The organism is Enterobacter sp. BNK-18 (assembly GCF_047456135.1).
GTDB lineage: Bacteria > Pseudomonadota > Gammaproteobacteria > Enterobacterales > Enterobacteriaceae > Enterobacter > Enterobacter ludwigii.
Genome location: NZ_CP179899.1, coordinates 57,405 through 172,747, shown reverse-complemented (window position 1 = coordinate 172,747; position 115,343 = coordinate 57,405). Strand labels below are relative to the sequence as shown.

General features: G+C 53.5%; 108 protein-coding genes (2 of these 108 cut by a window edge). 46 read left to right on the top strand and 62 right to left on the bottom strand.

Going from position 1 to position 115,343, the window contains the following annotated elements; translation table 11 throughout:
• Positions 1-562, bottom strand: partial view of an HMP-PP phosphatase gene (cof, locus tag ACMGG3_RS00825; RefSeq protein ID WP_014168878.1) — the 5' portion only. 257 nt of this gene lie to the left of the window's left edge; the window shows 562 of its 819 coding nt (coding positions 1-562); it begins with the start codon at positions 560-562; its stop codon lies beyond the left edge, outside the window.
• Positions 563-663: 101 nt separating this feature from the next.
• Here cof and ACMGG3_RS00820 point away from each other — a divergent pair, with 101 nt between their 5' ends.
• Complete coding sequence (locus ACMGG3_RS00820; protein WP_063925415.1) at positions 664-2,364, top strand: SgrR family transcriptional regulator; 1,701 nt, start codon at positions 664-666, stop codon at positions 2,362-2,364.
• A gap of 66 nt (positions 2,365-2,430) precedes the next feature.
• Positions 2,431-3,126 carry a 7-cyano-7-deazaguanine synthase QueC gene (gene queC, locus ACMGG3_RS00815; protein ID WP_014168876.1) on the top strand — a complete coding sequence of 232 codons (696 nt, stop codon included), beginning with the start codon at positions 2,431-2,433 and terminating at the stop codon, positions 3,124-3,126.
• Between the two features lie 60 nt (positions 3,127-3,186).
• On the opposite strand, the gene ACMGG3_RS00810 is transcribed toward queC, so the two are convergent.
• The 9 genes from ACMGG3_RS00810 to bolA all read right to left on the bottom strand — a co-directional run bounded on the left by ACMGG3_RS00810 (position 3,187) and on the right by bolA (position 13,550).
• Positions 3,187-3,585 (bottom strand): YbgC/FadM family acyl-CoA thioesterase, encoded by a 399-nt coding sequence (locus ACMGG3_RS00810; RefSeq protein ID WP_014168875.1) that lies wholly within the window; start codon positions 3,583-3,585, stop codon positions 3,187-3,189.
• Between the two features lie 99 nt (positions 3,586-3,684).
• On the bottom strand, positions 3,685-4,065 hold the full coding sequence (locus tag ACMGG3_RS00805) for a helix-hairpin-helix domain-containing protein (RefSeq protein ID WP_040016787.1): 381 nt from the start codon (positions 4,063-4,065) through the stop codon (positions 3,685-3,687).
• Between the two features lie 148 nt (positions 4,066-4,213).
• Positions 4,214-6,085, bottom strand: a complete 1,872-nt coding sequence (gene ppiD / locus ACMGG3_RS00800; protein ID WP_025204855.1) for a peptidylprolyl isomerase — start codon at positions 6,083-6,085, stop codon at positions 4,214-4,216.
• Between the two features lie 212 nt (positions 6,086-6,297).
• The gene (hupB, locus tag ACMGG3_RS00795) at positions 6,298-6,570 is read right to left on the bottom strand and encodes a nucleoid-associated protein HU-beta (protein ID WP_002444653.1); all 273 of its coding nucleotides are present in this window, start codon (positions 6,568-6,570) and stop codon (positions 6,298-6,300) included.
• Positions 6,571-6,780: 210 nt separating this feature from the next.
• A complete protein-coding gene (gene lon / locus ACMGG3_RS00790) occupies positions 6,781-9,135 on the bottom strand; it encodes an endopeptidase La (RefSeq protein WP_014168872.1) in 2,355 nt (784 codons plus the stop codon).
• Positions 9,136-9,318: 183 nt separating this feature from the next.
• Positions 9,319-10,593 (bottom strand): ATP-dependent protease ATP-binding subunit ClpX, encoded by a 1,275-nt coding sequence (gene clpX / locus ACMGG3_RS00785; protein ID WP_020885209.1) that lies wholly within the window; start codon positions 10,591-10,593, stop codon positions 9,319-9,321.
• 126 nt (positions 10,594-10,719) lie between these two features.
• Positions 10,720-11,343: an ATP-dependent Clp endopeptidase proteolytic subunit ClpP gene (gene clpP / locus ACMGG3_RS00780; RefSeq protein WP_020885210.1), complete on the bottom strand. Its 624-nt coding sequence runs from the start codon at positions 11,341-11,343 to the stop codon at positions 10,720-10,722.
• Positions 11,344-11,603: 260 nt separating this feature from the next.
• Complete coding sequence (tig, locus tag ACMGG3_RS00775) at positions 11,604-12,902, bottom strand: trigger factor (RefSeq protein ID WP_014168868.1); 1,299 nt, start codon at positions 12,900-12,902, stop codon at positions 11,604-11,606.
• 330 nt (positions 12,903-13,232) lie between these two features.
• Entirely contained in the window at positions 13,233-13,550 is a 318-nt protein-coding gene (gene bolA, locus ACMGG3_RS00770) for a transcriptional regulator BolA (RefSeq protein ID WP_013095855.1), read from the bottom strand.
• Positions 13,551-13,854: 304 nt separating this feature from the next.
• Here bolA and ACMGG3_RS00765 point away from each other — a divergent pair, with 304 nt between their 5' ends.
• The 8 genes from ACMGG3_RS00765 (at position 13,855) to ACMGG3_RS00730 (ending at position 22,730) form a co-directional block, all read left to right on the top strand.
• Positions 13,855-14,433, top strand: a complete 579-nt coding sequence (locus tag ACMGG3_RS00765) for a lipoprotein (RefSeq protein WP_014168866.1) — start codon at positions 13,855-13,857, stop codon at positions 14,431-14,433.
• A 46-nt stretch (positions 14,434-14,479) separates the two neighbouring features.
• Positions 14,480-15,955: a muropeptide MFS transporter AmpG gene (gene ampG, locus ACMGG3_RS00760; RefSeq protein WP_068795189.1), complete on the top strand. Its 1,476-nt coding sequence runs from the start codon at positions 14,480-14,482 to the stop codon at positions 15,953-15,955.
• 479 nt (positions 15,956-16,434) lie between these two features.
• A complete protein-coding gene (gene cyoA / locus ACMGG3_RS00755; protein WP_008503322.1) occupies positions 16,435-17,382 on the top strand; it encodes a cytochrome o ubiquinol oxidase subunit II in 948 nt (315 codons plus the stop codon).
• Positions 17,383-17,398: 16 nt separating this feature from the next.
• Positions 17,399-19,390, top strand: a complete 1,992-nt coding sequence (cyoB, locus tag ACMGG3_RS00750) for a cytochrome o ubiquinol oxidase subunit I (protein WP_014168864.1) — start codon at positions 17,399-17,401, stop codon at positions 19,388-19,390.
• Positions 19,380-19,994 carry a cytochrome o ubiquinol oxidase subunit III gene (locus ACMGG3_RS00745; RefSeq protein WP_014168863.1) on the top strand — a complete coding sequence of 205 codons (615 nt, stop codon included), beginning with the start codon at positions 19,380-19,382 and terminating at the stop codon, positions 19,992-19,994. The genes cyoB and ACMGG3_RS00745 overlap by 11 nt, the downstream gene beginning before the upstream one ends.
• The gene (locus ACMGG3_RS00740) at positions 19,994-20,320 is read left to right on the top strand and encodes a cytochrome o ubiquinol oxidase subunit IV (protein WP_006176899.1); all 327 of its coding nucleotides are present in this window, start codon (positions 19,994-19,996) and stop codon (positions 20,318-20,320) included. The genes ACMGG3_RS00745 and ACMGG3_RS00740 overlap by 1 nt, the downstream gene beginning before the upstream one ends.
• 11 nt (positions 20,321-20,331) lie before the next feature.
• On the top strand, positions 20,332-21,219 hold the full coding sequence (gene cyoE / locus ACMGG3_RS00735; protein ID WP_014168862.1) for a heme o synthase: 888 nt from the start codon (positions 20,332-20,334) through the stop codon (positions 21,217-21,219).
• Between the two features lie 149 nt (positions 21,220-21,368).
• On the top strand, positions 21,369-22,730 hold the full coding sequence (locus tag ACMGG3_RS00730) for an MFS transporter (protein WP_032681561.1): 1,362 nt from the start codon (positions 21,369-21,371) through the stop codon (positions 22,728-22,730).
• Positions 22,731-22,762: 32 nt separating this feature from the next.
• Here ACMGG3_RS00730 and ACMGG3_RS00725 read toward each other — a convergent pair whose 3' ends face one another.
• A complete protein-coding gene (locus ACMGG3_RS00725; RefSeq protein WP_020885215.1) occupies positions 22,763-23,254 on the bottom strand; it encodes a YajQ family cyclic di-GMP-binding protein in 492 nt (163 codons plus the stop codon).
• A gap of 203 nt (positions 23,255-23,457) precedes the next feature.
• Here ACMGG3_RS00725 and panE point away from each other — a divergent pair, with 203 nt between their 5' ends.
• Positions 23,458-24,369: a 2-dehydropantoate 2-reductase gene (panE, locus tag ACMGG3_RS00720; protein ID WP_014168859.1), complete on the top strand. Its 912-nt coding sequence runs from the start codon at positions 23,458-23,460 to the stop codon at positions 24,367-24,369.
• Entirely contained in the window at positions 24,332-24,925 is a 594-nt protein-coding gene (gene yajL, locus ACMGG3_RS00715) for a protein deglycase YajL (RefSeq protein WP_020885217.1), read from the top strand. Before panE ends, yajL begins: the two co-directional genes overlap by 38 nt.
• Before the next feature lie 45 nt (positions 24,926-24,970).
• Here the strand turns inward: yajL and thiI are convergent, their stop codons facing one another.
• The gene (gene thiI / locus ACMGG3_RS00710; RefSeq protein ID WP_014168857.1) at positions 24,971-26,419 is read right to left on the bottom strand and encodes a tRNA uracil 4-sulfurtransferase ThiI; all 1,449 of its coding nucleotides are present in this window, start codon (positions 26,417-26,419) and stop codon (positions 24,971-24,973) included.
• A 312-nt stretch (positions 26,420-26,731) separates the two neighbouring features.
• Between thiI and xseB the strand changes: the two genes are divergently transcribed.
• From xseB to ACMGG3_RS00690, 4 genes are all read left to right on the top strand, one after another.
• Positions 26,732-26,974 carry an exodeoxyribonuclease VII small subunit gene (gene xseB / locus ACMGG3_RS00705; protein ID WP_008503331.1) on the top strand — a complete coding sequence of 81 codons (243 nt, stop codon included), beginning with the start codon at positions 26,732-26,734 and terminating at the stop codon, positions 26,972-26,974.
• Positions 26,975-27,874, top strand: coding sequence for a (2E,6E)-farnesyl diphosphate synthase (gene ispA / locus ACMGG3_RS00700; RefSeq protein WP_014168855.1), 900 nt, complete (start codon positions 26,975-26,977; stop codon positions 27,872-27,874).
• A 24-nt stretch (positions 27,875-27,898) separates the two neighbouring features.
• The gene (dxs, locus tag ACMGG3_RS00695) at positions 27,899-29,761 is read left to right on the top strand and encodes a 1-deoxy-D-xylulose-5-phosphate synthase (RefSeq protein ID WP_414149496.1); all 1,863 of its coding nucleotides are present in this window, start codon (positions 27,899-27,901) and stop codon (positions 29,759-29,761) included.
• A gap of 63 nt (positions 29,762-29,824) precedes the next feature.
• Positions 29,825-30,799 carry an aldo/keto reductase gene (locus ACMGG3_RS00690; protein ID WP_138613387.1) on the top strand — a complete coding sequence of 325 codons (975 nt, stop codon included), beginning with the start codon at positions 29,825-29,827 and terminating at the stop codon, positions 30,797-30,799.
• Between the two features lie 81 nt (positions 30,800-30,880).
• Here the strand turns inward: ACMGG3_RS00690 and thiL are convergent, their stop codons facing one another.
• The 5 genes from thiL to nrdR form a co-directional block, all read right to left on the bottom strand.
• Positions 30,881-31,852, bottom strand: a complete 972-nt coding sequence (gene thiL, locus ACMGG3_RS00685) for a thiamine-phosphate kinase (protein WP_032677510.1) — start codon at positions 31,850-31,852, stop codon at positions 30,881-30,883.
• A 78-nt stretch (positions 31,853-31,930) separates the two neighbouring features.
• Positions 31,931-32,350, bottom strand: a complete 420-nt coding sequence (nusB, locus tag ACMGG3_RS00680; protein WP_006809908.1) for a transcription antitermination factor NusB — start codon at positions 32,348-32,350, stop codon at positions 31,931-31,933.
• Positions 32,351-32,371: 21 nt separating this feature from the next.
• Complete coding sequence (gene ribE, locus ACMGG3_RS00675; protein WP_006176874.1) at positions 32,372-32,842, bottom strand: 6,7-dimethyl-8-ribityllumazine synthase; 471 nt, start codon at positions 32,840-32,842, stop codon at positions 32,372-32,374.
• A gap of 87 nt (positions 32,843-32,929) precedes the next feature.
• Positions 32,930-34,033: a bifunctional diaminohydroxyphosphoribosylaminopyrimidine deaminase/5-amino-6-(5-phosphoribosylamino)uracil reductase RibD gene (gene ribD / locus ACMGG3_RS00670; protein ID WP_020885222.1), complete on the bottom strand. Its 1,104-nt coding sequence runs from the start codon at positions 34,031-34,033 to the stop codon at positions 32,930-32,932.
• A 4-nt stretch (positions 34,034-34,037) separates the two neighbouring features.
• Positions 34,038-34,487 carry a transcriptional regulator NrdR gene (nrdR, locus tag ACMGG3_RS00665; protein WP_008503337.1) on the bottom strand — a complete coding sequence of 150 codons (450 nt, stop codon included), beginning with the start codon at positions 34,485-34,487 and terminating at the stop codon, positions 34,038-34,040.
• Between the two features lie 152 nt (positions 34,488-34,639).
• On the opposite strand from nrdR, the gene ACMGG3_RS00660 reads away from it, so the two are divergent.
• On the top strand, positions 34,640-35,179 hold the full coding sequence (locus tag ACMGG3_RS00660; RefSeq protein ID WP_149376869.1) for a DUF3251 domain-containing protein: 540 nt from the start codon (positions 34,640-34,642) through the stop codon (positions 35,177-35,179).
• 266 nt (positions 35,180-35,445) lie between these two features.
• Positions 35,446-36,330, top strand: a complete 885-nt coding sequence (locus ACMGG3_RS00655) for a nucleoside-specific channel-forming protein Tsx (RefSeq protein WP_025204975.1) — start codon at positions 35,446-35,448, stop codon at positions 36,328-36,330.
• A gap of 48 nt (positions 36,331-36,378) precedes the next feature.
• On the opposite strand, the gene ACMGG3_RS00650 is transcribed toward ACMGG3_RS00655, so the two are convergent.
• From ACMGG3_RS00650 to queA, 7 genes are all read right to left on the bottom strand, one after another.
• Entirely contained in the window at positions 36,379-37,059 is a 681-nt protein-coding gene (locus tag ACMGG3_RS00650) for a helix-turn-helix transcriptional regulator (protein ID WP_063156347.1), read from the bottom strand.
• Positions 37,060-37,073: 14 nt separating this feature from the next.
• On the bottom strand, positions 37,074-37,439 hold the full coding sequence (locus tag ACMGG3_RS00645; RefSeq protein ID WP_020885224.1) for a VOC family protein: 366 nt from the start codon (positions 37,437-37,439) through the stop codon (positions 37,074-37,076).
• A gap of 142 nt (positions 37,440-37,581) precedes the next feature.
• Positions 37,582-38,553 carry a protein translocase subunit SecF gene (gene secF, locus ACMGG3_RS00640; protein WP_020885225.1) on the bottom strand — a complete coding sequence of 324 codons (972 nt, stop codon included), beginning with the start codon at positions 38,551-38,553 and terminating at the stop codon, positions 37,582-37,584.
• 10 nt (positions 38,554-38,563) lie between these two features.
• Positions 38,564-40,411: a protein translocase subunit SecD gene (gene secD / locus ACMGG3_RS00635; protein ID WP_014168844.1), complete on the bottom strand. Its 1,848-nt coding sequence runs from the start codon at positions 40,409-40,411 to the stop codon at positions 38,564-38,566.
• Positions 40,412-40,438: 27 nt separating this feature from the next.
• The gene (gene yajC, locus ACMGG3_RS00630) at positions 40,439-40,771 is read right to left on the bottom strand and encodes a preprotein translocase subunit YajC (RefSeq protein WP_000007630.1); all 333 of its coding nucleotides are present in this window, start codon (positions 40,769-40,771) and stop codon (positions 40,439-40,441) included.
• Between the two features lie 22 nt (positions 40,772-40,793).
• Entirely contained in the window at positions 40,794-41,921 is a 1,128-nt protein-coding gene (tgt, locus tag ACMGG3_RS00625; protein WP_020885227.1) for a tRNA guanosine(34) transglycosylase Tgt, read from the bottom strand.
• A gap of 53 nt (positions 41,922-41,974) precedes the next feature.
• Positions 41,975-43,045 (bottom strand): tRNA preQ1(34) S-adenosylmethionine ribosyltransferase-isomerase QueA, encoded by a 1,071-nt coding sequence (gene queA / locus ACMGG3_RS00620; protein ID WP_032677507.1) that lies wholly within the window; start codon positions 43,043-43,045, stop codon positions 41,975-41,977.
• A 92-nt stretch (positions 43,046-43,137) separates the two neighbouring features.
• Between queA and acpH the strand changes: the two genes are divergently transcribed.
• Positions 43,138-43,719: an ACP phosphodiesterase gene (gene acpH / locus ACMGG3_RS00615; protein WP_025204983.1), complete on the top strand. Its 582-nt coding sequence runs from the start codon at positions 43,138-43,140 to the stop codon at positions 43,717-43,719.
• Positions 43,720-43,846: 127 nt separating this feature from the next.
• Entirely contained in the window at positions 43,847-44,449 is a 603-nt protein-coding gene (locus ACMGG3_RS00610) for a peroxiredoxin (protein ID WP_014168840.1), read from the top strand.
• Between the two features lie 70 nt (positions 44,450-44,519).
• Here the strand turns inward: ACMGG3_RS00610 and ACMGG3_RS00605 are convergent, their stop codons facing one another.
• The 8 genes from ACMGG3_RS00605 to phoB all read right to left on the bottom strand — a co-directional run bounded on the left by ACMGG3_RS00605 (position 44,520) and on the right by phoB (position 55,007).
• Positions 44,520-46,388: an amidohydrolase gene (locus tag ACMGG3_RS00605; RefSeq protein ID WP_414149495.1), complete on the bottom strand. Its 1,869-nt coding sequence runs from the start codon at positions 46,386-46,388 to the stop codon at positions 44,520-44,522.
• Positions 46,389-46,409: 21 nt separating this feature from the next.
• A complete protein-coding gene (locus tag ACMGG3_RS00600) occupies positions 46,410-46,955 on the bottom strand; it encodes an antibiotic biosynthesis monooxygenase (protein ID WP_014168838.1) in 546 nt (181 codons plus the stop codon).
• A gap of 48 nt (positions 46,956-47,003) precedes the next feature.
• Positions 47,004-47,645, bottom strand: a complete 642-nt coding sequence (locus tag ACMGG3_RS00595) for a hydrolase (protein WP_020885231.1) — start codon at positions 47,643-47,645, stop codon at positions 47,004-47,006.
• A gap of 200 nt (positions 47,646-47,845) precedes the next feature.
• A complete protein-coding gene (gene malZ / locus ACMGG3_RS00590; RefSeq protein ID WP_106503761.1) occupies positions 47,846-49,663 on the bottom strand; it encodes a maltodextrin glucosidase in 1,818 nt (605 codons plus the stop codon).
• 153 nt (positions 49,664-49,816) lie between these two features.
• Complete coding sequence (gene proY, locus ACMGG3_RS00585) at positions 49,817-51,190, bottom strand: proline-specific permease ProY (protein ID WP_014168835.1); 1,374 nt, start codon at positions 51,188-51,190, stop codon at positions 49,817-49,819.
• Between the two features lie 81 nt (positions 51,191-51,271).
• Complete coding sequence (brnQ, locus tag ACMGG3_RS00580) at positions 51,272-52,591, bottom strand: branched-chain amino acid transporter carrier protein BrnQ (RefSeq protein ID WP_014168834.1); 1,320 nt, start codon at positions 52,589-52,591, stop codon at positions 51,272-51,274.
• Positions 52,592-53,000: 409 nt separating this feature from the next.
• Positions 53,001-54,296: a phosphate regulon sensor histidine kinase PhoR gene (gene phoR, locus ACMGG3_RS00575; RefSeq protein WP_014168833.1), complete on the bottom strand. Its 1,296-nt coding sequence runs from the start codon at positions 54,294-54,296 to the stop codon at positions 53,001-53,003.
• Between the two features lie 21 nt (positions 54,297-54,317).
• Positions 54,318-55,007 (bottom strand): phosphate response regulator transcription factor PhoB, encoded by a 690-nt coding sequence (gene phoB / locus ACMGG3_RS00570; RefSeq protein ID WP_008503265.1) that lies wholly within the window; start codon positions 55,005-55,007, stop codon positions 54,318-54,320.
• Between the two features lie 187 nt (positions 55,008-55,194).
• Here phoB and sbcD point away from each other — a divergent pair, with 187 nt between their 5' ends.
• Positions 55,195-56,400, top strand: coding sequence for an exonuclease subunit SbcD (gene sbcD / locus ACMGG3_RS00565; RefSeq protein ID WP_328704264.1), 1,206 nt, complete (start codon positions 55,195-55,197; stop codon positions 56,398-56,400).
• A complete protein-coding gene (gene sbcC / locus ACMGG3_RS00560; RefSeq protein ID WP_414149494.1) occupies positions 56,397-59,528 on the top strand; it encodes an exonuclease subunit SbcC in 3,132 nt (1,043 codons plus the stop codon). Before sbcD ends, sbcC begins: the two co-directional genes overlap by 4 nt.
• Before the next feature lie 59 nt (positions 59,529-59,587).
• On the opposite strand, the gene mak is transcribed toward sbcC, so the two are convergent.
• The gene (mak, locus tag ACMGG3_RS00555; RefSeq protein ID WP_032677501.1) at positions 59,588-60,493 is read right to left on the bottom strand and encodes a fructokinase; all 906 of its coding nucleotides are present in this window, start codon (positions 60,491-60,493) and stop codon (positions 59,588-59,590) included.
• Positions 60,494-60,616: 123 nt separating this feature from the next.
• Between mak and rdgC the strand changes: the two genes are divergently transcribed.
• Positions 60,617-61,531: a recombination-associated protein RdgC gene (rdgC, locus tag ACMGG3_RS00550; RefSeq protein ID WP_014882739.1), complete on the top strand. Its 915-nt coding sequence runs from the start codon at positions 60,617-60,619 to the stop codon at positions 61,529-61,531.
• Between the two features lie 45 nt (positions 61,532-61,576).
• On the opposite strand, the gene ppnP is transcribed toward rdgC, so the two are convergent.
• The 5 genes from ppnP to ACMGG3_RS00525 all read right to left on the bottom strand — a co-directional run bounded on the left by ppnP (position 61,577) and on the right by ACMGG3_RS00525 (position 64,214).
• Positions 61,577-61,864: a pyrimidine/purine nucleoside phosphorylase gene (gene ppnP, locus ACMGG3_RS00545; protein ID WP_414149493.1), complete on the bottom strand. Its 288-nt coding sequence runs from the start codon at positions 61,862-61,864 to the stop codon at positions 61,577-61,579.
• 71 nt (positions 61,865-61,935) lie between these two features.
• Complete coding sequence (locus ACMGG3_RS00540) at positions 61,936-62,613, bottom strand: AroM family protein (protein ID WP_414149492.1); 678 nt, start codon at positions 62,611-62,613, stop codon at positions 61,936-61,938.
• Positions 62,614-62,850: 237 nt separating this feature from the next.
• On the bottom strand, positions 62,851-63,042 hold the full coding sequence (gene yaiA / locus ACMGG3_RS00535) for a protein YaiA (RefSeq protein WP_013095817.1): 192 nt from the start codon (positions 63,040-63,042) through the stop codon (positions 62,851-62,853).
• Between the two features lie 44 nt (positions 63,043-63,086).
• Positions 63,087-63,611 carry a shikimate kinase AroL gene (gene aroL, locus ACMGG3_RS00530; protein WP_014168825.1) on the bottom strand — a complete coding sequence of 175 codons (525 nt, stop codon included), beginning with the start codon at positions 63,609-63,611 and terminating at the stop codon, positions 63,087-63,089.
• Between the two features lie 144 nt (positions 63,612-63,755).
• Positions 63,756-64,214: a YaiI/YqxD family protein gene (locus ACMGG3_RS00525; protein WP_014168823.1), complete on the bottom strand. Its 459-nt coding sequence runs from the start codon at positions 64,212-64,214 to the stop codon at positions 63,756-63,758.
• Between the two features lie 97 nt (positions 64,215-64,311).
• Between ACMGG3_RS00525 and proC the strand changes: the two genes are divergently transcribed.
• Positions 64,312-65,121 (top strand): pyrroline-5-carboxylate reductase, encoded by an 810-nt coding sequence (gene proC, locus ACMGG3_RS00520; RefSeq protein WP_020885239.1) that lies wholly within the window; start codon positions 64,312-64,314, stop codon positions 65,119-65,121.
• A 16-nt stretch (positions 65,122-65,137) separates the two neighbouring features.
• Here the strand turns inward: proC and adrA are convergent, their stop codons facing one another.
• The 6 genes from adrA to ACMGG3_RS00490 all read right to left on the bottom strand — a co-directional run bounded on the left by adrA (position 65,138) and on the right by ACMGG3_RS00490 (position 70,805).
• Positions 65,138-66,241 (bottom strand): diguanylate cyclase AdrA, encoded by a 1,104-nt coding sequence (gene adrA / locus ACMGG3_RS00515; protein ID WP_414149491.1) that lies wholly within the window; start codon positions 66,239-66,241, stop codon positions 65,138-65,140.
• Between the two features lie 101 nt (positions 66,242-66,342).
• Complete coding sequence (gene psiF / locus ACMGG3_RS00510; RefSeq protein ID WP_014168820.1) at positions 66,343-66,663, bottom strand: phosphate starvation-inducible protein PsiF; 321 nt, start codon at positions 66,661-66,663, stop codon at positions 66,343-66,345.
• 89 nt (positions 66,664-66,752) lie between these two features.
• The gene (gene phoA, locus ACMGG3_RS00505) at positions 66,753-68,168 is read right to left on the bottom strand and encodes an alkaline phosphatase (RefSeq protein WP_020885241.1); all 1,416 of its coding nucleotides are present in this window, start codon (positions 68,166-68,168) and stop codon (positions 66,753-66,755) included.
• A gap of 99 nt (positions 68,169-68,267) precedes the next feature.
• The gene (gene iraP / locus ACMGG3_RS00500) at positions 68,268-68,528 is read right to left on the bottom strand and encodes an anti-adapter protein IraP (RefSeq protein WP_014168818.1); all 261 of its coding nucleotides are present in this window, start codon (positions 68,526-68,528) and stop codon (positions 68,268-68,270) included.
• A gap of 209 nt (positions 68,529-68,737) precedes the next feature.
• A complete protein-coding gene (locus ACMGG3_RS00495) occupies positions 68,738-69,952 on the bottom strand; it encodes a multidrug efflux MFS transporter (RefSeq protein ID WP_025204998.1) in 1,215 nt (404 codons plus the stop codon).
• Between the two features lie 169 nt (positions 69,953-70,121).
• Complete coding sequence (locus ACMGG3_RS00490; protein ID WP_020885243.1) at positions 70,122-70,805, bottom strand: extensin family protein; 684 nt, start codon at positions 70,803-70,805, stop codon at positions 70,122-70,124.
• 103 nt (positions 70,806-70,908) lie between these two features.
• Here ACMGG3_RS00490 and ddlA point away from each other — a divergent pair, with 103 nt between their 5' ends.
• Complete coding sequence (gene ddlA, locus ACMGG3_RS00485) at positions 70,909-72,009, top strand: D-alanine--D-alanine ligase (protein ID WP_020885244.1); 1,101 nt, start codon at positions 70,909-70,911, stop codon at positions 72,007-72,009.
• Here the strand turns inward: ddlA and ACMGG3_RS00480 are convergent.
• A complete protein-coding gene (locus tag ACMGG3_RS00480) occupies positions 72,006-72,242 on the bottom strand; it encodes a DUF2754 family protein (protein WP_020885245.1) in 237 nt (78 codons plus the stop codon). The two genes, ddlA and ACMGG3_RS00480, sit on opposite strands and share 4 nt — an antisense overlap.
• Before the next feature lie 249 nt (positions 72,243-72,491).
• Between ACMGG3_RS00480 and ACMGG3_RS00475 the strand changes: the two genes are divergently transcribed.
• Positions 72,492-72,794: a DUF2755 family protein gene (locus tag ACMGG3_RS00475; RefSeq protein ID WP_020885246.1), complete on the top strand. Its 303-nt coding sequence runs from the start codon at positions 72,492-72,494 to the stop codon at positions 72,792-72,794.
• Here ACMGG3_RS00475 and ACMGG3_RS00470 read toward each other — a convergent pair.
• The 3 genes from ACMGG3_RS00470 to ACMGG3_RS00460 form a co-directional block, all read right to left on the bottom strand.
• The gene (locus ACMGG3_RS00470) at positions 72,791-73,888 is read right to left on the bottom strand and encodes a DUF1615 domain-containing protein (protein ID WP_044857022.1); all 1,098 of its coding nucleotides are present in this window, start codon (positions 73,886-73,888) and stop codon (positions 72,791-72,793) included. The two genes, ACMGG3_RS00475 and ACMGG3_RS00470, sit on opposite strands and share 4 nt — an antisense overlap.
• A gap of 14 nt (positions 73,889-73,902) precedes the next feature.
• Positions 73,903-75,123 (bottom strand): peptide antibiotic transporter SbmA, encoded by a 1,221-nt coding sequence (gene sbmA, locus ACMGG3_RS00465; RefSeq protein WP_014168811.1) that lies wholly within the window; start codon positions 75,121-75,123, stop codon positions 73,903-73,905.
• Between the two features lie 111 nt (positions 75,124-75,234).
• Entirely contained in the window at positions 75,235-75,768 is a 534-nt protein-coding gene (locus ACMGG3_RS00460) for an isochorismatase family protein (RefSeq protein WP_025205011.1), read from the bottom strand.
• Between the two features lie 204 nt (positions 75,769-75,972).
• Between ACMGG3_RS00460 and ampH the strand changes: the two genes are divergently transcribed.
• Complete coding sequence (gene ampH, locus ACMGG3_RS00455) at positions 75,973-77,139, top strand: D-alanyl-D-alanine-carboxypeptidase/endopeptidase AmpH (RefSeq protein ID WP_414149490.1); 1,167 nt, start codon at positions 75,973-75,975, stop codon at positions 77,137-77,139.
• Here the strand turns inward: ampH and ACMGG3_RS00450 are convergent.
• Together ACMGG3_RS00450 and ACMGG3_RS00445 are read right to left on the bottom strand one after the other, a co-directional pair.
• On the bottom strand, positions 77,136-77,759 hold the full coding sequence (locus ACMGG3_RS00450) for a helix-turn-helix domain-containing protein (RefSeq protein ID WP_014168808.1): 624 nt from the start codon (positions 77,757-77,759) through the stop codon (positions 77,136-77,138). The genes ampH and ACMGG3_RS00450 overlap by 4 nt on opposite strands.
• Before the next feature lie 91 nt (positions 77,760-77,850).
• On the bottom strand, positions 77,851-80,625 hold the full coding sequence (locus ACMGG3_RS00445) for an autotransporter outer membrane beta-barrel domain-containing protein (protein ID WP_078774973.1): 2,775 nt from the start codon (positions 80,623-80,625) through the stop codon (positions 77,851-77,853).
• A gap of 450 nt (positions 80,626-81,075) precedes the next feature.
• On the opposite strand from ACMGG3_RS00445, the gene hemB reads away from it, so the two are divergent.
• Both hemB and ACMGG3_RS00435 read left to right on the top strand, forming a co-directional pair.
• Entirely contained in the window at positions 81,076-82,050 is a 975-nt protein-coding gene (hemB, locus tag ACMGG3_RS00440) for a porphobilinogen synthase (RefSeq protein ID WP_020885251.1), read from the top strand.
• A 132-nt stretch (positions 82,051-82,182) separates the two neighbouring features.
• Positions 82,183-83,883: a lysophospholipid acyltransferase family protein gene (locus tag ACMGG3_RS00435; RefSeq protein ID WP_134178844.1), complete on the top strand. Its 1,701-nt coding sequence runs from the start codon at positions 82,183-82,185 to the stop codon at positions 83,881-83,883.
• A gap of 44 nt (positions 83,884-83,927) precedes the next feature.
• Here ACMGG3_RS00435 and tauD read toward each other — a convergent pair whose 3' ends face one another.
• From tauD to mmuP, 6 genes are all read right to left on the bottom strand, one after another.
• Positions 83,928-84,779, bottom strand: coding sequence for a taurine dioxygenase (gene tauD / locus ACMGG3_RS00430; RefSeq protein ID WP_414149489.1), 852 nt, complete (start codon positions 84,777-84,779; stop codon positions 83,928-83,930).
• Positions 84,776-85,603 carry a taurine ABC transporter permease TauC gene (tauC, locus tag ACMGG3_RS00425; RefSeq protein WP_014168802.1) on the bottom strand — a complete coding sequence of 276 codons (828 nt, stop codon included), beginning with the start codon at positions 85,601-85,603 and terminating at the stop codon, positions 84,776-84,778. Before tauC ends, tauD begins: the two co-directional genes overlap by 4 nt.
• The gene (gene tauB, locus ACMGG3_RS00420; protein WP_032677492.1) at positions 85,600-86,367 is read right to left on the bottom strand and encodes a taurine ABC transporter ATP-binding subunit; all 768 of its coding nucleotides are present in this window, start codon (positions 86,365-86,367) and stop codon (positions 85,600-85,602) included. Before tauB ends, tauC begins: the two co-directional genes overlap by 4 nt.
• Positions 86,368-86,377: 10 nt before the next feature.
• A complete protein-coding gene (tauA, locus tag ACMGG3_RS00415; RefSeq protein WP_014168800.1) occupies positions 86,378-87,340 on the bottom strand; it encodes a taurine ABC transporter substrate-binding protein in 963 nt (320 codons plus the stop codon).
• A gap of 196 nt (positions 87,341-87,536) precedes the next feature.
• Positions 87,537-88,469 (bottom strand): homocysteine S-methyltransferase, encoded by a 933-nt coding sequence (mmuM, locus tag ACMGG3_RS00410; protein ID WP_050737469.1) that lies wholly within the window; start codon positions 88,467-88,469, stop codon positions 87,537-87,539.
• On the bottom strand, positions 88,456-89,856 hold the full coding sequence (gene mmuP, locus ACMGG3_RS00405; RefSeq protein WP_414149488.1) for an S-methylmethionine permease: 1,401 nt from the start codon (positions 89,854-89,856) through the stop codon (positions 88,456-88,458). The genes mmuM and mmuP overlap by 14 nt, the downstream gene beginning before the upstream one ends.
• A gap of 336 nt (positions 89,857-90,192) precedes the next feature.
• Here mmuP and ACMGG3_RS00400 point away from each other — a divergent pair, with 336 nt between their 5' ends.
• The 11 genes from ACMGG3_RS00400 (at position 90,193) to ACMGG3_RS00350 (ending at position 101,889) form a co-directional block, all read left to right on the top strand.
• A complete protein-coding gene (locus tag ACMGG3_RS00400; RefSeq protein ID WP_020885256.1) occupies positions 90,193-91,302 on the top strand; it encodes an AI-2E family transporter in 1,110 nt (369 codons plus the stop codon).
• 120 nt (positions 91,303-91,422) lie between these two features.
• The gene (locus ACMGG3_RS00395; protein ID WP_414149487.1) at positions 91,423-93,207 is read left to right on the top strand and encodes a diguanylate cyclase; all 1,785 of its coding nucleotides are present in this window, start codon (positions 91,423-91,425) and stop codon (positions 93,205-93,207) included.
• A gap of 448 nt (positions 93,208-93,655) precedes the next feature.
• Positions 93,656-94,216, top strand: a complete 561-nt coding sequence (locus ACMGG3_RS00390; protein ID WP_014168795.1) for a fimbrial protein — start codon at positions 93,656-93,658, stop codon at positions 94,214-94,216.
• Between the two features lie 37 nt (positions 94,217-94,253).
• On the top strand, positions 94,254-94,961 hold the full coding sequence (locus ACMGG3_RS00385) for a molecular chaperone (protein WP_333178001.1): 708 nt from the start codon (positions 94,254-94,256) through the stop codon (positions 94,959-94,961).
• A 33-nt stretch (positions 94,962-94,994) separates the two neighbouring features.
• Positions 94,995-97,499: a fimbria/pilus outer membrane usher protein gene (locus ACMGG3_RS00380; RefSeq protein WP_414149486.1), complete on the top strand. Its 2,505-nt coding sequence runs from the start codon at positions 94,995-94,997 to the stop codon at positions 97,497-97,499.
• A gap of 24 nt (positions 97,500-97,523) precedes the next feature.
• Positions 97,524-98,282: a hypothetical protein gene (locus ACMGG3_RS00375; RefSeq protein ID WP_414149485.1), complete on the top strand. Its 759-nt coding sequence runs from the start codon at positions 97,524-97,526 to the stop codon at positions 98,280-98,282.
• On the top strand, positions 98,279-98,695 hold the full coding sequence (locus tag ACMGG3_RS00370) for a fimbrial protein (protein WP_414149902.1): 417 nt from the start codon (positions 98,279-98,281) through the stop codon (positions 98,693-98,695). The genes ACMGG3_RS00375 and ACMGG3_RS00370 overlap by 4 nt, the downstream gene beginning before the upstream one ends.
• Positions 98,696-98,723: 28 nt before the next feature.
• Positions 98,724-99,911, top strand: a complete 1,188-nt coding sequence (locus tag ACMGG3_RS00365) for an HD domain-containing phosphohydrolase (RefSeq protein WP_025205028.1) — start codon at positions 98,724-98,726, stop codon at positions 99,909-99,911.
• A gap of 17 nt (positions 99,912-99,928) precedes the next feature.
• Positions 99,929-100,708 carry a winged helix-turn-helix domain-containing protein gene (locus ACMGG3_RS00360; protein ID WP_153853047.1) on the top strand — a complete coding sequence of 260 codons (780 nt, stop codon included), beginning with the start codon at positions 99,929-99,931 and terminating at the stop codon, positions 100,706-100,708.
• Positions 100,705-101,184 carry a hypothetical protein gene (locus ACMGG3_RS00355; protein ID WP_014168789.1) on the top strand — a complete coding sequence of 160 codons (480 nt, stop codon included), beginning with the start codon at positions 100,705-100,707 and terminating at the stop codon, positions 101,182-101,184. Before ACMGG3_RS00360 ends, ACMGG3_RS00355 begins: the two co-directional genes overlap by 4 nt.
• Positions 101,185-101,214: 30 nt before the next feature.
• Positions 101,215-101,889, top strand: a complete 675-nt coding sequence (locus tag ACMGG3_RS00350; RefSeq protein WP_249361576.1) for a Crp/Fnr family transcriptional regulator — start codon at positions 101,215-101,217, stop codon at positions 101,887-101,889.
• 53 nt (positions 101,890-101,942) lie between these two features.
• Here ACMGG3_RS00350 and ACMGG3_RS00345 read toward each other — a convergent pair whose 3' ends face one another.
• Positions 101,943-102,563: a LysE family translocator gene (locus ACMGG3_RS00345; RefSeq protein WP_032681595.1), complete on the bottom strand. Its 621-nt coding sequence runs from the start codon at positions 102,561-102,563 to the stop codon at positions 101,943-101,945.
• A gap of 262 nt (positions 102,564-102,825) precedes the next feature.
• Here ACMGG3_RS00345 and ACMGG3_RS00340 point away from each other — a divergent pair, with 262 nt between their 5' ends.
• Positions 102,826-103,662 carry an alpha/beta fold hydrolase gene (locus ACMGG3_RS00340; RefSeq protein ID WP_414149484.1) on the top strand — a complete coding sequence of 279 codons (837 nt, stop codon included), beginning with the start codon at positions 102,826-102,828 and terminating at the stop codon, positions 103,660-103,662.
• Positions 103,663-103,767: 105 nt separating this feature from the next.
• On the opposite strand, the gene ACMGG3_RS00335 is transcribed toward ACMGG3_RS00340, so the two are convergent.
• Positions 103,768-104,664 carry a LysR family transcriptional regulator gene (locus ACMGG3_RS00335; protein WP_153853045.1) on the bottom strand — a complete coding sequence of 299 codons (897 nt, stop codon included), beginning with the start codon at positions 104,662-104,664 and terminating at the stop codon, positions 103,768-103,770.
• 97 nt (positions 104,665-104,761) lie between these two features.
• On the opposite strand from ACMGG3_RS00335, the gene ACMGG3_RS00330 reads away from it, so the two are divergent.
• On the top strand, positions 104,762-105,556 hold the full coding sequence (locus ACMGG3_RS00330; protein WP_414149483.1) for an SDR family NAD(P)-dependent oxidoreductase: 795 nt from the start codon (positions 104,762-104,764) through the stop codon (positions 105,554-105,556).
• Positions 105,557-105,624: 68 nt separating this feature from the next.
• Complete coding sequence (locus ACMGG3_RS00325) at positions 105,625-106,839, top strand: L-dopachrome tautomerase-related protein (protein ID WP_150344049.1); 1,215 nt, start codon at positions 105,625-105,627, stop codon at positions 106,837-106,839.
• 404 nt (positions 106,840-107,243) lie between these two features.
• Here the strand turns inward: ACMGG3_RS00325 and ACMGG3_RS00320 are convergent, their stop codons facing one another.
• A complete protein-coding gene (locus ACMGG3_RS00320; RefSeq protein WP_342864491.1) occupies positions 107,244-107,603 on the bottom strand; it encodes a LecA/PA-IL family lectin in 360 nt (119 codons plus the stop codon).
• Between the two features lie 786 nt (positions 107,604-108,389).
• Between ACMGG3_RS00320 and ACMGG3_RS00315 the strand changes: the two genes are divergently transcribed.
• A complete protein-coding gene (locus ACMGG3_RS00315; RefSeq protein ID WP_414149482.1) occupies positions 108,390-109,154 on the top strand; it encodes a LecA/PA-IL family lectin in 765 nt (254 codons plus the stop codon).
• Positions 109,155-109,241: 87 nt separating this feature from the next.
• Positions 109,242-110,630, top strand: coding sequence for a carbohydrate binding domain-containing protein (locus tag ACMGG3_RS00310; protein ID WP_414149481.1), 1,389 nt, complete (start codon positions 109,242-109,244; stop codon positions 110,628-110,630).
• Positions 110,631-110,814: 184 nt separating this feature from the next.
• Here ACMGG3_RS00310 and ACMGG3_RS00305 read toward each other — a convergent pair whose 3' ends face one another.
• Positions 110,815-111,507: a DAPG hydrolase family protein gene (locus ACMGG3_RS00305; RefSeq protein ID WP_032681604.1), complete on the bottom strand. Its 693-nt coding sequence runs from the start codon at positions 111,505-111,507 to the stop codon at positions 110,815-110,817.
• 108 nt (positions 111,508-111,615) lie between these two features.
• Between ACMGG3_RS00305 and ACMGG3_RS00300 the strand changes: the two genes are divergently transcribed.
• A complete protein-coding gene (locus tag ACMGG3_RS00300; protein WP_414149480.1) occupies positions 111,616-112,257 on the top strand; it encodes a TetR/AcrR family transcriptional regulator in 642 nt (213 codons plus the stop codon).
• A 312-nt stretch (positions 112,258-112,569) separates the two neighbouring features.
• Here ACMGG3_RS00300 and ACMGG3_RS00295 read toward each other — a convergent pair whose 3' ends face one another.
• Positions 112,570-114,405 carry a retron Ec67 family RNA-directed DNA polymerase/endonuclease gene (locus ACMGG3_RS00295; protein ID WP_414149479.1) on the bottom strand — a complete coding sequence of 612 codons (1,836 nt, stop codon included), beginning with the start codon at positions 114,403-114,405 and terminating at the stop codon, positions 112,570-112,572.
• 733 nt (positions 114,406-115,138) lie between these two features.
• A protein-coding gene (locus tag ACMGG3_RS00290; RefSeq protein WP_414149478.1) for a hypothetical protein crosses the window boundary here: on the bottom strand, positions 115,139-115,343 show its 3' portion. Its footprint extends 185 nt past the window's final position; only the last 205 of its 390 coding nucleotides appear in the window; the start codon falls outside the window, past its right edge — the gene reads right to left on this strand; its stop codon occupies positions 115,139-115,141.

Sequence of the window (115,343 nt, the reverse complement as noted above, 5' to 3'; positions counted from 1 at the left end):
TACACCCAACCGGCAAAACCTCGAGACAGTCCACCGCTGAAAAGGTCAGGTGCGCCCGGTCGCCTAACGCGTCATTCAGCTGAATGCGTAAGCGACAAAGATCGTCATGATCGCCGCAGAAACAGATCTTCGTCACCGCGTGAGCCGGAATACGGCGCAGATCGATAAGCTGATAGCGGAAACCACTGTAGACATGGGCGTGCAGCAATGCCGGAATGTCATGCCCGGTAAACCAGCCGTTATCGTTAAAGACATGAACGCTGGCCCGGGTGTCCCAGGTGCTGTGCAGGACGATATCTGCCACTTCCGGGTTGAGATCCTGACGGTGGAGAACATCGCCTTCGACAGAGTGAATGCGTGTCCCGTTGCCGGTAATAAGAAAAGCATCCAGGGAAAATGCCCCCAGCAAATGGCGCATCTCCAGCACATGACGGCCAGTGGCAAACGTCAGGGTGACATCACGTTCGTGCAAGCGCTTCAGGGTACTCAGGGTTTTCTCACCCAGACGGTGATCCGGCATTAACAACGTACCGTCCATATCAAACGCAGCGAGACGAGCCATGATTACTCCTGAAATGTGATGCGGTTAACTTGTGCATCAGTATTGCGTGAGATATACGGAAGTAATAGTGAATAGATGATAATTATTGTTCAGGGTTTCTCATGCGCCAGCTTAACCGACTCAACCAGTACCACCGTTTGTGGCAGCCTTCCGCTGGCGCGACGCAGCAGGCCACCATCAGCGAGCTGGCCGCCCGCTGTTTTTGCAGCGAACGGCATGTCCGTACGTTACTGCGTCAGGCGCAGGAGGCGGGCTGGCTTAGCTGGCGAGCGCAGTCTGGCCGCGGTAAGCGTGGGGAGCTGACTTTCCACGTCACCCCGGAGTCACTGCGCAATGCGATGATGGAAGAGGCGCTGAAGCGTGGGCAGCAGCATAACGCGCTTGAGCTGGCCCAGCTGGCACCGGAGGAGCTGCGGTCACTGCTTCATCCGTTTTTAGGCGGCCAGTGGCAAAACGATACGCCGACGCTGCGCATTCCCTATTACCGCTCGCTGGATCCACTGCATCCCGGCTTTTTACCCGGTCGGGCGGAACAGCATCTGGCAGGACAGGTTTTTTCCGGGCTGACGCGTTTTCACGGTAACAGCAGCGAACCGACGGGCGATCTTGCCCATCACTGGGATGTTTCGGAGGACGGACTGCGCTGGCATTTTTATATTCGCTCCACGCTTCACTGGCATAACGGTGATAAAGTCGAAACGGTCCAGTTACAGGAGAGTCTGAATGCGATGTTGACGCTCCCGGCCATGCACAGGCTTTTTCAGAGCGTGCTGCGCATTGAAGTTACCCATCCGCAGTGTCTGACGTTTATTTTACACAAGCCCGACTACTGGCTGGCGCATCGACTGGCAACCTATTGCAGCCGTGTGGCGCACCCGGCACAACCGATGACAGGCAGCGGACCTTTCAGGCTCACCGCGTATAAGCCGGACCTGGTTCGTCTGGAAAGCCATGAGCAGTATCACCTTAGCCACCCGCTACTGAAGGCCATCGAGTTCTGGATCACCCCTCAGCTATTTGATCAGGGGCTTGGAACCAGCTGCCGGCATCCGGTACAAATCGCCATCGGAGAGCCTGACGAACTGACCCGTTTGCGGCTGGTGAGTAACAGCATCAGCCTGGGGTTTTGCTACCTCACACTGAAGCGCAGCCCGCGTCTTAGCGAAATGCAGGCAAGACGCCTTATCAACATCATTCACCTCTCAACGCTTCTGCATACTCTTCCTCTGGATGAGGGGCTTATCACCCCAACGCAGGAGTTGCTGCCGGGCTGGCGTATTCCTGAGTGGCCGGATCTCACGGATGTCCCTTTGCCTGAGACGCTGACCCTGATTTACCATCTGCCCGTCGAGTTACATACCATGGCGAGTCAGCTAAAAGCGTATCTTTCCCGCCAGGGCTGCGCGTTAACGGTCATCTTTCACGATGCCAAAACGTGGGACGGATGTCAGCATCTTGCCGACGCGGACCTCATGATGGGAGACAGGCTGATTGGCGAAGCACCGGAATACACCCTTGAGCAGTGGCTTCGCTGCGATGCGCTATGGCCGCACCTGCTGAGCGCGCCGCAATATGCCCATCTGCAGGCGACGCTGGATGCCGTTCAGACTCAGGCTGACGAGCATGCCCGGCATCGCGGGCTGAAAGCTATTTTCACCCAAATCATGGAGAGCGCAGTGCTGACGCCGTTGTTTAACTATCAGTACCAAATCAGCGCGCCCCCGGGAGTCAATGGCATACGGCTTAACACCCGCGGCTGGTTCGATTTCACCGAAGCCTGGCTCCCGGCCCCCAAATCGTGAAGAAGCTGGTCGTCGCCGTAGTCAGACGGTAACATGATGTTTTTACCGTAACTGTCGAGATGATTTATGAAACGTGCCGTCGTCGTGTTCAGCGGAGGACAAGATTCCACTACCTGCCTGGTTCAGGCGCTTCATCAGTACGATGAAGTTCACTGTGTCACTTTCGATTATGGTCAGCGACATCGCGCTGAAATCGACGTCGCCCGTGAACTGGCGCTGAAACTGGGCGCGCGCGCGCATAAGGTGCTGGACGTTACGCTGTTAAATGAACTGGCCGTCAGTAGCCTCACCCGCGACAGTATTCCCGTTCCTGACTATGAACCTGATGCCAGCGGCATTCCGAACACCTTTGTGCCAGGCCGCAACATTCTCTTCCTGACGCTGACGGCGATCTACGCCTACCAGGTGAAAGCCGAAGCGGTGATCACGGGCGTGTGTGAAACCGACTTCTCCGGGTACCCTGACTGCCGTGACGAGTTCGTGAAGGCTCTCAACCACGCCGTGAATCTGGGGATGGCAAAAGAGACGCGCTTTGAAACGCCACTGATGTGGCTTGATAAAGCGGAAACCTGGGCACTGGCAGACTACTGGGGCAAACTGGACATGGTTCGCAGCGAAACCCTTACCTGCTACAACGGCATAAAAGGTGATGGTTGTGGCCAGTGTGCGGCCTGTAATCTGCGCGCAAACGGACTGAATCACTATCTGGCCGATAAAGCGGGCGTGATGTCGGCGATGAAGAAAAAAACCGGGCTCAAATAAGCCTCTTTGACCGTGCTGGCGAACAGAATATCGACAGCACGGGTCATGAACACAACGAGTCTAGACGATCATCAACTGCAGTTTTTCCCGCAACTCCCCTTCCAGCGGCAACGCTTTCTGGGTTTTCAGATCGATACAGACAAAGGTGATCAGCGCGTCGGCAACGGCCTGGCCTTCAGGATCCAGCGTCACCGCCTGGGTTAACACGCCGCTCTTGCCGTTTAACTGTTGAAGCTGGCTGGTGATGGTCAACACATCTCCCAGCACGGCCGGGCGACGGTAGTTGATATTGATGTTGACGACCACGAACGCGATGTTGTGCGCGGTCATCCACTGAAAGCTTTCGCTGCTTTCCAGACCGTCCCAGCGCGCTTCTTCAAGAAACTCAAGATAACGGGCGTTGTTGACGTGCTGGTAAACATCGATGTGGTAGCCGCGTACTTTGATTTTTGTCTGCATAGCGCAATAGCCTTTACTGTTGTTATAGGATAAGAGGTCATGACTGGTATGACCTCTTTATCCTGGCAAAATTTTGCCGCCGTGCAAGTAATTATGTGATTACAACGTCAGGTGTGAGAGGTTGCGCTCAACCAGCGCTCCGCCCATACCGGGCACTTGCTTAAGATCGTCAACCGTTTTGAAAGGACCGTACTCTTCGCGATAGCTGACTATCGCCTGCGCTTTTTTTAGCCCTACGCCATTCATCACCCGGGCGAGATCCTCTGCCGATGCCGAATTGATACTGACTCGCGTACCGTCATCATCCGCGCTTTTTCCGGCATCCGTGGCTTTCGTCTGGCCAGCTGCGGGTGCCGCTGCGTCAGACCTGGTTTGCACCGCCGGTGTTTTCGCCGCAGGTGTCGTCGCCAGCGCACCTGCGCTCATCCCGGTGGTGGCAATCGCCAGAGTAATGAACAGAGCCTTGATTCCACATTTCATGCTGTTATCTCCTTGTTTGTTGACAGCCAGGCCACAATATCCAGCGTTATAACCCGGCACAAACGGCAGATTGCATAAATGGAAAAGGCCGCGAAAGCGGCCTTTAGTTATTGCAGAGCGTTACGAAAATATGCGAGCAAATACGTAATTATTGCTGCTGAGTCATCACGTCACCGAGCTTGATTTTGGCTTCTGTGCGCAGGTTGCTCATCATCGCTTCGAAAGCGATCTGGGCATTGTTCTGGGTAATACCCTGCACCATCGCTTTCTTCTGCTCTTCAGGCATCGTGCCTGCTTTCACGTCGTCCAGTGCGAGCAGAACGACGTTACCCTGCATATCGGTAGTGGTACCGAAGCTTGGTTTGTCCTTCGCAGGCAGGCTCAGACCGAACGCTGCCTGACTGACAGGATCCTGACCGGTACGGCTCAGCGTTTTTGGCTCACCGAAGCTCAGACCTGCCGCTTTCAGCGCATCCTGTTTACCCGCTTTCAGGTCAACCAGAATCTTCTCAGCATCCAGTTTTGCCTGCTGTTCCGCTTTGTTGTGCTTAACCTGAGCAACCACCTGATCTTTCACTTCTGCCAGCGGTTTAATCGCTTCTGGTTTGTGCTCGCTGACGCGAAGAACAAACGCACGATCGCCGTCGACGGTAATGATGTCAGAGTTGCTGCCCGGCGTGCCGTTCTCGCCAACCAGACCACCGTTGAAGATGGCATCAGCAACCGGTTTGAAATTCAGCTCTTCCGGGAGGTTGTTACGACCGAACCAGCCGGTCTCAACCGCTTTCACCCCTGCAGCCTGCTCAGCACCCGCCAGAGATTCGTTGTCGTTGCTGGCAGCATCACTGACTTTCTGTTGCAGCGCGTAGTAAGCATCCAGCGCTTTTTCCTGCTTCACTTTCGCTGCGATATCATCGCGAACGTCAGCCAGCGGCTTGGTTTTCGCGGCCTCGATGTCATCCAGACGCGCCACCAGGAAACCAACGGAAGATTTAATGACACCGGAAAGCTGGCCTTTGTCTTTCAGACCGGCATTTTTCAGTTCGTCAGGTGTGGTGCTCTCTTCCAGCCAGCCCATATCACCACCGTTTTTAGCAGAGATAATATCGGTGGATTTTGCTTTCGCGAGGGAGGCGAAATCAGCGCCCTTATTCAGCTCATCCAGCACGGCTTTGGCGTCTGCCTCAGTTTTGGTCTGGATCACGCTGTAGCGGTTACGCTGCGGCTGAGTGAACTGATCCTGATGCTGATCGTAATAAGACTGAATTTCCGCGTCAGAGGCTGTTTCCTGCAGCGCGGCAGCATCCAGCTTGATGTAGCTCACACGGAACTGTTCTGGAGCAACGAAGTTATTCTTGTTCTGCTCGTAATAGGCGTTAATGTCCGCGTCGCTAACCTGCTGCTTCGCCGCCAGAGCATTCACATCGATGGTCGCTTCACGTACCACGCGCTGCTGTGCAACCAGGGCTGCCAGCTCTTCCGTCTCACCTTTGAGCATGAAATCAGTGCCAACGACGGCATTGATGAGCTGTTGGGTTGTCAGTTGATTACGCAGAGCCTGAGCGTATTGATCGGCAGTCATGCCCATCTGATTAATGATGCCGTTGTAACGCGCATTGTCGAATTTGCCGTTAGACTGGAAAGCCTGAGTCGATAAGATGGCTTTTTTAACCTGCTCATCGCTGATGCCCAGGCCCAGTTTTTTCGCGTATTGATCCAGCAGCGCTTCGTCGATCAGACGGTTCAGGGTCTGTTGGCGCAGGGATTTCATATACCCTTCGTTTGCCGCGAGTTCAGAGAATTGGTCGCCCAGCTGTTGCTGCATACGGTTACGTTCACCGGCAAAAGCATTCTCGAACTGACCGCGGCTGATCTCCTGGCCATTCACTTTTGCGGCATAGTTCGCGCCACCGCCGATAAGGTAACTGCTCACGCCGGTCAATATGAACGACACGATAATGATACCGAAAATAATCTTGAGCACGAGACTGTTAGCAGCCGTGCGTAAGCTGTCCATCATGGTGTAACAACACTCCGCTGTAGGTGACTGGTTACCTGACGCTAACGGAAAATCCTGCCCGTCGCGCGTAAAGGCGTATTGTGACAAGAAAACGGTGCGATTGTCAGCCCACAACTCGCATAAACTCGCACAAATCAGGCCTGGACAAACAAAAAAGGCACATCAAATGATGCGCCCTTGTACTATTCGGCTTCCCTCAGATGGGAAAGCAATCAGTTTACTGCGTCTTTCAGCGCTTTACCTGCACGGAAACCCGGCACTTTAGCGGCAGCAATGGTGATCTCTTTACCGGTCTGAGGGTTGCGGCCAGTACGGGCAGCACGCTCTTTAACAGCAAAAGTACCGAAGCCTACCAGTGCAACGTCGTCCCCAGCCTGCAGAGATTCAGTAACAGAAGCAATTAATGCATCTAACGCACGTCCAGCTGCAGCTTTAGAAATATCAGCACCAGCAGCAATTTTGTCAATCAGTTGAGATTTATTCACTGTTCTCTTCCTCTCTTTATAATTTATATCGCGCCTGAATCCTTCACAACGCGACCGCGCAGCAGTTATATCAGGCCTGCCATGACCTTACAACACCCGTTGTTGATGGCTGGCCTAATCAGCAATCTAAATTAGCTATACAAAAAAAGGCTGGCAAGTGCGAAATGACTTACCAGCCTTACTTTTATTGACGCTCTTTGCGCGAGGTCACTATTTTGCGGTTACAACCTGCATTCCGGAAGGTTCATTCTGCAGGGCGAGAGTCAGAACTTCCTCAATTCGCTTCACAGGATGAATCTGCAGATCGGCAATCACGTTGTCCGGAATCTCTTCCAGATCGCGTTTATTTTCGTAAGGGATCAATACGGTTTTGATCCCACCACGGTGTGCCGCCAGCAGTTTTTCTTTTAACCCACCGATTGGCAGCACCTGGCCACGCAACGTGATCTCACCGGTCATTGCCACATCGGCACGCACCGGGTTGCCGGTAAGGCAGGATACCAGTGCGGTACACATGGCGATACCTGCGCTTGGGCCATCTTTCGGCGTTGCCCCTTCAGGCACGTGCACGTGGATATCGCGTTTCTCGTAGAAATCAGGGTTGATGCCCAATTTCTCCGCACGCGCGCGTACCACGGTCAGCGCGGCCTGAATCGACTCCTGCATCACTTCACCCAGAGAGCCGGTGTAGGTCAGCTTGCCTTTACCCGGGACACAGGCGGTTTCAATGGTCAGCAGATCGCCACCCACTTCCGTCCATGCCAGACCGGTAACCTGGCCCACGCGGTTTTCATTGTCCGCGCGACCATAGTCAAAGCGCTGAACGCCCAGATAGGCATGCAGGTTGTCGCCATTGATCACGATGTGTTTGAGGCTCTTATCCAGCAGCAGCTGTTTAACCGCCTTACGGCACAGTTTAGAGATTTCGCGCTCAAGGCTACGCACGCCCGCTTCACGGGTGTAGTAGCGGATGATGCCAATAATCGCGCTGTCCTCAACGGTCAGCTCGTTGGCTTTCAGCGCGTTACGCTCAATCTGCTTCGGCAGCAGGTGCCGTTTCGCAATGTTCAGTTTTTCGTCTTCGGTATAACCGGAGAGACGAATCACTTCCATACGGTCCAGCAGCGGCGCCGGAATGTTCATGGAGTTCGAGGTCGCGACAAACATGACATCGCTCAGGTCGTAATCCACTTCGAGGTAGTGATCGCTGAACGCCACGTTCTGTTCTGGATCAAGAACTTCCAGCAAAGCAGACGCCGGATCGCCACGCATGTCCGAAGACATTTTGTCGATCTCATCGAGCAGGAACAGCGGGTTTTTAACGCCCACTTTCGCCATCTTCTGGATCAGTTTACCCGGCATAGAACCGATGTAGGTACGACGGTGACCGCGGATCTCCGCTTCATCGCGTACGCCACCCAGCGCCATACGGATATACTTACGTCCGGTCGCTTTGGCGATGGACTGACCCAGAGAGGTTTTCCCTACCCCCGGTGGTCCCACCAGGCACAGAATCGGGCCTTTGATTTTGTTCACACGGCTCTGGACTGCGAGGTACTCAAGAATGCGGTCTTTCACGCGCTCAAGACCGTAGTGGTCGGTATCCAGGATCTCCTGCGCCTGACGCAGGTCTTTTTTGACCTTGCTGCGGGCATTCCAGGGAACCTGAACCATCCATTCGATATAGCCACGCACGACGGTCGCTTCAGCCGACATTGGAGACATCATTTTCAGCTTCTGCAGTTCTGCTTCGGCTTTCTCTTTGGCCTCTTTCGGCATTTTCGCCGCGTCGATCTTACGCTTCAGCGCTTCGTTTTCGTCCGGCGCGTCATCCATCTCGCCGAGCTCTTTCTGAATGGCTTTCATTTGCTCATTCAGATAGTACTCACGCTGAGATTTCTCCATCTGCTTTTTAACGCGGTTACGAATACGCTTCTCAACCTGCAGCAGATCGATTTCAGACTCCATCATCGCCATCAGATATTCCAGACGTTCGTTAACGTCGGACATCTCCAGAACGGACTGTTTGTCAGCCAGCTTCAGCGGCATGTGTGCAGCGATGGTGTCCGCCAGACGCGCAGGATCGTCGATGCTGTTCAGCGACGTCAGCACTTCTGGTGGGATTTTCTTGTTCAGCTTGATATAGCCTTCGAACTGGCTAATCGCGGTGCGCACCAGCACTTCCTGCTCGCGCTCATCCAGCTGAGGTGATTCAAGGTACTCTGCCTTGGCAGAGAAATGCTCGCCATCGTCAGACAGGGTGGTAATACGCGCACGCTGCAAGCCTTCTACCAGCACCTTAACGGTGCCGTCAGGCAGCTTCAGCATCTGCAAAATAGAGGCCACGGTCCCGACGGTGAAAAGATCGTTTACACCCGGCTCATCCGTTGATGCTTCTTTCTGCGCCACCAGCATGATTTTTTTATCATGATCCATGGCGGCTTCGAGGCAACGGATAGATTTTTCCCGCCCTACAAATAAGGGTATGACCATGTGCGGATAAACCACCACATCGCGCAACGGCAATACGGGGATTTCAATGCGTTCAGAACGCTCAGGATTCATAGAGCTCTCTCTTAGTTTAGTGTCCGCCAGGTAAACTGGTCATGTCACTGTGCTTCACATAACCATTAACATGTATCCAGTATATGGGGATGTTTCCCACACATTCAACGCCGCGTATACGGAAAAATAAAAGGGGAGATAAAATCCCCCCTTTTTGATTAACTGCTTGTATGATTTGGTGAATTATTCGCCAGATGCCTGTTGCGCTTCCGGCTTGCCATAAATCAGCAATGGCTTGGTCTGGCCGCTAATGACCGACTCATCAATCACCACTTTCTCAACATCTTCCATCGACGGCAGATCGTACATGGTGTCAAGCAGCGCCGCTTCCACGATAGAACGCAGGCCACGCGCACCGGTTTTACGGATCATCGCTTTCTTGGCAATCGCGTCCAGCGCTTCGTCACGGAATTCCAGCTCAACGCCTTCCAGATTGAACAGCGCCTGATACTGCTTGGTCAGCGCATTTTTCGGCTCTTTCAGGATCTGGATCAGCGCGTCTTCACTCAGTTCGTTCAGCGTTGCCACAACAGGCAGACGGCCAATAAACTCAGGAATCAGACCAAACTTGATCAAGTCTTCTGGCTCAACCTGTGACAGCAACTCGCCTTCGTTCGGCTTTTCGGACGAGGCTTTCACCGTCGCGCCAAAACCAATGCCGGAGCCGGTTTCAACACGGTGAGAGATCACTTTATCCAGACCGGCAAACGCACCACCACAGATGAACAGGATCTTGGACGTATCAACCTGCAGGAACTCCTGCTGAGGATGTTTACGGCCACCCTGCGGTGGAACGGCTGCAACCGTACCTTCGATCAGCTTCAGCAGCGCCTGCTGCACGCCCTCACCCGATACGTCACGGGTGATGGACGGGTTGTCAGATTTACGGGAGATCTTGTCGATCTCATCGATGTAAACAATCCCGCGCTGCGCTTTCTGTACATCGTAATCGCATTTCTGCAGCAGTTTCTGGATGATGTTTTCTACGTCCTCACCCACATAACCGGCTTCGGTCAGGGTGGTGGCATCGGCCATTGTGAACGGAACATCCAGCAGACGCGCCAGCGTTTCAGCCAGCAGCGTTTTACCGGAACCGGTTGGGCCGATCAGCAGAATATTACTTTTACCCAGTTCTACGCCATTGCTGGTATCACCGTTACGCAGGCGTTTGTAGTGGTTGTATACCGCCACGGCGAGCACTTTTTTCGCCTGCTCCTGACCGATGACATAGTCGTCAAGATGATGACGAATTTCATGCGGCGTTGGCAGCGCGCTGCGCTCGCGGTGAGGTGCTACTTCTTTAATCTCTTCGCGAATAATGTCGTTACATAAGTCAACACATTCGTCGCAGATATACACGGACGGCCCGGCAATCAGTTTACGCACTTCATGCTGGCTTTTGCCGCAAAAAGAGCAGTACAGCAGTTTGCCCGAACCATCTTTGCGTTTATCTGTCATGAGTCCAAACCTCTTTTTAAGTTCTTTGTGCCGCACATGACGACGCAAATGCCATTTTCAGACGCAAGCTGCTTTTAGCAACATGCCGCCCTACCTGAGTATAGCGGCACACTCGCGTCACGGGCATCAATTACGATGGGTCAAAACGGAGTCGACTAAGCCGTACTCAACAGCCTCAGAGGCAGAGAGGAAACGATCGCGCTCGGTATCGCGCTCGATCTGCTCAAGAGATTGACCCGTATGCTGCGCCATAAGTTCATTCATGCGCGCTTTTACTTTCAGAATTTCGCGGGCGTGGATTTCAATATCCGTCGCCTGCCCCTGATAACCCCCCAGCGGCTGGTGAATCATCACGCGGGAATTTGGCAGGCAGAAACGCTTACCTTTAGCCCCTGCGGTTAACAGGAACGCACCCATAGATGCAGCCTGACCCATACAGATAGTGCTGACATCTGGCTTGATGAATTGCATGGTGTCATAAATGGACATACCTGCCGTGATCACGCCGCCCGGGGAGTTAATGTACAGGTAAATGTCTTTTTCCGGGTTTTCCGCTTCCAGAAACAGCATCTGCGCCACGATCAGGTTAGCCATGTGGTCTTCCACCTGGCCGGTCAAAAAGATAACGCGCTCCTTGAGCAGACGGGAATAGATATCAAAAGAACGCTCACCACGTGAGGTCTGTTCAATAACCATTGGCACCAGAGCCATATGGGGTGCAAAGTTATCTCGTTCGCCACTGTATGACATTTCCGTCTCCTGGATCAAAATTGAAAACACCTGCTGTACTGATTGTAACCTTACGGACGGATTATCAGCCAGTCTCAATCATCGTGATTACACACTTATGGGGTTCATACTGCCCTATTTCAAGCATAACAACCTTTTGTTGTTACGCTAACACTGAAAGGGCGTTTTAGCACTCTTCCTGGGGTAAAGCCGTGATAAAAAAAACCCGTCGCCGGAAGGCAACGGGTTTTTTGTTCAAACTTTAAACCCTGGGGGCGAAATTACGCCTGCTGGTTCATCAGTTCGTTGAAAGAGGTCGCTTTTTCGGTCACTTTCGCTTTCGCCAGTACCGCTTCAACAGCCTGTTCTTCCAAGGCAACATTGCGCATGTTGTCCATCAGCTCTTTGTTCTTACCGTAGAACTCGATCACTTCTGATGGATCTTCGTATGCAGAAGCCATCTCTTCGATCAGGCCTTTCACACGCTCTTCGTCAGCTTTCAGCTCGTGGGTACGAATCACTTCGCCCAGCAGCAGGCCAACAACAACGCGGCGTTTAGCTTGCTCTTCGAACAGCTCGCGTGGCAGTTCCATCGCTTGCTGCTGGTTGCCACCGAAACGCTGTGCAGCCTGACGGCGCAGAACGTCGATTTCGCTGTCAATCAGGGCAGCCGGAACGTCGATTTCGTTCGCTTTTACCAGACCGTCAATCGCCTGAGATTTCACACGGTTACGTACAGCGCCGTTCAGCTCACGTTCCATGTTTTTACGCACTTCGGTACGCAGACCGGCTACAGAACCATCTTCCACACCGAAACGTTTGATGAATTCTTCAGTCAGTTCAGGCAGTTCGCGCTCTTCAACTTTCTTCAGGTTGATAACGAACTTCGCTGCTTTACCTTTCAGGTTTTCAGCGTGGTACTCTTCCGGGAAGGTCACGTCGATGGTGAACTCTTCGCCCGCTTTGTGACCTTTGATACCGTCTTCGAAGCCTGGGATCATACGACCCTGGCCCATTGCCAGTACGAAGTCAGACGCTTTGCCGCCTTCGAACTCTTCGCCGTCTACAGAACCGGTGAAGTCGATAGTCACACGGTCTTCCGCGTCAACAGCACCTTCTTTCTCTTTCCAGTTCGCCTGCTGCTTACGCAGAGTGTCCAGCATGCCGTCAACGTCTTCGTCAGTCACGGAAACAACAGGTTTTTCAACTTCGATAGATTCCAGACCTTTCAGCTCAACTTCCGGGTACACTTCGAACTCTACGGAGTAGGTGAAGTCTTCGCCCTGTTTGTATTCGCCTGGAACGTAATTCGGCGCACCGGCCGGATTAATTTTTTCTTTGATGATCGCATCAATAAAGTTGCGGCTCATCAGTTCACCCAGCACATCCTGACGCACGGAAGCGCCATAACGCTGAGCAACAACATTCATCGGTACTTTGCCCTTACGGAAGCCGTCAATACGTACTTTTTTTGCTACGTTGACCAGCTCGCTTTTCACAGCAGTTTCGATGCTGTCAGCAGCGATAGTAATCGTTACACGGCGGCCAAGGCCTTGAGTGGTTTCAACTGAAACTTGCATCTTGTTACCTCAAAAAAAACACAGTGCTCGGTCAACTCTGAATCTGTCTGTTATACCGGGATGCTCTCTTAGTGCAGATTCACATTCCCTGTCGCCAGAATCATCCCGAAGACATTCATTAAGACGCGGCATTATAGCGGCATCACTTAGGTGAGTCGAGAACGGTTGGGGCATGTTGCTGCGGCTTTTTTCACACTTTAAGGCTATTTTTAGCCTTAAAAACGCACCATCCGCTCAAAACTCAGACAAAACAAAACGGCCCGAAGGCCGTTTTGAGGAAATCTGTATGCAACATACTGGAAAAGCTCCAGCCGTTGCAAATCCGATTTATCAGGCGATGGTGCCTGCGCCGCGACACGGCGGCGATGCAAATACCGTATCCTGCAAGCCTTCCCATTCCTTAATGGTATAGGTGTGCAATGCCAGCGCATGTACGGTTGTGGAGAGTTCTTCCGTCAAGGTGCTGTAGATCAAGCGATGTCGGTTCAGGAAACGTTCTCCCGTGAAGCGATCGCTGACCAGAACCACTTTAAAGTGGCTTTCAGAACCTGCCGGCACGTTATGACGATAGCTTTCGTCGACGACTTCGAGGAACACAGGGTTGAACGCTGCCCTTAATTTATCTTCTATCTGTTCACGTATCATCATGAAATCACTCCTCCGACAACGCCAGGATGTCACCCATCCCTTTAAATATTAGCCGCTTTTACCGTTTCCATTACAACAAGACAACAAATATTTAGCTTTCGTCTTATTTTCTCATTCAGACGAATGAAGTTCACTGTGAGACTCATACCTTTTGACCTTCGCGCGTGGAGAAAAAGGCGGGGCTGGTCAGTTTTCGGACAAGGCGATGAATTTACATGCGTTGACCACTTCCCCTGGCCGTTAGCGATGTTATGATGGCGGCAATTTTTCTCTGTAATGCTTACGATTCGTTGAGAACCTGAAAATGTTAAAAAAACTCTTCTTTCCGTTGGTAGCACTTTTTATGCTGGCAGGCTGCGCTACCCCGCCTACAACCATTGATGTCTCCCCTAAGATTACCCTGCCTCAGCAGGATCCTAGCCTGATGGGCGTAACCGTGAGCATTAACGGTGCCGATCAGCGTCAGGATCAAGCCCTGGCTAAAGTGACCCGCGACAACCAGCAGGTGACGTTGACCGCCTCACGCGACCTGCGCTTCCTGCTGCAGGAAGTGCTCGAGAAACAGATGACTTCCCGCGGCTATATGATTGGCCCAAGCGGTGCGGTTGATCTGCAGATCATCGTGAACAACCTGTACGCTGACGTGTCCCAGGGTAACGTTCGCTACAACATCTCCACCAAAGCGGATATCGCCATCATCGCAACCGCGAAGAACGGCAACAAGATGACCAAAAACTACCGTGCGAGCTACTCTGTTGAAGGCGCGTTCCAGGCGTCCAACAAAAATATTGCTAACGCGGTTAACAGCGTGCTGACTGACACCATTTCCGATATGGCGCAGGACACCAGCATCCACGACTTCATCAAGCAAAACGCGCGTTAATCCCGCTTCCTGACCCGGTGTTTCACCGGGTCAGCTTTATATGAACATGTCGAGTCATTACTTACGCATTTTCCAGCAACCTAAATCAGCCATCCTGCTGATCCTTGGTTTCGCCTCCGGTTTACCTCTCGCCCTCACCTCCGGCACGCTGCAGGCCTGGATGACCGTCGAGAATATCGATCTCAAAACCATTGGTTTCTTCTCCCTCGTCGGCCAGGCTTACGTCTTTAAGTTCCTGTGGTCGCCGGTGATGGACCGTTATACCCCGCCGTTCCTGGGCCGTCGTCGCGGCTGGTTAGTGATGACCCAGGTCCTGTTGCTGATCGCAATCGCGGCGATGGGCTTTCTTGAACCCACGACGCAGCTTCGTTGGATGGCCGCCCTTGCGGTGGTAATCGCCTTCTGTTCTGCCTCGCAGGATATCGTTTTTGATGCCTGGAAGACGGACGTGTTGCCTGCAGAAGAGCGGGGAGCCGGCGCAGCCATTAGCGTGCTGGGCTATCGTCTGGGGATGCTGGTATCCGGTGGTCTGGCGCTGTGGGTGGCCGACCGTTATCTCGGCTGGCAGGGCATGTACTGGCTGATGGCCGCCCTGTTGATCCCCTGTATTATTGCCACCCTGCTCGCCCCCGAACCGAGCGATGTGATCCCGGTTCCACGTTCTCTGGAGCAGGCCGTTGCCGAACCTCTTCGCGACTTCTTTGGCCGCAACAACGCCTGGCTTATCCTGCTGTTAATCGTCCTTTATAAGCTCGGCGATGCCTTCGCGATGAGCCTGACCACCACCTTCTTAATTCGCGGGGTCGGGTTTGATGCCGGCGAAGTCGGCGTGGTGAACAAAACGCTCGGGTTGTTTGCGACTATTGTCGGGGCCCTGTACGGCGGCGTATTAATGCAGCGTCTGACGCTCTTTCGCGCACTGCTGATCTTCGGCATCCTGCAGGGGGCATCGAACGCCGGTTACTGGCTGCTGTCGGTGACGGATAAGCATATGATCAGCATGGGCGCCGCGGTGTTTTTTGAAAACCTGTGCGGCGGTATGGGGACAGCGGCGTTTGTTGCCCTGCTGATGACCCTGTGCAACAAATCGTTTTCCGCGACGCAGTTCGCTCTGCTCTCGGCGCTTTCCGCCGTTGGTCGCGTGTATGTCGGGCCGATTGCCGGCTGGTTTGTTGAAGCCCATGGCTGGCCAACGTTCTACCTCTTCTCCGTGGTAGCGGCAGTGCCTGGACTCTTATTGCTACTGGTCTGTCGCCAGACGCTGGAATATACCCAGCGAACAGAACACTTTATGCCACGCACGGAATATCATCGCGCTTACCGTTTTGCGTTACGACTGTTAATGGCGGGTTGCTTTGCCCTGGTGCTGTGGCTCGTGGTGCTCATTATTAATGCCACCACCTCTCAGGTACTGCCTCTCGAAGCGCTTCTGCTGGATGCCGGCGCGCTGCTGGCGGTTGCCGGGATCCTGACTGGTGGGCTGCTCGATTTCATGGCGCTGCGTAAAACGCAGTTAACCTGAAGTAAAATCCGAAAGGTTATTTCCCGTTGTAATCACGAACCGAAATTATAACGGTGAAATAGCCGCCAGCCGCTAAAAAAAATATTTGTTGTTTTGTGCGGGATAGGATTCGGAAATTATTGGAGTCAATTGCAGAACGCTATTTTTCATTAAACGATTCAGCATCAGAGAGTTTGATTTTTCGTTTTTTAGTTGTCTTTTTATTGATAATTAATTGTTAATTTTTTGTTTATTTTTCACAATGGTTATACCAATTGCCCCTTTTAGGGTATGCTTGGGGGTCCTTTCGTTATAAAGCCCATGCCATGCGGCTTACGTCTTAAAAAGCGACATAATTTGCAACACTTGTGACATGTGCGGCAGAACCCGGTAACACCTTCCTGACACAGGTCTAATGATGTTTACAGTAATGTAACCTTCCCGTAAAATGCCCCCACACTTTAAACGCCACCAGACTCCCGTGGAATTGAGGTCGTTAAATGAGACTCAGGAAATACAATAAAAGTTTGGGATGGTTGTCATTATTCGCAGGCACTGTATTACTCAGTGGCTGCGATTCTGCACTACTTGACCCCAAAGGACAGATTGGACTGGAACAACGTTCACTGATATTGACGGCTTTTGGCCTGATGTTGATTGTGGTTATTCCAGCCATTTTGATGGCTGTTGGTTTCGCCTGGAAGTATCGTGCGAGCAATAAAGATGCGAAGTATAGCCCTAACTGGTCACACTCCAATAAAGTGGAAGCTGTGGTCTGGACGGTACCTATCCTGATCATCCTGTTCCTTGCCGTACTGACATGGAAAACCACTCACGCACTTGAGCCAAGCAAGCCGCTGGTTCACGATGAAAAACCGATTACCATTGAAGTGGTCTCCATGGACTGGAAATGGTTCTTCATCTATCCGGAACAGGGCATTGCCACCGTGAATGAAATCGCCTTCCCGGCGAACACTCCGGTTCAGTTCAAAGTGACCTCCAACTCCGTAATGAACTCCTTCTTCATCCCACGTCTGGGTAGCCAGATTTACGCGATGGCCGGTATGCAGACTAACCTGCACCTGATCGCGAATGAAGCAGGCACCTACGATGGTATCTCCGCCAGCTATAGCGGCCCGGGCTTCTCAGGTATGAAGTTCAAAGCTATCGCGACGCCAGACCGTGCCGCTTTCGACCAGTGGGTTGAAAAAGCGAAGCAGTCTCCAAACACCATGTCTGACATGGCGGCGTTCGAAAAAGTGGCAGCACCTAGCGAATATAACAAGGTGGAGTACTTCTCTAACGTGAAACCAGATTTGTTCAAAGACGTTATTGGCAAATTTATGGATCACGGCAAGAGCATGGACATGACCCAGCCTGAAGGTGAGCATAGCGCACACGAAGGTATGGAAGGCATGGACATGAGCCACGCGGAAACCGCTCACTAAGGGGCCGAGGAAGAAAATGTTCGGAAAATTGACACTGGATGCAGTGCCCTACCATGAACCCATTATCGTGGTTACGGTTGCTGCAATTATCATCGGTGGCGCAGCCTTACTGGCCTTGATCACTTACTTTGGTAAGTGGAGCTACCTGTGGAACGAGTGGCTGACTTCGGTTGACCACAAAAAACTGGGTATCATGTACTGCATCGTCGGTATCGTCATGTTAATTCGTGGCTTTGCGGATGCGATCATGATGCGTAGCCAGCAGGCACTCGCGTCTGCGGGTGAAGCCGGCTTCCTGCCGCCGCATCACTACGACCAGATCTTTACCGCCCACGGCGTTATCATGATCTTCTTCGTGGCGATGCCGCTGGTTATCGGTCTGATGAACGTTGTCGTTCCGCTGCAAATCGGCGCGCGCGACGTAGCGTTCCCGTTCCTGAACAACCTGAGCTTCTGGTTCACGGTTGTCGGCGTTATCCTGGTTAACCTGTCACTGGGTGTGGGCGAATTTGCTCAGACCGGCTGGCTGGCTTACCCGCCGCTTTCGGGAATTGAGTACAGTCCGGGCGTTGGCGTCGATTACTGGATTTGGGCACTTCAGCTCTCCGGTGTCGGTACAACCCTGACCGGTATCAACTTCTTCGTGACCATTATCAAGATGCGTGCCCCTGGCATGACCATGTTCAAGATGCCGGTATTTACCTGGGCATCTCTGTGCGCCAACATCCTGATTATTGCATCATTCCCAATTCTGACCGTCACCATCGCGCTGCTGACCCTGGACCGCTACCTGGGCACCCATTTCTTTACCAACGATATGGGTGGCAACATGATGATGTACATCAACCTGATTTGGGCCTGGGGTCACCCGGAAGTGTACATCCTGGTTCTGCCGGTCTTCGGTGTGTTCTCCGAAATCGCAGCAACCTTCTCGCGTAAACGTCTGTTTGGTTACACCTCTCTGGTGTGGGCAACCGTGTGTATTACCGTTCTGTCGTTCATCGTTTGGCTGCACCACTTCTTCACCATGGGTGCTGGCGCGAACGTAAACGCCTTCTTCGGTATTACGACCATGATTATCGCAATCCCTACCGGGGTTAAGATCTTCAACTGGCTGTTCACCATGTACCAGGGCCGTATCGTGTTCCACTCAGCAATGCTGTGGACTATCGGCTTCATCGTCACCTTCTCCGTGGGTGGGATGACCGGTGTACTGCTGGCGGTACCGGGTGCTGACTTCGTTCTGCACAACAGTCTGTTCCTGATTGCGCACTTCCATAACGTTATCATCGGTGGTGTGGTCTTCGGCTGCTTCGCTGGCGTAACCTACTGGTGGCCAAAAGCGTTCGGTTTCACCCTGAACGAAAAATGGGGTAAACGCGCATTCTGGTTCTGGATCATCGGCTTCTTCGTTGCATTTATGCCGCTGTACGTGCTGGGCTTCATGGGTATGACCCGTCGTCTGAGCCAGCAGATTGATCCACAGTTCCACCCAATGCTGATGGTTGCAGCGGGCGGTGCCGTGCTGATTGCTTGTGGTATCGCGTCTCAGCTGATTCAGTTCTACGTTTCTATTCGCGACCGCGATCAGAACCGTGACCTGACCGGTGACCCATGGGGTGGCCGTACGCTGGAGTGGGCAACTTCTTCTCCACCACCGTTCTATAACTTCGCTATTGTGCCGCAGGTCCATGAACGCGACGCATTCTGGGAAATGAAAGAAAAAGGTGAAGCGTACAAGCAACCTGCTCATTACGAAGAGATCCACATGCCGAAAAACAGCGGTGCGGGCATTGTTATTGCCGCCTTCGCAACGGTATTTGGCTTCGCAATGATCTGGCACATCTGGTGGATGGCGATTGTTGGCTTCGCCGGCATCGTAATCAGCTGGATTGTGAAGAGCTTTGACGAGGACGTAGACTACTACGTACCAGTCCGTGAAGTCGAAAAACTGGAAAACCAGCATTTCGATGAGATTTCTAAAGCGGGGCTGAAAAATGGCAACTGATACTTTGGCGCACTCTACTGCCCACGCGCATGAACATGCGCACCACGATACAGGACCGACGAAAGTCTTCGGTTTCTGGATCTACCTGATGAGCGACTGCATTCTGTTCTGCTGTCTGTTCGCAACGTATGCCGTTCTGGTGAACGGCACTGCGGGCGGCCCGGCCGGCAAGGACATCTTTGAACTGCCGTTCGTTCTGGTAGAAACCGCGCTGCTGCTGTTCAGCTCCATCACCTACGGCATGGCGGCTATCGCCATGTACAAAAACAACAAGAGCCAGGTTGTCTCCTGGCTGGCGTTGACCTGGCTGTTTGGTGCTGGCTTTATCGGGATGGAAATCTATGAATTCCATCACCTGATTATGGAAGGCTTCGGGCCGGATCGTAGTGGCTTCCTGTCTGCGTTCTTCGCACTGGTAGGGACCCACGGTCTGCACGTAACGTCTGGTCTGATCTGGATGGCAGTACTGATGTTCCAGATCTCCCGTCGTGGCCTGACCAGCACTAACCGCACGCGTATCCTGTGCCTGAGCCTGTTCTGGCACTTCCTGGACGTTGTGTGGATCTGTGTGTTCTCTGTTGTATATCTGATGGGGGCGATGTAATGAGTCATTCAAACGATCATGGCGCTTCCCACGGTAGCGTAAAAACCTACATGACAGGTTTCATCCTGTCGATCATTCTGACGGTGATCCCGTTCTGGATGGTGATGAGCGGTTCTGCGTCTAAGCCGGTTATTCTGGGTGCAATCCTGGTAACCGCGGTGATTCAGATTCTGGTGCATCTGGTTTGCTTCCTGCACATGAACACCAAGTCCGATGAAGGCTGGAACATGACGGCTTTCATCTTTACCGTGATTATCATCGCTATCCTGGTAGTCGGTTCCATCTGGATTATGTGGAACCTTAACTACAACATGATGGTTCACTAAGAGCGGCGAGTATGTTTAAGCAATACCTGCAAGTCACGAAACCAGGCATCATCTTTGGCAACCTGATCTCCGTCATTGGGGGGTTCCTGCTGGCCTCTAAAGGCAGCATCGATTACACCCTCTTTATCGCTACGCTGGTCGGTGTGTCGCTGGTTGTTGCATCCGGTTGTGTATTTAACAACTACATCGACATGGATATCGACAAGAAGATGGAAAGGACTAAAAATCGGGTGCTGGTTAAAGGCCTGATCGCCCCTTCCGTCTCGCTGGTGTACGCCACCTTGCTGGGTATTGCTGGCTTTATGCTGCTGTGGTTTGGCGCTAATCCTCTGGCCTGTTGGCTGGGGGTGATGGGGTTCGTCGTCTATGTGGGCGTTTACAGCCTGTATATGAAACGCCACTCCGTCTACGGAACGCTGATTGGTTCTCTCTCCGGCGCTGCGCCGCCGGTGATTGGCTACTGCGCCGTCACGAACGAGTTCGACAGCGGTGCGCTGATCCTGCTGGCTATCTTTAGCCTGTGGCAGATGCCGCACTCCTATGCCATCGCGATTTTCCGCTTTAAGGATTATCAGGCAGCGAACATCCCGGTTCTGCCGGTCGTGAAGGGCATTTCCGTGGCTAAAAACCACATCACGCTGTACATCATCGCCTTTGCCGTGGCAACGCTGATGCTCTCTCTGGGCGGTTACGCCGGGTACAAATACCTGGCGGTAGCGGCTGCGGTGAGCGTCTGGTGGCTCGGCATGGCCCTGCGTGGCTACAAAGTGGAAGATGACAAGGTCTGGGCACGTAAGCTGTTCGTGTTCTCCATTGTCGCTATCACTTCGCTGTCGGTGATGATGTCCGTGGATTTCATGGTGCCTGATTCACACAACCTGCTGACTTACGTCTGGTAAGTCACACCAGGTGAATAAAAGGGTGCTTCGGCACCCTTTTTTATTCATCGAATCCATTAATAACGCATGTAATATTTGTTAAATAACCCTTTATTTACCCCGCCCCTTCCCCGCACTACACTATGGCCTGCTTTTGAATTGAGGTGGTAATGAACGATTATAAAATGACGCCAGGCGAATTGCGCGCGACCTGGGGTTTAGGGACTGTTTTCTCGCTACGGATGCTTGGCATGTTTATGGTCCTGCCTGTTCTGACCACGTACGGCATGGCGCTACAGGGTGCCAGCGAAGCGCTGATTGGCCTGGCGATTGGCATCTACGGTCTGGCTCAGGCGGTATTTCAGATCCCGTTTGGCCTGCTCTCGGATCGGGTTGGCCGCAAACCGCTGATTGTCGGCGGCCTGCTTATTTTTGTGCTCGGCAGCGTGATAGCCGCCCTCTCCCACTCCATCTGGGGAATTATTCTTGGTCGCGCCCTGCAGGGCTCTGGCGCGATTGCCGCCGCCGTGATGGCGCTGCTGTCAGACTTAACGCGTGAGCAGAATCGCACCAAAGCGATGGCGTTTATCGGGGTGAGCTTTGGCGTCACTTTTGCGATTGCAATGGTGCTCGGGCCTATCATCACGCATAAACTCGGTCTGCATGCGCTGTTCTGGATGATTGCCGTGCTGGCGACCGTCGGTATTGCGCTGACCCTTTGGGTGGTGCCGGACAGCAAAAACCACGTCCTTAACCGTGAATCCGGGATGGTGAAAGGCTGCTTCAGCAAAGTGCTGGTGGAACCGCGCCTGCTTAAACTTAACTTCGGCATTATGTGTCTGCACATCCTGCTGATGTCGACCTTTGTCGCCCTGCCCGGTCAGCTTGCCGCCGCGGGCTTCCCTGCCGCGGAGCACTGGAAAATCTATCTGGTGACCATGCTGATTTCGTTCGTCTCGGTCGTGCCGTTCATCATCTACGCCGAAGTGAAACGCAAGATGAAGCGCGTCTTCATTGGCTGCGTGGCGGTGCTGCTGATTGCCGAGATTGTGCTCTGGGGATCCGGCCCGCACTTCTGGGAACTGGTGGCCGGCGTGCAGCTCTTCTTCCTGGCCTTTAACCTGATGGAAGCCCTGCTGCCATCGCTGATTAGCAAGGAGTCCCCGGCCGGCTATAAAGGCACAGCAATGGGGATCTACTCCACCAGCCAGTTTATCGGCGTGGCTATCGGGGGCTCGCTCGGCGGCTGGGTGGATGGCCTGTTTGATTCGCAAACCGTGTTCCTTGCGGGCGCACTGCTGGCGATGGTCTGGCTGCTGGTCGCCAGCAGCATGAAAGAGCCGCGCTACGTCAGCAGTCTGCGGGTCGAAATTCCTGAGGATGTTGAGATTACCGACGCGCTAAAACAGCGTCTTGAAGCAACAGAGGGGGTAAGTGAAGTGCTTATTGCCCCACAAGAGCGCAGCGCTTACGTCAAAATAGACAGTAAAGTGACTAACCGCTTCGAAATCGAGCAGGCTCTCAAAGCCTGAAAAAATGCCCGGTAAAACCGGGCATTTTTGTCTTAATCGCGGAAGTTCTTGAACTGGAACGGCTGCCCCAGATCGCCGCCACGTACCAGCGCCATAACGGCCTGCAGGTCATCGCGGGATTTACCGGTCACACGAATTTCTTCACCCTGGATTTGCGCCTGAACCTTCAGCTTGCTGTCCTTGATGAGCTTAACGATCTTCTTCTGAACCGCGCTCTCAATACCCTGCTTCAGTTTGGCTTCGACAAACCAGTTTTTACCGCTATGCACAAACTCGTCTGGTACATCCAGTGAGGTGCCTTCAATGCCGCGTTTAAGCAGCTTGGCGCGCAGAATATCCAGCAGCTGGTTAACCTGGAAATCAGATTCGCTCAGGACCTTAATGGTCTTATTCGCATCGTTCAGCTCGAAAGTTGCCTCAACGCCACGAAAGTCGAAACGTGACTCAACTTCACGGCTTGCGTTTTCAACGCCGTTGCGGACTTCCTGGATATCAACTTCGGAAACAATATCGAAAGATGGCATCTTTTCTTCTCCCTTCATTTTTGTTGCGTTGCATAATACCCGCTACAAGGCAGATACCCCAAATAATTCGAGTTGCAGCTATCCCTGGCCGCTCACGTGAGGAAACACCGCACAGATGTCACAGGGTTTACTCAACAGAAGCTTAGCTGACGGCGCTATACTTAGGCCGTAACACCTGGCGCAGTTGCAGGTGAGGAGGAACAATGAAAATTACAGTGCTCGGATGCGGAGCCCTTGGACAGCTATGGCTGACCGCGCTTTGCAAGCACGGACATGAGGTACAGGGCTGGCTGCGCGTGCCCCAGCCCTATTGCAGTGTGAACCTGATTGACGAAGACGGAAGTATATTCAACGAATCACTCACCGCGAACGATCCGGATTTTCTGGCGCAAAGCGATCTGCTGCTGGTCACGCTCAAAGCATGGCAGGTTTCAGATGCGGTAAAGACGCTGGCCGCGCAACTTCCCCCAGACTCCCCCATCCTGCTGCTGCATAACGGCATGGGAACCATTGATGAGCTGAAAAGCATCCCGCATCCCTTGTTGATGGCGACCACCACGCACGCTGCACGCCGCGATGGCAACATTATCGTGCATGTCGCCAGCGGCGTAACGCACATGGGCCCCGCCCGTACGCAGGATGGCGACTACAGCTATCTGGCGGATGTTCTGCAGAAGGTGCTGCCGGACGTGGCCTGGCATGACACTATCCGCCCGCAGCTGTGGCGCAAGCTGGCGGTTAACTGCGTGATCAATCCGCTGACGGCGCTGTGGAACTGCCCGAACGGGGAACTGAAAAATCATCCGCAGGAAATTGCCACCCTGTGCGCGGAGGTCGCCTCGGTTATCGAACGTGAAGGCCTGCATACCTCGGCGGAGGATTTACGCTATTATGTTGAGCAGGTAATTGAAAGTACTGCAGAAAACATCTCCTCGATGTTGCAGGACATTCGGGCATTACGCCACACAGAGATTGATTACATCACGGGCTATTTGCTTAAACGCGCCCGCGCCCACGGCATTGCCGTGCCGGAAAATGCCCGTCTGTATGACCTGGTTAAACGTAAGGAGAGTGAATATGAGCGCGTCAGCACTGATCTGCCTCGCCCCTGGTAGCGAAGAGACAGAAGCCGTCACCACCATTGATTTGATGGTGCGCGGCGGCATTAACGTGACCACCGCCAGCGTCGCCAGCGACGGTAATCTGACCATCACCTGTTCACGCGGCGTAAAAATCCTCGCCGATGCACCGCTTGTGCAGGTGGCCGACGGGGATTACGACATCATCGTACTGCCGGGCGGCCTGAAGGGCGCGGAGTATTTTCGCGACAGCCCGCTCCTGGTCGAAACCGTCAGGCAATTCCATCTGTCGGGGCGCATCGTTGCGGCAATTTGTGCCGCAGCCGGCACGGTTCTGGTGCCGCATAACATTTTCCCGATCGGGAATATGACCGGTTTCCCGGGACTGAAAGAGACCATTCCTGAAGAGCAATGGGTGGATAAACGTGTGGTCTGGGATCCGCGCGTCAATCTGCTCACCAGCCAGGGGCCGGGTACCGCGATCGATTTTGGACTGAAGATTATCGACCTGCTGGTCGGGCGTGAGAAAGCCTACGAGGTGGCGTCGTCGTTAGTGATGGCGGCGGGGATTTATAATTTTTACGAAGCGTAGCGTGTAAAGAAAGCCGGGTAAGCGAAGCCGCCACCCGGCAAACGGTTAAGGGCGATAGACCTTCACATTTGCAAAGCCCTGCTCGCGCAGATACAGTGCCTGCAGACGGCTCATCACCCCGCGCTCGCACCACAGCAGATACGTTTTGCTCTGGTCGAGATCGCCGAATTTGGTGCTCAGCTTGTAGAACGGCAGGGAAACCACGTCCACGCCTTCAACCTGCAGCGGTTTGTCATCCTGTTCATCAATGGAACGGATATCCAGAATCGCGTCGTTGGCACCGAAACCGCTGACGGTTTCAACTTCAACCACTTCCTGCTCGGTCTGCTGGGCAATCTCGCGGATATCGATGTTGGTCGCTTCCGCCACCACCTTCTCCAGAATGCCGAAATCGAAGTTCTCTTCTTCGGCTTCGATTTTCGCCTTCACCGCTTTGACGGTAGGGCTTTTTGAGATCACACCGCAGTATTCCGGCATGGTGCGGGCAAAATCTTCGGTACCGATTTTGCGCGCCAGATCGATGATGTGCTCTTTATCGTAGGAGATCAGCGGACGCAGGATCAGGGTATCCGATACGTTGTCGATAAGACGCAGGTTGGTCAGAGTCTGGCTGGAGACCTGGCCCAGCGCTTCACCGGTGACCAGCGCCTGCACGCCGTAGCGCTCCGCCACTTTGGACGCTGCACGCACCATCATGCGCTTCAGCACCACGCCCATCTGACCGTCGTCCACTTTTTCAAGGATTTCGCCGACCACTGGCTCAAAGTTGATCGCCACAAAACGCACGCGGTGGGAGCTGCCGAAGCGGTTCCACAGATAGTGCGCAACCTGACGCACGCCGATTTCATGCGCCGCACCGCCCAGGTTAAAGAAGCAGTAGTGTACGCGACAGCCGCGGCGCATCAGCATATAGCTGGAAACACCGGAGTCGAAACCGCCGGAGATCAGCGACAGGACATCTTCCTGCGTGCCGATTGGGAAACCGCCGATACCTTCATAACGGCCTTTCACCAGCAGCAGGCGATCGTTTTCGATCTCCAGGTTAACGGTCACGTCCGGGTTAGTCAGGCGCACGCGCGCGCTCTCAACGTGCTGATTGAGGCCGCCACCCACATAGCGCTCCACTTCAATGGAGCTAAACTCATGCTTACCACGACGCTTCACGCGCACGCAGAAGGTTTTGCCTTCAATCTGATCGCGGTACTGCACCAGCGCTTTTTCAAAAATGTCATGCAGGGAGGTGTAAGGAACGTCTTCCACTTCCAGAATATGGTGAATGCCCGGAATACGGGTCAGCGCGTCGCGAATATCCTGACGTTTGTTTTCATCTTTCGCGCGAACCTCAACGTGGTCCCAGTGACGCACCACGGCGAGCGTTTCGTCGTAGTGTTTTAATACGTTACGAATGTTCCCGGTGAGAATTTTAATAAAGCGCAAACGCACAGATTGGCTTTTGATGGTGATTTCAGGGAACAATTTAATGATAAACTTCATGGCGGCAATGTTTCTTAGGCAAGCTTAAGGCTTGTAATGGAAAATGAAATATACACAAAATCATTCAGGTGGCATCAACGCGGCGAGTCACAGCCCCCCGCAAGCTTACGCGAGTAAGTAACGGAAAGGCGCAAACGTAGCCCAAACAGAGACAACCTGAAGGATGACGTGTATAGCAGCCCACACCCGTGGCTGCATCCAGGCGCGCAAGTATATCATCTTCACGCCGCTCCTGTGCACATTGCGCGTTATTTGATAATTGCCCCGAGTCCGTTACCATGTCGGGGCTGAGAATATAAGAGTCAATTCACTATGCCGAAGAAGAACGACGCACCGGCCAGTTTTGAAACTGCGCTGAGTGAGCTGGAGCAGATTGTCACCCGCCTTGAGAGCGGCGATTTACCGCTGGAAGAGGCGCTCAATGAATTCGAGCGCGGCGTACAGCTGGCGCGCCAGGGGCAGGTCAAACTGCAGCAGGCCGAGCAGCGCGTGCAGATCCTGCTGTCCGACAGCGAAGACGCTAAAACTACGCCATTCACACCGGACGCCGAGTAAATGGATTTCGCCAACGAGCTTCAGGCATGCGTCGCGCGTGCCAACGATGCGCTGCGCCGTTTTATTGAGCCACAGCCTTTTCAGAACACTCCACTGGTTGAAGCCATGCACTATGGCGCACTCTTGGGTGGAAAGCGCCTGCGTCCGTTTCTGGTTTACGCCACGGGCAATATGTTTGGTATCAGCGCTAACACGCTGGATGCCCCGGCAGCCGCCGTTGAGTGCATCCATGCCTACTCGCTGATCCATGATGATTTGCCGGCCATGGACGACGACGATCTGCGTCGTGGCCAGCCTACCTGCCACATCAAGTTTGGCGAAGCGAATGCCATTCTGGCGGGGGATGCCCTGCAAACCCTGGCGTTCTCGATTCTGAGCGATGCGCCGATGGCCGAAGTGGCCGACCGTGACCGTCTGTCGATGATCTCTGAACTGGCAATGGCCAGCGGCGTCGCCGGTATGTGTGGCGGTCAGGCACTGGATCTGGAAGCGGAAGGACGTCAGGTTAATCTGGAACAGCTGGAGCGTATTCATCGCCATAAAACGGGCGCATTGATTCGTGCAGCCGTTCGTCTGGGCGCCCTGAGCGCGGGTGAACAGGGGCGCAAAGCCCTGCCGATACTGGACAGATACGCGGAAAGTATCGGTCTGGCATTCCAGGTTCAGGATGACATTCTGGATGTGGTGGGCGATACTGCAACATTGGGTAAACGTCAGGGTGCGGATCAGCAGCTTGGCAAAAGTACCTACCCCGCCCTGCTGGGTCTTGAGCAAGCCCAACGTAAAGCCCGGGATCTGATAGAGGATGCCCGCCAGTCGCTGAATCAACTGGCCGCGCAATCACTGGATACTTCGGCACTGGAAGCGCTAGCGGACTATATAATCCAGCGTGATAAATAAACACACTATCTCGATGAGCCTTTGATGAGTTTTGATATTGCCAAATACCCGACACTGGCGTTAGTTGACTCCACCCAGGAGTTACGCCTGTTGCCGAAAGAGAGCCTGCCGAAGCTGTGCGATGAGCTGCGTCGCTACCTGCTCGACAGCGTAAGCCGCTCCAGCGGCCATTTCGCCTCCGGGCTTGGCACGGTAGAGCTGACCGTGGCGCTGCATTATGTCTATAACACGCCATTCGATCAGCTCATCTGGGATGTCGGCCACCAGGCCTATCCGCATAAAATTCTGACCGGACGTCGCGATAAAATTGGCACTATTCGTCAGAAAGGCGGCCTGCATCCGTTCCCATGGCGTGGCGAGAGCGAGTACGACGTATTAAGCGTTGGGCACTCCTCCACCTCAATCTCTGCGGGTATCGGTATTGCGGTGGCAGCCGAAAAAGAGAATAAACAGCGTCGTACCGTCTGCGTCATTGGCGACGGGGCGATCACTGCCGGAATGGCCTTTGAGGCCATGAACCACGCGGGCGATATCAAGCCAGACATGCTGGTTATCCTTAATGATAACGAAATGTCGATTTCCGAAAACGTGGGCGCGCTGAACAACCATCTGGCGCAGTTGCTCTCCGGCAAGCTTTACTCCTCGCTGCGTGAAGGCGGAAAAAAAGTCTTCTCCGGCGTACCGCCAATCAAAGAACTGCTTAAACGCACCGAAGAACACATCAAAGGCATGGTCGTGCCGGGTACGCTGTTTGAAGAGCTGGGCTTTAATTATATTGGTCCGGTGGACGGGCATGACGTTCTGGGGCTTGTCACCACGCTGAAAAACATGCGTGACCTGAAAGGCCCGCAGTTCCTGCATATCATGACCAAAAAAGGCCGTGGATACGAACCGGCGGAAAAAGATCCCATCACCTTCCACGCGGTACCGAAATTCGACCCGAGCAGCGGTTGCCTGCCCAAAAGCAGCGGCGGCATGCCGAGCTATTCAAAAATCTTTGGCGACTGGCTGTGTGAAACCGCCGCTAAAGACAATAAGCTCATGGCGATCACCCCGGCTATGCGTGAAGGTTCTGGCATGGTGGAGTTCTCCAAAAAATACCCGGACCAGTATTTTGACGTTGCCATTGCCGAGCAGCACGCGGTGACCTTTGCGGCAGGCCTGGCGATTGGCGGTTATAACCCGGTTGTCGCCATTTATTCCACCTTCCTGCAACGCGCCTACGACCAGGTGATCCATGACGTTGCCATCCAGAAGCTGCCGGTCCTGTTTGCTATCGACCGCGCAGGCATTGTGGGTGCTGACGGCCAGACGCACCAGGGGGCATTTGACCTGTCGTTCCTGCGCTGCGTCCCGGATATGGTCATCATGACGCCAAGCGATGAGAACGAATGTCGTCAGATGCTGTTTACCGGCTACCACTATCAGGATGGCCCTAGTGCGGTGCGCTACCCGCGCGGCAATGCCGTCGGCGTTGAACTGCAGTCGCTGGAAAAACTGCCGATAGGTAAAGGTCTGGTGAAGCGTCGCGGTGAGAAAGTGGCGATCCTGAACTTTGGTACGCTGATGCCGGAGGCCGCGAAAGTGGCTGAAGCGCTGAATGCGACCCTCGTGGATATGCGCTTTGTGAAACCGCTCGACGAGGCCCTGATCCTGAGCATGGCGGAATCTCATGACGTGCTGGTCACGCTGGAAGAAAACGCCATCATGGGCGGCGCGGGCAGCGGCGTAAACGAAGTGCTGATGGCGAACCGTAAAGCCGTGCCGGTACTGAACCTTGGTCTGCCGGATTATTTCATTCCACAAGGCACCCAGGACGAAGCCCGTGCGGCGATTGGCCTGGATGCGGCCGGCATTGAGTCGAAAATCCGTTCCTGGCTTGCCTGATCCCTCCCCTTTTCCGCTCCTGCTATGCTTAAACGTATTGTTTAAAAAAGCAGGAGCGGAACCATGCAATACACGACATTAGGAAAAACAGACCTTCAGGTTTCCCGACTTTGCCTGGGATGCATGACCTTTGGCGAGCCAGACCGAGGAAATCACGCCTGGACGCTGCCGGAAGAGAGCAGCCGCCTTATCATCAAACGCGCACTCGACGGCGGGATTAACTTTTTTGATACTGCCAACAGTTACTCCGACGGCAGCAGCGAAGAGATTGTCGGCCGCGCCCTGCGCGATTTTGCCCGCCGTGACGATGTGATCGTCGCCACTAAGGTATATCACCAGGTGGGTGATTTGCCTGAAGGCCTTTCCCGTGCGCAAATCCTGCGATCCATTGATGACAGCCTCCGGCGTCTGAATATGGATTATGTCGACCTGCTGCAGATCCACCGCTGGGATTACAACACGCCGATTGAAGAGACGCTGGAAGCCCTTAACGATGTGGTTAAGGCCGGGAAGGCGCGTTACATCGGCGCATCGTCTATGCACGCTTCGCAGTTTGCCTCAGCGCTTGATCTTCAGGCGCAGCACGGCTGGGCACGGTTTGTCACCATGCAGGATCACTACAACCTTATCTATCGCGAAGAAGAGCGCGAGATGCTGCCGCTCTGCTATCAGGAAGGTGTAGCGGTGATCCCATGGAGTCCCCTGGCGCGCGGACGCCTCACCCGACCATGGGGAGAAACCACCGCCCGCTCGGTGTCGGATGCGTTCGGTAAAACCTTATACGAAGGTACGGAAGCCAGCGATGCGTTGATCGCCGAACGTTTAGCGGGGATTGCCGATGATACCGGTGCCACGCGTGCGCAGGTAGCGCTGGCGTGGTTGCTGAGCAAACGCGGAGTCGCGGCACCGATTATCGGTACATCGCGGGAAGAACAGCTGGATGAGTTGTTGAGTGCCGTTGATTTAACGCTGACGCCTGAGCAAGTCGCCGAGCTGGAAACGCCGTACCAGCAGCATCCGGTGGTCGGGTTTAAGTAAGCCCTCGCCCTGCCCGTCTCCCAAAAGGAGAGGGAACAAAACCCCTCGGCCGGGTAAGCGCAGCGCTACCCGGCAGACGAATCACGCAAAGTGGTCGTAACCCTTCCAGTCAAGCGTAACCGGCGCGCCATCACGCACAAATTTCAGCCCTTCGCTTTCCGGCATAATCTGTCCGATACAGGTAAACTTCGCCCCAAGGTGAGCTAGCGCCACGTCCAGCGTTCCCCGGTTCAGCTCCGGTACGGTAAAGCACAGCTCATAATCTTCGCCGCCGGAGAGCGCCCAGCGCAGAGCCTGCTCAGGTTCCACATGGCGAAGCAATGGCTCTGACAGTGGGAACAGATCCAGATCTACGCGCGCGCCCACACCGCTGGCCTTCAGAATATGGCCGAGATCGGAGATAAGCCCGTCAGAGAGATCGATAGCCGAGCTTGCCCGCTCGCGCAGCGCCTGGCCGTGCAAAATACGCGGCGTTGGGCGCAGATGGCGTTTCACCAGATATGCCGCATCGTCGGTATCCTTGACGCGTAAGCGGTCCTGGAGGATCGCCAGCCCTGCGGCGCTGTCGCCCGGCGTGCCGGTCACGTAGATCCAGTCACCTGGCTTTGCGCCCGAGCGTTTAAGCGCCCGGCCCAGCGGGACATAGCCGTGGATCGCAAGCGTCATCGACAGCGGCCCGGCAGTGGTGTCACCGCCGATCAGCTGCATATCGTAGTAGTTGAGCTGATCAAACAGCGCATCGCTAAAGGCTTCAAGCCAGTCTTCATCCACCTCGGGCAACGTCAACGCCAGCGTCAGCCACGCGGGATCGGCGCCCATGGCCGCTAAATCGCTTACGTTGACCGCCAGCGCTTTATACGCCAGATCGGCGGGATCGATATCAGGTAAAAAATGACGTCCGCACACTAAGGTGTCAGTGCTGATTGCCAGCGTCTGTTTTTCGGGAATATTGAGAAGTGCGCAGTCATCGCCAATGCCGGTTTCAACATCAAGACGAGAGGTTCTGACACGGTCGAAATAACGGGCAATCAGGGAGAATTCGCCGCATGCCATACGTTATGCCTCAGCAAATTAAATAAAAAAACCGGAGCCGCACTGCCCGGCAGGCAATGCAAAACTCCGGTTTGCGGATCACTTTTTGTGGGGACGGATCGCAGGTGCGGCTTTATCCAGCACGCCGTTTACAAATTTATGGCTGTCTTCAGCGCCGAAGGTTTTCGCCAGTTCGATCGCTTCGTTGATGGCCACTTTGTACGGCACATCATCACGTTTAGACAACTCAAACAGCGCGATACGCAACACTGCTTTCTCAACCTGACCCAGCTCTTCGAGCAGACGGGACAGGTATGGCTTCATCAGACCATCGAGATACGCGCTATTAGTCGCCACTCCCGACAGCAGTTCACGGAAGTACAGAACGTCAACGTCTTTCACGTCCTGTTCTGACAGGAACTGGTATTCAACATCAGCGATGTCGTTCTGGGACAACTGCCAGGAGTAAAGTGCCTGGACGGCACATTCACGGGCGCGGCGACGAGCAGCAGGTTTCACGGAATTCCCCTTACAAAAAAATCAGGCCTTAATGGCTTTCAACACATTGATCATTTCAAGCGCGGTCAGTGCAGCTTCTGCACCTTTGTTACCGGCTTTGGTACCAGCGCGCTCAATGGCTTGTTCAATACTTTCGGTAGTCAGCACGCCAAACGCGACAGGAATTTCTGCATCCTGCGCAACGTGTGCCAGACCATTGCTTGCACCGCCTGCAACGTATTCGAAGTGTGCAGTGCCACCACGAATAACGGTACCCAGCGCAATCACCGCGTCGTATTTACCGGTTTTCGCCAGCGCGCCCGCTGCCAGTGGCAGTTCATAAGCACCTGGAACCCAAACAACGGTAATGTTGTCATCTTTAACCTGGCCGATACGTTTCAGGGCGTCAATGGCACCTTCCAGCAGGCTGTCGTTGATGAAGTTGTTGAAACGCGCAATGGTGATGGCGACGCGAGCGTCCGGGGTAGCTACAGCAGCTTCAATAATGTTCATACTCTTCCTTTACGGGTTCATTTGGCCCCGCAGGGGGGCGGATTTTATCATAATACTTTGCGCACTGCTTCCCTATTTCAGGAGCAATTACGCTGGCGTTAAATGGAGGCAGACATCCGGGCCCACCGGACGAATCTCGCTAAATTTGAGTTGCGGTGCATCACCAAGTTTTTCAAGACCCGGCAGCACAAACAGACCACGCGCATCGTTACCCAACAGTTTAGGTGCTACGTAGACAATCAGCTCATCCACCAGCCCGGCCTGCAGCAGCGCGCCGGCCAGCGTCGGCCCCGCTTCTACCCAGATACTGTTCACCTGTTGCTTACCAAGCAGCATCATCAGCACCACTAAGTCGAGGTGCCCGTTATGCTCTGGCACCATGATGCTGCGTACGCCTTGCGGCCATTCACGCGCATCGTCCTGCGTGCGTGCAATCCAGGTTTCGCCCGGCTGTTGCACGATGCGGTGCGCAGGCGTGATGCGATTCTGGCTATCGATGACAATACGCAGCGGCTGACGCAGGTTTTCCTGCGGGTAGCACGCCTGGGTATCGGCATTCAGTTCATCCCAGCGCACGGTCATGGCAGGATTATCAGCCAGAACCGTTTCACTGCTGGTGAGGATAGCATGGCTTTGCGCGCGCAGACGTTGCACATCGCGCCTTGCCTGCGCAGAGGTGATCCACTGGCTCTCGCCGTTCGCCATCGCCGTGCGACCATCCAGTGAGGCCCCAAGCTTAAGCTGAATGTACGGGAACCCGGTGCGCATGCGCTTCAGGAAGCCTTTGTTGATCGCTTCTGCATCCTGCATCATCAGACCGTGACTGACATCAACTCCTTCCTGCTGGAGTCGATACAGGCCGCGTCCGGCAACCTGCGGATTGGGATCCTGCATCGCCGCGACAACGCGCGCGACACCCGCTGCAATCAGTGCTTCGCAGCACGGCGGGGTACGGCCATGGTGGCTGCAGGGTTCCAGCGTCACGTAGGCCGTTGCACCGCGCGCCTTTTCGCCGGCCATGCGCAGGGCATGAACTTCGGCATGGGGCTCACCGGCGCGGTAGTGAAACCCTTCGCCCACGATCTCGCCATCGTTGACAATGACGCACCCGACGTTAGGGTTGGGATGGGTGGTAAAACGACCGCGCTGCGCCAGCTTCATGGCTCGCGCCATGTAAATCTCATCCTGCATGAGCTTAATCCTGTAAGCGGGCGATCTCTTCGCCAAACTCTTTGATATCTTCGAAACTGCGGTACACAGAGGCGAAGCGGATATAGGCGACCTTATCGAGCTTTTTCAGTTGCTCCATCACCAGGTTGCCAATCATTTTGCTTGGCACCTCGCGCTCACCCAAACCACGAAGGTAAGATTTTATGTGGTTTAACGCCATTTCGACGTCATCTGCACTGACAGGCCGTTTTTCCAGCGCCTTGAGCATCCCGCTGCGCAGTTTCTCTTCGTTAAACGGCTCACGCACGTCGTTACTTTTTACCACGCGCGGCATTACCAGCTCTGCAACCTCAAAGGTCGTGAAACGCTCGTTGCACACCAGACATTGCCGGCGGCGGCGTACGGAAGACCCTTCGCCCACAAGGCGAGAGTCGATAACTTTGGTATCCACAGCGGAGCAGAATGGGCAATGCATACGGTATCCCTGTTATGTGGTTAACTGATTTTCATTTTACCCTGATCTGGCCTGACAACAAAGGAAGAGCTTTTTGAGACAAAGGATCTATGCCTGTTGATGTGATGCTGGCTACCATTACGGAGATCCGTTATTTCAAGGAAATAAACGCAATGACAAGACGTTACCTGAAAATATTGCTGGTGGGGAGTCTGTTTACCCTTAGCGCCTGTGCACAGCAAACCGAAGTCCGTCAAATGAAACAAAGCGTGAATACGCTCAATACCGCGATGGACAAACTGAACAAAGAAACCGTGAAGATCACCCAGCAAAACGCGCTGAATGCCAAATCCAGCAGCGGGGTTTATCTGCTGCCCGGGTCTAACACCCCGGCGCGCCTTAGCAGCCAGATTGGCACGCTGAAAATGTCGTTGGTTAACGTGGCAGCCAATGCGGATGGTACTCGCGCAACATTACGCATTCAGGGGGAATCCAACGATCCTCTGCCAGCCTTTAGCGGCACCGTCGAGTGGGGGCAGATTCAGGGCACCACCGAGAACTATCAGGAAGTGAACGTGAAGAGCCAGCTGTTCACCGCTCCCGCCAGCGTGCTGGCCCCGAGCGATGTTGACATTCCGATCCAGCTGAACGGACTTACGCCGGATCAGTTAGGTTTCATCCGCATTCACGATATCCAGCCCGCCGCGCAGTAATCCCCTTTCAGCGGAGTGCAATGTCACTCCGCTAACATTTACAATCCGCAAAGATTGGCAACAGAAATCATTGCCGCTACAATCCCCGCCGTTTAAAGTACGCAAACGTGAACGCAATCGATTACGCGTGTGAGAGATATGTGAAACAACACATATTTTTGTGAGCAAGGATTCCTATAATAGGCTCCGCAGAAACACGAAATATTTAGAAACGCAATTCGCGCATTTTTCACTCCCGGAAGGGAATTTCAATCAGTGGCATGATTATGAAAAAAACATTACTCGCGGCTGGCGCCGTGCTGGCACTCTCCTCCACTTTCACTGTTAACGCAGCGGAAAACGATAAACCACAATACCTCTCCGACTGGTGGCACCAGAGCGTTAACGTGGTTGGCAGCTATCACACCCGTTTCGGACCACAGATCCGCAACGATACCTACCTGGAGTACGAAGCCTTCGCCAAGAAAGACTGGTTCGATTTCTACGGCTATATGGATGCACCGGTCTTCTTCGGCGGTAACACCGATGCGAAAGGTATCTGGAACCACGGTTCCCCCCTGTTCATGGAGATCGAACCCCGCTTCTCCATTGATAAGCTGACGGGCACCAGCCTGGCGTTTGGTCCATTCAAAGAGTGGTACTTCGCGAACAACTACATCTACGACATGGGCCGTAACGCGTCCGGTCGTCAGAGCACCTGGTATATGGGTCTGGGTACCGACATCGATACCGGTCTGCCAATGAGCCTGTCCCTGAACGTCTATGCGAAATACCAGTGGCAGAACTACGGTGCCGCGAACGAAAACGAGTGGGATGGCTACCGTTTCAAAGTGAAATACTTTGTGCCAATTACCCAGCTGTGGGGCGGTAACCTGAGCTATATCGGTTTCACCAACTTTGACTGGGGTTCAGACCTGGGCGACAACGACTTCCGTGATCTGAACGGTAAGAAAGCGCGTACCAACGACTCCATCGCCTCCAGCCACATCCTGGCGCTGAACTACGATCACTGGCACTACTCCGTTGTTGCGCGTTACTGGCATAACGGCGGTCAGTGGAACGATGACGCAAGCCTGAACTTCGGCAATGGCGACTTCAGCGTACGTTCTACCGGCTGGGGTGGTTACCTGGTTGTCGGTTACAACTTCTGATGTGAAAGAAGGCAAAAACGGACAAAGCCAGCTGATATGCTGGCTTTTTTATTGCTTCACCTTACGCAGAAAATCCGCCAGCGATCGCTCCGCGCTTTCGCTAAAACGCCTCGGCGTGAGCGTAATATTCAGACACCTGTCGAGCCGGAAGCAGCGGTAGTCATCACGCCGTTCACACCACGCGGCCAGCAGCCAGTGTTCTCCCCAGAAGAACAGCCCCAGCGGCTGAATGTCGCGCCATGTCAGATGCCCGGCTTCATCACGATAATGCAGCGCCAGTACGCACTGGGCAGAAATAGCCTGATGAATAACATCAAAGTCGCTGCGCGAATGCGGCTGAAGCGCAATATCCGGCGCATATATTCGCGTCTGCTCCGCCTTACGTCGGCTCTCCTCGGGCAGGATCGCCAGTACCTTCTCCTGCGCCGACTCAAGCTCACGCGAGAGCGAGTCGCCCCCCCAGGTTTTAAGCAGACGGATGGCGACCATCAGCGCTTCAGATTCTTTGTTCGTCAGCATCAGCGGAGGTAAGTCAAAACCCGACATCAGCCGATAGCCGCTTCCCGCCTCCCCTTCCACTGGCACGCCGGAAAGCGACAGGTCGCGGATATCACGGTATACGGTCCGTTCCGATACGCTCAACCTGTCCGCCAGATGCGCTGCCGTTGTCAGACGCCTGCCTCTCAGGATCTGCACAATCTGAAACAAACGGTCAGCGCGTCGGGTCATATCGTATTCAGCTCTCAGGCAGGTTGATGGAGGCCGACGCGATTACCTTCGCTGTCGGTAAACAAGGCTATGGTGCCAATGCCACGCGGCAATTCCAGCGGGCCAAACACGCACTCGCCACCCGCAGACGCGATGCGATCGAGCGTTGCCGCCAGGTTGTCAGTATGCAGGTAAATAATAGCGCCCTGTACGGACGGTGTAATGCCCTCAAATTTTGCCAGCGCGCCGCCGGTGGCCGGATCGTCATGCGGGAAAACGGCTAACTCAGCCACATCCATTTTCTCTCGTCTCAGCTGTACCTGCATCACGGGTTCATAAAATTTGATAGCGCGATCCATATCGGCGACCGGAATTTCAAACCAGTTAATCACACTTTTCATACATCCTCCTGCCTGTTGTTTGGGTTCGAAAAGAGTCTACGACAGGGCTCCTGACAGCATACTGTCAGGAGTGTTTGGCAGGAGCAGATAAAAAAAATCCCGGTCAACAGACCGGGATTTCGGGAACGAACGACACGTCGTCTTACGGCAGAATAGACGGCTGATCCGCCCCTTCTTTCTCGACTTTCTGCTGGAGCAGGTGCTCGCGCTTCATGCCAAGTTTCAGTGCCAGTGCGGAGGCGACGTAGATAGACGAAGCCGTACCGATAGAGACACCGATCAGCATGGTCAGCGAGAAGCCTTCCAGTACCGGGCCACCGAAGAGGAACAGCATCAGGATCACCATCAAGGTGGTTCCGGATGTGATCAACGTACGGTGCAGCGTCTGGGTCAACGACACGTTAAAGATTTCGTACGGCGTACCGCGACGGATCTTACGGAAGTTTTCACGAATACGGTCAGATACCACGATACTGTCGTTCAGTGAGTAACCGATAACGGACATCAGGGATGCCACGATTGTCAGGTCAATCTCAATGTGGAACAGAGACAGTATGCCCATGGTGATCACCACGTCGTGCGCCAGGGCGATAACCACACCCGCCGCCAGTCGCCACTCAAAGCGGAAACCGACGTACACCAGAATGGAGATCAAAGCCACCAGCAGCGCCATCGCACCAGTTTGCGCCAGGTCAGCACCTACGCTTGGCCCGACGAACTCGATACGCTTAACCGTCGCATGCTGGTTGGTTGTTTCGTTAACCACGTTAACAACCTTGCTGCCCAGCTCCTGGCTGCCGTTCGCATCGTGCACCGGCGGCATACGCACCATGATGTCACGGCTGCTGCCGAAGTTCTGTAGCAACGGCTCTTCAAAGCCCGCTTTCTGCAGAGACTGGCGCATCTGGTCCATATCGACCGGTTTTTCCAGGGAGATCTCAATTACCGTACCACCGGTGAAATCAAGACCCCAGTTAAAGCCTTTCACGCCCATCACGATAAGGGAGAGGATCAGCAGTAAACCTGAAATGCCGAAAGCCCAGTAGTCCCAGCGCATAAAGTCCCAGACTTTACGGCCGTGGTTCAATTGTTCAACAGTATATTCCTGTGCCACAACGCACTCCTCAGATAGACAGCTTTTTGACGCGCTTGCCGCCATACAGCAGGTTCACGATGGCACGGGTGCCGACAATAGCGGTAAACATTGACGTTGCAACACCGATACCGGTGGTGATCGCAAAGCCTTTGATAGCGCCAGTCCCCACTGCATACAGGATAAGAACCTTAATCAGTGTTGTTACGTTCGCATCGAAGATGGAGCTGAATGCCCCTTTGTAGCCTTCGTCAATCGCCTGCTGAACAGAGCGACCGTTGCTTAACTCTTCTTTGATACGTTCGTTTATCAGTACGTTGGCGTCGACCGCCACCGCAAGGGTTAAGACGATACCGGCAATCCCCGGCATGGTCAGCGTCGCCCCCGGCAGCAGAGACATGATGCCGATAATCAGCACCAGGTTCGCAACCAGTGCGCTTGTCGCAATCAGACCAAACTTCTTATAGAAGAAGATCATGAAGAGGATGGAGACCACCAGACCGGCCAGACACGCTTCCAGACCCTGCTTGATGTTTTGCATCCCCAGCGTTGGACCAATGGTACGTTCTTCAACAATCTGAATCGGTGCAATCAGCGCACCGGCACGCAGCAGCAGTGAAAGCTGACGCGCTTCGTTCGGGTTGTTGATACCGGTGATGCGGAAGCTGTTACCCAGACGAGACTGGATGTTGGCGATGTTAATCACCTCTTCCTCTTTCACCAGCACCGCGCGGCCGTTTGCATCTTTCTTACCGCTGTCTTTGTACTCCACGAACAGGGTCGCCATCGGTTTACCGATGTTGTCCTTGGTGAAGTTAGACATGATGTTACCACCCGCGCTATCCAGCGAGATGTTAACCTGCGGCTGGTTGTATTCGTCCTGGCTGGATGTGGAGTCGGTGATGTGGTCACCGGTCAGGATCACGCGTTTGTACAGCACAACTGGCTGACCTTCGCGGGTCTGTTTCACTTCCGAATCGCCCGGAATACGGCCAGCGGCGGCAGCGGACTGATCGACGTTGGAGTTAACCAGACGGAATTCCAGCGTAGCAGTTGCCCCCAGAATCTCTTTCGCACGTGCCGTGTCCTGAATACCCGGGAGTTCCACCACGATACGGTCAGCACCCTGACGCTGTACCAGTGGCTCAGCAACCCCCAGCTGGTTTACACGGTTACGCAGAATATTGATGTTCTGCTGAACGGCGTATTCACGGGCTTCTTTCAGGCGAGCATCGGTCATCACCGCGCGCAGCTGGTTGCTGCCCTGAGAGGTGATCACGAGGTCACGGTGACGTTGAGTCAGGTAATCTACAGCCTGATCGCGCGCCGCGCTGTCGCGGAACGTGATGCTCATACCGTAGTTATCTTCTTTACGAACGGTAGTGTAAGCAATGCCTTTTTCGCGCAGATCGCTGCGCAGGCTGTCGATGTTTTGTTCCTGCAGTTTGCCGAGCGCGGTATCCATATCCACTTCCATCAGGAAGTGAACACCGCCACGCAGGTCAAGACCGAGTTTCATTGGCTCTGCATTCAACGCAGCCAGCCAACGCGGGGTTGCAGGAGCAAGGTTAAGCGCCACGACGTATTTATCACCCAGCACGCCCATCAGCACTTCGCGAGCGCGGAGCTGCGTGTCGGTGGTGTCGAAGCGAGCAAGAATTGCGCCCTCTTCCAGAGCCACAGACTTAGCGGTAATTTTTTCTTCTTGTAACGATTTCTGGACCTGGATCAGCGTTTGCTCACTGGCGGCGACACCGCGCGCGCCAGTGATTTGAACAGCCGGATCCTCACCATACAGGTTGGGAAGCGCGTACAGCAGGCCGACGAGAATCACGGCGACCAGCATGATGTACTTCCACAAAGGATAACGGTTTAACACGGCAGTTCCCTTTGGGAAAAGTTGGGATTACAGCGCCTTCATGGTGCCTTTCGGCAGAACGGCAGCTACGAAGTCACGTTTGATAACCACTTCAGTGGTGTCGTTCAGGGCAATAGCAATGTAGCCACTTTCAGCCACTTTGGTTACGCGACCGACCAGACCACCGTTGGTCAGCACTTCATCACCTTTGGCAATGGAGTCCATCAGCTTTTTGTGCTCTTTGGTACGCTTCTGCTGTGGGCGCAGGATCATGAAGTAGAAGATCAGACCGAACACAACCAGCATCAGAATCAGAGACATCGGGCTGCCCTGCGCCGGAGCACCTGTTGCCGCTACCGCATCAGAAATAAAAAAGCTCATTCAAATTCCCTCATTATTAAAATTAATCAACGTTCAAAGGTGGAACGGTTCGACCCTGACGTTGGTAAAAATCGGTCACGAAGCTCTCTAATTTACCCTCTTCAATAGCCTTGCGTAAACCAGCCATTAAGCGCTGATAATAACGAAGATTATGAATGGTATTGAGACGCGCGCCCAAAATCTCATTGCAACGATCAAGATGATGCAGGTACGCGCGAGAATAATTGCGACAGGTGTAGCAATCGCACTCGGAATCGAGCGGGCTGGTGTCACTCTTATGCTTCGCGTTACGGATTTTCACCACGCCATCGGTCACAAACAGATGACCGTTACGCGCGTTGCGGGTTGGCATAACGCAGTCGAACATATCAATGCCGCGGCGCACACCTTCAACCAGGTCCTCAGGTTTACCCACACCCATCAGGTAACGGGGTTTATCTGCCGGGATTTGCGGGCAGACATGCTCCAGAATGCGATGCATGTCTTCCTTCGGTTCACCCACAGCCAAACCGCCGACAGCGTAGCCATCAAAACCTATCTCTACCAGACCTTTAACAGAGATATCGCGTAAATCTTCGTAAACGCTGCCCTGGATAATACCGAACAGCGCATTTTTGTTCTGCAGGGAGTCAAAGCGGTCACGGCTACGCTTCGCCCAGCGCAACGACATCTCCATGGAGCGTTTCGCGTAATCCCAGTCGGCCGGGTATGGCGTACATTCATCGAAGATCATCACGATATCAGAGCCGAGATCGTACTGAATCTCCATAGACTTTTCAGGATCGAGGAAAATCGGATCGCCGTTGATCGGGTTACGGAAGTGTACGCCCTGCTCGGTGATCTTACGGATGTCGCCCAGGCTGAAGACCTGGAAACCACCGGAGTCGGTCAGGATCGGGCCTTTCCACTGCATGAAGTCATGCAAATCGCCGTGCAGCTTCATGATCTCCTGACCAGGACGCAGCCACAGGTGGAAGGTATTGCCGAGGATAATCTGTGCGCCAGTGGCTTCCACTTCTTCCGGCGTCATCCCTTTTACGGTGCCGTAGGTGCCCACAGGCATAAACGCGGGGGTTTCCACCACGCCGCGATCAAACACCAGGCGGCCGCGACGTGCGCGACCATCGGTGGTATCAAGTTCAAATTTCATTTTTTCTCCGACGTCAGAAAAACAGTCCAACGTTGTAAAACGGTGCCGCGGACTTATTCCCCGACACGCTCATTCAAAGCCTGCGGATTGTACGTGATAAACATCGCGTCCCCGTAGCTAAAAAAGCGATATTTTTGTTCTACCGCAGACTTGTACGCCGCCATGGTGTGCTGATAACCCGCAAAAGCGGACACCAGCATAATCAGCGTTGATTCAGGCAGATGGAAGTTGGTTACCAGGGCATCAATCACGTTGTACTGATAGCCCGGGTAGATAAAGATCTGCGTATCGCCAAAGAAAGGCTCAATCAGGTCATTTTTGGCGGCCTGCGCGGCGCTCTCAAGGGAGCGTACCGACGTGGTGCCCACTGCCACAACGCGGTTACCGCGTGCTTTGGCGGCCAGAACGGCATCCACCACCTCTTGCGGCACTTCGGCATATTCGGAGTGCATGATGTGGTCTTCGATGCTGTCCACACGCACCGGCTGGAACGTACCCGCACCGACATGCAGGGTCACGAAGGCCATCTCGATGCCTTTCGCGCGCAATTTTTCCAGCAGCGGTTCATCAAAATGCAGGCCCGCCGTCGGCGCGGCAACCGCGCCAGGTTTCTGGCTGTAAACGGTCTGGTACAGCTCGCGGTCAGCCTCTTCGTCCGGGCGCTCGATGTAAGGGGGCAGCGGCATATGGCCGATCGCATTCAGAATGTCGAGCACCGTGCGCTCGTCATTGAACGCCACCTCAAACAGCGCATCGTGACGCGCGGTCATGGTTGCACGGATGCTCTCATCATCGCCAAGCAGCAGCTCTGCACCCGGCTTCGGCGCTTTAGAGGCGCGAATATGTGCCAGAATACGTTTATCATCAAGCATACGTTCGACCAGCACTTCAATCTTGCCGCCGCTGGCTTTACGGCCAAACAGACGCGCCGGGATCACGCGGGTATTGTTAAAGACCAGCAGATCGCCAGGGTTGAGCTTGTCGAGCAAATCGGTGAAAGTACCGTGCGTCAGCTCGCCCGTCGGCCCATCCAGTGACAGCAAACGACAGCTACTGCGCTCAGGCATTGGGTAGTGAGCAATCAGGGATTCAGGTAGTTCAAAGGAGAAATCGGCGACGCGCATGACGTATACTCGTGACTTAAAAACAGGCGGCATAGTCTAGTGCTCACACCCTTTTGCTGCAACAACTAGCCGCCCCTGGACAAATAAAACGCATGAATTTTCTCGCTCACCTGCATCTTGCTCATCTCGCTGACAGCTCTCTTTCCGGCAATCTGCTGGCCGATTTCGTGCGCGGTAATCCCGCCGACGCGTACTCCGCAGAGGTTGTCGACGGGATTTTTATGCATCGCCGTATCGACGTACTGACCGATAACCTGCCGGAAGTCCAGGAAGCCAAAGCGTGGTTCCGCCCTGAAACGCGGCGCGTCGCACCGATCACGCTCGATGTAATGTGGGACCATTTCCTCTCGCGGCACTGGGAAACACTCTCTCCTGAGATGCCCCTAAACGCGTTCGTGCGCTATGCCCACCAGCAGGTGTCCATTATTTTGCCGGATTCGCCGCCGCGCTTTGTGAATCTGAATAACTATCTCTGGTCAGAACGCTGGCTTGAGCGCTATCGCGAGATGGACTTTATACAGAATGTGTTAAACGGGATGGCGAGTCGCCGACCGCGACTCGACGCGCTGCGCGACTCCTGGCATGACCTGGACGCCCACTACGAGGCGCTGGAGACGCGGTTCTGGCAGTTCTATCCGCGTATGATGACCCAGGCGAAAAACAAACAGCTATAACAGAAATGCCATTGATAGGTGAAAGCTTGCTGAACGATTGTTAGCGCCTCTTTGTCTTATCAATGAACACTCTCTATACTGGGCGGCGTTGCGTTCCAAATAACCTTAGTATCTACAGGAGAATCACATGGTTCTGGTAACTCGTCCGGCTCCGGATTTTACAGCTGCAGCAGTTCTGGGCAACGGTGAAATCGTTGAAAACTTCAACTTCAAACAGCACACCAACGGTAAAGCGACCGTTCTGTTCTTCTGGCCAATGGACTTCACTTTCGTTTGCCCGTCTGAGCTGATCGCATTCGACAAACGTTACGAAGAATTCCAGAAGCGTGGCGTAGAAGTTGTAGGCGTCTCCTTCGACTCTGAATTTGTACACAACGCATGGCGTAACACCCCTGTCGACAAAGGCGGCATCGGTGCGGTGAAATACGCAATGGTTGCGGACATCAAACGCGAAATCCAGCAGGCTTACGGTATCGAACATCCGGACGCTGGTGTTGCACTGCGCGGTTCTTTCCTGATCGACGCAAACGGCATCGTTCGTCACCAGGTTGTTAACGATCTGCCACTGGGTCGTAACATCGACGAAATGCTGCGCATGGTTGACGCGCTGCAGTTCCACGAAGAGCACGGTGAAGTGTGCCCGGCTCAGTGGGAAAAAGGTAAAGAAGGTATGAACGCGTCTCCGGACGGCGTTGCTAAATACCTGTCTGAGAACGTATCCAGCCTGTAATCGGCACGGTTTACGGAAAAGGCCCGCATCAGCGGGCCTTTTTGTTTTGTACGATCTCACTCTTCACATGTTAAAACGCGAAGCACGAACACCCCAGCACGCCCCAGAATGCCTGGTCATCAGATACCGGGATATCCGATTGCCGCGCAATGCCGTGCGCATGGCCATGCACTCCGCAGCTACCAATGCACTGGTGCATCTGTACCACCGCCCCCACTTTGCTGGCTGCAGGCGGCGCAGAGCGGTAATGCCCCGGGACTTTCACGACCGGTGACCACGACGGCACAACCGGGATCGGCGGCGGTGACAGCGGACTGAAATGACCGGCGGCATACACGACCTTGCCATCCACAACGGTCAGCACCGATTCAATGCCCTTGATCTCCTCTTCCGCCACGCTGAAGTAATCTTTCGACAGCACCACCAGATCCGCAAGCTGCCCTTCAACCAGACGGCCTTTTTTACCCTGCTCGCTGGAAAACCACGCGCTGCCTGCGGTCCACAGCTCCAGCGCTACCTCACGCGGCAGGCGGTTATTGTCGTCATACATCGCCAGGCCGCCGACGGTTCGCCCGGAGACCAGCCAGTAGAGCGCCGTCCACGGGTTATAGCTCGCCACACGGGTTGCGTCGGTTCCTAACCCAACCGGCACGTCCAGTTCCAGCATTTTCGCCACCGGCGGCGTGTGTTTCACCGCCTCTTTGCCGTAGCGGTCGACGAAATATTCGCCCTGGAACGCCATACGGTGCTGTACCGCAATACCGCCCCCCAACGCTTTGACGCGCTCGATATTACGCTCGGTAATGGTCTCCGCATGGTCAAAGAACCAGTGCAGGCCGTTAAACGGAATCTCACGGTTCACCTTCTCAAAGACATCCAGCATCCGGCTGATGGATTCGTCATAGGTGGCATGCAGCCGGAACGGCCAGCGGTTTTCCACCAGGTGGCGCACCACGCGTTCCAGCTCGTCTTCCATCCCTTGCGGCAGATCCGGGCGGGGCTGGAGGAAATCTTCAAAATCCGCCGCCGAGAAGACCAGCATCTCTCCTGCCCCGTTCGCACGATAAAAGTCTGTGCCCTGCCCCGGTTTGAGCATATCGGTCCAGCGCTCAAAATCCTCCAGCTCCTGTTTAGGGCGCTGAGTGAAGAGGTTGTAGGCAATACGCACCGTCATCTGCTCTTTGGCGTGCAGTTCGGCAATCACCTCGTAATCTTCCGGGTAGTTCTGGAAGCCGCCGCCGGCATCAATGGCGCTGGTCAGCCCCAGACGGTTAAGCTCACGCATAAACTGGCGCGTGGAGTTAACCTGCTGCTCCATGGGGAGTTTCGGTCCTTTTGCCAGCGTGGCGTAGAGGATCATCGCGTTAGGTTTAGCGATCAGCAGCCCGGTCGGGTTGCCGTGGTTATCACGCACAATCTCCCCGCCCGGCGGGTTTGGCGTCTCTTTGGTGTAGCCGACAGCTTTCAACGCGGCGCGGTTAAGCAGGGCACGATCGTAGAGGTGCAGGACAAACACTGGCGTATCCGGTGCCGCCTCGTTAAGCTCTTCGATGGTCGGCATCCGGCGTTCGGCGAACTGAAACTCGCTCCAGCCGCCCACCACCCGAACCCACTGAGGTGAAGGTGTACGATCGGCCTGATCTTTCAACATCCTTAGCGCATCCGCCAGCGACGGTACGCCTTCCCAGCGCAGCTCGAGGTTGTAGTTCAGCCCGCCGCGGATCAGGTGCAGGTGCGAATCGTTAAGCCCGGGGATCACCGTACTTCCCTTCAGATCGACAATCTGCGTTCCCTGCGTCGCATAGCTCATAATGCGATCGTGGTTGCCCGTCGCCAGGATCTTGCCGTTAGCAATAGCCACCGCTTCCGTGAGCGGGTTTTCGCGATCGAGGGTATGGATCTTACCTTTGGTTAAGATCAGTGTGGCAGTTTGAGACATAACGTACTCCTTTCAGCCGAATCAGGCTTTTTTGAGCCATCCGGCAAACAGACGGGTCACGATGGGCATCCACAGCCAGACCACCAGCGCGACCACACAGGCATCGTTAATCAGATGCAGCAACAACGTACCTTTCAGGCCAGGAAGCAACGCACCGGTCACCAGCGGCACCAGGTTAGTACTGGGGAAGATAACCAGCAGGGTAATGAGAAACTGTTTCCACTGTTTAGGCTTACGCACATGAGGCTCCGGTGGAGTAAACCAGAACGCCGCCTCGGTACGCACTTCGGTTTTATCGCCTTCCGCCAGCAGCGGTTCAATCTCTTTTACCAGCGCATTACGGGTATCGGACTGGGTCCATGCAGAAAGGTGTTCGAGGGTGTCGAAACGGATTATCACCGTCCACAGATGTTGTCCGTCGGTCGGGCGGATGACGTTCGCGCCAAGATGCCCCGGAAATTCCGCCGCGATGGGCATGATCTTACCCAGCCACTGTTCGTATCGCTCAGCCTGACCCGGCAGCAAGGTGTGGGTGATCACCAGCGTGACGTGCGATGTGTGCGCCATAATAGTTTCCAGGTCATTAATGGGCGGGAGAACCCCGCCCTGAAAGGTTTACGCTTTGCGTTCTGGCGCGCCGTGAACGAGGGTGTAGGCATAGTCAACGCCCATGCCATAAGCACCGCTGTGCTCACGGACCAGGTCCATGACCGCGTCGTAAGTGCCTTTGCGAGACCAGTCGCGCTGATACTCAAGCAGCACCTGCTGCCAGGTCACAGGAACCGCGCCCGCTTGAACCATACGGTCAATCGCACGTTCATGGGCATCTACGGAGGTACCGCCGGAAGTATCGGTCACTACATAAACTTCAAACCCTTCATCCAGAGCCATCAGCGCCGGGAAGGTCAGGCAAACTTCGGTCCACAGGGCTGAGATGATAAGTTTCTTGCGGCCCGTTGCTTTCACTGCCGCAACAAACGCATCGTCTTCCCAGGAGTTCATAGAGGTACGTTCAATCGGTTTAACCTCCGGGTGAACCGCCAGCAATTCTGGCCAGATGTATCCGCTAAAGCTTTTTGTTTCGACAGAGGTGTAGATAACCGGAACATCAAAAATTTTGCCTGCTTTTGCCAGAGCCACCGTATTATTCTTTAATAACTGACGGTCAATATTTGCCACGCCAAAAGACATTTGCGGTTGGTGATCGATAAAAATCAGTACGGAATTGGACGGGTCAATCAGTTCACGAATAGACATAAAAGTACCTTTTAATCAATGTGTTAAAAGCCAACGTTTTGGTATGCTATATGAGAAAGGGCCCTGACTGATAAAGCAATTTGAGTATAGCGAGAATTGATTGGGCGGATAGTAAAGATATTTGTCCCCTCTGTTGAAATTAACCGAACAACTTAGGGGAATTTTCAGCAACCGGGAAATAAACCGGTTGCTGATGACGATTAATTTCCGAACCAGACGGAGGCGGAAATGGCCGGTAGGGAGAGAATGCCTTCCTGAATCGTGCCTTTACCCTCTTTGCGTTGCCACGCCTTCACGTGCAGCAACGGAGAGTCATCCAGCACCACTTCACAGGCTTCTCCGCGGTTGATGGCGACCAGCACGCGTTGCTGGTTGTAGACGCGGGCAAACACCACCACGTTATCGTGGGCATACACCACCTGACAGCCACCGTAACGCAACGCCTGGTTCTGTTTACGAAGCTTAGCCAGACGCTGGTACAGGGTGAGCAGCGCCTTGTCCTGCTTCGCCGGATCCCAGGGGAAGGTTTTGCGGCAGAAGGGATCGTTGTTCCCCTCCAGCCCCACCTCATCACCGTAGTAAATGCACGGCACGCCAGGCCAGGTGAAGAGCCAGGTAACGGCCAGCGGCAGACGTGCCACATCCTTGCCAAGCAGGGATTTAAAACGTGCGGTATCGTGGCTGTCCAGCTGGTTAAACATCCGCAACTGCTGCTGATGCGACAGGCTGGCGCGGTAGTTATCCATCCATGCCATACAGGTTTCGGCGTCGATATGCTGCGGATCGTAAGAGATATCGGTGTTCGCCAGAAATCCCCATAGCGGGAAGGTAAAACCGCGGTAGTTCATGGCCGAATCTTCTGCATCGGCTTGCAACCACTGGCGTGCATCGCCAAAATGCTCGCCAAAGACAAAGGCCTCCGGCTGCGCGGCTTTCGCTGAGCGGGTGATACCTGCAACGTGCTGAAGGTTATTACGCGCTCCGCCCGCTTCACCCAGCATATGCACCACGTCAAGACGCCAGCCGTCCATGTTCCATGGCGCCTTAAGCCAGTGGCGGACAACGCTGTCTTCACCGCCGTAGATTTCGTTGACCAGAGAAGGCGACTGGAAATCCAGCTTCGGCAGGCTTGGGTAGCCCAGCCAGTCCAGCGCGTAGCCCTCTTCATTAAAGCTGTACCAGTTACGCTGCGGCGAATCCGGGTTATGGCATGCCCCGCTCATCGACTGGTTATGACGGTCAAACCACGCGTGCGAATCCCCGCTGTGGTTGAACACGCCGTCCAGAATCAGGCGCATCCCTTCGTTTTTAGTGTTCTGTCGCAGGCGCAGCAGCGCCGCATCGCCGCCAAACTGCTCATCAACATGACGATAATCTTCGGTGTCGTATTTATGCACGCTCGGGGCTTTAAACACCGGGTTAAGGTACAGCGCCGTCACGCCCAGTTTTTTCAGGTACGGGAGTTTTTCGCTGATCCCGTCGAGATCGCCACCGTAAAACGTCGAGCCACCCGCCTGCGCGGTCAGCGGTTCATCCCATGCTTTGAGGATAATGTCGTGACCTGCTGCGTGGTGGTAATAAACCTTGTCCTGGTCTGCAGTGCGCTTTTCGCTGCGGGCAAAGCGGTCCGGGAAAATCTGGTAAAACACCTGATCGTTAACCCATTGCGGGCCATTGTCCGGGTAATCGACGGCAAATTGCTCCAGCCGGGCCGGCGGAAAACGGCTAAACCCCTGCGGGGTAAACCACAGCTGGCGGTTATTCCACAGCAGTTTAAAACTGTAGCGACGACGCGGCTGTCCACGGGTTAAATCGATGTTTGCCCGCCACGCCGTGATCCCGGGCTGCGGCTGGCTGCGCTGCTTATGCATTTTCAGCGCGGTCTCTTCGTTATCAATTTCGGCGCGTAGCGTCACGCGTTCAGGCTGATTTTCCCCCGCCAGCCAGAGCGTAATCACAAGGTTGTCTTTGTTTTGCTTAACAAATGGGGCAACCGGAAGGTGCCAGGCGTTTAACATCACGAATCCCCTTTGATGAAATTGACGTCACCTTGCCACAGGGTGGTTAAGGTTAGCTCATCATGACGAGGTTTATTGAGGGAGGAGGACGGGGGAGGAGGCATCAGCGTGAGCGGATGCCTCCTTCCAGTCCCTCTGCGGGGAGAGGGAAGATTACTGTGCCTGCGCCAGCTGACGGTCTCGGCGGCATTTAAACATCCAGCCCAGCAGCAGCAGGACGATCCACGCGCAGCCCACATAAAGGGAGATACGGGTATCCGGATGATAGCCAATCAGGGCGATGATAAAGACCAGGAAGACCAGACCGACAGCGGTTGTCACCACCCCACCCGGCACTTTGAACTTCAGCGCTTTCGCCTCTTCCGGTGACAGACGGCGACGGAACGCAATCTGCGACAACAGGATCATGATCCACACCCACACGGTCGCGAAGGTCGCCAGCGACGCAATCACCAGGAACACATTCTCCGGCATGATGTAGTTCAGGTAGACCGACAGCAGCAGGGCTACGGTCATTACCATTACCGTCACCCACGGCGTGCCGCGACGAGAGGTTTTGGCAAACACCTTAGGCGCACTGCCCTGCTCCGCCATTCCGTGCAGCATGCGGCCCACGCCAAAGACGTCACTGTTGATTGCCGAAAGCGAGGCGGTCAGCACCACAAAGTTCAGGATGCTGGCGGCAAACGCGATGCCCATATGCTGGAAGGTCAGCACAAACGGGCTGCCGTTAGTGCCCACCTGGTTCCACGGGTAGATGGACATAATGACGAACAGCGTCCCCACATAGAACACCAGAATACGCATTGGCACTGAGTTGATGGCGCGCGGAATGGATTTCTCCGGATCTTTCGCTTCCCCGGCGGTAATGCCGATAATCTCGATCCCGCCGTAGGCAAACATGACCATCTGCAGCGACATCACCATACCGAGCCAGCCGTTGCTGAAGAAGCCGCCGTTGCTCCAGAGGTTATGGATCCCCGTTGGCTGACCGCCGTTGCCGATACCCCAGATGATGATCCCGAAGCCCGCGATAATCATGATGATGATGGTGGCAACTTTGAAGAAGGAGAACCAGAACTCCAGTTCACCGAACACCTTCACGCTCATCAGGTTGACGGCACAGATGATCAGGACCACGCTCAGCACCCAGATCCAGTGCGGAACCGCGGGGAACCAGACGCCCATGTAGATGCCAAAGGCGGTAACGTCGGCAATAGCCACAATCAGAATTTCGAAGCAGTAGGTCCATCCGGTGATGAAGCCCGCCAGCGGGCCTAAGTTTTCCTGCGCATAGCGCGAGAACGAACTGGCAGACGGATTGTGAACCGACATCTCCCCGAGGGCGCGCATGATAATATACGCGGCCACGCCACCGATGATGTAGGCCAGCAGAACGCTGGGACCGGCCATTTTAATGGCATCTGCCGAGCCATAAAAAAGACCGGTACCGATAGCGGATCCCAGCGCCATAAAGCGAATGTGGCGGGTGCTGAGTCCACGTTTGAGTTTGTTAGTGCTTTCCATTTAAATCTTGCCATTCAACTCGAAAAAAACAAAAAACCACGGGGCCTTAAGCCCCGTGGTTAAACAGTTTGTTGCCGTTGATTAATGGGCGTTCGATGCGACCTGACGCCCTGCAGCACGATCCCAGATAATAGCCAGAACCAGTGCAACAACGGTAGGCATCAACCAGGCCAGGCCTTGCTCGGACAGCGGCAGACGCTGTGTCCAGGCTGGCAGTATTTGCGCAAAGGCGGATGCTTTAATCCCGTCAAGGATACCAAAAATCAGGCTGATAAACATGGCTGGCGCAATAATTCGCGACGAGTTGTTCCACCACGGGCGGGTGAAGCTCAGCACCACCAGCACGATACATGGCGGATAGATGGCCGTCAGCACCGGGATAGAGACCTGAATCAGGTGGCTCAGACCGAGGTTTGACACCGCCATGGAGAAGATGCCCAGGATAAAGACCAGCGTGCGGTAAGAGAGCGGCAGATACTGAGCAAAGAACTCAGCGCAGGCGCAGGTCAGCCCCACGGCGGTGACAAGGCACGCCAGGAAAATCAGTACCGCCAGCAGCAGGCTACCCGCACCACCAAAGGTGTGCTGCACGTAGGCATGGAGGATCGCCGCGCCGTTGGCATTTTGATCGACCAGTATGGCGCTATCTGAGCCCAGGCGGAACAGCGCCAGATACAGCAGCGTCAGCCCCACACCGGCCATCAGGCCAGCCCAGATGGTGTAGCGAGTCAGCAGACGCGCTTCCGTCACGCCGCGGGAACGTGCGGCATTCACGATAACAATACCAAACACCATTGCGCCCAGCGTATCCATCGTCAGGTAGCCGTTCACAAAGCCGTTGGAGAACGCGGCGTTTTTATAGGCGTCCATCGCATCGCTAATCGGGCCTGCGGGCCAGACGATGGCCGCAACCGCCAGCACAATCAGCGCCACGATTTTCAGCGGAGCCAGGAAGTTACCCACGGTATCCAGCAGCTTGCCCGGATAGAGGGAAACCAGAATCACAATCGCGAAGTAGATCAGGCTGTAGATAAAGAGCGGCATCGCGCCATCGCCAGTGAGCGGGGCAATCCCCACTTCGAAGGATACGGTCGCGGTACGCGGGGTCGCAAACAGCGGGCCAACGGCCAGATAGCAGACGGTCGCCAGCAGAATGCCGGCCACTTTGCCAATCGGGGTGCTGAGGCTATCAACGCCACCACCGACTTTCGCCAGCGCGACGACGGTCAGTACCGGCAGACCCACAGCAGTAATCAGGAAACCAAACGCAGCGGTCCAGACGTGTTCACCCGCCTGTAAGCCAACCATTGGAGGGAAAATGATGTTGCCTGCGCCAACGAACAGCGCAAATGTCATAAAGCCCAGCGCGATGATGTCACGCGATTTTAAGTGATGGGTCATAAAACCTTACTGCCTGTGGATGTGGTGTTGAAAACATTGAGATTTTCGCTATCCCTGACGGGACGATACAGCGGAAAATTTGCTCAATTTCAGCGGGATATGCTCCCGTCCTGGCGTGGAGAAGAATAGTTTTTCGATTTACCACGCAAATACAGTCGGTATGACAGTATCTGGGGCGCAATTTAAACGCTTATAACGTTTAAAGGCAAGATGGGATCGTGAAACCAGAACAATATGCCAGCATCAAAAATCAGACCAGCACAATACGCTAATTATAAGAAAAACCCATGGCTAATCATGCGAACAAAAAACAGCCAGCCGTATAATATTCAGCCGCGTTTCGCTTGACTGCAAAGCAAACGGGCCAGCAAACGCTGGCCCGTGGAAAGGTAAACTGACACGCCTGTCGTCAGGCGATCTTTTTGGCAATTAATCGTTCCGGGATAACGAAACTGAAGCGGGTTCCCTTACCCAGCGTGCTTTGAATATCGAGACGGCTTTCATGATGATTCACCGCGTGTTTCACAATAGCCAGCCCCAGACCGCTGCCGCCGGTCTGCCGTGAGCGCGCTTTATCCACCCGGTAGAAGCGCTCGGTCAGACGCGGGATGTGTTCAGGTGCGATCCCCGGCCCGTTATCCTCTACGCTGAACTCAGCGCCCGTTGGCGTGTGCTGCCAGCGCACCACGATATCCGTCCCCGCTGGCGTATGATTCACCGCGTTATACACCAGATTAGAAATGGCGCTGCGCAGCTCATCTTCGCTGCCAAGCACCTTGAGCGTGTTGTCGACCTCGAAGGTCAGCTGATGCATTTTATGGCTTAACGTCTGCGCTTCGCGCTCCACCACCCGCAGCATCATCGGCACATCAATGGTGTCATTCAATGCCAGCGAGGGGGCGGCCTCAATTTTCGAGAGCGTCAGCAGCTGTTTCACCAGCCCTTCCATACGGTGCGTTTGTTCACGCATCGTATGCAACGCTTTCTCGCGCGGCGCGCCTTCCAGCGTTTGCTCCTGCATCATCTCCAGGTACCCCTGAAGCACCGTCAGCGGAGTGCGTAATTCGTGGCTGACGTTGGCAAAGAAGTTGCGTCGCGCCCCTTCCAGCTGGTGCATCTGGGTGACATCACGGGCAACCATCAGCCACTGCTGGTCGCTGTAAGGCATCACACGGATTTCCAGATGGCGCCCATTATTGAGCTTCAGGTTGTGGGGGCGGGTAAAATCACGCTTTTTCAGGTACAGCGTGAACTCGGGATAACGCAGAAGGTTGAGGATGTTCTGGCCATTATCGTCCGGCCAGCGCAGGCCCAGCAGCTGTTGCGCGAGGCCGTTACACCAGAAGATCGTCCCTTCTTCGGTCGTCAGAATGACAGCATCCGGCAGCGACTCAGCGCCGCTACGGAAGCGTTTGATCAGGCTTCCCAGCTCCCGACGCCGCTTTTTGTTACGCATCTGCATCTGGTGCAGACCGTACAGCAGCGGCTCCCAGCTTCCGCTTCCCGGCGGAGGCGTCATACTTCGGTCAACCCACAGCCACCACGAGAGGCGCAGCAGGTTCCAGAAATGCCAGATCAGAAGCCCGGTAACCGACGCCAGCAGAAACCACGGCAAATATCCAAGAAAGGCCCCCAGAATGAAGGCCGGAATACAGCATAAGATCAGTTCAAAGACGAGCCTTTTCCATGACAGACGTTCCAGCACGCGTCACACTCCTGTCATTGTTCAGAAACGGGTTGAAAAACGATAACCCGTGCCGCGGACCGTCTGCACCATGCGATCGTGGCCGCTCAGTTCCAGCGCTTTTCGCAGGCGGCGGATATGTACGTCAACCGTCCGGTCTTCGACATACACGTTAGTTCCCCAGACGTTATTCAGCAACTGTTCGCGGCTGTATACGCGCTCCGGGTGAGTCATAAAGAAATGCAGAAGTTTAAATTCGGTAGGCCCCATATCGAGGGGGTTTTCACCGGTCATGACGCGGTGTGAGGTAGGGTCAAGGCTCAGTCCCTGCATCTCAATCACCTCTTCCACCGCCATCGGTGAAATGCGGCGCATCACGGCTTTAATGCGGGCAACCAGCTCTTTCGGTGAGAACGGTTTGGTAATGTAATCGTCCGCCCCCGTTTCCAGACCGCGTACGCGATCCTCTTCTTCACCGCGCGCCGTGAGCATCACAACCGGTATGTCGCGGGTTAGCGCTTCACGTTTCAGGTGTTTGATAAACTGCAGCCCGGAGCCGCCAGGCAACATCCAGTCGAGCAGAATCAGATCGGGCCAGGGTTCATTCAGCTGGTTCACCGCGCTGTCATAATCTTCCGCCTCAACCGGCTGGAAGCCATTTTGCTCGAGCACGAAGCACACCATTTCACGAATCGGAGCTTCATCTTCTACGACCAGAATACGTCTCGCCATACTTTGCCCTGTTTTATCTTATTTAAGTTACAAGTTTGTAATGCGGCGTCATTATGCGTCAGATTTATGACAGATTTATGAAAAACAGTACCACTATAAAGGGCAAACTGTTGTTTTATTACAGCGGTTATTTTCTGTTCCCTGACAGTTTATAATCCTGCTTTCTCTTTTTCGCCACGGATCAGCAATGCGCATACTACACACCTCTGACTGGCATCTGGGTCAAAATTTTTACAGCAAAAGCCGGGCGGCTGAACACGAAGCGTTCCTGAACTGGCTGCTGGATACGGCCCGCTCTCATGAGGTGGACGCCATTATTGTGGCGGGTGACATCTTCGATACCGGCTCGCCCCCCAGCTATGCGCGCGAGTTATATAACCGTTTTGTCGTCAATCTGCAGCAAACGGGCTGTCATCTGGTGATTGTTGCCGGCAACCATGATTCCGTCGCAACGTTAAATGAATCCCGCGATATTCTGGCGTTTCTCAATACTACCGTGGTGGCCAGCGCAGGACATGCGCCGCAGATCCTGAAAAAGCGCGACGGGACGCCGGGTGCGGTACTGTGTCCGATCCCATTTTTACGCCCGCGCGATATTGTCCAAAGCCAGGCGGGGCTTTCCGGCGCAGAAAAACAGCAGCATTTGCTGCAGGCCATCACCGACTATTACCACCAGCAGCATGCCCAGGCCTGTGCCCTTCGCGGCGACCAGGCGATTCCGGTGATTGCCACCGGGCACCTCACCACCGTTGGGGCCAGCAAAAGCGACGCGGTGCGTGACATTTATATTGGCACGCTGGATGCTTTCCCGGCACAAAACTTCCCGCCCGCGGAGTATATTGCCCTCGGTCATATCCACCGGGCGCAGGTTATCGGCGGCTGCGAGCACATTCGCTACTGCGGCTCGCCCATCTCGCTGAGTTTTGATGAGACCGGCAAAGCCAAAAGTGTCCATCTGGTGAGCTTTAGCGACGGCAAGCTCAGCGCCGTTGACACGCTGGAAGTGCCCGTCACCCAGCCGCTGGCGGTGCTGAAAGGCGATCTGGACGCCATCACCGCCCAGCTTGAACAGTGGCGCGGCGTGGAACAAAACCCGCCGGTCTGGCTGGATATTGAGATCGCCAGCGGCGACTACCTGCATGATGTGCAGCGTAAAATTCAGGTACTCACGGAAGACCTGCCGGTAGAGGTGCTGCTGGTGCGCCGCAGCCGCGAGCAGCGCGAGAAAATTCTGCTCGGCGCTCAGCGCGAAACGCTCAGCGAACTCAGGGTGGAAGAGGTTTTTGAACGCCGGCTCTCCCACGAGGAAATTGACGACGCGAAACGCGCACGGCTGAACGAGCTGTTTACGCACACCCTGCATGCCCTGAACGATGAGGAAGAAAACGCATGAAAATCCTCAGCCTGCGTCTGAAAAATCTCAACTCACTGAAGGGTGAGTGGAAAATCGATTTTACCGCGGAGCCGTTTGCCAGCAACGGACTGTTTGCGATTACCGGGGCTACCGGCGCAGGGAAAACGACCCTGCTCGACGCCATTTGTCTGGCGCTGTATCACGAAACGCCGCGCCTGCAGAAAGTCTCCCAGGCACAAAACGATTTGATGACGCGCGACACGGCCGAATGCCTTGCCGAAGTTGAGTTTGAAGTCAAAGGTATTGCCTATCGCGCTTTCTGGAGTCAGAACCGCGCGCGAAATCAGCCCGACGGTAATCTTCAGGCCCCACGCGTCGAGCTGGTACGCTGTGAGGACGGTAAAATTCTGGCCGACAAAGTGTCGGATAAACTGGAACAAACGGCCGCCCTCACCGGGCTGGATTATGGCCGTTTTACCCGCTCAATGCTGCTCTCTCAGGGGCAATTTGCCGCCTTCCTCAATGCCAGACCTTCCGACCGCGCCGAACTGCTGGAAGAACTGACCGGAACCGAGATCTACGGGCAGATTTCCGCCATGGTGTTTGAGAAACACAAAGCCGCGCGTAACGCCCTTGAGGTGTATGAAGCACAGGCTGCAGGCGTCGTATTGTTGAGTGAAGAGCAACAGCAGCAGTTACAGCAAAGTTTGCAGGCACTTACTGACGAAGAAAAAACGCTGCTGGCGCAACAGCAGAATCAACAGAAAGATTTTCAGTGGCTTACGCGCAATGACGAGCTTATACGTGAGCAGCAACGCGTTGCCACCTTGCAGCAACAGGCGCAACAGGCACTGACCGAGGCTGCGCCCGAGCTGGCAACGCTCCAGCTTGCTCACCCCGCCGCCCAGCTGCGACCACTGTGGGACAGCCAGCAAGAGCAAACCACCCGGCTGGGGCAAACGAAGCAACGCATTGTTGAAGTAAATGCTCGCTTACAAGCAAAAACCGCGCTGCGCTCGCGTATCCGTAATACGGCCCAGCGTAGCCATGCACAACTGCAGACCGACCTTACGGCGCTGGCACAATGGCTGGCAGAGCACGAGCGGTATCGTCAGTGGGGCCAGGAGATAGCAGGCTGGCGCGCCCATTTTGCACAGCTGAATCGCGATAAACATCAGATCGCCACGCTTTCCACGCGCATTGCTGAATTACGCCAGAAGCTGGCAGAGATGCCGGAAAACGCCCTGACGCTCACGGCTGACGAGGTCAGCGTGGCGATGGAGCAACAGGCTCAGTCACGGGCTTTCCGCCAGCGGCTGATGTCGCTTCAGGCCCGTTATCTGCCGCTGCAACAGCGTCTGCGCCAGAACGGTGAAAGCCTGCAGAAAGCCCAGACAGAGCAGGTAAAACTCAATGAAACGCTGACGCTGCGTCGCCAGCAGTACAAAGAGAAAAACCAACATTATCTGGATCTTGAAACGCTCTGCAGACAGGAAGAGAAGATTAAAAGTCTGGAGGCAGAGCGTGCGCAGCTGCAGGCGGGACAGCCCTGCCCGCTATGCGGCTCAACCTCGCACCCGGCGGTCACTGCGTATCAGGCGCTGGAGCTGAGTGCCAACCAGCAGCGTCGCGACCAGTTAGCCAAAGAGGTCGCTGCGCTTAAAGAGGAAGGATTGTTAGTTCTCGGCCAGGTGAATGCCCTGACCCGGCAGATCCAGCGTGAGACAGACGACGCTCAGACGCTCTCTCAGGAGGAGCAAGCGCTCACTAAAGAGTGGCAATCCGTTTGCGCGTCCCTGAATATCACTCTGAATATTCAGGAAGATATTGCCCCGTGGATGAACGAACAAGAGCAGTATGAGCGTCAGCTTTACCAGCTGAGCCAGCGTCTGACGCTGCAGCAACAGCTGAATGAACAGGACGCGCAGGCGCGTCAGTATCAACAGCAGCTGACGGCCACGCGCCAGGCGCTGGAAACGACCCTGCTTACGCTGTCACTCAACGTCCCGGAAGAAGGCACAGAGGCTGCCTGGCTGAACGAACGAGAAACCGAGTTCGCACAGTGGCAGGAAAAACAGACTCAGCATGGCGTCATGCAGGAGCGCATGACGGCTCTGATGCCGCTGCTCGACACCCTGCCCGCCACAAACGACACAGAAACCGAACCGGCCATTCCTGATAACTGGCGCGCAACGCACGACGAATGCGTTTCTCTTCAGAGCCAGCTTGCCACACTGCAACAGCAGGAAAGCCTCGAAAGCGAACGGCTGCAGCACGCCACGACGCACTTCACCGCCGCATTGACCGCAAGCTGCTTCGCCGATCGGGAGGCCTTTCTGGCTGCACTGCTTGATGAAGAGACTATCCGCCGTCTTGAACACCGTAAGCAGACCCTGGAAAACCAGCTTCAGCAGGCAACTGCGCTGTTCGCACAGGCAAACCAGCAGCTGCAGGCCCATCAGACGCAGCGACCGGAAGGGCTGGAACTCGACGCGCCAACCCTGCAGTTGCAGCTACAGCAACTCGGGCAACAGCTTCGGGAGAACACCACTCATCAGGGTGAAATCCGCCAGCAGCTTAAACAGGACAGCGATAACCGTCAGCACCAGCAGGCGCTCATGCAGCATATTGAAGAGGCCGCGCGGCTGGCTGATGACTGGAGCTATCTGAATTCGCTGATAGGTTCCAGCACCGGTGACAAGTTCCGTAAGTTTGCCCAGGGGCTCACGCTGGATAATCTGGTCTGGCTTGCCAACCAGCAGCTAAATCGCCTGCACGGGCGCTATTTGCTGCAGCGCAAGGTCAGCGATGCGCTGGAACTCGAAGTAGTGGATACCTGGCAGGCGGACGCGGTGCGCGATACCCGTACCCTCTCCGGCGGCGAAAGCTTCCTTGTTAGCCTGGCACTGGCGCTGGCGCTTTCCGATCTGGTGAGCCACAAGACACGCATCGATTCGCTGTTCATGGATGAAGGCTTCGGCACGCTCGACAGCGAAACGCTGGATACCGCCCTGGATGCGCTCGACGCGCTGAACGCCACCGGGAAAACCATTGGCGTGATTAGCCACGTCGAGGCGATGAAAGAGCGGATCCCGGTGCAGATCAAAGTGAAGAAGATTAACGGGCTGGGGTATAGCAAGCTGGATAAGGTGTTTGCGGTGGAGTGAGGGTGCCCTGCATGAGGGCACCCTCATCCTGCCCCTCTCACGTAGGGAGAGGGAGAAGGCTATAGTGGCCAGAGCCACGCGGCGCCGCGCACGCCGCTGGAGTCCCCATGCACCGCTTTGCGGATCGGGGTTTCACACTCGCCGCCGAAGACCCACTGCTTCACCAGATTCGGCACCGTGGCATATAAACGGTCGACGTTGCTCATCCCGCCGCCGAGCACAATCACGTCAGGGTCAAGGATATTCACCACGTGCGCCAGGGATTTCGCCAGCCGCATTTCATAGCGGCTGAGAGCCAGCTCAGCCACCGGATCGTGTTCCCCGACCCGGCGCATAATTTCGTTCCCCTTGAGTGGCTGGCCACTCAGGCGGTGGTAATCGGTGGCAAAACCGGTGCCGGAGATAAACGTCTCAATACAGCCCTGCTTGCCGCAATAGCACGGCACCTCGGCGCGGTATTTAAGTTCATCGTCATCCATCCACGGCAAGGGGTTATGTCCCCACTCGCCCGCCGTACCGTTGCCGCCAATATGAGCGCGCCCGCCCAGGGCCACGCCTGCGCCACAGCCGGTCCCGATAATGACCGCAAAAACGGTCTGGGCCCCTGCGGCGGCACCGTCAATGGCTTCGGAGACGGCCAGACAGTTGGCGTCATTTGCCAGACGCACTTCCCGGTTCAGGCGCTGACTTAAATCTTTATCAAAAGGCTGACCGTTGAGCCAGGTGGAGTTGGCGTTTTTAACCACCCCGGTATAGGGCGAGATTGAGCCCGGGATCCCCATCCCAACGGTGCCGGTCTGCCCTGTCGCCTGCTCAGCCATGTCGACCAGCCGGGCAATCGTCTCGATAGTCTGGTGATAATCATCGCGCGGCGTAGGCAGACGGTGGCGGAACAGTTGCTCCCCCAGCTCGCTCAGTGCGATGACTTCTGTTTTGGTGCCGCCCAAATCAATCCCAATACGCACAAGACACTCCTCATTATTTTGATTATCAACAGAGTAGAAGCCCGCTTCCCGATTAGCAATGCAAGCGATGCGACAATTCGTTATCATGCCCGCTGATTTAACGACAAGGCCGTGGAAATTATCATGCTGTGGTTCAAAAATTTGATGGTTTACCGTCTCAGCCGCGACGTTTCGCTGCGTGCAGAAGAGATGGAAAAACAGTTAGCCGCTTATAGCTTTTCCCCTTGCGGTAGCCAGGATATGGCAAAAACCGGTTGGGTTCCTCCAATGGGTTCACAAAGCGATGCATTGACCCACGCCAGCAGCACGGGTCAAATCATCGTCTGCGCCCGCAAAGAAGAAAAAATTCTGCCCACGCCGGTGGTCAAGCAGGCGCTCGAAGCGAAAATTTTCAAGCTTGAAGCCGAACAGGGTCGCAAGCTGAAAAAAACCGAAAAAGATTCGCTGAAAGACGAAGTTCTTCACTCTCTGCTGCCGCGCGCCTTTAGCCGTTTCAGCCAGACAATGATGTGGATCGATACCGTTAACGGGTTGATCATGGTGGACTGCGCCAGCGCCAAAAAAGCGGAAGATACGCTGGCCCTGCTGCGCAAAAGCATCGGATCGTTACCGGTCGTTCCGCTGGCGCTGGAAACGCCGATTGAACTGACCCTGACCGAATGGGTGCGCAGCGGTACAGCGGCCCAGGGCTTCCAGATCCTTGATGAAGCTGAGCTCAAAGCTCTGCTCGAAGATGGCGGCGTGATCCGCGCGAAAAAGCAGGATCTGGTGAGCGACGAGATCGCCGTACACATTGAAGCGGGCAAAGTGGTGACCAAACTGGCACTCGACTGGCAGCAGCGTATTCAGTTTGTGATGTGCGATGACGGCTCGGTGAAGCGTCTGAAATTCTGCGATGAGCTGCGCGATCAGAACGAAGATATCGATCGTGAAGATTACGCCCAGCGCTTTGACGCGGACTTTATCCTGATGACCGGAGAGCTGGCAGCGTTAATTCAGAATCTGGTAGAAGGCCTCGGCGGCGAAGCGCAGCGGTAATGCCTGCAGTGACCCTCTCCCGACAGGGAGAGGGTATAAAACGTTTTATTTCAGGTAGCGGCACAGATAAGAGGACGGTTCAGCAACCTGCAGATGGAATTCGCTGTGGCCAGGGACGTTGAACGCTTGTCCGGCAGAGTAAACTTTCCATTCTGTTTCCCCCGGCAGTAAGACGTTGAGCGCACCGCTGATCACCGTCATCTCTTCAGCTTCGGCTGTACCAAAGGTGTATTCCCCTTCAGCCATAACGCCGACACTGGCGCGGCCAGTGCTGCTGCTGGTAAAACCAATGGATTTCACTTTACCGGAAAAGTATTCGTTACTTTGAAGCATGAACTGGCCCTTATATTTTTAGATAAAAATTCACTATAGGGGCCATGATCATCACCTGTCACGCAAAATCATTAGATCAACAGCTCTGCGGCCAGCCGGGCCATCAGAACATTGGACAACAGCACCGGGACATCCAGCGCCTTTTGCAGTAAATCACGGTGGTGCTGGTGGAATCCAAGGCAGTCCAGAATCAACACATCGGCCCCTCTCTCCAGCAGTTCCCGTCCCGCCTCAATCAGCGCAACCTCGCTGTCCCAGAAGGGATTGGCCAGCGCATACAAAGGCATTTTTTCGAGTACGTGCCATTTTGCCGTCTGGTTGTCCATGAGCTCTTCAATGGGAACAATGACCCCCACCTGATGCCCGTCAACAATGGAGGCCACCAGCGGCGGAATGATCCGCATCGGCTCCAGCAAAATCGCATTACGCGCGATGAGTCCCTTAACAGGTGCAGTACTCATCAGTAAAATAACGTCATAGCCTTGATTATCGAGCACTTCTATTACGCTCTGCAGCGAGCGCTCGATTTTCTGACGCGAAACATGCGCCAGTTTACCGTCACTTAATAACGTCGCCAGGGGATCCTCCCCCGCCTCTACAGCGTAGTCTTCCATGACCTCTTCCCGACTCATCTTCCCCAGCAGGCTTAGATGCGTTATCTGTTGTTCAGATACATGCTCGGTTAAGAGCGGTAACACTTCGCTTACAGGGACCACACCAATAGTGAGGATCGCCAACGTCGCCTTCATCTTCATCGCCTTCCATTACCGCTAAATCTTTCACACAGGTACAGGCTCACTACGCTGCACAGTTCGTTTTTTCAACAAAACAGCACCAAGCGTAGCAGGTGATCCCCATCGCGAAATGTAAAGATCGCCTGCCCATTACGGAGTTACCTGTAATAACTAAATATTAACTCCTGCTTAACATTTGCGATGAGTAAAAAGTGTGATTCAGGCACGGTATTTAGCCCTTTAGGAATTCTTTCACGACTTATCAGGATCTTCGTAGCGCCGTTTGGCATCCAGCGCTTCCTGTTCAGTTTCATGTTCACTGATCAGAGAGTCTGGTTTGGGGTGATCGGCACGCAGCTGATACCAGGTGACGGTTTGATCGCCATTGCCTTTTTCAACGGTAACGATGCGTGCTTCACGTGGATAGGGAGGTCTGGTTGGCATAGCTCATCCTTTTTTTATGTCTGAGCTATAAGTATAGACGCCGCTTAGCTGGCACAAGCCAAACGCAGGGCGGTAATAATCTGAATTACCACGTCCTCGGGTGAAGCGGAAGCATCCACAACGTGGTGTGCCGCTTCGCGGTATAACGCATCGCGTTCGGCCAGCACTTCGCTCACCTCTTCGCTGAGCGGCCGGGAGGTCAGCGCAGGACGTTGTCCCTCTTCCGGAAATGCTTCCAGCCGCCCTACCAGGGCCGAAACGGGTGCGCTGAGGTAGATGACAATCCCTTTTTCGCGCATAAAGCGACGGTTACACTCGGCGAGAACAATTCCGCCACCGGTTGCGATAACAGCAGACGGCGTGGTGACCGCCTTCAGCGCGGCCGTTTCACGAGCGCGAAAGCTCCCCCACCCCTCTTGCTCAACGATTTCCGCGATGCTTTTCCCGGCTTCGGTTTGCAGCCAGTGGTCGGTATCAACAAACTGACGATCGCACGCGCGTGCCAGTTCCAGGCCAACGGTGGTTTTCCCACAGCCGCGGGGGCCAACTAAAAAGATGGGTTGGGTCATAACCAGGTGTTCCCCTTGATGCCGGATGGCCGAAGAGCGTAAAGAAATAATTGCAGAAGATGTTGCGTTTACTTTACTGCAAAGCGGTACGGGATGACAACCCTGCGGAGGCCATACTGTACCACAAAGTGACAATGGTTATCATTACGCAGTGCGACGCTTGACTTCGAGCAGCCACTTATCAAGCTCTGCGGCGAACTGCTGGCGATCGCGCTGGGACAGGCTGTCTGGCCCGCCGGTCTGCACGCCGCTGGCGCGAAGCGTATCCATAAAATCACGCATGGTGAGTCTTTCACGAATGGTCGCCGGCGAATAACGCTCCCCTCTCGGGTTCAGCGCCGCCGCTCCCTTTTCAATCACTTCCGCGGCCAGCGGGATATCCGCCGTGATCACCAGATCCTCAGGGCTACACAGACGCACAATCTCGTTATCCGCCACGTCAAAGCCGGCCGGAACCCGCAACGCGCGAATAAATCGGGAAGGTGGTACGCGAATATTCTGGTTCGCCACCAGCGTAAGCGGCATCTGCACGCGCTCGGCCGCGCGGAATAAAATCTCTTTAATCACATTCGGACACGCGTCCGCATCAACCCAAATCGCCATATTGTCTCCCCATAATGATTCTGCCGACTATTGTCGCCTGCATTTCGTTGTTAAGCTATCAATCAGAGAAAACAACGCATAATGACGGAGAATCGTGATGGATAAGAAAATCGGGTTTATCGGCTGCGGTAACATGGGCAAAGCCATCCTGGGTGGCCTGATCGCCAGCGGACAGGTGCTGCCGGGTCAGATTTGGGTCTACACCCCATCACCGGACAACGTCGCCGCGTTACGCGATCGGTACGGGATCAACGCAGCCGAAAGCGCCCAGGAAGTGGCTCAGGTAGCCGATATTGTCTTTGGCGCCGTCAAGCCGAACATCATGATCAAAGTGCTGAGCGACATCACCACCAGCCTGAACAAAGAGACGCTGGTCGTATCGATTGCCGCGGGCGTCACGCTCGATCAGCTGGCGCGCGCGCTGGGTCATGACCGTAAAATCGTACGCGCTATGCCGAATACCCCATCACTGGTCAACGCCGGCATGACCTCCGTCACGCCTAACGCGCTGGTGACGTCGGAAGACGTGGCGGATGTCCTGAACATCTTCCGCTGCTTCGGTGAAGCGGAAGTCATTGCCGAATCCATGATCCATCCGGTAGTGGGAGTGAGCGGTTCAGCGCCTGCGTATGTCTTTATGTTTTTAGAAGCGATGGCCGACGCCGCGGTGCTTGGCGGTATGCCACGAGCGCAGGCGTATAAATTCGCTGCACAGGCCGTGATGGGCTCTGCCAAAATGGTGCTGGAGACCGGTAAGCATCCGGGTGAACTGAAAGATATGGTCTGCTCGCCTGGCGGAACCACTATCGAGGCGGTGCGGGTGCTGGAAGAACGCGGCTTCCGTTCGGCCGTTATTGAAGCGATGACAAAATGCATGGAAAAATCAGAGAAACTGAGTAAATCCTGATTATCTGCTCCGGACGTCAGGCGGCCACCTCGGTGCGGCCGCGTCCGGCATTTTTGGCCTTATACAGCGCCACATCGGCCGCTTTTAACCACTCCCGATAGTGCCCGAACTGCGGTCCCCAGGGCGCGACACCGACGCTAATACGCAGAGATTCCTTGGGCGCACACGGTAACGACAGCGTTTCCAGCCTCTCATGTACGCGTGACATCACGGCGATGGCACTGTCAGCCGCCGTCCGGGACATGATCACCGCAAACTCATCCCCGCCAAAACGGCCTATCGCATCCCCGGAACGCACCGTTAGCTGCAGTTGCCGCGTCAGGGCAATGATCGCTTCATCACCCACATCGTGGCCCCAGGTGTCATTGATATTCTTAAAATGATCGATATCGATAAGCAAAATCGTGGCGGTGCAGTGGTTGCGGCGACAGTGTTCAAATTCATTTCTCAGCAGCACTTCCCAGTGCCGGCGATTAAAGACGCCGGTCATGCCGTCGCGAGTACTCATCAGCTCCAGCCGCCGTTTATGCTCTGCAAGCCTGATGGCAGTACGATGGCTGAGCCAGGCAAAAAGCATCGGATATAACACCAGCACGGGAAGCGTTAAGCCCCATGCCAGAGGCTCCGGGTTAAAGACAGCCACCCGGCCCACGACGGGGAGCGTCACCAGGGAAGACAGAAGGGTTAACATGATGCCGGTAAAAAACAGCCGACAGCCGCCGGCCCCCATCATGTTCATTCCCACCATCATCAGCAGCGCTGCCGTAGGTAGCGCATTGATCCCCATCATGCCGATCCAAAGCCCGGCAATAATGGCATCAATCTTCAGATTAAAATGTTCCTGCTGATGAGGAGAAGCAGAGCGGCAGGACCACTGCCAGGCGAAATGGGGCCAGATAAATGCCCACCCCACCAGGAACAACCACCAGACGCCGGATACAGAAAAGGTGACCAGCACGCCAGAGAGGGGGAAGAACATCGCTGCCAGTCCGACAACACGCGCCAGCCGGGCTCGCCGGGCAAACGGGATCCCGGTACGGTGTGGGTCATCCTGAGAAAGGGTCATATTCCACTCTTCCCGAATGCGCTTTATATTGTAATAAGATTCATCATTCATCATTTTTGGGAATATTCTGAAATATTTCCCAAATTATAGAGAGGGGGCTTACGGGGAAAGTATGAAATTTCGGGTGAGCCGCCGGGGCCACTCACCCGATAGGACTACACGTTTTTCTTCAGACAGGCACTCATGAACTTGCTGCGATCGTCGCCTTTCAGGGACTGTTCGGTCGCTTTCGCATTACACTCGCGCATTTTTTGCTGCTGCGGCGTCAGGCTTTTCTCACCCGGTTTCGCGGCACCGTTTTTGAGGCAACCGCTCATGTAGGTCTTACGGGCATCACCCTTCAGGCTCTGCGCGGTCGCCTGTTGATTACAGGTGGTCATGCGTTGCTGCTGCGGCGTTAATGTTTTCTCTTCCGCGTTCGCCGATGAGATCAGAAACAGACCCGAGAGCAGAGTAACCAGTAATGTTGTTTTCATTGCACCATCCTTTTGTGAACATTCACTGTAAGTCTGGTTCGTGACAGGAAAAAAACCACCCGGCAGATGTGATTTCCGCCGGGCTTTTATTATTTCAGCCCCAAAGCCGCTTTCATGGTGTAGAACAGATCCGTTTGATCGGTCAGCCCTACCACGTTTGCCGCATGCGGACCGTATGCTGCAATGCGCAGCTGGGTTCCGGTATGCTCCATGGACTCTTCTTCAGAGTTGCCATAGCTCAACACCATCACCGCGCCATCTTTGGTGTTCAGCGCCTGCGTCAGGCCCGGTGCTTTGGTATCCGCTGGGATGATCTGGCTGGCGTGCGCATGGTCTGCGGTAACGACCACCAGGGTGTTGCCGTCTTTCTTCGCGAACTCAAGTGCCTTCTGCACTGCTTCGTCCAGATCGACCGTCTCACCAATCTGACCGCACGGGTTAGCCGCATGATCCTGTTTATCGATAGACGCGCCTTCCACCTGCAGGAAGAAGCCCTTTTCACTCTTGCTCAGCAGTGAGATCGCTTTATCGGTCATCGCCGCCAGCGTCGGGATGCTGTCGGTACGTTTTGGGTTTGGCGTACAGGTTACGGCAGGCTTATCAATGTTGCCGTGGTAGGACGCTTTTGGCCCTTCCCAGCGCACCGGCATGTTGCCATCAGAGAAAAGACCCAGCAGCGGTTTATCCTGGCTTGCTTCGGTAATCGCCGCCAGAGAAGATGCATCACTCACCAGCTGATAGCCACGAGCCTGCGCCTGCTCACGCAGCGTTTTGCCCTGCCATTCGCCCGCCGTTGCGGTTTCCGCGAAGGTTTTCGCCCCGCCGCCCAGCGTCACGTCAGGACGTGCGTTCAACAGTTGTTCCGTAATCGAGCCTTTGCCGCCCTTTTCCAGCGCGTTAGTCGGGCATTTTTCGCTGGTCACCGACGGGCCGTAACATTTACGCGAGGTGACATGCGCTACCAGCGCCGCTGGCGTTGCATCCTGAAGTTCAGCCGTAGAGACGTTGCCGGTAGCCAGTCCCGCCGCTTTAGCCATCTCCAGAATGGTCTGGTGATCTTTTTCGTGAATATCCACACCCAGCGCACCATTATAGGTTTTCACACCGGTGGACCACGCCGTGGCAGAGGCAGCAGAATCCGTCACGTAATCGGGTTTACCGGTTTTTTTATCCAGCGCGTAATGGGTATATTGTCCGGTGAGAGGCAGTGCGTCGATACCTTTAAAAAAGCCGCCCGCGCCTTCGGCATAATTTCGTGCTGCCGTTATTTCGGAATCGCCCATCCCGTCGCCAATCAGCAGAATAATGTTTTTAGCAGGTTTCTCATTCAGCGAAGCGCGAATGGCGGCGGTTTGATCTTCAGTCAACCGGCGCGCGCCGCCAGGCTGGGTGATATCCCCTTTGGCCGCACGATTATCCAGCACGCTGGTATTGTGATTGTCGGCATAAATAGCGGGTGACATTAACAGGGGAAGTAATGCGATGAAAAGTGCGCTCTGTTTCAATTTATTTTCTCCATGTACAAATACATAAAAAATAAAACAGAGCGACTATAGGCATCCTGCATGACAATTCTATGACACGCCGTCAGGTTCCGTGATGGTTTAGTTGCGAGGATGCCTTAACAGCTTTTTTACGTACTGGCGGAGCATTTCAGCATCCTCAACCGGCACCTGGGAATCGGGTCTGACGCTTTCCAGCGCGCCTTCAACGTTCTCAATCAACGTCTGTTGTTCGTTTTTCGCCATTTGTCGCAGCAGCGCGGTGACCACAATTTCCAGCGCTTCAACCTGGGCGACCAACTCTTTTGACTCTTCTTCCTTTTGTGCAAGCTTGACCAACAACTCAGCAATGAGATTTTTCATGGTGCTATTTCCTTATCCGTTTTGTCTGAACTTAGCATTCTGAATCCATTATGCAAAGAGAAGAAATTTATTATGTTATGCAAAAGTGATGCGGCAGGAAAAATAGATTCCTCGCGGCTTTCAGCGAAACGTTTTTCTATAAAAAACGCCGCATTTAGTTATATAAAAATGCGGCGACCATAAGAATATATAATACATCTACGAAACGGTTATCGCGCCGACTTCGCCTCCGCCATTTGTCTGCGGCGACGCAGTGCAATAGCCAGTTGAATAATATTTATCAGCACCACAATAGCGGTAGCAGCAAATACCCAACGGAAACCGGCCATTGCCGAAACAGCGGCTCCCATAAGCGGACCGGCAACGTTACCTAAATACATAAACGACTGGTTATAGCCAAAAATACGGCCCGTTACCTGGTCACTGGAATATTTCACCAGCAATGTTTGCACCGCGGGTAACATCGCACCATCGGCAAAGCCCAGCAGAAACCGCAGCACGCCAAGCTGAAGCGGAGAAGTGACAAACGACATTGCGAAAAAGAGCACCACCGCAAAAATCAGCGTGGCCATCAGGATACGCGCCGTGCCGATCCTGTCGCCCAGTTTTCCAAGGCGTGGCGCCGAAATGAGGGCTGATACGCCCGGGACGGCAGCAATCATCCCGCTGAGGAAAGCAATATTATTGCTGTCTGGCTCCATCGACTTAATAAACAGCGCCAGAATCGGGCCGACCGAACCGTTGCAAAGCTGGATCACCATGGTGGTCACAAACAGGCTGATCATCAGGCCCGGATAGGGCAGCGAGGCGAAGACGGCCTTGCCGCTCAGGCGTTCAGCTTTGCTGATGACGGGGCGTCCTCCCTCTTTAATGAGGAAGAGCGTGACCAGAAAACTGACCACCAGCAGGATGGCCGTAATGATAAACACCGCGCGCAACCCCACATGATCGGCGAGGAAGCCCCCTAGCAGCGGGCCGCCAATGACCCCGCTTATCTGAGCAGTAGAGAGCGTACTTAGCGCCCAGCCGCTGCGTTCACGGGGCACCTGCGAGGCCACCAGCGCCATGGCATTCGGAATATACCCGGACGTCAGCCCCATCACCGCTCGCAGGAAAAAGAGCTGCCATACGTTAGTGGCAAAGGCCTGCAGCAGAATGGCTATCGCCATCCCCAGCGATGCGCGCAGCAGCATCAGCTTGCGCCCTTTGCGGTCGGCCAGACTGCCCCACATCGGCGAGACAATGGCAGAGACCAGAAACGTGACGCTGAACGTCAGACCTGACCACATGGAGAGCGCTTCATGGGAGGTAACGCCCAGCTGCGACACGTACAGTGGCAGGAAGGGCAATATCTGGCTGATGGCCAGCCCGGTAAAGAAGCACCCGAACCAGACCGAGATGAGATTTACTTTCCAGGATTCCATAAAAGAAATAGTCTTCATTTTTAGGCGAATTCGCCGACAGATTAGCAAGTTACGCGTTATGACGTCGCACCAGAGATGCGCCCTTGCCGACTTTGGTGTTTTATCTTCCCAGTCATCATATTTGTGAAATAAGTCACAAATCATCCATTTTCTGACGGAATATTATGCTTCAGCGGCAGAGACCAAAACCGCGCATCCCCAGGTGAAAGTGGCTGGCATGGGCAGCGTTATACTCTGGCCCCAGGCTGTTGCCGTAATAGCTGCAGCTCGCCGCCAGCATGCCTTTCAGCCATGGCTGCGTTTTGGTCGCCTTCCAGCCGTTTTGTACCGTGACCTTCTCACCGTTCGCCAGCACAAACGCCGTGATATCCAGTGCCTCTGCCGTGGCATGTTCACTGCGTCGCGCGTCGGGGCGATGGTAAATGTTGCGGCAGGCAAAGCTGCCGAGATGCTCAATACGCGTCAGCTCACTTCCCGTATAGCTTCTGGTGAGTGGCCGGGCCTGCTGGCTGATAAACAAGGCAGAACTGAGCGCCAGCGGGCAGCTCGCAAGGAAACTGCTGTTCAGGCTGACCGGACCGAAGTTACGTACCCGGACGACGTTACGGAGTGGACACTCCCCACCGCTGTCTGCGACCGGTTGTGTGCGGATAAGCGCGCGTTGATTGGCCTGCGATAACAGGCTCGTGCACGCCTGGGGCGTTAAGTTCCGAAGCTTATACTGGGTAATGCGGCCTGGCGGGTCGTCGAGATGTAGCGGCGTGAAAGGGTTGTAGTAAGACGGCAACCAGCGATACCCCACCGTTGCGACAGCCGCAATAATGAAAACGGTCAGCAGAGTTTTTCCTTTCACGCTCCCCCCTTAACATTCCCCAAAACATTATGGCAGAAGGCCGCGAAACCCGCTGGGCATCGTGGTATGTTATTGGTTTTTCGTCAGACTGGAAGAGAGTGAGATGGCAAAGCAGCGCGTAGGTATTGTCTTTGGGGGAAAATCAGCGGAGCACGAGGTTTCATTGCAATCGGCCAAAAATATCGTCGATGCAATCGATAAAAGCCGTTTCGACGTGGTGCTGCTGGGCATAGATAAACAGGGGCAATGGCATGTCAACGATGCCAGCCAGTATCTGTTAAATGCTGACGATCCGGCGCATATCGCCCTGAATCCTTCTGCAATCAGCGTCGCTACCGTACCCGGCGTGGTGCAAGGGCAACTCATCGACGCCGGTAATGCGCAGTCTCTCGCCCAGATTGACGTGGTCTTCCCTATCGTTCATGGCACCCTTGGCGAAGATGGTTCGCTGCAGGGGATGCTGCGCATGGCCAACCTGCCGTTTGTCGGTTCTGATGTGCTGGGTTCCGCTGCCTGCATGGATAAAGACGTCACCAAGCGCCTGCTGCGTGATGCGGGGCTGAATATTGCGCCGTTTGTCACCCTCACCCGCGCCAACCGTGACCAACACAGCTTCGCTCAGATTTCCGGTCAGCTGGGCCTGCCGCTGTTTGTGAAACCCGCAAACCAGGGGTCTTCCGTCGGGGTCAGCAAGGTGACAAGCGAAGCGCAGTTCACGCAAGCGGTCAGCCTGGCGTTTGAGTTTGACCATAAAGTGGTGGTTGAGCAGGGCATCAAAGGCCGCGAAATTGAGTGCGCCGTGCTGGGCAACGATTTCCCACAGGCAAGCACCTGCGGTGAAGTGGTGTTAAACAGTGATTTCTACTCTTACGACACCAAATACATTGATGATAAAGGCGCCCAGGTTGTTGTGCCTGCGAATATCGATCCGGCAATCAACGATAAGATCCGCGCGATCGCGATTAACGCTTATCAGACGCTCGGCTGCAGCGGCATGGCGCGCGTGGATGTGTTCCTGACGCCTGAAAACGAGGTGGTGATTAATGAAATCAACACCCTGCCGGGCTTCACCAACATCAGCATGTATCCCAAGCTGTGGCAGGCCAGCGGGCTTAGCTACTCAGCACTCATCACCCGCCTGATTGAACTGGCGCTGGAGCGTCATGCTGCGGACAGCGCCCTGAAAAGCTCCGTAAACGGTTAATCGGGACTCTTCGCCGTTTCCGTCTCATCCGCTGTCGTCTCTTCAGGACGACGGCGGATAATCATCCCCGCCAGCCAGAAGCTGATAACCCAGGTCACCAGACCCACGGCATACGTTTGCCACCCTTTTGCTTCAAATCCCAACAGCCCCACGACACCGTTAAGAATAAAGATCAGCCCGATAGCAAAGGCGTAGTAATGCCAGTCACGGCGTAGTTTGGAAGTGAGCTTCATGACAAACTCCGGCAGGAAAAAAAGATATCCTCTCACAGATTTATGACGAGGTCTGTGGCTGATGCGGAAATTCTGAAACACGCTGTTGTTTCAATTAAGTTAAGAAATTGTGATGCGCTGCAGAATTCAACAATCCAGGAGAATTCCTTAGGGTAAATTAACACGATTCTGATATTGACAAATGCTATGACCTGTCAAACTCACCTTGTAAGACGCATATAAAACAGAGTGATTTATCGGGAGGTCGTGATGGCTGACTTTACATTGTCGAAACCGATTTTTGGCGGTAAACAACCAAAAACCTCCACGGCGGGTAATATCGCTTATGCCCTGTTTGTCTTGTTCTGTTTCTGGGCGGGTTCGCAGCTACTCAATATGCTGGTTCATGCACCAGGAGTCTATGAACACCTTATGCAGGTGCAGGATAACGGACGCCCGCGAGTGGAAATTGGCTTTGGCGTAAGCACCCTGTTTGGCCTCATTCCTTTCCTCGCAGGGTGTATGATTTTAGGCGTTGTGGCATTAGTACTGCGTTTTCGCCGTCGCTTTTAAAGCCCCATACAGCGAGCCCGGCGGTCATCCACGCGTTTTGCGAACCAGGCGGTTGTCAGGTTACGCGTGATCTTCGGGCTTTCCAGCTGAATACCCGGCAGGATTGCCCTCGGTAACGTTTTCCCACTTTTCTGTTCTGCAAGCGTAAAGACTTTCTTGTACAGTTCGGTTTTCTCAAACGCCAGACTATCGCCTTTCTCAAGCTGATGGCGAATGTCGCTCTCACTCATGCCAAGCCTGTTCGATAATTTCCGCACCGCCCGCTCCGTGGTGCCAGCCTCGCTGCTGCCGTAGGCAATAAGATCGCCATCCAGTGCCAGCTTCACGCCGCTCGCGCGGCTGACCGCATTCTGAAATGCCGCGTTACGACTGGCATACCAGCCCGCGTTAAAGTCCGCAAAGCGGTACAGCGGCTCACTGTAATTCGCCGGATAGTTCAGCAGATGATAAGTGCCGAACCACAAGCCGCCACGCAGGGAGAAGACCTCCTGACGCACCGTACCGTCGATTTTCCACGGGTAGCCGTCGGTATGCTTTTCCGCAAAGGCAATGCTGACCTGCATCGGCCCGCCGGTGTGTACCGGGTTAAGTGAACCAAACAGTGTCTGCCCCATCGGCACCATGCTGATGAAATCATCAAAGATGGCGCTGAGCTGTTTCTCGGTTTTTACCGTGTCCAGCCGTTCGCTGTAGCTTTTTCCATTTGGCGAGGTGATCTTAAACGCGGTATGCACGAGGAATACCGGGATATGCATCGATTCCGCACGGCGGTCGATCTCTTTCCAGGCTATTTTGTTCAGACCCGGCACGACCGGGTCTGACTGGTACATTGACTCCTGCTGCGCCACCGCCAGTACCGAGCAGATGTTCTCCTCGGTAGGGGCAATCTTCTGGCTTTCAAAGGTTTTTGCCAGCGCATCCGCCCATGCATTGCGATCTTTCACGCTGGCGGGCATTTTTTGCCGCACAACGCTTGCCACATCAACAGGCTTCTCCCCTTCTTTAAGCGGGGCAGCCCCTTTTTCGGCACACCCTACCAGCACCAGAGCGGCCAGTAAGGACAACGGTAACGCACGCGGTACGGCAAAGGTCATAGCAACTCCCTGTATTAGCTAAATGTATTGGTGACTTCCTGCAGTTCCTGGCCGTCCAGCTCACGCTCAAAGCTGCGTAAACGTTTATAGATGGACATCAGTTCCACCAGCGTGGTCCAGGAGCTGATCAGATACTGGAATGAGCCACGCACCTGACCAAAAACGTTTGTTATCTGAGTCATCAGACCGAGCGTAATCGTACCCGCAACGATGGACGGGAACAGCAGGAACAAACCGAAAACGTTATCGACCTGCAGATACAAAATGCGCGCAATATTGAAATACATATAGTGGAAGTAGAGACGGAAATAGTTGCGACGCACGGCACCAAACAGCTCACGTACGGTTGGTGGCGAGGCGCGGTTAGCATCATCTTCACCGTAGACCAGCTCTTTACGATAAGCCGCTTCCACGCGTTGATTTTTAAACTCCAGCCCCGGCAGCTTAATCCCGACCACCGCCAGCAGCCCCGTCCCCATCAGAGACCAGACAATCGCCGCAATCACCAGCCCATACGGCAGATGACCGACAAGAGGCAGATCCGGCACGTGAGCCGAGAGCGTCACCAGCACCGGCAGGAAGGCAATCAGCGTCATGATGGCGTTGATAAAGCTGACGCCCATGTCTTCAAGGGTGGAGGCAAAACGCATGGTGTCTTCCTGCACACGCTGTGCTGCACCTTCGATATGACGCAGGTGTTGCCAGTGCGCCATATAGTGTTCGTTCATCGCGGTACGCCATCGGAAAACGTAGTGGCTGACGAAGAAGTTGTTCATCACCCCGATCACCACCGCAATCAACGCGATACCGAGGAAAATGCCCACCTCATGGTAAAACTGATTAATGGTTACCTTATGCGGCGAACTCAGCGCGGTCTGGATAAGGTCGTAGAACGGGGCATACCAGGCGTTTACTGCCACCCCCACTTCCACCAGGAACCAGGTCACAAAGATAATCAGCGAGGTTCCCAGAATCGACCAGTATTGCCAGCGGTGCGGCGCATAGACAAACCAGAACAGGGCAAACAGGCCAACGCATACCATGTAGTAGGCGTAAAACAGCAAATAGCTAAGCGACCAGAAGCGAGCGGCACTGATCGGGACGTCACCCGTTGCGCCCGTAATGCGGGCCAGCCACGCCCCGCCGCCAGCCTGCCAGAAAATGACAGCGATCAGTGCCCAAATAAATGCCGACAGGAAAAAAGGCCCCGGCTTTGGGAAAAAAGACTTAAACATAATGCATCCTTCTTGTTGTTATGGCTGTTGCTGTGCTCAACACATCACCACACGAAAATCTCGCCTGAGCCAGACGGCGCAGGCAAAAAGGTCAGACCCGAGGGTTAATTATTAGTTCGCTTTCCAGTTTTCGAGAATTGTTTCGGTGCGTTTCACCGCGAGAGGATTGGCCGGCGCAATAAAGTCACGCCAGACGTCGTTGTAATGGTTAATCAGAATGGGCGCGTCGGCTGCCGGACGATTAGCCGTGGTATGGGCATCTTCCGCCACGGTAATGTGATAGCCACGGCTGACCCCGTTCTTGATGGTCGCGTCGACACAGTAATCGGTGGCACAGCCGCAGATGACAAACTCGCGAATACCTTGCTCGCGCAACACCGCTTCAAGTGCGGTGTTATAAAATGCATCGCAGGCGGTCTTGGTGACGTAAAGCGCGTCAGCGGGCTGATGGAGTTCAGGCAGCAGCGCAAACCCTTCGCTCCCCTCTTCCAGACCGCCTTCACCGGTATGCTGAATAAAAATCACCCGTTCGGCGGCCTGCGTGAGCTGATTGATAAGCGAAACACATTTTTCGCGCTGGTAACGCGGCGTTGCAAACACCCCTTGCTGCATATCGACAACCATAACCACACGCTTCACTGACATATCGTTCTCCGCAAGATTGAGTGACACTGGCCTCTATCATACGGCCGATGTCACAAAATGGGAGACTGGTCGCCAGGAAATTATGCTTATTTACCCATGGTTACGTTTTTCTCGCTATCGTTATGCAATTCGGGGCATTGCACCGTGCGCTTTAGTAGTATAAATACCCATTACTTTTCTCATTCAATTCATGGATGCTTTTCGTTGAAACGTTGTCTGCTCTCTTTTGCCGCGCTGTGTGCGGTGAGCTTCTCCACCGCCCAGGCAGCTCAGCCGCTGACGGCCCCCGTTTTGGCTTCAGATATTGCCGATCGCTACGCGAACCTTATCTATTACGGCAGTGGCGCGACCGGGATGGCGATGGTGGTCATCGACGGCAACCAGCGCGTATTTCGCAGCTTTGGCGAAACGCGACCGGGAAATAACGTTCACCCGCAGCTGGATTCCGTGATCCGCATTGCGTCCTTAACCAAGCTGATGACCAGCGAAATGCTGGTGAAATTACTCGATCAGGGCGTGGTCAAGCTCGACGATCCGCTCAGCAAATATGCGCCGCCAGGCGCACGCGTTCCAACCTATCAGGGCACGCCCATCACGCTGGTAAACCTTGCCACCCATACCAGCGCGCTGCCTCGCGAACAACCCGGCGGCGCGGCGCACCGTGACGTTTTTGTCTGGCCAACGCGCGAACAGCGCTGGAACTACCTGAGCACCGCCACGCTGAAATCGGCCCCGGGTTCCCAGGCATCTTACTCAAACCTGGCGTTTGACCTGCTGGCAGATGCGCTCTCGACGGCAGCAGGCAAACCTTACCCGCAGCTCTTTGAAGAGCAGATAACGCGACCGCTCGGCATGAAGGACACCACCTTTACCCCTTCTCCGGATCAGTGCCGACGCCTGATGGTGGCAGAGAAAGGCGCTAGTCCGTGTAATAACACCCTGGCAGCCATCGGCAGTGGCGGGGTCTATTCAACGCCAGGCGACATGATGCGCTGGATGCAGCAGTTCCTCTCATCAGATTTCTATGCGCGCAGTCACCAGGCCGATCGCATGCAGACCCTGATTTACCAGCGTAGCCAGTTGCACCGCGTGATCGGCATGGACGTACCGGGTAAAGCCGACGCGCTGGGCATGGGCTGGGTCTATATGGCACCCAAAAATGGCCGACCGGGCATTATTCAGAAAACCGGTGGCGGCGGTGGATTCATCACCTATATGGCGATGATCCCGCAGTCCAACGTGGGCGCGTTTGTGGTCGTCACCCGCTCTCAAAATACGCGTTTCGTCAATATGAGCGATGGCATCAATAACCTGGTGGCTGAGCTGAGCGCCAATAAAGCCCAGGTGCTCACCGCCTCCATCCAGCCTTAATATTCCGTGGGCAAACGGTTGATACTGACCAGTTTGCCCCGGCTCATATTGATGTAGTTGCCTTGTCGCAAAGCAGCGAGCACTTCGGCAACGACAGAGCGTGAAATACGCGTGCTTTGCTGTATATGATTCATCACACCAATTTTTGAACGCAGCGTTTCATCCCACTCGGCCATATTCAGCAGCATTGCGCGGATCTGGTGATAGGAGTTATTTCCCACCAGTTGCCTGTCGCGTTTGCCCAGAATGTAATTTATCCAGGATAACCAGCAAAACGCGTCTTTCCAGAGCGAATGCTGTTGAATGAGTTGACGGGTGGTCGCCGCGGGCAAATAAAAACCGGTACAGGCCGTTTTGGCAGTGACTCTGTATTCCTGACTGTGGTTAATCACTACGGCAGACAGGCCAAAAATAAAAGGGGCTGACGCAATGCCAACCAGCAGATCGTCTGAATGACGATAAACTTCAATAACGCCGGTCTGGAATACGTAGGTACAAGGCTCACTCCCCTTGCCCGAGGTAATTAATTGCTGTGGAGCAGATTTAAACGGGGTACTGGCTGCTATCAAACATGCTTCGAGCCGGCTTAATTCAGAAAGTGGTTTCGCATTAACGTTCATGCAGACCTCAAGACATCCGTATTTGTCGGTTCACTATTATTTTTTATTGTCATCTATAAAAAAGCGGGGGCTAATCCCCCGCTTTTATTTATTACCAGGTATATTTCACACCCAGATTTGCGCCCCAGTTCTGGTCAACGTCACCGCCGCCCAGATAAGTGGCATCAGTGTAAGCACTGAAGTTCTTCGTAAAGCTAAACTGGGTACCCAGACCAACCCGCACTGCGGAACCTTTCACGCCATTATCAATGCTGTCACCGTTAACATCGGCATCGTTACCAGCGTCGTCATAGACATAAGCGAGTTTGAAGTAAGGCGTAAGTGCCTGGTCACCGCCGTAGTTAAAGGTGTAACCGGCATCCACACCCGCTTCGTAACGCAGGCTGTCATAGGATTGACTATCCATGCGCATGTCGTTGCTGAGGCGATAGTCATCACCGGACTGGAACAGACCCGACACGGCCGCGTATGGCGTCACATAACCAGAGAGGTTTGGTTTCCAGTCATAGCCCAGTTTCAACCCAAAACCAACGGCGTCGGTGGTAGTGTTACCGTCAACATACTGACCATTGCTCATGGTCGCGGAGAGATCGTTGTTGAACCGGGTGTAGCTCAGGGAACTGTCGATGAACAGATCGTTCGCAAACTTCGCGGACGCGTACATCATTGCCGTCTGGCTGTCCTGATCCACCTGACCGGTGCGATCGCTGATATCGCCTTTGGCGAAACCTGCCGCACCCCCGACGATCCACTTCGCATTATTACCGTCAATCAGGGTATCCAGACCAACCATGATACCGCTCACGTCCTGATCGTAGCTGATAACGCCATTATCGCCGTCGAAGTTGCCGCCAACGTAGCTTACCCATGCCCCGCCGTTATCCGCCAGGCCATGACGGCTGTTGGTCAGACGCGCGCTAACTGCATCCTGCTGCAGATTCCAGATGTTGGTGTTGGCAGACGGGATGCTCAGCGCCATGTTGGCATAATCGGTCAGCGCTTGCTGTTGCAGAACAACAGTGTCGCCTTTCTGCTGCGCCTGATAAGTATATGCGCCTAAATCGGCTTTATTTGCAGCAGTGAAGCTGGCGCGGGTCTCCGTGTTGTTGTCATAAACACGGATAATCTCCTGGCCTTTATAGTCAGCAACAGAGCCGGCGCCGGTGGCGTTGTCGATACGCACGGCGTAATTCCCTGCCACGTCACCATTCACGGCCAGATGGCCGTCAGCGTTGAGTGCCACAACGCCGTAGTCGTAATCGGCTTTGCTCATATCGTTGGTGATATAGCGGGCGTTGTTCAGATCGCTGTTCAACACGTAATCACGGCTGGCCACGTTCAGCACGCCGCCATCCGTTAACACCATATTGTGCGTATCCACCTGGCCGAGGCCGAGAGACAGCTCCGCACCGTTGTCCACGGTAATGGTATTGGCATACAGCTCCGCGGTTTCCTCTGTCAGGGCCGCACGGCTGTCGCTGTCCAGATAAAGGCTGTCGGTTGCCACGGCACCCTTGTCACCGATGTTCAGAGATGAAGCGTTGGACAGGGTGATGGAATCAGCCAGCAGGCCCGAGTTTTCAACATTGACCTGCGAATGATTATTCACCGTCAGCGTGTCGATGTTAGAGAGCTTACGGGTATCCCACTCAGAGACGTTATCCAGCGTGACGTTGAACAGACCGCTCTGATAGACCGCTTCACCCGCGACATGTCCATTATTGTCGAACGTGGAATCCGGCCAGATGCTATCTGGAGAGAGGGTGCGCCAGTCAACGTCACTGTAGCCCAGGCCATACATCTGCGCGGTGCCGATGGCCTCAACGCTGGACTGCGCTGCGCCGACCCATTTGCTGCCATTGGTCAGCGTGACGTCCAGCTTATCGGTGTCATCCCAGCCGTTGGTGGTTGGGTTGTATATACCGTCAGCCGTCGTATCGGTTGCCGGATCGCCGTTCGGGTAGAAGTTGTTATCGAAGGTACTGGAAAACAGGATATCGCCGGTGATCGTGGAGTGATCAAACGTGGCGGTGGTCTGCATCGCGTTGTCAGACGCACTGGCAGCAACAATCAGTGCCGCGTCGTCAGCCGCAGTGGCATTGGTTTCACCATAATCGCTCGGCTTCGCGGTTTGACCATAGAACCCACTGGTGCCCAGGTCACTGTATGCGCCAGAGGTCAGCACCGAGTCTTTCACCAGCAGCGTGTCGGTAAAGACATTGCTGCTGTTCGCCACACCTTCCACCCCGTCATACGGGGTATTATCCCGTTCCTGATACCCCTGAGTCAGGGTAATGCCGGCGATGTGAGAGTTATTCTGAATAACAATATCCGATTCCACATCCAGGGTAATTGCATTACCCAGCGCATAGGTGTCCAGATAGTGCGTTTCCGTATTTTCCCCGTTCACAACGTCATACGCATAATGCTCGTAAGTATCATTGATCGTGGAGTTATCGACGGTCAGGCTAAAACGGTCGTATTGAGAATGGGTTGTGCCGTCCGTATCCACGCCATCAGCACATGACGCGGTCATGCATTCTGAAGTGATCATGCCATTAATGGTGCTGTTGGAAATGCTCAGCGCATTCGCCCGACCATTGATACCATCATCCAAATAATAGGTTGATATAACACCATTCACGGTGGATTTATTAATCACCGGATAAATATCACCATCGTGCGTCGCATCAGAGTAATCCCAGTCAGCGTAACCATAATACCAGGGTGCTGCTGCCGTATTATCATATCCGAAGGTATTATATGTCGTACCAGAAATATCCTTCGCATTGGCCTGAGAAGCGATAGCCAGGGTGCAGGCTAATGCAAGTTGTGATACAACCAGTTTCTTTTTCCATGTTTGCATTGGGTCATCCCTCCTCAGGGACGTAAGCAAGTTTGTCCATCTAACGATTTTGCAATACTTAATTGCGGAGGGAATTATGCATTTTCAATCTGAAAAGGTTCAATGAATCATTCCATTAAGTCCGCATTCAGACAAACAACATGAAAATAATGCAGCGGCGATACAATGCCATCAATAATCATTATAAAACAGGCAGTTAAAACACCCTCTTATAAAGATAAAAAATATAATAAAAATAAATAGATCATTTTCAATGATATATTTACTTCATCATAGAAATAAAACCAATATTTCGTGAACAATTAACGCCAGTGGAAAGGCATATATTATTGATCGCGTGACGCGTTGGCATCGGGATTTCCCCCTCGACAAAATGCCCACTTTGGTAAAACACCTTCTTTCACTTTGAGGTACACTAACCCTCTTTGTTCCACAAACCTCAGGCATACCATGACCGATTTAATTGCTCGTCCCCGTCGCCTGCGCAAGTCACCCGCACTACGCGCTATGTTTGAAGAGACAACACTGACCTTAAACGATCTGGTGTTGCCGATTTTTGTCGAAGAAGAGATTGACGACTACAAGGCCATCGAAGCCATGCCTGGCGTGATGCGCATTCCTGAAAAACATCTGGCGCGTGAAATTGAACGTATCGCCAATGCAGGGATCCGCTCGGTGATGACCTTCGGCATCTCCCATCATACCGACGCCACCGGCAGCGATGCCTGGAAAGAGGACGGTCTGGTCGCCCGTATGTCGCGCATTTGCAAAGAGACCGTGCCGGAAATGGTCGTGATGTCCGACACCTGTTTCTGCGAATACACCTCTCACGGCCACTGCGGCGTGCTGTGCGATCACGGTGTGGATAACGATGCTACCCTGCTGAATCTTGGTAAGCAGGCGGTGGTTGCTGCCGCTGCGGGTGCTGATTTCATCGCGCCATCGGCTGCGATGGACGGGCAGGTGCAGGCTATCCGCCAGGCGCTGGATGCTGCCGGTTTTACCGACACGGCCATCATGTCCTACTCCACCAAATTTGCCTCCTCTTTCTACGGCCCGTTCCGTGAAGCAGCCGGTACGGCGCTGAAAGGCGATCGTAAAACGTATCAGATGAACCCGCTCAACCGTCGGGAAGCTATCCGTGAATCCCTGCTCGATGAAGCCCAGGGCGCAGACGCCCTGATGGTGAAACCGGCGGGAGCCTATCTCGACATCCTGCGTGATATTCGCGAACGCACCTCGCTGCCGCTGGGCGCGTACCAGGTCAGCGGCGAATATGCGATGATCAAATTCGCCGCCATGGCGGGTGCGATCGATGAAGAGAAAGTGATCCTGGAAAGCCTGGGTGCGATCAAACGCGCGGGTGCGGATCTGATCTTCAGCTACTTTGCGCTGGATCTGGCTGAGAAGAAAATTCTGCGCTAAGGCGCAACGGTGCCGGGGGGCGCTTTCGCCTGACCCGGCCTGCTCTCCCTGCCTCACGAAACTTCACCAAACTGCAATACAACCGACATCTCCCCCTTCTACTGTCATCGCAAGACGGCAGGAGGAGTGATCATGTTTAGTCTCGATAGCGTTCTCGATGACCTTTGGCCTCAGGCGAGGCCGGCACCCTGGCAAAAAAGTCTGTTAAAAAGGCTGTTTTACGAAGAAGAATTCCAGCAATTTGCCGCAGCACACCGCCACCTGAAAGGACTGGATATGGTGGAGCAAGTTCTGGAGCACCTTGATATTCTCTGCACCGTTTCCGCCCGCGATCTCGAACAAATCCCCGAACATGGCCCTCTGGTTATCATTGCCAACCACCCGACAGGTACTCTGGACGGGCTGGCGCTGATGTACGCCGTCTCACGCGTACGACGCGATGTCAAAGTCGTGACCAACCGGATGCTGACCCACCTGGAGCCGCTAAGCTCGCTGTTTATCCCGGTCGATAATATGGGCGGCAGAACGGCAAAAACGTCGCTGGTACAGATGGAACAACATCTGCAAAACGCGGGCGTGCTGATCTTCTTCCCGGCGGGTGAAGTTTCCCGGCCGACGCGAAAAGGCATTCGCGATAAAAAATGGCACTCGGGATTTATCAAACTCGCCACCAAACTGCGCGCCCCGCTGCTGCCGGTACATATTCAGGCGCACAACAGCCTCCTCTTTTATGCCAGCACGCTGGTGTCGCCGACGTTATCCATGCTGCTGCTGATGCAGCAGATGTTCCGCCGTCGCCATAGCCAGCTGCCGATTACAATCGGTCAGCAGATTGCCTGGAGTGACTGGTATAGCGCCACCCTTTCGTCGCGTGAGATGGCCGAAAAGTGCCGTCAGCACGTGATACGTCTTGGCAAGGGAGTGCCTGGCGTCTTTAAAACCCAGTGCGCCATTGCCCGTCCGGAAGACCGGGCTACGCTAAAACGCGAGCTGGCGCAGGCTGAATGTCTGGGCAAAACCGGCGATGGAAAATCCATCTATCTCTGGCAGCGTAACGGCCAGGAAGAGGCGCCACTGCTACGCGAACTGGGCCGCCTGCGTGAAATTGCTTTTCGCGCGGTGGAAGAAGGGAGCGGTAAACGCCGGGACACTGACAGCTACGATGATGATTATCTGCATCTGATCTTATGGGACGATGAGGATCTGGAGATTGTCGGCGCGTATCGCTTTATGCCCACCGCCAGACAAGTGGAGCGTCGGGGGCCGGAAGGACTGTACAGCTACAGCCTGTTCCACTACGACGACAAAATGCAGGATGTGCTGGAGCACGGCATTGAGCTCGGGCGCAGCTTTATTCAGCCGCGCTACTGGGGACGCCGCGGTCTGGACTATCTGTGGTCAGGCATTGGTGCCTATCTGGCGCGTTACCCCCACTACCGCTATCTGTTTGGTCCGGTCTCGATATCCGGCGGCTTACCGCCTGCCGCGCGGGATCTGCTGGTGGCGTTTTACCGCCTCTGGTTCCCGGCAAGCCATCCGCTCGCGGCGTCACGCCAGCCCTACCCGGCATCGCTTCCGGACGTGCTGGCGCAGTTTGGCGGCGTGGATTATGTCGACGATCTGACGAAGCTAAAATCCCTGCTCGGCAATCTGGGCTGCGGCATTCCGCCGCTCTACAAGCAGTATTCCGAGCTGTGCGAACCGGGTGGCGTACAGTTTATTGATTTCGGGAGCGACCCGGCATTCAACAACTGCGTTGATGGCCTGGTGCTGGTGGATTTGTGTTATCTGAAGGCGAACCGCTATCAGCGCTATATTGAGGTGCATTTGTAACCCTGCTTTCCCCTCTCCCGTCGGGAGAGGGTCAGGTGAAGCCATCAGCCCGCACGGTAAAACGGTTTATCCCCTAAAATCGTCGCCCGCTGCATAATCCGACGCTGCGGCAGATAATCCGCGTTCGCATAGTGTTGCGTCACGCGATTGTCCCAGATCGCCAGATCGTTCTCCTGCCAGCGCCAGCGCACCTGAAATTCCGGCCTGGTGATATGGGCAAACAGGAAGCTTAACAGCGCATCGCTCTCTTTTTCCGTCACGTCTACGATCCGCGTCGTAAAGCCTTCGTTCACAAATAACGCCTGCTTACCGGTCACCGGGTGCGTACGCACTACCGGATGCAGCAGCGGCGGATGTTTCGCGACCGCGTCCTGCCAGCGCAGATGTTCCTCTTCGCTTTTCCGGTACTTGTACTCCTGGAAGGATTTTTTGAAGTCATGTTCGGCCCGCAACCCGCTCAGCAGCGTCCGGAACGGCACGGACAGCGCCTCGAAGGCGGCGATACCGCTGGCCCACAGCGTATCTCCACCGGTGTCCGGCAACAGCTTCGCCGCCAGTATCGCCCCGGCAGGTGGCGTTTCGATAAACGTCACGTCGGTGTGCCAGTTGTCGTTGTCCGGCGGATTATCGTTATGGGTATCCAGCACGATGATCTCCTCCACACCTTCCGCATGGGGATAGACCGGGTGAATATGCAGATCGCCGAAGCACAGGGCCAGCGCACGCTGCTGCTGCGGGGTGATCGCCTGTTCGCGCAGGAACACCACCTGATGGCGCAGCACCGCGTGGTACAACTGCTCGAACTGGTTATCGCTCAGTGGACGGGTCACGTCCAGGCCGGAGACCTGCGCACCAATATATGGCCCCAGCGGTGTGATGGTCAGACGTTCACTCATTGTATTTCTCCATGCCAGGGCGTCAGACGTCGCTGTAGCGCGCGCAACCCCAGTTCTAATCCAAAGGCGATCACGGCGATCACCGCGATCCCTGCCAGCACGACGTCAGTCGCCAGAAACTCTCCCGCCGACTGCACCATAAACCCTAATCCGCGCGTGGCGGCGATCAGCTCAGCCGCCACCAGCGTTGACCAGCCCACCCCGAGGCCAATGCGCAACCCGGTTAAAATCTCCGGCAGCGCGCCCGGTAAAATCACAAACAGCAGCACCTGAAGACGGCTGGCACCCAGCGACTGCGCCGCGCGGATACGCACCTGCTGTGCACTCTTCACCCCAGCCAATGCCGACATAGCAACCGGGGCAAAAATCGCCAGATAAATCAGCAAGATTTTCGAGGTTTCCCCGATGCCAAACCAGATAACCATCAGCGGCAGATAGGCCAGCGGTGGGACCGGACGGTATAGCTCAATCAGCGGATCGAGAATGCCGCGCACCGTCGGGCTCAGCCCCATCGCGATACCCACCGGGATGCCAATCACTACCGCCGCCAGCAGCGCCACCAGAATACGCGCCAGACTGGCACCTAAATGCTGCCAGAGCGTGGCATCCATAAAACCCTGCGGCCCGGCGATGGTGATGAGTTTCGCCAGCACCTGTCCCGGTGGCGGAAGGAACAACGGGCTAACCCACTGTTGCGCTGCCACCGCCCACCAGACCGCGAGCAATACCAGCAACGTGCCCGCACTCAGCGTGATCTGGCGAGAGAACGGCCAGCGTAACGCGAGACGAGGGCGGCGCGTTTTTTCACTGAAGACAATGCTCATGAGAATGCCTCCCGTTGTTCAAATACGCGGCTTAAAACATATTCGCGCTGTTCAATAAACAGCGGATCGGATTTGATACTGCGGACCGGTTCACCGGCCACATAGCGACGGGCAAAGCTGAGCGGCAACCGCTCCAGCACACGACCCGGCCCCGGCGAAAGCAACACCAGTTCGGTCGCCATAAACACCGCCTCTTCGATATCGTGGGTAATCAGCAGTACCTGCTTGCCCGTTTCGTGCCACAGGCGCAAAAGCAGCGTTTGCATCTGCTCACGGGTAAAGGCGTCCAGCGCACCAAACGGCTCATCCAGCAGCAACAGCTGTGGGTTTGCCGCCAGCGCGCGGGCAATCCCGACCCGTTGACGCTGGCCACCGGAAAGCTGCCAGATAAAACGTTTTTCAGCGCCCTCCAGCCCCACCTTTTTTAGCATCTCACGCGCGGTCGCCAGCCGTTGCTCACGGTGAATCCCCGCAAGCTGCAGGCCGAAGGCGACGTTTTCCTGCACGTTGCGCCACGGAAGCAGCCCTTCACTCTGAAAGACCACGCCGCGCTCTGCACCCGGACCCTCGACCCGTTTCCCTTCCAGCTGGATGGTGCCATGCTGATACGGTACAAACCCGGCGATCAGATTCAGCAGCGTGGTTTTGCCGCACCCGGACGGACCCAGCACGACCAGCAATTCACCGCTGTCCAGCGTCAGGTTGATCTCCTCCAGCACGGGTTTACCGCCGTAATCAGCAGACAGATTTGTAATATTCAGCATCGCTTCCCCCTTATTTCACAAAGCGATCGGTCACGTACTGGCTGTAATCTGTCGCCACCGCAGGCACTTTGCCCTGCTCTTTCAGAAACGTAGCGGTATCGACAATCGCTTTATTGACCGGCCCATTGAGCTGCTGGACCTGTTGTGCAGGCGTGAGATAGGTATTGCCTTTCACCAGCCCCGGCACGTCCGCTTCCGGAACGCCGCTCAGGCGCGACAGTTTTTCCAGATTGCCCGTCTCTTTCAGCCACGCATCGGGGTTGCTGAGATAAGGCTGTTGGGCGTCAATGGCGCTTTTAGCAAACGCCTTCACCACGTCAGGGTGTTTCTCCGCGAAGTCTTTACGCACGACCCACACGTCAAGCGTCGGCGCCCCCCACTGCCCCACCTGTTCGGAATCGGTCAGCACGGTGCCGTCTTTTTCCAGCTCATTCACGGCAGGTGCCCAGACGTAAGCGCCGTCGATATCCCCACGCTGCCAGGCGGCAATAATTGCGGGTGGCTGCAGGTTGATGATCTGCACCTGGCCCGGCTTGATGCCCCAGTGTTTGAGTGCCGCCAGCAGGCTGTAATGGGTGGTGGAGATAAACGGCACGGCGATGCGCTTGCCAATCAGATCTTCCGGCCGGGTGATGTTTTTCTTCACGACCAGGGCTTCAGAGTTCCCGAGCTGTGACGCCAGCAGGAAAACCTCAACAGGCACCTGCTGGCTGGCAGCTACCGCCAGCGGACTGGAACCGATATTGCCAATCTGCACATCGCCGGACGCTAATGCGCGCACGACGGCCGCCCCGCTGTCGAATTTACGCCAGTCCACCTTCGCGCCGCTTTCTTTGGCGAAGGTGTTATCCGCCTGCGCAACTTTTGCCGGTTCCGCAGAGGTTTGATACGCGACGGTAACGTCTACCGCCTGTGCCTGAAATGCCCACAGCGCCAGCGCGCCGAGAAGTGTAATTCGCGATGAAATTGCCATTGTGACTGCTCCCCTTGTTGTTATGAGGGCAGTATTTCCGGCGCAGGAATTTTGATAAAGGAATAAAAAAGAATCGTTAATTCCGATTCGTTTTTAGAAAAAAAGTGGCAAAGGATAGTGAATTTTGTGGGGTTTATTCTGGCTCCCTCTCCCGACGGGAGAGGGATGAGGTGAATGCATCAGACGACACACGGCATCAGCGCTGCGCCTTTAGCTCCGCAATGTCTTTCGGCGTGGTCCGGCAACATCCTCCAATCAACTTCGCCCCGGCCGCCAGCCACTGGGGTAAATAGCCCGCCAGCGTTTCGCAGGCTTCGCCATGGTGATGCCAGGTTTTGGTCACGGCGTCATAATGCTCCCCCGAATTCGGGTAGACCACCAGCGGCAGTGCGGTGAGGCTGTGAAGATGTTTCAGTGCCGCGGTGGTATTTTCCAGCGCGATACAGTTGATCCCCAGCGCCACAATTTGCGGATAGCGTTCCAGCGCAGAAATCACCTCGCGCAGCGGCGTGCCGTCGCTGAGGTGCTCGCTGTCACGCAGGGTAAACGAGAACCATCCCCGGGCCCGGGGATACTCGGCCAGAAGCGCCGCCAGCGCCTTGATTTCAGCAAAGGATGGCAGCGTTTCGCAGGCCAGCAGATCTGCCCCGGCATCCAGCAGCGCTTCCACGCGCGGGCGATGGAAATCGGTAAACGCTTCTGCGCTTCGCACGTAGTCACCGCGATACTCAGAACCATCCGCCAGGTATGCACCATACGGCCCAACCGATCCCGCGACCAGCAGCGTGCCTGCATGAGGGTTTTCCGCGAGATACGCTTCGCGCGCCTTACGCGCCAGCTCCACGCTTTTGCCAATCAGCGCGCGGGATTGCGCCTCATCCAGGCCTCGTGCGGCAAACCCCGCAGGCGTGGCCTGATAGCTGGCGGTGATCGCCACCTGCGCCCCCGCCCGGTAGTAGTCCAGATGAACGTCGCGGATAAGATCCGGGTTTTCAACCAGCACTTTGGCAGACCACAGGCTGTCTGCAAGATTACAACCGCGCGCTTCCAGTTCCGTCGCCATCGCGCCATCCAGCACCACAAATGGCTGTTTTTCAAGGATGGCGGTAAGCGGATTATTCTGCGACATGTTCAGGCTCCTGCGATGACATGTTTCGGGTCAGGTAGTAGGCACCATAACACAGGGCAACAAACGGAAGCCCGCAATAAAGGGCAATACGCTGACTCGGGTCAAACGCCAGACCAACACAGGCCACCACGCAGAGGATAAAGCCGAGCACCGGCACCAGCGGATACCACGGCGCGCGATACTGCAGAGCGGAAAGCGGCTGACCAGACTGAAGATGGCGACGACGGAAGACAAAATGCGACGCGCAGATGCTGATCCAGACCGCCACCACAGCAAAGCCTGAGATGGCGGACAGTGCGACAAACACCGTGTCCGGTGCCACCACGCTTGAGAACAGCGCCAGTACGCCGCCAAGCATTGAAACAGAAATCGCCGTCATGGGTACGCCGTTTTTATTAACGCGCGCAAAGCAACGCGGCAGCGTTTTTTCATTCGAGAGCGACCAGAGCATGCGGCCAGAAGCGTACAGGCCCGAGTTCGCCGCCGACAGGATGGCCGTCAGGATCACGAAGTTAAAAATATCAGCCGCGTACGGAATACCGACCTTTTCGAACACCAGTACAAACGGACTTTTTTCCACGCCCGCCTGATGCATCGGGATCAGCGCGGCCAGCACAAACACGGTACCAATAAAGAAGATGATCAGCCGGGCAATGGTGGTACGAATGGCAACCGGAATCACCTTGTGCGGGTTTTCCGTCTCACCCGCCGCGATACCGATAAGCTCTGTCCCGGAGAAGGCGAAGTTCACCGCGACCATGGTCATCAGGATGGGCAGGCCGCCGTGCGGGAACCAGCCTTCGGCGGTAAGGTTGGTTAAGCCCGGCGCGGGAGAACCGTCCTGCATCGGGATAAAGCCAAACACCGCAGCGCCGCCAAGAATAATAAAGGCAATAATGGTGATGACTTTCACCAGCGAGAACCAGAACTCGCCTTCGGCAAAGAAGCGCGTGGAGATGACGTTAAGGCCGAAGATCACCACGCAGAACACCACGCACCACGTCCAGACGGGCACCTGCGGGAACCAGTACTGCATACAGAACCCGGCGGCGGTAAAGCTCGACCCGAGCGCCACCGTCCAGGTAAGCCAGTAAAGCCACGCCACGGTATAGCCTGTAGCCGGGCCAAGATAGCGGGCGGCATAGACGTGAAACGCGCCGGTTTCCGGCATCGCAACGGAAAGTTCGCCCAGACACTGCATCACCAGCCAGACCACCAGCGCGCCAATCAGGTACGCCAGCAGCGTTCCCGCGGCCCCGGTCGTTGAAATGATATAACCAGTATTGAAGAATAGCCCTGTCCCAATGACCCCACCCAGCGAGAGCATAATCAGGTGGCGTGTTTTCATGGTGCGCTTAAGCTGCCCATTTTCTTGTTGTGTTTGCATATTACCTTCTATACGTATGGACATCTAAACATCCAAAGAAGGTGTGTTATACCGCGATTGTTAAGAAAAAGCTAGACGACCAGACGTAATCGAGCGCGCCGCGCGCTGAGTCTGGGGTGGGTTGTGAGGATCACATACAGGAACGGACGCCAGGCCATAAGCACCTCCGCAAGCAGATACTTACAGCATGGCGCGGACCCTGGCGTTCTTCGGTCAGTCGAAAGTGGTATCCGTAAGGAGCGGGTTCATACGCGGGATTTTACAGCGGCGCAATTCTTGGTAAATCCCTCAATCAGTTCTATAGTCGACACAGTTTCATCGTTACAGGATCAACTGATGCGCTTTAACGGACTGACCAAAGGTTTCTTTATCTTCATACTCGCCCTTGTCACCTGGGCTTTCTTCGACGTGCTCTCCCCCTACTTCTCCGCGATTTTATGGGCCGCCATTCTTACCGTTATCTTTAACCCGGTAAAAAACAAGCTGCGCGCGGCGATGGGCGATCGCAACGGACTGGCTTCGCTGTTAACCATCGGCATTATCTGCCTCATCGTCTTTATCCCGTTGATGGTGATCTTTTCATCGCTCGCCATTGAACTGAACGTGGTATACACCAAGCTGCAAGCGAACAATACCCAATTCCCGGAAGTGGTGGCGAGCATCTTTAACCACCTGCCAGGCTGGGCCAGCGGCTTCCTTGCGGATCACAATCTGACGAACGCGGCGCAAATCCAGAAAAAACTCTCCGATGTAGCACTGCAGGGCGGACAGTATCTGGCCGGCAGCGCGTTTCTGATTGGTAAAGGGACGTTTGGCTTTGCGATCAGCTTTGGCATCATGCTTTATCTGCTGTTCTTCCTGCTAAAAGATGGCCCGTATCTGGTACGCCAGATCCTTGATTCGCTTCCTCTGTCTGATTTTGCCAAACAGCATCTGTTCGCCAAATTCGTCGGCGTCTCGCGGGCAACGGTAAAAGGTACGGCGGTAGTGGCGGTGGTTCAGGGCACGCTCGGCGGGATTGCATTTGCCATCGCTGGTATTGACGGTAGCGTACTCTGGGGCGCGCTGATGGCGTTCCTTTCGCTGGTTCCGGCCGTCGGCTCGGCCATTGTCTGGGTGCCGGCCGCCATCTTCCTGTTCGCCACGCATCAGCTCTGGCAGGGTCTCTTTATCGTTGGCTTCTTCGTCATCATTGTCGGGCTGGTGGACAATATCCTGCGTCCATTGCTGGTGGGGAAAGACACCAAAATGCCGGACTACCTGATCCTCATCTCAACCCTTGGCGGGATGGAGCTGTACGGCATTAATGGCTTTGTGATTGGGCCGCTGATCGCCGCGCTGTTCATCGCCTGCTGGAACCTGTTCTCCGGTCGCGATCACGCGGGTAACGCCGAAGAGCTGGATGCGGATTTCATCGAGGAAGGAAAAAACCCTCCAGATTTGTGATGATATGACGATAAAGACCACACCAGGCGGCACTGTGCCGCCTTTTTTTTCGCCTTAAATCAAACGTTTTCTATAATTTGAAAGAACGCCATCCTTCTCATGTCGTAAAAGGATCCACAGGTGCGAATCGCAACGATAACTAACTGGGCCTATGGTGCCACGGTCTGCCTGACCCTTGTCTCAGGCATCATCATGCTGATGGCATCCAATGCCGACACCGTGGAACGTCACGCCGTTGAACAGCGGCAGCGCTTTGATGAGCTGACGGAGGATGTTGAAACCGACGCCTGGGCGCAGTCCGATTTAGCCCGCCTGTACGTGATAAAAAAAGATCCGCAAACCCTCAGACAATACAGCCAGTCAGAGAACAACCTGAAAAATGTCGAACTGAGGCTGGATAAACTGCGCGATAACGGCGCGTCTGATGAGGAGCTGGCCCTGCTGCGGGAAGGTCTCAAGATTATCGATGCGCTACAGGATGAACAGCAGACGGCCCTGACCAGTACAGAGCGGGGAGAAGATGCTCAGGCCATTGCCCTGCTTTATGGTGCCCCCTATGAGCAGGCGCTGGAACGCGCACAAAACCAGATTGATCACTTTCGCCAGATCCTCGACAAGCGGGTGATTGCGTCCGTGCAGGATGCCACCAAAAAATCGAAAGCGCTGCGTACGGCCTCTGAACTGATGGTTGGCCTGACCGCCCTGCTGTTTCTGTTTGTCCTGGGCTTTATCCTGAAACGTCGCGTGCTGCGCCCCGTGGTGCGTCTGAGCGACGTGGTACACCGTCTGGCGTCGCAGGATTACGCCGTCGAAACGCCGAATTTTAATCAGATTGATGAGATTGGCGATATGGCGCAGGCGATCCGTATTTTTCGTGAAAACGGCCTTGCCCGGCAACGGCTCGAAAAAGAGCGCGACGCCGACTGGGCTGTCCGCGAACTGCTGGCCCGCATGACGCAGCGGCTGCAAGGGTGTGAGAACTTTACCGATGTTATCAACGTGGCGGAGATGTTTGCCCCCAATATCGCCCCGGGGATCCCTGGCCGGCTCTATGTCCTTGACCGCGATCCCTGGCAGATGCGTTGCGTTGCCCAGTGGCTCTCCCCCACGGGAGAGGAGATGACGTTTCATCCTGACGAATGCTGGGCAGTAAGGCGTGGTCAGAGCCATCCCCCGTTCAGCGGTAAGCCGGATATCGCCTGCTATCATCTGCCGGAATCACTGGCGGATCGTTCGCTGTGCGTGCCGCTCATTGCCCAGGGCGAGGCTATTGGTCTGCTCTCATTCCAGAATATCACCGCGGAAAATGCCCCTGCCCGTGCTTATCTCGAACTGATGGCCGAAGCGCTCGGTCTGGCGCTGGCAAACCAGCGGCTACGCGATGCGTTGCTGGAAAAAGCATTGTTCGACCCGCTGACCGGCTTGCGCAATCGCCATCATCTGGAAGATACGCTTCATACCCAAATGACACAGGCCATTCGTAACGGCGAACCACTGAGTTGCATGATGATCGATATCGATCACTTCAAGAGTATTAATGACCGGTTTGGCCATGAAGCGGGTGATCAGGTTATTAAAAGCGTATCCAGCATTGTGAAACGGGCGGTCCGTGAGAATGGCCTGGCGTTTCGCTTTGGCGGAGAGGAGTTTTTAATACTCCTGCCAGGGGTAAATGAAGAGGTTGCCTTTACCTTCGCAAACGAGATTTTTGACGCCGTTCGCGCGTTAACGGTGCGCAGTGGACTGACCGAAATCGGTCCAGTTGATGTCTCTATCGGAATCGCCAGCTACCCTCAGCATGCCGAAAGCGACAACCTGTTACGCGCGGCAGATGTTGCCTTATACCGTGCGAAGGAATTAGGGCGTTCTCGTATCGTCAGTTTTAGTACGCTCGAAGTTGAATAGTTAAAAAAAGAGACTGTTATCCCTCCTGGCAGTGTCTTTTCCCCTTCTTTGTCTTCCCTGAAACAGCGTGCTTCATTGCCGTACTTGTTTTGGTAATGTTAATTTCGTTTCAATATTGTAACTCACTGTGCAGAGTAATGTTTTTATGCCTGTCCAGGATCCTTGCAAAGATCGTCATATGACGATTTTGAGCACGTCTTTAAACAGGAAATCGTTTCTCTACCTCCCCTCCAGCCCCTCAACCAAAAGAACATAAACCTATATAAAAATTAAAAAGCAGTCATTTAAATTTAAAAAATCAATTTAAACGATATTTGCGTTTACCAAACTGCGCATTAAATGGTTTTATATCCCGACCAAAAGAGTGGGTAAAACAGTGTTCCGAAACGCTGTTTCCCCACCCTGGAAGTACCAGGTACATCGAAAATGAAAAAACGGGATATAAAACATGTTCAATAAGACATTAATCGCAGCGGCTATCATGTTTTCTGGTGCAGCAATGGCGGCAGAAAGCACGGGTGTCGCAGGTGGCACAATTACCTTTAACGGTTCAGTATCAGATACAACCTGTGATGTGACGACCAACAATGGTTCTGATTTCACCGTCAATCTGTCTCCGATTACGCTTACCGATATGGGGAAAACCGCGGGCATCGTGACGGCTAACGAAAAAGACTTCACCATGAGCCTGAAAAACTGCACAGCGGCAGACGAAGGCACCAAAACCCTCAAAATCACCTTCACCAGCAGCAACCTGTCTGACGACGGTAAATACCTGAAAAACTACAGCGAAGGCGGCGCAGAAGGTGTGGGTATCACCCTGACATCCGATGGCAAGACTGCCGTACCGTTTGATACCGCCTTCAATACCGGCCTCACGTCGGATGATGTTTCCAGCACCGACGGTATTACGCTGACCATGCATGCGAACTACTACAACTTTGGCGGTGCTTCTGTCACCACCGGTAAAGTCGTTACCGACGCAACTTACTCTTTTAGCTACGATTAATACCTCCACCGGGGAGCAATCCCCGGTTTTAAACATCATGAAAAAATTAATAATCTTTCTCATCGGGGCTGTCGCCTCGCAGATGGCTTTTGCCAGTGTCGTGATTAATCAGACTCGCGTCATTTATCCGGCAGCGGCGAAATTCGTTTCCGTACAGCTGGTTAATGACAGTGATAAAACGCATCTGGTGCAATCCTGGCTGGATGAGGGCGATGCTTCCGCTGCGCCTGAAAAGGTCAAAGTGCCCTTCTCCCTTATGCCGCCTGTCGTAAAAATGGAGGCGCACAGTGGGCAAACCCTGAAGGTCGCCGCAATGAATACCCAGTCACTGCCAACGGATCGGGAAAGCGTATTCTGGCTGAACGTTCTGGACGTGCCTCCGGTACCGGAAGGTGGAGCTGATAATTATCTCCAGGTCGCTATTCGCAACCGCATCAAAGTTTTTTATCGTCCAATGTCTCTGGAAGAACTGGACAGCTCGGTTATTGAAAAAGTCACCCTTTCCACCTCTGGCGATCGTGTGTGCCTTAAAAACAACTCCCCTTATTACCTGACCATTCCGCAAATCGTGACCTGGCAAGGTGGGCAGTTAAAACAGGCCAGAAAAGATAATTTACTGAGCGATACCGCCTTTATTCCTCCGTTTGGTTGTGCGCTGGTTCCCGACAAAATCCATGCGGGTAATCAGTACCGAATCACCTGGCTTGATGATTTCGGCGCCAAGAGATTCAGCACCCTCCACTGATCGCGGACAGTACTCATGCCAGGTTCAATTTTGATGAAGAACAGATCGCTGTTTCGAAAAAGCCTGCTGGTTCATTCCATCAGCCTCGCCTTGTGCTCGTTTGGTGCATACGGTGAGACATTCAACAGTAGCCTGCTGGTCGGTAATTCAGCGGATATGGACTGGAGTAATAATCAGTTGGTCATGACGCCAGGGACTTACGATCTCGACGTTTACGTCAACAACGTCTGGCGTGGAAAGTTCACCTTAACGGTCGCCAATGACGATCGGGGCACGGTACATATTCATAAAGAAGATGCCACGCAACTGTCTATTCAGGAGCTGGATGATGCTATCGCGAACGCTCACTCCGACATGATTGACATTAATACGTTACTCCACGGAGGTAAAAGCAAGCTGGTACCGGGAGAGTTGCGTCTGGATCTGGAAGTTCCGCAAGCCTTTGTGAAAACTGACAGCCAAAACTGGGTGGCACCGCAGAAATGGGACCAGGGGATTAACGGTCTTTATACCAATTACAACGTTAACTATTACAACTTCCATGGACTGAGTGAAGGGTATACAAATAGCGATAATTTTTATCTTTCACTGAACAGCGGGCTGAATTTTTCAGGCTGGCATTTACTCGATAATTCCACCTGGATGCGTTACAGCAATCCGGGAAAAAGTTATTGGGTCAATACCACACGCTATGTCGAAAAACCGATTGTGGCTATCGAATCGCTCATGCGTGTCGGGCGGGCGTATACCGCCTCTGATTACTTTGATACCGTGAGATTCCGCGGCCTGACGCTCACGAAGAGCCGGCAGATGTTGCCCGACAGCGAACGTGTTTATATGCCTGTCATCACCGGGATCGCCACCAGTTCCGCGGTCGTGAGCGTGTTTCAGGACGGCCATATTATTCATCAGTTATCCGTGCCCGCCGGCCCCTTTGCAATTCGGGATTTAATGCCGACCGGTTCACGTGGCGATCTGACCGTGGAAGTAAAAAATAATGGCGGAAGTACCGAGCGCTTTGCCGTTCCATTTTCCTCTTTACCAGACATGCTCCGACCGGGCACCAGTGATTATCAGTTCAATATCGGTGAAGTGGACATGTGCGGTATCAACGACCATAGCCGCTTTGCCCAGTTTAGCTATTCACGCGGTATTAATAATTACGTTACCGCGACTGCCGGGAGCATCTGGAATGCTGACTATCAATCTGTATTGCTTGGGGGTGCCATATCTTTACCCTACGCGGGCTCGTTGTCTGGATCTCTTGAAGAGTCACAGTATCGCCTGCCGGGAGAGGAGCGGCGCCGCGGAGAAAAATACGCCCTTTCATGGAGTAAGTATTTTCCAACACGAACTAACCTGACGCTCGCATCGTATTATTACCGAACGCAGAACTATGCCTCCTTCAGCGATTTTGTCCTGACCCGATCCAATATTCAGGATTATGGCGGAACAGGCTCCTCGACGGTTAACAGCAAACAGGCATTCAGCGCCAATATCATTCAACCCCTGTCAGATGATTTCGGCCGTCTTTCGCTTTCAGCATACTGGCGTGACTACTGGCGCGGGCAAAAAACCAGCCGCCAGTATAACCTGACGTGGAGCAATGCCTGGCACAGCGTAAATTACGCCGTATCGCTGCGCCGTTCCGAAGTGACGCAGTCCTACTACGACTATGAAACAAATTATGAGGGTGATGTCGTCACTTCGTTGCGCACGCGTGGAAACACTGAGAACAATCTCTATTTTTCCGTCACCGTTCCGATGTCCCTCTTCGGCAGCGGTGGGAGCATCGCAACCCACGCCAGCGTGCAGAAAGGTCGATATGCGTCTTCAGACGTCAGCCTGAGCGGTAATTCCCACGATGTCGATTACAGCCTGATGCTGGCCCATGATAACGAGGGGGACTCCCGTTCGGCGGATCTCTATAGCAACTGGAAAAACAGTGTGACCAGCCTTAACACCGGCCTGACCGTCGCCCGTGAATATCGCCAGACCAGCCTTGGTGCGAGCGGCAATCTGCTTGCGTGGCGTGGAGGGGTCATTGCCTCCCCGAATAATGGGCGGAACTTTGTGATCCTTGAGGCACCCGGCGTGGAAAATGCCGTGGTCAACGGCGATTCATCGACCCGTACAAACCAGCACGGTATCGCACTGGTGACCAGCGCAACGCCTTACCGGCAGAATAATTTTCATCTCGAGCAGGATGGGACAAAAAGCAGCGACGTTGATTTACAGGGTAATTTGCTGAATATCGCCCCGTATGAAGGCAGCATTACGTATCTGAAATACAAAACGGATACGCGGAAATTATTCACCCTGGAAGTTCAGGATACGAAAGGTGAACAGTTACCGTTTGGCGCATTTGTTTCAGATAGCGGTCATAACGAGTTGGGATATGTAGCACAGGGAAGCCAGATTTTTATTAAATCCGATACGATGCCTGATTCTCTGCATATCGATATCAGCAAAGGCAAGGTAAAAAAAACCTGTGTCATTGCACAGCCCAATGAACATGCCGTCAATATCTGCCGGTAATTTAAAACGAGTATTAATACGATCATGAGTAAGTCTTTTTATCTCATCATAGCCGTATTCGCCCTGATATTTATACCAGGATTTTCCGCACTGGCTCAACCCCAGTCCAGAGGCCTTACTGGCGATACGTGCAGAAATAGCGGCATTTTATTTAAAAACGTGGCAGAAGCGGATAAATCGCTGAATCTCTCATCTGAGTTTCTGACATCCAATGTCGTAGAAAGAACCTATACGACAAGCTGGTCTGGCAGCATGACCTGTACCTATGGCAATGTCGGGATTGGTGGTGTATTACAGGATCATCTTTATTATTTCACCGGGTTTAATAATAACCCCGTGTACCTCAATTTTAACAGCGCCGATGGCGAAAACAGCTACTGGATTAAAGTGACGGCACAAATCACCGGCACAACAAAAGTGACTGTCAGCGGGATTGTGGGCATCCACTCCCTCGCCTATCCAACACAATATACATTGCGCGCAGAGCTTTTAAACACGCCACCCACCGGGGTCGCAGCCTACACCAAGACGACCACTAATGGTGCACTCAGCGTTATACCGGCGGTAATGAGCGGTACGGGGAGCGGAGCGGATTCACCCTTGTTATCCAGTAAAACCTATGCCTACCGCGCGTGGGACAACATGATGACCGACACCTCGCGCAAAAGCTGGAATACCGATTATTTTCTCGCTTACGAGAAAGTTACTATTCAGTTTGAACCGAAAGAAACCACCTGCAACATGACCCATGACATGACGGTTAAGCTCCCCCCGCCTCGCTGAGGACATTAAAAATAAATGGTAAAGCTAACGGTGCCGATTTTACCATACCGTTTAAGTGCGGGAATCTGGCGGGAGTCAAAACTGCCACCCGTAATATCAAGGCCTGGATATCCAGTAATGACCTGGTTACTACCGACAGCACTTACCAGGTCATGGTTAATGATGAGACTACCGCTGGCGGCGTGGGCATTGCGCTTCGCAGTCGTTATTTCCTTGGCGAACATGAGGAGATAAAAATCTCCAGCAGCAATAATATGGAACATGCAACACAAATATTAGACATTGCAAAAGATGATAACATCCAGGATATACAATATATTTATTTGCATGCCTATTACAAAGTCTACAACGCATCAGCGCTCTCGACCGGAACGGTGGTAGCAACTGCACAAATTATGTTTGGTTACGATTAATTATTTTAGTATTTAGCTCAGGGCTTCCATGAATATATCTGTTCAAACCGTGCTTAACTTATTACATCGAATTATTTATCCGGTCTCTGCTGACCTGGTAAATCATTTGCAACGCACGGCAATCATCACCTGGTATTTAAGCCATCAGGCAGGACTTGATCACTCCGGAATCAAGACGGCCTTTCTGGCCGGCATGCTTCATGATATTGGTGCACTCAGTAAAGATCGCGCACACATCATGCCGGGAGGTGATGGCTTTCAGGATGGCCATGAACAGTTGGGTGGGTCAATGACGGCGGGCATTCGTTTTCTGCAGCCGGTGACCGCCATTCTGGAAAATCATCACAGCGAATGGTCAATATCAGACAACAATACGCTCCCTCTGGTACATCATCTGGTGCATATGGCCGATACGTTCGAACTGTTCCTGCGCGAGGTTAAAGGCGATTTTGTCGCACAGCGCGAGGATATCCTGGCCCGCTTCTTTGCACGGCCTGAGCAGTGGCCTGATGTGCTTTCGAATGCCCTGTATGAATCGAGTCGCCAGGATGGCTTCTGGTTCAGGCTCTGTAACCCGGCACAAGACCAGGTGCTTAATGCCATTAGCCCTCTGCAACACGACATGCTCGATCATCATGACTTTCTTGAAGTGTGCCAGCTGATTTCAAAAATTGTCGATAAATACAGCAGCTTCACCCGCACTCACAGCGCCAGCGTGGCCCATGTGGCGGCCCGTCTTGCTGCACTTTATGGCTATGACCGCGATATGCAGGAAAAAATCTGCATTGCGGGTTATTTACATGACATCGGCAAGCTCTTTACACCGCTCGCTATTCTCGAAAAACACGGCAAGCTTGAAGACCATGAATACGCCCGTATGAAGCAGCACAGCTACAAAACGCTGGTCATGCTACACCCTATTACTGAACTCGGCAGCATCGTGGATTGGGCAGCCAACCATCATGAACGTCTGGATGGCAGCGGTTATCCTTTCCGGCTAGGCGCCGCGTCGCTGGATATTCCGTCACGAATTCTGGCCGTAGCGGATGTTTTTACCGCAATGACAGAGAACCGTCCCTACCGACGAGGAATGGACAGCGATAAAGCCATGAGTATTCTTCGTGAAGAGGCCGCAAATTATCGTCTGGACTGGGACATTGTGACATTGCTGGGCCATAATATTAATTCTGTTAAACCGCTCGTTGCGAAGTGTTAACGCCCTAAGAATAAATAATGAAATATTTGATTGCCCATACAGTTGTCTACGATACGGAAAGTGGTGAACTCACTATTCCAGGCGCTGAGGCACCTGAAGGCAAAAAACTGACAAACACGGCGAATCGTATTCTCTCGTTGCTGATTGCAACGCCGGGAGCCGTTCTTGAACGTCAGTATCTGCTGGAACAGGTGTGGGAGTCCGCCGGACATACCAGTTCCAGCTCCTCACTTAATCAGTATGTGAGTATTTTACGTAAGACCCTGACCTCCCTGACAGATATTGAAGAAACGATTATTGTTGTTCCCAAAGTGGGCTTTTTCTTTTCTTCTGATATTGATGTGCAGATTATAGACACCACTGAAGGTGTCACTAAACTCGAGAATATTAGCCCTCGCCGGGTCAGAAAGAAAAGATTCCCACAGCGATATATATGGGCAACAGTCGGTATTGTTGTGCTGCTAGTAGCCAATATCTGGGTCTGGAACAAGGAACAGCCAAATCAGCGATATGACGAACTCACGATGATTGGCCATCTCGGGAAGTGTAGCGTCAACACTTTTGAACATCTTTCTGGTGATATGCGAAAGCATTTGATTGACGTGTTGCTTTCTGCTCAGCCCAGTCTCAAAGAGAAATGTGCGTTGCATGCAGCTCAACTGATGGTGAATATACAGCCGAACGTGTTTTATGGTAGCCGCGGGAGAATTTTTTACGCTTTTTGTCCCCTGGACTCAGAAAACAACACGTTGATCTATTGCGAAAACCATTATGCATTTAACTGGGAAATGAAATGAAAAACGCACTGGTATTCGCGACGATAATAACTGTACTTACAGGCACGCTTCTCTGGGGTATTATTGTACGTCCATCAACGTATATAAACGATCGCTGCTTTGCGAATTTCTCCTATAAAGATGGTTCAAATGACCAACCGTTTACATTTTCAGGAAATGTTGCCTTTGAATTTTCCGAGGATAAAACAGGTCAATCTAATTTATACGGCGACATAGATTACCAGGGCAAAAATTACACCTTTTCCCGCTACGTAAAGTTTAAGTACCTTAATACCTCCAGCAATGCGTATACGGTGAAGATCCTCAAGCAGGAAAAGCTGGCACATGATAACACGCCCGAAAATCTGTCCTCTCTGGCTATTAAAGTATTCTTTTTAAGCGGCGAGCATTCCATGTATATGAAAAAACATGGCGACAGTTTTATCACTATCGGTAATACGCTGTCGCCCGTGATGAATTGTGTTATCCAGTCATAAAGATAGTTTGATGATCGCATGGAAGATATTGTGTCGACAAAAAAGAAAACATCCCGGTGTGTCAGTTGCTCAGAATGCGGTTTTGCTGACGTGTGTCAGGCCTATCTTTTTGACCGCCAGGAACCCCTGTTTATCCACGATCTGGCGCGTGGTAAACGTATATCGAAAAATGCCTTTATTTATCAAAGCGGCACCCCGGTAACTGCGCTCTATGCCCTGAGAAGCGGCGTGGCTAAAATTTACGATACGCAGCAGATTCTTCAGGGGATCCTGCTGCCGGGGCAAATTTTTGGTGCAGAAGAACTCTTCACCAGCCAGCATCAATATAGCGTGCAGGCTGCTACAGACGTGGAAATCTGTGAGCTAAAAAAAACGCATTTTTATGAGATAAGCCAGCTAACCAGCACGTTCACCCACTTTATCATTCGTATACTCTCCCGTTCAGCCAGAGAAAAACAGTTGTTTATTAACGTGCTGGTGAAGAGCGACGGTTTACAGAAGGTCAGTGATTTTATCCAGCTTATCGCGGATATCCGAAAAGAGTATGGCTTTGAGCACCGCGCGATTGAACTGCCGCTCACTAAAAAAGAACTGGCGCAATTACTGGGTATTTCCCAGTCGACACTGGCGCGTGCGCTGGCGGCGCTGGTTGAGCAGCAAAGGGTCTTAATGAATAAAAAAGAAATTACCTTATTACACCACTGAGCGTTTCCATGGCGTGTTGCCAGAAGCCACCCGATATTACGGGTGGCGCTTAATTAGCGCTTACTCATGGCCAGCCTGGCAGCAAACAGCAGAAACACTACGCCGGTCGTTCTGTCCATCCATTTAACGACCGCGGGCTTTTTCAATACTTCTGCCGCATAGCCGGTTGCGATAATTAACGTTAACGACCAGAGCGTGCCAATAAGCACATGAATACTCACGAGCAAAAATGTCCACACAAACGGTGAATGACCTGCTGGAATAAACTGCGGCAGGAAAGAAACGTAGAAGATACCCATTTTAGGGTTTAGCACGTTACCCAACATGCCACGTAAAAAACCGTTGCTGCTGCGGGCATTACCGTCAGAGGAAAGCGAGAACTGCTGACGTGGGCGTAACAATAACTGGAGGCCCAGCCAGCAGAGATAGAAGGCCCCACACCACTTTAAAAAGGAATACGCGAATTCGGAGACAGCCAGTAGTGCTCCCAGGCCGAAGGCGACCAGCGCGCCCCAGATAAAGCAACCCGTATCAATACCCAGCGCGACGTGAATTGCTTTTTTACTGCCATCCGCAGCGGCAGTGCGGAGAATTAACGCGGTATCCAGCCCGGGAGTCAGGGTCAACAGCGTGGCAGCGAGAGTGTAAGCAAGAAGGGCATCGGTGACAGTCATGGTGCTACTCCGAAAACACAGAGCGTATTGGAAAGTTAACATTGCTGCAACACCAAAAAGAGGGGGGTACAGATACTCTTCTTCCCAGAATCTGCGTCGTGTTTTATCCGGCTTACGGGTTATGCAGAGGTAACTTCAGGTAAGGCGTAACTGATTTTATTCATCGGTGAACTCGATTATACGTTACGGGTAACAAGGCGTAGTTTTAATACCGCTAGTTCAAGGCTATATGCCACAGGATATCAATACAGGAGTAACAACTATGCCATATGTAACCACACAGGACGGGGTAAGTATTTATTTTAAAGACTGGGGCGATAAATCAGCGCAACCCATCATGTTTCACCATGGGTGGCCGCTGAGCGCAGATGACTGGGATAATCAGATGCTATTTTTCCTCGCCCACGGTTATCGCGTTATTGCTACGGACCGCCGCGGTCATGGCCGCTCAGACCAGGTGAGCCACGGGCATGATATGGACCATTATGCATCTGATGTTAACGCCGTCGTTGAGCATCTGGATCTGAAGAATGTTATCCATGTAGGCCACTCCACCGGTGGAGGACAGGTTGCTCGCTATGTTTCAAGATTCGGACAACCTCAGGGACGCGTATCAAAAGCGGTTCTCATTAGCTCCGTCCCTCCCCTCATGGTAAAAACTGACGCCAACCCAGACGGAACGCCGATTGAGGTCTTCAATGATTTCAGAAAGGCACTTGCCGCTAACCGCGCCCAGTTCTATCTGGATGTCGCCTCAGGTCCTTTCTACGGTTTTAACCGATCCGGTGCAGCAATCTCTCAGGGCACAATTCAAAACTGGTGGCGCCAGGGTATGAACGGCGGTGCGATTGCTCATTATGAGGGTATTAAGGCATTCTCAGAGACAGACCAAACTGAAGATCTGAAACAGATTTCTGTACCTGTTCTGGTCATGCAGGGCGATGACGATCAGGTCGTCGCCTATAAGAATGCAGCGATTATGCAGGACAAACTCCTGAAAAATAGTCAGTTAATTATTTATCCTGGTTTCCCTCACGGAATGCACACCACCCATGCTGATGTTATAAACTCAGATATACTGGCATTCATTAAGAAATAAAATCATTACCAGCATTATTCAGGGTAGCTATTCAGCTATCCTGAATTACGTTTTAATGCCATCCCTCCACCGCATTAACCCCCCTATCAGCGCCCCAACATGTCGTTATTGCGTGGTCAGGAGATCAATCATCGCGCGGGTGGCAGCGGACTGGCGCCGGTGTGGCGCGAAGATCACCGAGAACGGCCGCGAGCGTCCGCGAAGGTGAGGAAGCACCTCCACCAGCTGACCGCGCTGTATCCTGTCCCGAACGATAAACTCATAGCTCTGGCAAATCCCCATACCGTGTTCAGCCAGGGAGACAACGCCAAGCACATCATCCGATGTTTCGATAGGTGAAGCGGGTAGCCAGTCCACATCGCGTTCGTCTTCCCGAAACACCCACGGAGCGATGCGACCGGTGCGCGGCAAAATAAACGGCAGACACATGTGTCGGTGCAAATCATCCAGCGTTTGCGGAGTCCCCATCCTGTGAAGGTACGCGGGTGATGCGACCAGCAGCAAAGCGGCATCCTCCAGTTTACGCGCGACTAAACCACTGTCGGGCATCTGACCCAAACGAATCGCCAGATCGAACCCTTCAGCAATCAGGTCGACGTTGCGGTTGGTGATGTTCAGATCCACCTGAACGCGCGGGTAGTGTTGGGAGAATCGCGCCAGCAAGGGCGGCAGGCGATAGTGCCCGTAGGTAGTCGGTACACTCATGCGCACGCGTCCGGTCAGGTCGCCTTCCTGGCCCTGCCCATCACGTTCGGCTTCATCCAGCAGGGAAAAAGCAGAGCGCGCCTGCTCCAGATAGACTCGCCCTGCCTCGGTCAGGCCTACCCGACGGGTGGTTCGCTGTAAAAGCTGTCGTCCCAGACGCGTCTCAAGGCGAGAAACCGCACGACTCAACACCGAGGGCGTGGTGGACAGGGCGACGGCAGCAGCAGTAAATGAGCCGTGTTCAACGACAGCGATGAAGACCTCAACATCGCCAAGATAATCGAATTTTCTGCTCATTATGCTCTTTCAGGAACAAATGTTTTTCAATTCCGCTAATTTATCTCCAGTTGGGCGATGAGTAAAGTGTGCGCATTCATCACCAGAGGGTAAAATCATGGATCTTCAACTCACCGGTAAGACAGCACTCGTTACTGGCGCAACCGCGGGGATTGGTTTGGCCATCGCCCGCACGCTGGCGCGCGAAGGCGTGGCCGTCACCATTACTGGTCGTGACCACGCGAAATTGCAAAACGCCGTGGCAGACATTACCGCCGCTCAGCCTCAGGCGCAGGTCACCGCCATCGTTGCCGACCTGGGAAACGCTGAGGGGGCAAAAGCCCTGATCGCGGCCTGCCCTGACATCGATATTCTCATCAACAACCTGGGCTTTTATGAAGCCCGAGACTTCGCCGACATCACCGATGATGAGTGGCTGAACATGTTCAACATCAATGTCATGTCCGGCGTTCGCCTGTCACGGCATTACTTCCCGCGCATGCTGGAACGCAACTGGGGCCGGGTGATATTTATGTCGAGCGAAGTCGGCGCATTCACGCCGCCAGACATGGTGCATTACGGCGTCAGTAAGTCGGCGCAACTCGCCGTTTCGCGCGGTATGGCCGAACTCACGAAGGGGACGGGCGTTACGGTCAACAGCGTACTGCCTTCAGCGACCCGCTCCGACGGCATTATCGAATACCTGCGCCAGACCGCACCTGCACCGGGTATGACCGACCAGGAGATTGAAGCGAATTTCTTCCAGACCTACCGTCCCAGCTCTCTTATCGCGCGAATGATCGATGCTGATGAGATAGCCGCGATGGTCGCGCTGCTGGCAAGCCCGCTGGGCGCTGCCTCTAATGGTGCCGCGGTGCGCGTCGAAGGCGGTACCTTCCGCTCCATTCTTTAATGCAGCAGCCGTCATGACCTGAGGGGAATCAGTGTCCCCTGCTTTCCCCTATTTACCGGAGCATAGAAATGTTCAAACGTACCCGTAATATGTCCGCCATCGCGATGGCAATGTTGTTCTCTTTTGCGAGCGTAGCCAGCGCAGCAAACCAGGCCCCTCTTGAGCGCTGGCGCAGCTATACCGGCGTAACCTGGAATACGCCTGAGAAGGGGGAAACGCCGACGCCGTTTTCCGGCTCGGTTAACGCGCCCATCGCAGGCATCCACTTTGATACAAAGGGAAGAGCCTTTGTCAGTACCCCTCGACTGGTTTCAGCCGGTGCGCCCGCGACGTTAAGTATTCTTGATACGACCGTGCAGACCGGACCGGCACGCCTCACGGCATTTCCGTCCCGCGAGGGTAATGCCGTGGAAACCGCTCCCGACCAGAACCTGCGTAACGTGCTTGGCTTCTATATTGACCGTAAGAATGGCTGGCTGTGGGCCCTGGATATGGGGTTCGTCGCGGGAGAAGCGGAATCCCCCGTGGGTTCGCAGAAACTGATGGTGCTGGATCTGAATACCGGCCGCACGATCAAACGCATTCCACTGGATGGCGTGGCAGACCGCAAGGCGAGCTTCCTCAATGATGTGGTTGTTGATGAAACGCGCCGTGTCGCTTACATCTCCGACAGCGGCTCGCGCAGTGCGCCTGAGAACCGCGTCGGTCTTATCATCGCCGATTTCGCAACCGGCACTGCCCGACGTGTGCTCGACCGTCATCCAGACCTGCAGATTGAGCCGGGTGTGAAGGTGGTCTCGCACGGGGCTGAAGTCTGGCCTGGTCATCCATTACTGATTGGCATCAACGGTATTGCGCTGTCTCCGGATACCGGCACGCTCTACTGGACGGTGACGACAGGGACCCATGCGTTTGCGGTACCGACTGACATTCTGCGAAAGCCAGGTGCTGACGATGCGCAGATTGCGGCGCAGATCCGGGATCTTGGTTCGGTGGGAGGCAATACCGACGGTATCGTGACCGATGCCAAAGGCAACCTCTATATCACCGATGTGACACACAACGGTATTGTCAGGTATAAACCGAAGAGCGGCTCAATGACCCTGATGGCGTCAAACGACGGCGTACACTGGCCGGACACACCGGCCATCAATCCGAACGGGGATCTGATCTTTACCTCCAGCAGCCTGAACGACCATTTTGCTGGCGCGGTCAAACCTGGCCAGGAGCGCTATGACGTATGGCGTTTACCCCTGAAGGCGTTGCAGGATAAGCACCAGTAACGCGACTGCGCATGCTCAGCACTGGAAACACTACACGCTCACAGGGACTCTCCTTGTGGGCGTGTACATTACTGACGCCGGTGTATGCGAGATAACCGGTGCAGCCAGAAGCAAACGGGCAATGACAGCAACAGAAAAAGGCAAAATGCGGCCAGGAATGCATCCGTTGTAGTAAAATGCAGGACTGAAGCCGCCAGTCCCCCTGCGATTCCACTGAGCACTATCAGGCCAAAAAACACCCACCCGGTAGAGTACCAGAGAATATTGTTGATTAGTCTTCTTATCATCTGCTGAGTTCTGCGAATAATATTGGAATGAATAAGATATCGGTTTGAGAACGCCGGACATAATCCCTGCCGCCATATCAATGGGGCTGAAATCGCTGTATCCGAAACGACCCGTTCTTACCGGTATACATTGACGCTGAAACTGCCGGTATTATCAGAGTATCCAGCCTCTGTATCGGCAATATACAGATGCAGGGTACCGCTCTGGGGAGCCACCCATTTATATACTCCACCGCCTATATCATAACCTTTGCCAGAGGTATCAAATCTCGCCTTCAGCACCTTATCATTGCAGGTAATGAGCCCTTCTTTCACCCTGCCATCCGGCACCGCCAGCGCAAATTCTTCTTTACCGTATTTAATCCAGCCAGAGGCCATTATCGTTATCTCATCACCGGCATTCAGTTGCAGGCCTGTATTAATACCGGCAGGAATGTTTGCAGGAACTTCTCCGGACCATTCTGGCTTAGCCGTCATGCTATTCTCCTTTATCAAACTTCATTAACATTACATTTGATGCGTGCTTTTCATCAATCAAAGACAAAACTCCCCTGCATGTGACAGACATCACATTTAGTATTCATAACATTTCATCATGGATGCATATGAATATATTTATCTTTTCCAGACTTATGTCGAAAGAATAATGCGATTTCTTTTTTTACGCTGCGATTTATATAAATCCACCAACACAACCAAACACTAAGTAACTGATTTTCAATTGATTTTAATGTTAACTATAGGAGTAATCGCACTTTTAATCATGACTGTAATTATACCTTTAGTAAATTAATTACCATACTCGAATGGCGGTAATAATAGGTACACAAAGCAGTGAGAGGGCGCATTACAGCACCGCCTGCCGTGATATCCGTCCAATAAAAAACATCTACTTTTCCACTTAATTTCACGCCTCCCCGACGAAAAAGGAATGGGTTAACAAATATCCACTTAGTTACCATGTGTATTACTTTTTTGGTTTCAACATATACCTCTCACTCACACGCATTACCGCTCTGGAGTAACAAAACACAGCATGAGATTAATCCTAATATTTAATTCACAGAACTGCAGCAGACGGGAGACGAACAGAAATCATCAGCATCATTTCCAGAATATTATTTGCTGAGTGGCATATCTGTTTATATTCTGATTGTGAATGCCGCACCCCTTAGTAACAAAAAACATTATCTATAGGCTATTTATTACCTCATACCACTGACAAGCTGGACGCTCTACGCTGTCACGATTACGGAGAATTATATGACTGTTTCACCTGCATGGTCGGGCAATATTGACGCAACTGCTGACACGGGCATTAATACCGGACTTAAACTAAAATCCGGGCAAAAAATCAGTATTATTGCGGAAGGATGGATTAAATACGGTAAAGAAGACTACGCCCTGGCATCGCCATACGGCAGGCTAAAAGAGGGCTTTGTCTTACGGAACGATAAGGTGCTGAAAGCCCGATTCAGTGCATCCGGAAAAAGCTATGACATTGGCAGTGGTGTTTACCAGTGGTCGGTACCGGAAGACGGCGAGCTGATTCTCGTGGTCAGTGACTCTTCACATCGCGACAACAGCGGCGCTTTCAGCGCGGTTGTGTATATCGCTGAAGACGAAAAGAAAGCGGCGGCTCAAAAGGCGGACTGGAAAGGTCATGTTCCCGCAACGCGCAGTGACTGGACCCACACCGGCGTATCCGTGAGCAAAGGGGACAAGGTGATGCTGATTGCTGCCGGTACCGCTCAGTACGACAGCCGCGGTCGCAGCTTTGGACCTGACGGCGACAGCCAGCATCCGTCAGCACAAAAACCGGATCCCACTTTTGTCCTGCCAGAAGCACTGGCGGGGAAATTACTGATCAAAGCGGGTGAGCATATTTACGGTATCGGAAGCGGCGGTAGCGACTGGGAAGTCCCTGCTGATGGCGAAATTTCATTCATTTTTAACGATACAAATGTTGCGTCTGAATACACCAATAATACGGGAGGCTATGACGTCAGGTTTGTTGTGCTCGGTTGAAATGCCCGCAGGGAGGCAACGTGCCATCCACTGCCTTCCCTGCCGGTTCACTGGAAAACAAAAATGAACGTTAATGGAGCCCCTGATATGAGCATTATGGACAATAAAAAAGTTGATTTGGTTTTCATCATCGACAGCAGTCTTTCAATGAAGGATGAAGCGGAAGCGCTCTGTGCAAAACTTGAGAGCGCCATTGAGGAGGCCAGAAAAGCCTGCCCTTCGGATTTACGAACGGATTTTCTGGGTATCGAAGGCGTTTTTGCCGGCACCAAATTTAATAAAACGGTCCGTCAGTTCCTGACGAGCGAGGCTGGTGCTAACCCGTCCGCCCTGAAAGGCAGAGAGTATGTCAAAGAGGGGAACCCCGCTCAGGAAGATGTGGCGCCTGCTGCGGAGGACGTTATCCGTCATTACAACTGGCGTGACGGCGCTGAAAAGAATGTTTTTGTGCTGGGAGACGAAAGTCTGAAAGGCGGGGAGATGACCCTGGATGCGGGCCGCATCAAAGCCTGCGATGATGCCATTGCCACCGCCCTGGAGTACGGTGTCAAAATCCACTCCTATCTGGGCACGCCTCATGTCTCATTACCTTATCCCACCCCGGATGATGAGAAAGCCATGGTTCGGGAATACAAGCGCCTGGCGCTTCGTACGGGTGGTGAGCATTATATCTACACCTCCGGCATTGCCGATTTTGCCTCGGTTTTAAAAAGCACCATTTGCGCCAGTAAGGCCACGCAACACGACAGCGTGGCGAACAAAAAAGAAGAAGCAGATGCGCTGGAAGGCAAAACGCCAGCGAAGACGCCCGGTAATGGCAGCGATCTGTGCGCACAGGCCCCTGAGATTGTCCGGGCGGTGAATACGCTTGCTGATGTACTTAAGAACCTGATTGACGCTTGCGCCAGCGACTGTCGTTGCAAAGAGAAAACGCCCCCTTGCCCGTGTCAGGAACATCACAACAAACCGGTGCCCTCCTCCTCACCCCCAGCTGCGCCGGACACTCCCCCTGTCAGTCCCGAGCCGCCAGCAAAACCATTCCTGGATGAGAGTAAGTTTACGAATAATCATCTGAATCACTGGCAGTTCGGACCGGCAACGCCTGAGCATGAGTTTTACTCAGAAGGTGGCGCGACCATGATTCGTTTTCCGACCACCAATGTTAAAGGCCGGACACACAATGGTGTGCTGCTTTATAAACATTATTCGGAACTCCAGCCGGGGAAACGCTATCGCTTCAGCCTTCAGGCTCGCAGGGATAATGACTACAAGGTGATACCCGAACTGTCACTGCGGGTGGCAGGCCAGGATATTACCTCGGTTACAGCACTTGCCGTGAAAGGCGAGTGGGTCACGCTGTCAGGAGAGTTTACGGCGGCGCAGGGCGATAATGTGCTGGAAATTTTCAGCCATAAAGCCAGCGGCGATGGTAACGATTTCAGCATTACTGGAATCACAGTAAAATCTGTCGATTGATTTTGTTACGCTGACTTCATTTCAGATATGAAGTGATGCCGGTTTGGCTACGCGTTGGTTAAACCAGGCATCACTGCTTAGCCAGTGTGCGTCACGCTTGAGATAACGTTGGTCTGGCCCGGTAATACACGGTGGGCATGATTACCCTCGTCAACAGGTTTACCTGAGCAGTTAAACCTGCGTGTTACCAGGGAAGCGCAATTTTCTCATCATTCGCTTTCTCGCCGTAATACAGAGAAGGCAGGAAACGAGACAAGAACGTGAACTCTGTATAACAGTGTCGCATAAGCGCTAATCCAACGTCATCGGCAGGTTCAGCGTGGTCGTCATTACTCATACCCAGAATAAACCGGCTACGCAGCACACACCCAAAAGGCGTATCCCGGACAACATGTAGCATTTGTCCGTCCAGCGGGTCGCCCTGGCTATCCAGTTCAGTTTTTTCACCGAAGCCTATCCTTGCGGCAATGATTGCCGAGACACTCCCATCCGCCATTGCCTTGTCGACAGCCATTTCGCCAAATACCGATGCAGGGTGATGGAATTTAAGACGCGCGGGAATGGGAGGGATTTCAGCTAATGATTCTACTGCATGGATGCTTGCGCCATAAAAACTTTCCCCACGCTTCCAGTTGGCATCCCATCCACGATGTTCAACATGATCAATGGGATGCCACCATTTTATATGCTGCGTCGTTTCAAAGAAGGTAAACCACCAGTTAATCATACGTCCTTTGCAGCCATGTAAATCGGTGCGTACGGCGACCAGCAGACTCCCGTCATCCAGACGTTTAATACCTGTCTCCAGCGGCATGGGAGAAGGATCAAGCAATGCCGAATAATCCAGCCAGGGCCTGGCAATATCGTGTTGTCGCATTTTTTTCTCCATTAGCATTCGGAAGTTCGCACCATTTAGGAAACGAAGTGCGTTTCCTAAACATTACCGATAGAATGGTCGTATGACAAGCGAAAAGGAATCTCCAGGATGACCTCACCAACTAAACCACGCGGACGTCCCTCAGTCCCTGAGGAAGAGGTGAAGAAACAAATCATTGGTAGCGCGACGGCCTTGCTCTTTGACAAAGGCTATGACGCCACAACAATTGAGGCGGTTGCATCGCATGCAGGCGTTGCCAAAAAGACCGTCTATCGCTTTGCGAAAAACAGGGAGGAATTGCTTGGCCTTTCGGTTCGAAACTGGACGGATAACTATGCCCCACTCCTGCAGAGCGATCCGACAGATAAGAATGACGTTTTACCGGCGTTAAGAAAATTACTGGCTGCGATTTGTGGTCAGGCGCTATCAGTAACCGCCGTGAAAATGTTTCGTCTTCTCAATACTGAATTTCCTGGTAAAGATGATCTCCTCAAGAAATACACTGAAAATGGCATAGCGCGCGGCCAACAATTACTCACTGAGTGGATTACACGGCAGCAAAAACAGGGCTGGTTGCCGATGTTACCTGCAGATACCAGTGCCAAAGTCATACTCGCCATGTGTATCGCCGAACCTCTTCGGCAGGCGGCGATTGGTTTAATTGATCCCGTTGAGAAAATCGATATTGAGGCACATTTGGATTCTTGTATGCCTTTTATTTTACTTATATTCAGGCAAGGTGATGAATAACATAGTACCTGGTGATTCGATAATAGGAACCATACCAAACCATTCAAGAAACTGATATTTATAATTTTTTTCTTTATTGGTTTATGAGATACCCCCATAGATACCCCCAAACTAATTTCTCTAACCCAAGTTAATACCTAAAAGGAATCCAACTAGTTCTTGTATTCACAAAGAAGCACATTGTAATAAATTACAGTTGAATGCTCATTTGCCACTAACATTCTGATAATAGTGGCAAGCAAAGCTATAACATTATTAGAGAGTTGACAATTTTGTATCACATCCCTCATACAAGATTCCAAATGCTTGTAATTACTTAATTAAGTTATAGTGATCTATCACTTTTTCTAACCGTTCCAGTAAGCTAGTAAATCTCGAAAAATCAATATCATTTTTATGTGCATTGACTATGTGCGTTGCAAATGCCTCCTTGCTTAAATCATTGCTTGGATCACGATCAGCAACTGTATTAAAACATTTACCTTTATGTTGCTTAAGTCGATCAACATTGCTAAAGAAATACTCTATGTCAGTTTCAGGACACCCTTCAACTTGAGGTGTGAGCACTAGATATAAATTGCAAAAAATATGAACAAAATCGGATTGACGAATATCTGCAACACCCGCTGGAAAAATCTGAATCCCCTCAACTCCATTCACGTAATTGATCAGATTCTTAGGCCCAGAGTCATTATCTACAAATATAATAACCGGATTAGACGGTTTAGGGGCTTTGTAATCATGATAGTAATGTCTGTAATGTATAACAAAGTCCTTAAGGTAATCAGTGCCACCAAAAAGCTCTAACAAATATTTGGTACGTTCATTGTATTCGAGGAACTGCGTTAATAACTTATACGGCGCTAGGGCGGTTTTTTCAATTGCTAACTTAGGGAATAACGCTGCTAATTTGTGAATGGCTGCTTTCAAATACACATTATCAGTTTTACCTTCTGTGAGAATAGTCGGTTTTTTATTACCATAGAACATACGATAAAACAGAAATTTACTAAATGTTTTTTCTCTCGAAGTATGTAAGTAACGTCTACTTTTGGCATGACCATTTTTGAGAGCATCTTTTTTCAAATGATACTTCGGATTCAGCTTCTCGCTTTGTCGAAGCCGATTATAATGATCAACTTGGTCGATGAAATTCAACTTCCCTTCCAACCTATTTATATTGCCAACTACTTCAACACCATCGACAGTCTCTTTAAACTGACCAGTTCTGAAGAGATGATTGCATTGAGCACGCACAAGACGCCAATACTCTTTCTTCGTGTTAGGTTTTTTATTTACGACTAACCCCGTCACTTCCTGCCGTGAATCTTTATATTGATTTCTAGTTTTAGTTTCATTAATTGAAAATCCTGAGCGATTAATCTCACTTTTAATTACCTTACCGGCTACAAATGTATGATTATCGGATTTTGCTATTGACGAGGGTAAACTATCCTTCCTTGTGGAAAAGGTTATATCGTCTGCATATCTTGAATACGTACATGAATATTTTGATGCAACAGCAGCCAATTTAATGTCTAAAGCATGTGTTATCAAATTAGAGATGACTGGGGAACAAGGGCTACCCTGTGGTAGTTCATTATTATAACATGCAATCTTTGCAATCACTGTAGCTATTTCTGGCTCGAGTAAGAAATTCTTGTTTTTTATGAAAAAACCTCTTACTCTTCCGAAATTAAAACTACCGAAAAAGTTTTCTAAATCTATATTGAAAACGTGTTTCTTACCTAAATGCATCATTGCATTAGTTATTATAGATCGTTTCCTTTCAAAGCCATGAGACAATGAAGGCTGTTTAATTTCCGAACCAGAGCATTTTAATTTTAAAATTATGGAGTTTTTTGCTTTTTGCCTTGCTATCTCTGAGTTTGGAAATTTATCAATAATAATTTCATCTAAGCAATCCAGCAATAATTCAGAAAGAGATGCCTGTATATTTTTTAACATACCAGAGGGGGCGCTAATAATTCTATTGCCACCATTTTTCTTTGGTATCTCGAATTGAAAGTATTGAGTTTCGGGCTTAGTTTTATATAAGCAATAGGTTAATGCTGAAGGCTTAACGCCTAAAAGTTTAGCCAAATCCGGCTTTGTTTTTGCAGCTTTTAATAAATCCAATTTTTTCATGATATGTCACCATTGAAAATGGTTTATGGGCACTCTTACGCAAACTTGACAAGAATTCAAGAAACGCCAGGACAATGAGTTCCTGAAAGGCAATCCTATCGGACATTTTTTTCACTGATCGCGAAACGCGACCCAAAATCTGCCCATAAACCGTCTTTAACTTACCAAAATTTGAACAAGTTGCAATTTCTAATCTTATTCCAAACCCTATCAAAAATAGTAGCGTGATTAATATCGCATTATCTAAAATTAATTTTGCATTTTACGTTGAATAACCGATGTCAGTTTGAAGCAACTGTAACTTAGAGCGCGTTCTGCCAAAAATCCCCACTGCCGCTGCCGGTGGGTGACAACTTTTGACAACTCAATCTGAACGCCAGCGTCCGGGCAAACCAGAACAGCGACCTGAAAGAGGCTCGAGGATGGTTGCAAAGGGGGAGTGCTTAACACCTCCCCTCCTGTGTTCCCGCACCTGAAGTTTTCTGAAGCGGTAGCGGTTGACACTTTCCCCTAGTTTTCCCTAGTAAGGCATAACAAACCATAACAGGCTGACACCTGCCCTGCTTCGCATCAGGATTAACAAAAGCTAACAGCCAAGGCTCAACAAATCTCAACGCCAGCCCTTTACACTTCTGCTGTAGCTGTTGTTCGTAGGCGTCAGGATCCGTTAGGTTGGGTTGACACTTTTCCCAGTTTCTCGCGAAAAAGTGTCAAGTTTGAGGGGCTGGGGGGTTTACAGTTTTTCGCCGTCCAGCAGGCAGAGTGACATTAAACCAGTTTTGTTCCAGTCATCCAGCGTATCGGGGTGCATTGTGGCAACGTAAGCCAGTTCAGAACGAAGAAACCGTAAAGCGCCTGCTGCACGGTCTTTGCCATAGAAGCTGTGGGTTTCTTCATCCGGCCGGAAGAGAATCAGCAATTGTTCATCGGGCTCGTGC

Excerpts from the sequence above, each read along its gene's own strand:
- ACMGG3_RS00820 (WP_063925415.1), top strand. The coding sequence starts at position 664 with ATGCGCCAGCTTAACCGACTCAACCAGTACCACCGTTTGTGGCAGCCT.
- queC (WP_014168876.1), top strand. The coding sequence starts at position 2,431 with ATGAAACGTGCCGTCGTCGTGTTCAGCGGAGGACAAGATTCCACTACC.
- ACMGG3_RS00810 (WP_014168875.1), bottom strand. The coding sequence starts at position 3,585 with ATGCAGACAAAAATCAAAGTACGCGGCTACCACATCGATGTTTACCAG.
- ACMGG3_RS00805 (WP_040016787.1), bottom strand. The coding sequence starts at position 4,065 with ATGAAATGTGGAATCAAGGCTCTGTTCATTACTCTGGCGATTGCCACC.
- ppiD (WP_025204855.1), bottom strand. The coding sequence starts at position 6,085 with ATGATGGACAGCTTACGCACGGCTGCTAACAGTCTCGTGCTCAAGATT.
- lon (WP_014168872.1), bottom strand. The coding sequence starts at position 9,135 with ATGAATCCTGAGCGTTCTGAACGCATTGAAATCCCCGTATTGCCGTTG.
- clpX (WP_020885209.1), bottom strand. The coding sequence starts at position 10,593 with ATGACAGATAAACGCAAAGATGGTTCGGGCAAACTGCTGTACTGCTCT.
- clpP (WP_020885210.1), bottom strand. The coding sequence starts at position 11,343 with ATGTCATACAGTGGCGAACGAGATAACTTTGCACCCCATATGGCTCTG.
- tig (WP_014168868.1), bottom strand. The coding sequence starts at position 12,902 with ATGCAAGTTTCAGTTGAAACCACTCAAGGCCTTGGCCGCCGTGTAACG.
- bolA (WP_013095855.1), bottom strand. The coding sequence starts at position 13,550 with ATGATGATACGTGAACAGATAGAAGATAAATTAAGGGCAGCGTTCAAC.
- ACMGG3_RS00765 (WP_014168866.1), top strand. The coding sequence starts at position 13,855 with ATGTTAAAAAAACTCTTCTTTCCGTTGGTAGCACTTTTTATGCTGGCA.
- ampG (WP_068795189.1), top strand. The coding sequence starts at position 14,480 with ATGTCGAGTCATTACTTACGCATTTTCCAGCAACCTAAATCAGCCATC.
- cyoA (WP_008503322.1), top strand. The coding sequence starts at position 16,435 with ATGAGACTCAGGAAATACAATAAAAGTTTGGGATGGTTGTCATTATTC.
- cyoB (WP_014168864.1), top strand. The coding sequence starts at position 17,399 with ATGTTCGGAAAATTGACACTGGATGCAGTGCCCTACCATGAACCCATT.
- ACMGG3_RS00745 (WP_014168863.1), top strand. The coding sequence starts at position 19,380 with ATGGCAACTGATACTTTGGCGCACTCTACTGCCCACGCGCATGAACAT.
- ACMGG3_RS00740 (WP_006176899.1), top strand. The coding sequence starts at position 19,994 with ATGAGTCATTCAAACGATCATGGCGCTTCCCACGGTAGCGTAAAAACC.
- cyoE (WP_014168862.1), top strand. The coding sequence starts at position 20,332 with ATGTTTAAGCAATACCTGCAAGTCACGAAACCAGGCATCATCTTTGGC.
- ACMGG3_RS00730 (WP_032681561.1), top strand. The coding sequence starts at position 21,369 with ATGAACGATTATAAAATGACGCCAGGCGAATTGCGCGCGACCTGGGGT.
- ACMGG3_RS00725 (WP_020885215.1), bottom strand. The coding sequence starts at position 23,254 with ATGCCATCTTTCGATATTGTTTCCGAAGTTGATATCCAGGAAGTCCGC.
- panE (WP_014168859.1), top strand. The coding sequence starts at position 23,458 with ATGAAAATTACAGTGCTCGGATGCGGAGCCCTTGGACAGCTATGGCTG.
- yajL (WP_020885217.1), top strand. The coding sequence starts at position 24,332 with ATGAGCGCGTCAGCACTGATCTGCCTCGCCCCTGGTAGCGAAGAGACA.
- thiI (WP_014168857.1), bottom strand. The coding sequence starts at position 26,419 with ATGAAGTTTATCATTAAATTGTTCCCTGAAATCACCATCAAAAGCCAA.
- xseB (WP_008503331.1), top strand. The coding sequence starts at position 26,732 with ATGCCGAAGAAGAACGACGCACCGGCCAGTTTTGAAACTGCGCTGAGT.
- ispA (WP_014168855.1), top strand. The coding sequence starts at position 26,975 with ATGGATTTCGCCAACGAGCTTCAGGCATGCGTCGCGCGTGCCAACGAT.
- dxs (WP_414149496.1), top strand. The coding sequence starts at position 27,899 with ATGAGTTTTGATATTGCCAAATACCCGACACTGGCGTTAGTTGACTCC.
- ACMGG3_RS00690 (WP_138613387.1), top strand. The coding sequence starts at position 29,825 with ATGCAATACACGACATTAGGAAAAACAGACCTTCAGGTTTCCCGACTT.
- thiL (WP_032677510.1), bottom strand. The coding sequence starts at position 31,852 with ATGGCATGCGGCGAATTCTCCCTGATTGCCCGTTATTTCGACCGTGTC.
- ribE (WP_006176874.1), bottom strand. The coding sequence starts at position 32,842 with ATGAACATTATTGAAGCTGCTGTAGCTACCCCGGACGCTCGCGTCGCC.
- ribD (WP_020885222.1), bottom strand. The coding sequence starts at position 34,033 with ATGCAGGATGAGATTTACATGGCGCGAGCCATGAAGCTGGCGCAGCGC.
- nrdR (WP_008503337.1), bottom strand. The coding sequence starts at position 34,487 with ATGCATTGCCCATTCTGCTCCGCTGTGGATACCAAAGTTATCGACTCT.
- ACMGG3_RS00660 (WP_149376869.1), top strand. The coding sequence starts at position 34,640 with ATGACAAGACGTTACCTGAAAATATTGCTGGTGGGGAGTCTGTTTACC.
- ACMGG3_RS00655 (WP_025204975.1), top strand. The coding sequence starts at position 35,446 with ATGAAAAAAACATTACTCGCGGCTGGCGCCGTGCTGGCACTCTCCTCC.
- ACMGG3_RS00650 (WP_063156347.1), bottom strand. The coding sequence starts at position 37,059 with ATGACCCGACGCGCTGACCGTTTGTTTCAGATTGTGCAGATCCTGAGA.
- ACMGG3_RS00645 (WP_020885224.1), bottom strand. The coding sequence starts at position 37,439 with ATGAAAAGTGTGATTAACTGGTTTGAAATTCCGGTCGCCGATATGGAT.
- yajC (WP_000007630.1), bottom strand. The coding sequence starts at position 40,771 with ATGAGCTTTTTTATTTCTGATGCGGTAGCGGCAACAGGTGCTCCGGCG.
- tgt (WP_020885227.1), bottom strand. The coding sequence starts at position 41,921 with ATGAAATTTGAACTTGATACCACCGATGGTCGCGCACGTCGCGGCCGC.
- queA (WP_032677507.1), bottom strand. The coding sequence starts at position 43,045 with ATGCGCGTCGCCGATTTCTCCTTTGAACTACCTGAATCCCTGATTGCT.
- acpH (WP_025204983.1), top strand. The coding sequence starts at position 43,138 with ATGAATTTTCTCGCTCACCTGCATCTTGCTCATCTCGCTGACAGCTCT.
- ACMGG3_RS00610 (WP_014168840.1), top strand. The coding sequence starts at position 43,847 with ATGGTTCTGGTAACTCGTCCGGCTCCGGATTTTACAGCTGCAGCAGTT.
- ACMGG3_RS00605 (WP_414149495.1), bottom strand. The coding sequence starts at position 46,388 with ATGTCTCAAACTGCCACACTGATCTTAACCAAAGGTAAGATCCATACC.
- ACMGG3_RS00600 (WP_014168838.1), bottom strand. The coding sequence starts at position 46,955 with ATGGCGCACACATCGCACGTCACGCTGGTGATCACCCACACCTTGCTG.
- ACMGG3_RS00595 (WP_020885231.1), bottom strand. The coding sequence starts at position 47,645 with ATGTCTATTCGTGAACTGATTGACCCGTCCAATTCCGTACTGATTTTT.
- malZ (WP_106503761.1), bottom strand. The coding sequence starts at position 49,663 with ATGTTAAACGCCTGGCACCTTCCGGTTGCCCCATTTGTTAAGCAAAAC.
- proY (WP_014168835.1), bottom strand. The coding sequence starts at position 51,190 with ATGGAAAGCACTAACAAACTCAAACGTGGACTCAGCACCCGCCACATT.
- brnQ (WP_014168834.1), bottom strand. The coding sequence starts at position 52,591 with ATGACCCATCACTTAAAATCGCGTGACATCATCGCGCTGGGCTTTATG.
- phoB (WP_008503265.1), bottom strand. The coding sequence starts at position 55,007 with ATGGCGAGACGTATTCTGGTCGTAGAAGATGAAGCTCCGATTCGTGAA.
- sbcD (WP_328704264.1), top strand. The coding sequence starts at position 55,195 with ATGCGCATACTACACACCTCTGACTGGCATCTGGGTCAAAATTTTTAC.
- sbcC (WP_414149494.1), top strand. The coding sequence starts at position 56,397 with ATGAAAATCCTCAGCCTGCGTCTGAAAAATCTCAACTCACTGAAGGGT.
- rdgC (WP_014882739.1), top strand. The coding sequence starts at position 60,617 with ATGCTGTGGTTCAAAAATTTGATGGTTTACCGTCTCAGCCGCGACGTT.
- ppnP (WP_414149493.1), bottom strand. The coding sequence starts at position 61,864 with ATGCTTCAAAGTAACGAATACTTTTCCGGTAAAGTGAAATCCATTGGT.
- ACMGG3_RS00540 (WP_414149492.1), bottom strand. The coding sequence starts at position 62,613 with ATGAAGGCGACGTTGGCGATCCTCACTATTGGTGTGGTCCCTGTAAGC.
- yaiA (WP_013095817.1), bottom strand. The coding sequence starts at position 63,042 with ATGCCAACCAGACCTCCCTATCCACGTGAAGCACGCATCGTTACCGTT.
- aroL (WP_014168825.1), bottom strand. The coding sequence starts at position 63,611 with ATGACCCAACCCATCTTTTTAGTTGGCCCCCGCGGCTGTGGGAAAACC.
- ACMGG3_RS00525 (WP_014168823.1), bottom strand. The coding sequence starts at position 64,214 with ATGGCGATTTGGGTTGATGCGGACGCGTGTCCGAATGTGATTAAAGAG.
- proC (WP_020885239.1), top strand. The coding sequence starts at position 64,312 with ATGGATAAGAAAATCGGGTTTATCGGCTGCGGTAACATGGGCAAAGCC.
- adrA (WP_414149491.1), bottom strand. The coding sequence starts at position 66,241 with ATGATGAATGATGAATCTTATTACAATATAAAGCGCATTCGGGAAGAG.
- psiF (WP_014168820.1), bottom strand. The coding sequence starts at position 66,663 with ATGAAAACAACATTACTGGTTACTCTGCTCTCGGGTCTGTTTCTGATC.
- iraP (WP_014168818.1), bottom strand. The coding sequence starts at position 68,528 with ATGAAAAATCTCATTGCTGAGTTGTTGGTCAAGCTTGCACAAAAGGAA.
- ACMGG3_RS00495 (WP_025204998.1), bottom strand. The coding sequence starts at position 69,952 with ATGGAATCCTGGAAAGTAAATCTCATCTCGGTCTGGTTCGGGTGCTTC.
- ddlA (WP_020885244.1), top strand. The coding sequence starts at position 70,909 with ATGGCAAAGCAGCGCGTAGGTATTGTCTTTGGGGGAAAATCAGCGGAG.
- ACMGG3_RS00480 (WP_020885245.1), bottom strand. The coding sequence starts at position 72,242 with ATGAAGCTCACTTCCAAACTACGCCGTGACTGGCATTACTACGCCTTT.
- ACMGG3_RS00475 (WP_020885246.1), top strand. The coding sequence starts at position 72,492 with ATGGCTGACTTTACATTGTCGAAACCGATTTTTGGCGGTAAACAACCA.
- ACMGG3_RS00470 (WP_044857022.1), bottom strand. The coding sequence starts at position 73,888 with ATGACCTTTGCCGTACCGCGTGCGTTACCGTTGTCCTTACTGGCCGCT.
- sbmA (WP_014168811.1), bottom strand. The coding sequence starts at position 75,123 with ATGTTTAAGTCTTTTTTCCCAAAGCCGGGGCCTTTTTTCCTGTCGGCA.
- ACMGG3_RS00460 (WP_025205011.1), bottom strand. The coding sequence starts at position 75,768 with ATGTCAGTGAAGCGTGTGGTTATGGTTGTCGATATGCAGCAAGGGGTG.
- ACMGG3_RS00450 (WP_014168808.1), bottom strand. The coding sequence starts at position 77,759 with ATGAACGTTAATGCGAAACCACTTTCTGAATTAAGCCGGCTCGAAGCA.
- ACMGG3_RS00445 (WP_078774973.1), bottom strand. The coding sequence starts at position 80,625 with ATGCAAACATGGAAAAAGAAACTGGTTGTATCACAACTTGCATTAGCC.
- hemB (WP_020885251.1), top strand. The coding sequence starts at position 81,076 with ATGACCGATTTAATTGCTCGTCCCCGTCGCCTGCGCAAGTCACCCGCA.
- ACMGG3_RS00435 (WP_134178844.1), top strand. The coding sequence starts at position 82,183 with ATGTTTAGTCTCGATAGCGTTCTCGATGACCTTTGGCCTCAGGCGAGG.
- tauD (WP_414149489.1), bottom strand. The coding sequence starts at position 84,779 with ATGAGTGAACGTCTGACCATCACACCGCTGGGGCCATATATTGGTGCG.
- tauC (WP_014168802.1), bottom strand. The coding sequence starts at position 85,603 with ATGAGCATTGTCTTCAGTGAAAAAACGCGCCGCCCTCGTCTCGCGTTA.
- tauB (WP_032677492.1), bottom strand. The coding sequence starts at position 86,367 with ATGCTGAATATTACAAATCTGTCTGCTGATTACGGCGGTAAACCCGTG.
- tauA (WP_014168800.1), bottom strand. The coding sequence starts at position 87,340 with ATGGCAATTTCATCGCGAATTACACTTCTCGGCGCGCTGGCGCTGTGG.
- mmuM (WP_050737469.1), bottom strand. The coding sequence starts at position 88,469 with ATGTCGCAGAATAATCCGCTTACCGCCATCCTTGAAAAACAGCCATTT.
- mmuP (WP_414149488.1), bottom strand. The coding sequence starts at position 89,856 with ATGCAAACACAACAAGAAAATGGGCAGCTTAAGCGCACCATGAAAACA.
- ACMGG3_RS00400 (WP_020885256.1), top strand. The coding sequence starts at position 90,193 with ATGCGCTTTAACGGACTGACCAAAGGTTTCTTTATCTTCATACTCGCC.
- ACMGG3_RS00390 (WP_014168795.1), top strand. The coding sequence starts at position 93,656 with ATGTTCAATAAGACATTAATCGCAGCGGCTATCATGTTTTCTGGTGCA.
- ACMGG3_RS00385 (WP_333178001.1), top strand. The coding sequence starts at position 94,254 with ATGAAAAAATTAATAATCTTTCTCATCGGGGCTGTCGCCTCGCAGATG.
- ACMGG3_RS00380 (WP_414149486.1), top strand. The coding sequence starts at position 94,995 with ATGAAGAACAGATCGCTGTTTCGAAAAAGCCTGCTGGTTCATTCCATC.
- ACMGG3_RS00375 (WP_414149485.1), top strand. The coding sequence starts at position 97,524 with ATGAGTAAGTCTTTTTATCTCATCATAGCCGTATTCGCCCTGATATTT.
- ACMGG3_RS00365 (WP_025205028.1), top strand. The coding sequence starts at position 98,724 with ATGAATATATCTGTTCAAACCGTGCTTAACTTATTACATCGAATTATT.
- ACMGG3_RS00360 (WP_153853047.1), top strand. The coding sequence starts at position 99,929 with ATGAAATATTTGATTGCCCATACAGTTGTCTACGATACGGAAAGTGGT.
- ACMGG3_RS00355 (WP_014168789.1), top strand. The coding sequence starts at position 100,705 with ATGAAAAACGCACTGGTATTCGCGACGATAATAACTGTACTTACAGGC.
- ACMGG3_RS00345 (WP_032681595.1), bottom strand. The coding sequence starts at position 102,563 with ATGACTGTCACCGATGCCCTTCTTGCTTACACTCTCGCTGCCACGCTG.
- ACMGG3_RS00340 (WP_414149484.1), top strand. The coding sequence starts at position 102,826 with ATGCCATATGTAACCACACAGGACGGGGTAAGTATTTATTTTAAAGAC.
- ACMGG3_RS00335 (WP_153853045.1), bottom strand. The coding sequence starts at position 104,664 with ATGAGCAGAAAATTCGATTATCTTGGCGATGTTGAGGTCTTCATCGCT.
- ACMGG3_RS00330 (WP_414149483.1), top strand. The coding sequence starts at position 104,762 with ATGGATCTTCAACTCACCGGTAAGACAGCACTCGTTACTGGCGCAACC.
- ACMGG3_RS00325 (WP_150344049.1), top strand. The coding sequence starts at position 105,625 with ATGTTCAAACGTACCCGTAATATGTCCGCCATCGCGATGGCAATGTTG.
- ACMGG3_RS00320 (WP_342864491.1), bottom strand. The coding sequence starts at position 107,603 with ATGACGGCTAAGCCAGAATGGTCCGGAGAAGTTCCTGCAAACATTCCT.
- ACMGG3_RS00315 (WP_414149482.1), top strand. The coding sequence starts at position 108,390 with ATGACTGTTTCACCTGCATGGTCGGGCAATATTGACGCAACTGCTGAC.
- ACMGG3_RS00310 (WP_414149481.1), top strand. The coding sequence starts at position 109,242 with ATGAGCATTATGGACAATAAAAAAGTTGATTTGGTTTTCATCATCGAC.
- ACMGG3_RS00305 (WP_032681604.1), bottom strand. The coding sequence starts at position 111,507 with ATGCGACAACACGATATTGCCAGGCCCTGGCTGGATTATTCGGCATTG.
- ACMGG3_RS00300 (WP_414149480.1), top strand. The coding sequence starts at position 111,616 with ATGACCTCACCAACTAAACCACGCGGACGTCCCTCAGTCCCTGAGGAA.
- ACMGG3_RS00295 (WP_414149479.1), bottom strand. The coding sequence starts at position 114,405 with ATGAAAAAATTGGATTTATTAAAAGCTGCAAAAACAAAGCCGGATTTG.